Origin of the sequence: Pontibacter beigongshangensis (genome assembly GCF_014332515.1) — a bacterium.
Classification (GTDB): Bacteria; Bacteroidota; Bacteroidia; order Cytophagales; family Hymenobacteraceae; genus Pontibacter; species Pontibacter beigongshangensis.
Genome location: NZ_VFSD01000015.1, coordinates 1 through 115,343, shown reverse-complemented (window position 1 = coordinate 115,343; position 115,343 = coordinate 1). Strand labels below are relative to the sequence as shown.

Sequence of the window (115,343 nt, the reverse complement as noted above, 5' to 3'; positions counted from 1 at the left end):
CCTCTGCTGTAATCGGTCGACGAGTCGAAGTTGCTGTTGTTGTTGCCATAGCCTCTCTGGCCTGATCCGCCATAGTTAGACTGGCCGTAGCTGGAACCGCCGCCACCGTAGCTGCCGCCCTCGCCGTAGCGGGTGCCGCGGCTGTAGTCGCCGGAGGCCCCTGCGTTAAAATTGCCAGAAGATCCGTAGCGGCTGCCTGAAGAAGAGCCATACTCCTCGTTCTGCTGACCCCGGCGGGAACCATAGTTGCTGCCCTGGTCATCCTGGTCATAGTTTCCGTAGTTACGGCCAGAATAGGCGCCACCGCTCATGCCTCCACTGTTAAAGCCCTGGCCACTGCGGCCGCTGTCGTAGCTGCCATAGCCGCCTTGTGCCGAATTACCCTGTGTGCCAAAAGCTCCGGAAGAGCCGCCATAAACCTGGCCACCCTGACGGTCGCCTTCTCTATCCTGGTCACCGCCCTGCATGCCGCCTCTGGATGCGCCGAAGTCCTGGTCCTGGTATCTTACCCGGTTGCCTTCCATGCCACCCTGGTTACCATAGTTAAAACCGCCTTCGGAGCCCATATCATGTTGCCTGCTGCCAGTGCCATAGCCGCCTCTCGATGAGGAGCCATAGTTGTCGTTCATGCTGTTTCTGAAGTTGTTGCCAGAGCCAGAGCTGCCGCCCCAGTTTTGTTCAGAGCGGTTGCCGCCGCCAAAGTCGCCCTGGTCGCCGCTGCTGCTGTAGCCGGAGCTGTCGCCGTAGCCGCGCTGCATGCCGGCACCCTGCGATGAGGAGCCGTAGTCGCCCTGATAACCGTAGCCACTCTGTCCGCCATAGTTGCTGTTTTGTGAGCCATAGCCATAGCCGCCCTGGCTACCGTAGCCACTTCGGCCACCTTGGTCGCCGCTCTGGCCGTAGCCCTGGTTCATGTCTCTGTCCTGCGAGCCTCTGTTGTCCTGGTCGCTGCTGCTCATGGAGCCGTAGCTACTTCTGGAGGAGTCGTCGCCGGAGCTTTGGCTGCCACTCTTTTTAGATGAAGACGAGCCGGAGGACTTAGAGGAGGATGTGCCTGAAGAAGAAGCTTTTCCGCTCTTGTTGTCTGAGGTTTTTGCCTCTTTTGTAGCGCCCGATCTTGCTCTGGTTGAAGAAGATTTAGACCCGGAAGCAGTGGTTTTGCTACTACCGCTCTGGCCAGACGACGATGATGTTGACGATGAGCCCGGCGATGAAGTAGAAGAAGATGAACTCTGGCCTGACAAGCCTGAGCCTGTGGTTGAACCTGAGCCCGTGGTAGAAGAAGGATTGCCTCCTGAGCTGCTACCTGATATAGAAGAGTCTGTTTTCGAATAAGAAGTCCCCTGATTCGAATCGCTTCCCGATTCAGTGGATGAAGGGTTTAGATTCTGGTTTTTTTCATTGTCTTTCATAGTGCTGATCTCCTCAGTTTTTGGTTTGTAAGAATTGTGTTAATTTATAGTAGATGTTTTTCCAAATATGTTTTCAGTTTTTTCTTCTTTATACAATTGTGTACAATCCTAAATCAGGACTTTTTGTTATTTTTTAAGGACAATAAACCACTACTGCTATACGGGTCAGGTATAAGAGGGTTTTTGCTGCGCCGGTGGCCTGGCACCATGAAATTCAAAATATTAGGTAAAGCGAGGAGGAGAAGAGGTCTGCAGAAACGGTCATTTGCTGATTGAACAAATGTTCGCTACTTTTTAAGCGAAAAAGCTATTGTAATGGCCTGATTTGCTTAAAGATGCAAAAATTTAAGAGAGGGCAAAAATGGCAATATAGGCGTTAATTATTTTAAATCATATACTAAAAAATTCAAAAGTTATTTTTACCTTTGAAATATTATTTAATTAATTTATTATCATGAAAACAGGTAAAGTAAAATTTTACAACGTGTCTAAAGGATTTGGATTCATCGTATCAGACGAAAACAACCAGGACATCTTCGTTCACCAGACTGGACTGATCCACGAGATTCGTGAAAACGACCGTGTTTCTTTTGAGTTGAAAGAAGGCAAAAAAGGACTGAATGCAATTAACGTAGAGAAAATCTAATTTCTGCAGTTAAAGATATATAGTGCCCCTGGCGGGCTACATTCACCTATTTTAACCCGCTCTATGTATAGAGTGGGTTTTTTTATTTCTTTTCCTCGTCAGTTCTTTCCCCATTCTTTTCCTCTCCTTTCTCCAGTCCTTCCTGAATCATTTCGTTTGCCTCTTCGTGTTCTTCCGGCTCGGCAACAGGGTGTTCCTGCTTTTCTTCCTCCTGCGGCTCATAGTTGAGGGTAATCATAATAGGGAAGTGGTCTGATCCAAACTTGTTTAGCCTTTTGAGGTTTATCAGCCGGAACTTGGGGTCATAGAAAACATGGTCGAGGGGGTAGCGGAACAGGGGGATAAATGCATTGTAGGTGTTGTAGAAGCCACGCCCAACCCGTGGGTCGAGCATGCCGCTGATGTTCTTAAAGAGCTTTGTGGTGCCAGACCAGGCCACATCGTTCAGGTCGCCAGCCACAATAGAGGGGTAGGGTGTTTCCTTAGATTGCTTGGCTACAATAAGCAGTTCGGCTTCTCTGGTTTCTGTGTTTTTCAGCAAGCGCGGAGGCTGTGGGTGCACAGTAAAGAAATCGAACTTAGGCCCGCCCGGCAGTTCTACCACGGTGTAAAAAGAAGGAATGCTGTCTTCTACCAGAAACCTGATTTCGCTGTTGTGTAAGGGGAGCCGGCTGTACAGTATCATGCCATAGGTGTTCTCCAGGGGCTTTTTGATAGAATAAGGATATTTGGCATCCAGCCTTTGGCGCAGGTGGTCGTGCCAGACGGCATTGGGCTCATTTATCACCACGATGTCCGGGTCGTGCTCCAGTACCACCTCCAGAAACTTCTGATATTTGGTGTTGGTCATGCGCACATTGGCAATCATTATATTGAAGCTGTGGCGTGGCTGTTTCTGCTCTGATCTTAGAGCTTCAATTTTGGCAAGCGGTGTGAAAGGGAAAATATACCTGGCCTCGTTAAGAATGGCTATTCCCCAGATAGCAATCAGGACGATTTCGCGCGTGCTGCCAAGCCCATAGCAGATGGTGTACACGATGAGGGTAATGGTAAGAAAAAGAGCTACGTGCACGCGCGGAAAATCCAGCACTCTGATCCACCAGAGGGGGGTACTGATAAGCGGTAGAAAAGAGAAGAGCGTCAGTACAGATCCTGCTATAAGGAGCGTGAGTTTCATACAAGGTTTGTTTAAAATAAGCTACGGCGGCATATTGATGTTACCTCCAGGGCCGGGCGAAATTATTTGAATGAAAAAGGCCTTCGGCGATTGCTATAGCTGCTGCTGCCCCGAAAAGCCTTTTTGTAAGATGCCGGGAAATTGGAAAGCTCCAGCGCAACCCCAGGTGCCTGCACGGTATGCCCCTTGTACGTGGATGTCGGCTTTGAGATGTCGCTGGCCGCCCTGAATATTTTTACTTGCTGCGGGGCGCAGAACAGGGGCCTGGGTTGTGCTTACGGTGGCTTTTGGAAAGCGTAAGTTTTCCGGGTTTAGGATAGAATTCAAAAGCCCCTTATCTGCCTTTTCAGGATGATAAGGGGCTTTTGAATTTAAAGGACGGGCACTAGTTCTCTGAATTTCTGGCAGCTACCCGAACTCCCACGGCAAGTATGTTCGGCAACGGGTCGCGGCGCATATACTGTGTCAGCTTTAGCCTGTAAGTACCCACTTTCCGGAACGCTACATTTTTAATGGCTAGTGCCTGCAGGTCGAAGATATTACTGGAGCCATTGCCCAGCGGTTTTCCGGTTTTAGGGTCCATCAATTTAAGCTCGTGCAGGGCCGACGACAGTTGTGCACTGTCCGGGCCAAGCAACTGGTGCTGCAGGTACAGGTTGTAGAACTCGTACGAGAGCGAATACCGCACATTAAAATAGATATCGTAACGCTGCGTGGTATCCTGAATCTGGAACTCAAAGTTCTGACTGTTATCTACATACCAGTTTCCTTCCGGTACATCCACGTTCTGTTCATATACTCGTGCCGGGTCGCAACTCACAAGCGAAAGCAGCAAAAGAGCAACTCCCCATAAAGCAAGTTTATGCATTGGTGCCTGGTTTAGGTTGATCCGGTTTTTTGCCTTTGTTAAAGGGCTTGCGTGGCTTCTGCTTGCGCGGCTGCAGCTGGCTGGCTTCGCCTGTGGCGGCCTGGGCCGGCTGAGCCGTTTGGTTTGGCACGCTGCCGCCTTCTTCGCCCCGGTTCTTGTTTTTCTGATGGAAAGGTTTCTGCCTGCGGTGTTGCTGCTGCTCGCCAGCGGCTTTTGGCTCTGTGGCCGCAGCAGGAGCAGGTTTTGCAGGTGCAGCGCCTTCCGGATTAGTTTTCTTTTTCTTCTTTTTCTTCTTCTTGCTTACTTTGAACTTGTCGTCGAGGCGCTCCAGGCTACCCTCTACCTGCGTCACGAACTCATTTTGCTTAGGCTCCGGCGCGGCTTCCTGCACCAGGAACTCCACGGCCATACCCTTTGCGTTCAGCTCCTGAATCTCCTTAACGCGCGCTGCCGGCACGGGGTACCAGTTGTTGTCGCCCCTGAAGCCAAACCACATCATCTTTTTAAAGATGTCTGTTTTCTGCAGGATGGCATCGCCCTGCTTTGTCTGGAGTGGTCGGGCCACAGTCGGTATATCCTTCAGGGCCTCCATGTACGTTTCCAGCTCATAGTTGAGGCAGCACTTCAGGCGGCCACACTGCCCCGACAGCTTACTGGGGTTGAGCGAGAGGTTCTGGTACCGGGCCGCTGTGGTAGATACACTTTTAAAGTCGGTGAGCCAGGTAGAGCAGCAAAGCTCACGGCCACAGGAGCCAATTCCGCCCAGGCGTCCGGCCTCATGCCGCAGGCTGATCTGGCGCATCTCGATGCGGATCTTAAATTCCTCGGCCAGCTTTTTGATCAGGTCCCGGAAATCCACGCGGTCGTCGGCCGAATAGTAGAAAGTGGCTTTGGACTTGTCGGCCTGGTACTCCACGTCCGAGAGCTTCATTTTCAGGCGCAGGTTCTGGATAATTTCGCGGGCGCGGTACATGGTGGTCCCTTCCAGGTCGCGCACTTCGTTAAACTTCTCCATGTCGCGCTCGTTGGCCACCCGGTAAATGCTTCGGATCTCCTCGTTGTTGTCGACCTTCTTTTTCAGCATCTGCAGGCGCACCAGTTCACCCTTCAGCGATACATGGCCAATATGGTGCCCATTGGGGACGTCTACCACCACCGGATCGCCGGTAATAAGCTCCACCTTATTCGGGTTTCTGAAAAAGTCTTTACGCCCGCCTTTAAACCGTACTTCTACTATATCGAATTCTTCAAATGCTGTTGGCAAATCCATATCGCTCAGCCAATCAAACACGTTTAGCCGGTTGCAGCCACCTGTGCTGCAACCTCCGTTACTTTTGCAGCCAGCGGGGCTGCTATCAGCGGTGCTGCCCTTAGAGCCGCAACCGCCACTAGAACATGAACTACATCCCACAATTATATCTCCTTTATGTTAGTCAGGCTAACGCTTGTTTTCATTTTTTACAATTAACAAATATACTAATTTTTTGAGCTTTTGATTTAGCCGTTGCCAATTCTGCTACCGAAACAAACGGTAAGCGGCTGTTTTTGGTGCAATTTTCAGGAAATATGACGAATTAGCACGTATGACAGATGCCAAGCTTTTTTGCACTGCGCCAGAAATTATCGTTTAAATTTGGGCAATGCTTCGAAAATTATTATCAGATGCGGCCATCTACGGCCTGGCGGCACAGCTGCCACGACTGGCTGGGGTGCTGACGCTGCCGATCATAACGCCGTATTTATCAACCCAGGATTATGGTATAGCTGGCGTAGTGATGGCGTTGGTATCTGGACTGGGGTTTCTGCAGTTTCTAGGGTTGTCGGTTGTAATGGTGAATAGCTTTGTGAATTCTCCTGTGCGGTACAAGTGGGTATGGCGGCAGTTGAATGGGTTTATCTCCATCTGGACGCTATTATACGGGTTAGTTCTCGGGCTGGTAATATTTCTTTTTGTGCCTATACACACCCTGGAAAACAAGTTGCAGACTGCTTTGCTTTTTGCGATACCAGCCATGTTTTTCTCAGCTACGGATGTACAATCAAACGTGTTTTTTCAGCTTTCCCAGCGGCCCCTGCCTGTTGCTTTCCGATCATTGGTGGTTGGGATGGTGGTGGTCGCTGTTAATATTTATGCTATCAGGTATTTGAACCTTGGGTACAGGGGCTGGTTCTATGGGCATTTTTTCGGAGCTGTGGCAGGGTTCTTCATCAACTTCTATTTTGTGTATGTCAAGCAACAGCTGTGGCCCATCTTTAATTTTAAATGGTCCAGGATCATAAGCGCCTTGCGTGTATCAGTTCCGGTAGTGCCGCATCATATGTCCTTTTTCCTGTTGGATGCATCTGACAAACTGGTCATGGGGATATTGCGGGTTCCACTTCCCCAGATTGGCTTATATAATGTGGCAGCTAATTTTGGAAGTTACTTTGCCTCTGCCAGTGGTGCTATTGTGCAGGCTGCCACTCCTGTTTATATGCAGCTCTATTCCCGTAGAGGCGACATGGAGGCAGCACTGCAGATTCGCCGCATGACCTTCTCATTACAAGTGCTCTTTTTGCTGGCTACCTCCCTGGGAAGCATCTGGATGAAAGAAGCCTTTGAAATACTGATCAGGAATGACGAGCTGCAGCAGGCGTATCCTATCGCGATTATCATACTTATGGGGTGTAATTTCAGGCCGATGTACCTGGCTGTCATAAACCTGCTCTCTTACCGCGAACAAACAAACAAACTCTGGAAAATATCAACTGTGGGAGGGGTGGCAAATGTCGTTCTAAATTTTATACTGGTGCCCATATATGGATATGAGGCTGCCGCCTTTACAACCTTTGCGTGCTTCATGTACATGGGGTATGCAGGCTTTTTCATGAAGGAGTATAAAGCAGAAGCAATGGTGAACTATTACCCGCTGTGGTGGTTGTTAATGACCATTCTGCTGCTTTTGGCTGTGTATTTTTTAGTTGATAGTGCTTTGTATTACAAAATTTTGGTATCTGTTACCTTAGTATGTCTTAGTTTAGGAGTGATCTTCCTAAAAAGAAGTAATTGATTTTTACTTGTGAAGCAAAGCCTGATACAGCTGCATCAGTTTCTGGTGCTGTACCTTATTATCGTAACGCTCTACTACAAAAGCACGTCCTGCCTTGCCCATAGCATCTCTTAAAGTTGGGTTCTGGAGTAGTGTGCGGAGCTTGACCGTCATACCATGTACGTCCTTCTGAGGCACTACAAAACCTGTTTTTCCATCAATTAAACCTTCTGGTGTTCCGCCGGCATTACTTACTACTACGGGTAGTTCCATACTCTGAGCCTCCTGCACTACCAGCCCTTGCGTTTCTACTTCGCCGTCTTCGGCCTCTATGCTGCTTAGCAGGAACACCTGAGCTCTGTTGTAAAAGGCAAGCACTTGCTCCTGTGTAGCGGCTCCATGAAGAAACACATTCTTCTCCAAACCTAACTCCCGTATCAACTTCTCCAGCGTTGGCCTTTCTTCTCCTTCGCCCAGAATATGGTACTTCAGACTAGGAAAGTCGGGTATTAAATTTTTAATTGTCAGCATGCTGTACTCCAGGCCTTTGAACGGAACGAGGCGGGAGACAGTAAGTACAATTGGTGGAGCAGTAGGAACTATTGTATTTTGATCTCTGATGAACTTTTTTGTGTCGAGTCCTACAGGAAGCACCTCTATTTTTTGAGCAGGAATACCCAGGTTAACCACAGTCTGCTTTGAAAAAATAGAGCTGACAGTAAAGATTTCACACTCCTTGCTCAGGTCCCGGTAAAGACCTTTGCGGGAGTAGTGGGAGGGCCAGGAAAGGAAAGCTTTTTCGTTAATATCAAACCCATGAAAGGAGGTGATCAGCCTGCCCTTGAGTAGCCCTATTTCTCTGAAGTTTAACGCTTTTATACCGTTGGGCCCAAACTGACAGTGAACAATATCAAACTCCCGCTCCCGCAGATAGGGAATGGTATCGTAGAAGAACTGAAGGTTAGCTGCATATTTGCCATACCTGCGGATATTTAAGGTTCGGAGCAGGTAGCGGGCATCTCTGAGGTTAGCCATCAGAAGCCCGAAAGCCTTCAGGAAGCGGAGCAGCTTGTTTCTGGGAATGAAGGGTCTTTCATGAGTAAGGGAAAGCATTTTATACTCATTGACAAGCGCATGGTCTGGATAGTTTTTTAATTTGCCTATCGAAAAAATAGTCACACGATGTCTATCGTCCAGAAGCCCTTTCAACTGATTGAGATGATATGTTTCTGCTGGAAAATAACTTACACAGTAGGCAATTCTTAATTTCATGCTTTATAATATCTTCTAAGCGCTTATACTTTCTCAGTGGTCTTACCTGCTCCGGAACAAATACAGCCAATTATTCTAATGAAAAAGCTCCTTCTGGTACATTTATACCTGCTGATGCTGCTGTTTAAAGCACAATTTTAAAAGAAGCTTTATCTTACTATTGTGTTGCAGGTGGTCCAGACAGGGCAATTCGTAAATAATGCTTCGCCATTGCTTTTGCCTGGGTATATCCTGATGTAAGATATTGAACTGTCTTTAGGAGGAAGAATATTCTGGCATACATCACTCCCTTTGTCATGGTTAAAAACCGAAATTCATTGTGTAAGATGGAGGTGTTAACGGTGAATGAATACTCCTTCGCGCTACTGCTGCCAGAGGCGTGGTGCAAAATGTGAGGCTGTGGCGAAAACAGAACTTTCAACCCCAACTGCCGCATGAAAAGGCACCATTGTTTATCTTCTTCATACATAAAGAAGTCTTCATGTAGCCTGCCGTTTGGAAAGTTATCAAGCACGTCCCGCCTGATCAGCAGGAAAGTGGCCCAAGTCCAATCTGCAAATAATTCTATTTGATAGGAGAAATAGCCGCCCATTAAAACCTCGCCTCGCTTTTGCAAAGGCATTAAATGAAAGAGCCTCAGAACTTCCAGGAGAAGCAGTTTAATGGAGGGGAAGCGTTGGACATTGTGCTGAACTTTCCTGTCAGGGTAATATAGCTTTCCTGCCAGAGCACCTGATTCAGGAGATTTCAGAAGCCGTGTATGTGCCAGTGCGATGGCATTGTTCAAGAGTTGCGTATCGCTGTTCAGTAGCAGTATTGTACGCCCTGTTGCCTTTTGCAATCCCAGGTTATTGCCTTTTGCAAAGCCCAGGTTGGTCTCACTTATGATAAGTTTAATGTCTGGGAATTCTTCTTTAAAACGGGTGGGGCTGCACTCATGCGAGCCATTATCTACTAGTATCAGCTCAAACGTTACGCCGCTGGTTTTTTCATAAACGGAGCGGATGCAGGCTGAGGTGAGCGCAAACGTGTTGAAATTTATGACAATAACAGAAACATCCATCTGGCAGTTTTCCTGGAACTTCTTGGTAAAGGTAGCTAAACTCAACATGATATAGCAAGCATGGAAATGAAAGTCAAGAATCTGAGTCCAAATATCAGATTATTTGTTCCATCCAAAGTGCCAGCAGTCTCTCCTCGCTACATTTTTTATTGCTGCAAGAATCTGATTCTATTTGCCCGAGAGTATCCTAAAAGCTAGTAAATCCTAACATGATGATAACTCTCTCCTTCCCCACAGGACACAGCAGGATGTTTAACTGCATAAGCCTCATTAAATTGCTATATAAAAATTAACAAATGTAAGTTAGTTGGATGAAGTTGCCTTTGCAGCCCCATCCTGCTGCTGATGTTCCCCTATTCCAACTTGCCAGTTTACAGCTTTCTAAAAATTTCCATTAAACCCATTCCTTTCATGAAAAAAAATTACTTGAATTTACAACGCATATTGGTGCTCTGTTTGGTGCTGGTGCTCTTCCTGCTCCACAGCGCAGCAGCACAGGCGCAGACGCTTGCTTTTCCGGGTGCAGATGGCTTTGGGCGGTTCGCGCCTGGTGCCAGAGGTGCTGCTACGCAAGAAGTGTATGTAGTTACCAACCTGAATGATAGCGGGCCAGGCTCCTTCAGAGATGCCGTAAGCCGACCAGGGCGGATTGTGGTGTTTGCCGTGGGAGGAATTATCCGTCTGAATTCGCAGATAGTGGTAGCCAATAACACAACCATTGCAGGCCAGACAGCCCCTGGCGATGGGGTGGTGCTGTATGGCAAAAGAGTAACCTTCTCCGGGTCCGACAATACCATTGCCCGCTATCTGAGGATCAGATTAGGGACCAATGCCGGGGCAGGACGAAACGATGATGCCTCTGGCATTGCGAACGGTGCCAACATGATTTTTGACCATATGTCTTTTTCCTGGGGGCTGGATGAGGTGTTCTCTATTAACTGGGACGGAAAAGGAAATGAGCCGACAAACATCACTATCCAGAATACCATTATCGGGCAGGGCCTGCACCGGCACAACCACTCAGCCGGAGGGCTTATGGAAACGCCTAACGGTAAGATCAGCCTGCTGAAGAACCTGTACATCAGCAACAAAACCCGTAACCCCAAAGTGAAGGGCGTAAACGAATTTATAAACAACGTAGTGTACAACTATGGCAACGCCAACAACCCGATGGGGCATACGGTGAGCGGCGATGCCTATATTATGGGCGGCTCCGGCGCTGTTTCTGAAGTAAACATCATCAATAACTACTTTGTAGGAGGCCCGCTCACACCGGCTAACAAGACCACACCCTTCTCGAGAGGCACTGGCACGTTTAACCTGTATGGCGCCGGCAACTATTTCGACAACAATAAAAACGGTGTGCTGGATGGTACTTTGGTGCCTTTCAATGCGACAGGCTACCCGGGCATAACTGAGGATGCCTTTCAGGCGCAGCCTTTTGCCTACCCGATGGCAGCCCCTTCGCTTACCGCAGCCGAAGCATATGAGTGGGTAATAAACAATGTCGGCGCCAATTACCCGGCCCGCGACCAGGTAGATGCATTCATGGTTGACGAAGTAGCGTCGCGCGGAACCAAAGGCCATTATGTGTATCTCGAAAGCGACCTGCCCTTGGCCAATGGCGGGCTAGGCGAAGTATTTGGCGCACCTGCTCCTTTAGACACGGATGGGGACGGCATGCCTGATGCCTGGGAGGATGCCCATGGCTTAAACAAAAACAACAAGCAGGATGCCGTAGCCTATAGCACCGACTATCCGGAGTACCTCAACATAGAAGTATATGTGAACTCGTTGGTAGATTCGCCTGCTCCGGTGTTCATAAAGCCGCCTACTGCTGTTACGCTTACGGCTACCTCCGTTGAGGAACCAGCCTCCAGCACGGTAGTCATTAACTGGAAGGATAATTCCGATAACGAGACTAATTTTGTGGTGGAGCGATCTGTAGATGGCAGCAACTTTACCGTTGTGGCCGAGCCTGCCGCCAACACCACCACCTATACCGATGCCGAGGGCCTGGTTCCGAACACTACTTATTACTACCGCTTAAAGTCGGTGAACGAGGAACATGTGTCGGCCTACAGTGCCATAGCCACGGTTCAGACACCGCCCATACCCACCGCTCCGGCTGTTGCCTCTGCACCGGCTCCGGCCAACAACTACCAGTACGCAGAACTCACAGAGGGTGCACTTGTGCTGAAGTGGGCAGGTAGCGACAACACCACTACATATGAAGTATACGTTGGCGCTTCCGCAGATGGGCTTACCAAACAAGGAGAAGTAGCCTATACAGCCAACCCAACCTTTAACCTGACCGAGCTTGCCGAGAATACGACCTACTTCTGGCGCGTAGATGCTACCAACGAAAAAGGTACTGCCGTCGGCACGGTTTGGACTTTCCGTACTACCAGGTCCTTCCCTAACGGTGTGGTGGGCCATTGGGCTTTCGATGAGCCGGCAGAGGAAAATGATCAGATCCTGGATTCGTCACCGTACGAAAACCACGGGGTGCTGGGCCTCGATGGAGAAGACCAGAGCATCAGGGTAGATGGCAAAGTAAACAGGGCGCTCGATTTTGCTACCGCCGCTACCGATATGTATGTGGTAAGCGTGCCGAACCAGGACCAGTTGTTCCTGGACAAAAGCTCTTTCTCGCTTTCCTTCTGGATGAAGGCCGGCGCAGCCCTACTTCCTGCTGACAACAACTCCAGCGCTTACCTGCTGGCCAAAGGTTCGTTTACCAAAAACGAGGCAACCGGTGCAACAGGCAAACGCTTCAACATTGAGTTCAAAAACAAGCAGTTCCGCTTTGCCATAGACGATGACAACGACGCCAACGGCGGGGGCAAAGATGAGCTGCAAACAGATGGTACGCCATTCTTTACCGACGAGTGGGTGCATGTGGTGGCCATCAGAGATGTTGCCACGAATAAACTGCAGTTGTTCCGAAACGGTGTTTTTGTAAGTGAAGCCGCTATTACGAAAGCACTTTCGGGCATAGGAGAGGCAAGTGCGCTGATCATCGGTAACATTGGTGAACTGGAGTTTGAAGCCGCTACCGCTACACCTGCTCCTTACAAGGGCAAGCTCGACGAACTGAAGATTTTCAACTATGCGCTGTCGCCGGTGCAGGTTATGGAGCAGTACCATACAAGTCCGCTGCCACTGCAGGCCTTAACGCCTGCTCCTGCCCATAACAGCCAGATCATGGATGCCGCCAGCACCACCTTAACCTGGCAGGGAGGCCTGAACACCACCTCTTACAAGCTCTATTTCGGAACAGATAATTCCAACCTGCCTTTCGTGGCTGATGTTCCTGTAGAAAATGCAGGCTATCAGGTAGAGGGCCTCACCGCCAACACTACCTACTATTGGCGTGTAGATGCAGTGGGTGACGAGGGCACAACCGCCGGAACAGTGTGGTCCTTCACAACCGCTGCCTTTGAGGCAGGTTTGGTAGGCCATTGGAAACTGGATGAAACCAGCGGCACCGAGGCAGCAGACGCCAGCCCTTATCAGGCAACCGGAACCCTGACGGGCATGAACGACGCTGCCTGGACAACCGGAAAACACCAGGGGGCTTTGCAGTTTGGCAACCCTGCCAGCACAGGCGGCATTGTGGTGCCGGATGCTGAGCAGTTCAGATTCGATGAGAATGCCTTTACCATTTCCATGTGGGTGAAGATTCCGGCCAATACTTATCTGTATGCTGCCACAAATGCTAAAGATACCTACCTGATACACAAAGGAACCTTTGAGGCGGGTACCGGCAAGTGGTACGGCGTACAGGTAAGGGATGGCAAGCTAACGTTTGCGATAGACGATGGCAAAACAAAATCCAATATCGATGTGAACGTGGCCGCAGCGCCCTACAACTTCTTCAACAACGAGTGGCGGCATGTGGTAGCGGTAAGAGACACAGAGGCAAAGCAGATTAAGCTCTACATCGACAATGTGCTGGCCGGCTCCAAAGGCTACTCCACACAGAGCATCGGGAAGGCCGACCCGCTCATGATCGGCAACTCTGCTGAAAACAGGCCTTACCGTGATCAGATGGATGATGTGCGTCTGTATAACTATGCTTTGTCAGACACCGAGATCGGAGCCCTGTTCAGCAATGTGCTGAGTTCTAGGAACGAAGCAGTGGCGGCGGCAGGCGAACTTATCACCTATCCGAACCCACTTTCGGGCAGAGCAACTGTAGCATTTAAGCTGGCGCAGCAAGGTGCGTATACAATAGAGATCTACGACCTGAAAGGGGCGCTGGTAGAACTGTTGGGCTCAGGTAGAGCAGAAGCTAACCAGATGTTCTCCCACGAGCTAAATGCCAGCAGCTATAACGCCGGCGTATACGTGGTAAAACTGGTGACAGAGAAGGCAGTGGTTACCAGAAAAATTGTGGTGCAGCGGTAGGCAGTCTATTCGCCAGTACTTTGCAGAAAGCTCCGGGGAACTTCCCGGAGCTTTTTTGTTGCCGCACTCTCTGGTAAAACACATTCAAGCCAGATTATTCTAATGAAAAAGCCCCTCCATAGCCTGGATGCGCTGCTCCTCCTGCTGCTGTTTATCTGAATCAGGATTCTCAGGATTATAGGATTTTCAGGATTGGGAAAGATTAAATGCTAATCCGTGATTCAGAAATTATTCTAATGAAAAAGCCCCTCCGGACCTGAGTTGCTCTGCTGCCCCTGCTGCTGCTGTTTAACTGAATCTTCAAACTAGGACCCTTATCCCCAGAATTTTCAGAATATGTACTCCTGCCGTTTGCCGAAGCCTAAAGTCTTTCCGAGATGTGGTTTTGCCCATTGCGCCTATAATAGTTAGTTTTAACATTCCGCCACCTCCAAATCCCTAATCTTTTTATCTGGTAGATACACAAAGTAGTAAGGTTTTTTAACTTGATGAGCAACGATTTGAGCAGATTTAAGCCTGTGGGGTCCATTACAGATGCTGCTTCACAACCGGTTTGACACGGTTAATGCCAGGGCTATTGCAGATCAGGCCAGCCTGGCTTCGGATAAGGACCAGTGGCTCCACCGGACACAGCAGGATGCTTGTTGTGCTAACAATCAGTAGTTTTATACTGGGCAGGAAATAGGCTCTTGTAGGAGCACTTCCTGCCGTTCAGTAGCATTTTAGTATGGATAGACGAAAATTCCTGGGTATCGCCGCTGCGTCGCCTCTTTTATTTTCATGTGCTGGCCTGGGCATGCAAAGTTTTGCCGCAGCTGGTCAGAAGGACAAGGTCTCCGATTTCAGCAAAAGACTGAAGCCGGTGGGGCGTGTGCTCGAAATGGAAGGGTACTACGTGTGGGGCACCAGCCCGATCATTGGGCCGGATGGCAAAACCCATGTATTCTTCTCGAGGTGGGTGGCAGAAAAGGGCATGGGCGGCTGGATAAATAGCTCCGAAATTGCGCATGCCGTGGCCGACACGCCTGAGTCGCCGTTTGAGTATGTATCTACAGTGCTGGCTCCGAGAGGCGAAGGCTTCTGGGATGGCACCACCTGCCACAACCCGCACATCAAGTTCGTGGATGGCAAATACTGCCTCTTTTACATGGGTAACTCCAACCGCAGAACCAGCACCAAGCGCGTGGGGCTGGCCGTTGCCGACTCGCCCTACGGCCCCTGGCAGCGCCCCGACCAACCGCTGGTGGAAGCCGGTCCGGAAGGTGCCTGGGACGACCACTGCTCCTCCAACCCCAGCTTCGTGAAGCACCCCGACGGCAGATACTTTCTGTACTACAAATCGTGGAACACCTACGAGTACGAAAACTACACCGACCCCAAAATAAGAGGCAACCGCAAGTACGGCCTGGCCATAGCCGACAAGCTGCAGGGCCCTTACACCAAGTACAAAGGCAACCCGATTATCGACTACTCCGGGCGGGGCAACAACATACAGGCAGAAGATGGCTATGTGTGGCAGGAGGAAGGCAAATTTAAAATGGTGATGCGCGACATGGGCATCTTTAACCACCAGTACGGCCTCTACCTCGAGTCGCCTGACGGCATTAAATGGACTGAGCCCACCATTGCCTACTACAACACCGACCACTACTTTGAGCAGCCACCCAAGCCGAAGCACCTCTCCAAATACGGCCGCTTCGAACGGCCACAGCTGCTGCTGCAAAACGGCCGGCCCACGCACCTGTTTCTGGCATCGCAGGGCGGAAAATACATGACCTCCAGCGCCTTTGTGTTTGAAGTGTTGCCGGAAGGAAAAAGTGCCAGGAACTGAAAACGAATTAAAACTTAAATCTGAGCATCATGACTTATTTGTTTGAAAAAATCGGCAAAATGAAAGCCAGCCTGCAGAACTTCTTTAGCCTGAGCGGAGAGTGGAAAATCAGCGACGAAACCACTTATGCCCTCTGGTACCTGTAAGCCCGAAGCAGAAAAGCCGGGATCAGGATTTATTGGGTATAAAGAGAAAGCCCATGGTAGCGTCGTGAAGCTGTAACTACTGGCGGTATAGGCTCTCAGTTTTAACTTATACAAACCGCAGTGGCAAAGAGAGCCGGAGCGGCAACAGCTGCATAAATTCTGAAAAGGGGTATTTTTATTTGAATAATTGATCAATAACCAACTACATGATAAAACAACAGCCAAAGCGAAGTAACTTGAAGTTTGCCTTACTGGCAGCCACAGCCCTTCTGTTCAGTTGCAGCGCCTCTGATACCACCTCTACCGGTACAGAACCTGGTAAAATAGACCGGCAGGCTCTGGTCAGCCGCCATAATGTTACCCTTACATCGCCTGACACCCTGGCCTCTTTGTCGGTAGGGAATGGCGACTTTGCCTATACCGTAGACGTGTCGGGGCTGCAGAGCTTTTACCAGGACTACGACAATGGCGTGTCGCTGGGTACGCAGTCGCAGTGGGGCTGGCATTCGGTGCCGAACGACCAGAAATACACCCTCGAGGATGTAGCCCGTTACGATACCGCCGCAGATGGCAGGGTGATTCCGTTTCCGGTGCAGCACAAAGGCACAGGCCGCAAAGTAGACGCCATGAACTACCTGCGCACCAACCCGCACCGCTTGCACCTGGGCATCGTGGGCCTGGTGCTGCTGAAGGAAAACGGGGAGCAGGCCGCCATCCATGAGCTCCAGAACATCAACCAAAACCTCAACCTCTGGACCGGTAAAATAGAAAGCAAATATGAGATTGAAGGCGTGCCGGTAACGGTGGAGCTGTTCGGGCACCAGGAGAAAGACGAGATCTCGGCACGTATTACCTCTCCGCTCATCGCTAAGGAGCGCCTGAAGGTTTTCTTTAAATTCCCGTACGGCGCCGACTGCCACGTGTGCCCCGGCTATAACTGGGAGAAGCAGGACAGGCACAGCACCACCCTCGCCAGGTCGGAATCCGGAGCCAACCAGGTGCAGCTGAAGCGGCAACTCGACACCACTGTGTACTATACCAACGTACGCTGGGACAAGACAGGCAACTTCACCGAAAAGGAAAGACACCATTTTGAATTAGTACCCACTACCAAAGACGAAAGCCTGGAGTTCAGCGTGCTTTTCAGCCAGAACCAGACAAAAGACATCGCTGATTTTAAAGCAACACAAGCCAGCAGCGAAACCGAGTGGAAAAGATTCTGGACAGAAGGAGGCGCTATCGACTTTGCCGGCTCTACCGACCCACGGGCCCACGAGCTGGAGCGCCGGGTAATTTTGTCGCAGTACCTTACCAAGTTGCAGTGCACCGGCGATCTGCCACCGCAGGAAACCGGCCTCACCTTTAACAGCTGGTACGGCAAGCCACACCTGGAAATGCACTGGTGGCATGGCGTGCACTTCGCCCTCTGGGACAGACTGCCGCTGCTGGAGAGGAGCCTGCCCTGGTACACCAAAGTAATGCCGAAAGCCCGGAAAACTGCTGAATGGCAAGGCTATGAGGGTGTGAGATGGCAGAAAATGACCGACCCTTACGGTGCCGAGAGCCCGTCGAGCGTGGGCCCGTACCTGATCTGGCAGCAGCCGCACATCATTTACTTCTCCGAACTGGTGTATCGCCAGAATCCAACCAAAGAGACACTTGAGAAATACAAAGAACTGGTGTTCGAAACGGCCAAGTTCATGGCCTCTTTCCCGACCTACAGCGAAAAAGACCAGAAGTACCATTTAGCCGCTCCGATTATACCTGCGCAGGAATTGTTCCCGGCCAAAGAAACCAACGACCCTCCGTTTGAGCTGGCTTACTGGCATTATGGGCTGTCGGTGGCGCAGGAGTGGCGCAAGCGGCTGGGCATGCCCGAAGACAAAAAATGGCAGGACATCATCGACAAGCTGGCGCCGCTGGCAATAAAAGATGGCCTCTACCTGCCAAGTGCTACGCACCCGCAAGCCTACACCGACGATTTCTACCGCCGCGACCATCCGGCTGTAGTAGGAGCCTACGGTTACCTGCCGCTGAGTGCCAAGATCGATACAGCCATAATGATGAACACCTATAAGGAGATTGAGCAGAAGTGGCAGTGGGATACAACCTGGGGCTGGGACTACCCGCTGATGGCCATGAGTGCTGCCAGGCTGGGAGCTCCTGATAAAGCCATTGATGCGTTGTTCATGGATACCCAGAAAAACACCTACCTGCCAAACGGCCACAATTTCCAGGACGACCGCCTGCGCATTTACCTGCCTGGCAACGGTGGCCTGCTCACGGCAGTAGCCATGATGGCAGCCGGCTGGGACGGTGCCCCTGACAAAGCCAATCCAGGATTCCCGGATGACGGCACCTGGAAAGTAAGATGGGAAGGACTGCATAAAATGCCGTAGGCTGCGCTTAATTGGAAATTAAAAATTAGGGATATTTAAAATGGCGCGAGCGTTCTTGCTCGTGCCTACTTTTTCCTGGCCGCTGGCCGCTTTATTTTGAATTTAGCCAGAATTCCTGCTCCTCCGGACTTCTCAGTCCGGAAGTTTACTGCGGCGGATTTCCTGATCCGCAGGTTGCATGGCACGCAGGAACAGCCACTTGCCGGGAAAGCAATTTCGTGTAGAACAGATACATAATGCTAAACAAAAACAACCTCCTTCTGCTGTTTCTGCTGCTGGTAACGGCAGGATTCTCCCACGCCCAGCCAAACACGGGTAAAATCGCAACTAACCTGAAATGGTCGGAGCGGATGGCGCAGTCGATAATGAAAAACAACCCGGAGCCCTGGATGATCGAGTTTTCGAAGCAGCCGGTGTGGAGCTACCCGCATGGGCTGGTGCTGCACGGGTTCGAGAAAATATGGCGACAAGATCAGAAGAAGAACCAACACTACTTCAACTACATAAAAGCCTATGCCGATAAACTGATCGATGAGAAAGGAAACATCAAAACCTACGATGCCACCAACTTCAACATCGACATGATGAACTCCGGCAAGATTCTGTTTAACCTGTACGAGGTAACGAAAGAAGAAAAATACAAAATCGCCATCGAAACGCTACGCCACCAGATGAAGTGGCAGCCCCGCACCACCGAAGGCGGCTACTGGCACAAGCTGCGCTACCCCTGGCAACTGTGGCTCGACGGGGCCTACATGGGTTCCCCGTTCCTGGCGCAGTACGGCAAAACCTTTGGTGACAAAACAGCTTTTGATGATGTGGCCAACCAGCTGATGCTGATGGAAAAACACCTCCGCGATGCCAACACCGGCCTGCTCTACCACGGCTGGGACGAGAGCCGACTGCAACCCTGGGCCGATCCGCAAACAGGCAGGTCGCCGCACTTCTGGGGCCGGGCCATGGGCTGGTATGCCATGGCCATTGTAGATGTGCTCGATTTCCTGCCACAGGACCACCCGAAACGCAACGATGTGATCGGCATACTGCAGCGCATGGCGCCCGCCCTGCAAAAGTACCAGGATGCCAAAACCGGGCTCTGGTACCAGGTAGTGGACCAGGGAAGCCGCGAAGGCAATTACCTCGAAGCCTCTGCCTCCAGCATGTTTGTGTACGCGCTGGCAAAAGGAGCTAATCAGGGCTATATTAACAAAAGTTTCCGGCAGGCAGCTGAGAAAGGCTTTAAGGGCCTCACCGGCCACCTGATAAAAGTGCAGCCGGATGGCGAAGTAAACCTGACACAGGTATGCGCCGTGGCTGGCTTGGGTGCAGGCAGAGATGGCTCTTATGAGTACTACGTGAACGAGAAAATCCGCACCGACGACCCGAAAGGAACCGGCCCCTTTGTGCTGGCAAGCCTGGAACTGAATAAATAGAGTTTTATAGACACAGGACATCTGACATAGATCCTGTATCTTGATACTTATGTTCTTAAAGAATGAATTATTCTAATCAAAACAGCCCCTCAGAGACCTTTTCTGCTCCTGATGGTGCTGCTACTTAAAGCCTCTATCGAAGGGCCGTTTTATGATAATTATCTGCTGGCGTGTGTTTGTATCCGCTGGCGCGAGCTACAAGCCCGCACCAGCGTAGATTGCCTTGTACCGGACTATTCACTTTTCCTGTAAGATGAGCTCAAGGCAAATGGAAGGCTACATAGAGAAACAGGGAAGAATTATAATTAGAAATAACCAACAATAGCTCAGGTTGGGGCGCTGCCGTGTTTCCTGTTGCCCGAAACCAGTTTAACCATCAAAAACATCAGAAAGTATGATACAGAAAAACTACTTCACCAGTAAGTTCGGAACCCTGGCACGTGCCGCCTTGCTCTCATCTGCCATCTTCTTTTCGCAGGAGTTGGCGGCGCAGCAACTGGCGTTTCCGGGGGCAGAGGGCTTTGGCCGGTTTGCCACAGGCGGCAGGGGAGGAGAGGTCTACCGCGTCACGAACCTGAACGACAGTGGCCCCGGCTCTTTTCGCGATGCGGTGAGCAAACCGAACCGAACGGTGGTGTTTGAGGTGGGCGGCGTGATCCGGATAAAGGAACGCATCATTGTCTCTTCTGATGTTACCATTGCCGGCCAGACGGCTCCGGGCGACGGCATAACCATTTATGGCAACGGCCTCTCGTACTCCAACGCCAACAATTCCATTACCCGCTACATCCGTATCCGGATGGGTAAAGTGGGCGACACCGGCAAAGACGCTATCGCCATTGCCTCCGGCCACGACATGATCTTTGACCATGTGTCGGTGTCGTGGGGGCGAGACGGCACCTTTGATCTGAACGGCGACGTGAGTGATGTAACGCTGCAGAACTCCATCATCAGCCAGGGCCTGCACACGCACTCTACAGGTGGCCTGGTGCAATCGAAGGGCGGTGTTTCTATTCTGCGCTGCCTTTACATCGACAACCACACCCGCAACCCGAAGGTAAAAGGTGTTAATCAGTTCGTGAACAATGTGATCTATAACTGGGAAGTGGGCGGCTATATTCTGGGTGGTTCAGCCGGTCGCTCCGACGCAAACATAGAAGGAAACTACTTTATCAGCGGCCCCGGCACCAAGTCCAACCCGCCATTCTCCAGGGCAACCGAAACCTTCCACCTCTACGCCAAAGACAACTACTACGATGCCAATGTAAACGGCAAGCTCGACGGGGCGGCTGTCGCGACAGCCGACTACGGCCCCGTGACCTGGAAAGAGGCTCCTTTCGACTTCCCGAAGGTTACAACGCTCACACCGCAGCAGGCATACGACAGAGTTATTGCCGGAGTAGGCGCCTCGTTGCAGCGCGATGAAGTAGACAAGTTTCTGATAGAGGAGTTGAAATCGCTCGGCACCAAAGGCAAAACCATCAGCGACGAAATGAGCCTGCCCATGGCAGGACCAGGTGTGGTCAAAGGTGGCAAAGCTTTGGCAGACTCAGATGGCGACGGCATGCCCGATGCCTGGGAAAAGAAAAACAAGCTGAACCCCAAAGATCCGAACGACGGCCAAATCATCAACAAAGACGGCTACTCCAACCTCGAGAAATACCTTAACAGCCTCACCGGAAAAGACGCCGTTTAGAAGCAGCAACAGCAGGATCTCCGGAGGGCTATTTTTATTAGAATAATTTGGCTGGTTAATGTGCTGATTTTCCAGTTTGAAGATTCGGAAATGGTTTGATTGGCTTAGAGTGACGGAACCATCCATTTTCAGGTACCATCAGGACTCCATTATTCTTAATATGCTCTGACTCGGCAAATTGTTGGGGTAGGGTTCTTTAGAAAGATTCTGACAAAAAAGTCTGGTGGCTTATGTCCTGCGCCCTGTGTCTTACAAAAGCCTCCGGAGGGCCAAATTCATTAGAATAATTGCTGATTGCTGGTTGTTTGTTGTTGAATGGCTAAATGGTTGACCTGGAATTTTGAAGAGGAACCACCAAACGCATTGCAGCCCTTAACTCTTAGACTTTAGAAGAGTCCTGTGTCTTTCAAAAGCCTCCGGAGCTTATCTTGTAGGGAAAAGCAGGTCGCAGGTGCGCGCTGGCAACTCGTACCAAATGTTCCTTACGGCTACAGCATAAAAGAATTGATCTATCACAAGCTGTTTTGGCCCCTCCTGGCAAGGCTTGATAGGAAAGTACGGGCTGCCAGCTCGCACCAGCGCAAAATCCGGGAAATAGAGGCCTTATTTTTCCTTACAAGATGAGCTCCGGAGGGGCTTTTTCATTAGAATAATTTTTACTGATAGTGCCAGTATTTCCAATTCAACAAACTTATAACCACTATAAAGCATGAGAAAAATCGACTCTAAAAATTTACTGGGAGCAGGAAGCAAACAGACCCACGTGCTCTGGGGCTTTGCTTCTTTTCTGCTGGTATCGCTGCTCCTGCTGGCGCAGGCGGGCTACGCCCAGAAACGCTACATGGAAGAACTGAACCGCGGCGTGGTGGCAGTCAGAACCGATGCCAATGCCGTGTTTGTGAGCTGGCGCATGCTGGGCACCGACCCGGCCAACGTAGCGTTTAACGTGTACCGCGGCGAGACAAAACTGAACGCCGAGCCCTTGACCATGTCCACGAATTATGTGGACAACACCTCGGCAAACGGAGCCTACCACGTGCGGGCTGTGATAAAAGGCGAAGAGCAGGCTTCGTCGGAGGCGGTAACTGCCTGGGCTGGCGCGTATATGAGCGTGCCGCTGCAGCGCCCCGAAGGAGGCACTGTGAATGGCAGCAGCTATACCTACTCGCCTAACGACGTATCGGTAGGCGACCTGGATGGTGATGGCGAGTACGAGCTTATTGTGAAGTGGGACCCCTCTAACTCCAAAGACAACTCACAGAAGGGCCACACAGGCAAAGTGTTTCTGGATGCCTATAAAATGAACGGTACGCACCTGTGGCGTATCGATCTGGGCTGGAACATTCGGGCAGGCGCGCACTACACGCAGTTCCTGGTATATGATTTCGACAGCGATGGCAAGGCAGAAGTTGTGTGCAAGACCGCCGATGGCACCATAGACGCGGCAGGTACGGTAATCGGAAACGCCACCGCAGATTATCGTAACTCGGATGGCTACATCTTAACTGGCCCCGAATTCCTGACAGTATTCAACGGGGAGACCGGAGCCGCCATGGCCACCACCAACTACCTGCCGGGCAGAGGCTCTGTGTCGGCGTGGGGCGACAACTATGGCAACCGGGTAGACCGCTTTCTGGCTGGCGTGGGCTATTTTGATGGTGAGAAACCAAGCATCCTCATGACGCGTGGCTACTACACCCGCTCTGTGCTCGTGGCCTGGGACTGGCGCAATGGTGAGCTGACGCAACGCTGGATGTTTGACAGCAACACCCCCGGCAACAGCGCCTATGCCGGGCAGGGTAACCACAGCCTCAGCATTGCCGACGTAGACGGCGACGGCAAAGACGAAGTGATATACGGGGCAATGGCCGTTGACCACGATGGCACCGGCCTATATTCTACAAGGCATGGCCATGGCGATGCCCAGCACGTATCTGACCTCGATCCGGACCGCCCCGGCCTGGAAGTCTACTCCATTCACGAAACCCCCAGTACGCCAGGCGCCTCCATGTGGGATGCCCGCACCGGCGAGATACTCTGGAAAACCGCAAACGCCGACGTTGGCCGCGGGGTGGCCGCCGATATTTCGGCAGCGCACAGAGGCGCAGAAGCCTGGGGCTTTGGTGGTATCCGCAACGCGAAAGGAGAAGTGATCTCTACCAGCAATCCGCCCTCCAACAACTTTGCCATCTGGTGGGACGGCGATCTGCTCCGCGAGCTGCTGAACGATAACCGGATCGACAAATATGGTGCAGGTCGTTTGCTCACAGCCACTGGGGCAGCCTCTAACAACAGCACTAAAGCCACGCCCAACCTGCAGGCCGACCTGTTTGGCGACTGGCGCGAAGAAGTGATTTTGCGCGACGAGAGCAATACCAGCCTTCGAATTTATACGACCACCATCCCGACCAAGTACCGCATCTATACACACATGCACAACCCTCAGTACCGGGTGGCCATAGCCTGGCAAAACGTAGGTTATAACCAGCCACCGCATGTTAGCTACTTCCTGGGCGATGGCATGAACCTGCCGCAGCAACCAGACATAAGGCTGGCTGGAACTACCGGGGTGCCAGAGAACACCAACAGCATACTGCCGCCATCGCATATCGGAGCTACGAAGGTGACATTCGAAACCATACAGCTTTCGTGGCAGGATAATGCCGAAAACGAGACTAACATATTGGTGTACCGCTCTGCTGACGATGAAACGTACACACTGGTGGCTACCTTAGAGGCCAACGCAACCGCTTACCTGGACAAGGACCTGGAGCCGACCACAAAGTATTACTATCGCCTGCAGGCCACCAATGCTGAAGAGCACTCCGCTTACAGCCTGCCAGTCGCTATTTCGACACCGGCAAAGCCTACGCCTCCTGCTGCCACTTCTAACCCCTCGCCTGTCAATGGTGCCGAGTACGCCGAATCCGATAAACTGACCTTGCGCTGGTCCGGAAGCGACAACACTGAAACCTACAAAGTTTACTTTGGCACAACTGCCGAGAGCCTGGAGCACCTGGAAGATGTTGCCACTACAGCCTCTGCTGTAATAACCGTGGCTGAAAACACAACTTACTTCTGGCGCGTGGATGCCGTTAACGAGGTAGCCACCACTGCCGGGTCTGTATGGTCTTTCTCTACAAAGGAACTGAACCAGACCGGCATCCGGGGCGACTGGCGTTTTGATGCCACCAGCGGCAATGTGGTAACCGACGACAGTGAGTTTGCCAACCACGGCGAGGTAAAAAACATGACAAACCACGCCTGGGTAGCGGGCCGTGCAGGCAATGCCATCGACCTGGCCAATGCCGAGACTAACAGCCATGTGCAGGTACCGCATCAGCAACACCTGTTTTTCGATACCAACTCCTTTACGGTGTCGCTTTGGATGAAAGCACCTACGCAACCAGCAAATGCTTACCTGTTCCACAAAGGCACCTTTGCCCGCAACGAGGGCACAGGAGCTACCGGGAAATGGTTTGGCCTGGAAGTGAAAGACAACCTGATCCGCTTTGCCGTTGACGATGATGTTACGAAAACCGAAGTAGGCACCGACAATGCCACCTTCTTTACCAACGAGTGGGTGCATGTGGTAACGGTGCGCGATGTGGAGGCTAAAAAGCTGCGCCTGTACCGCAACGGGGTGCTGGCGCATGAGGTGAACGACAACACCAACAACGGCATCGGCCAAACCGACCCGCTGATAATTGCCAACACCGGTAACCTCGACTCGCCATTTAAAGGCATGCTCGATGAGTTTAAGCTCTTTAACTACAGCCTGTCGCAGGCGGAGATTGTGGAGCTTTACAACAATACTGTTACCAGCACTGCCACCGAAGCAGCCAAAGAAGGCATGTTCCAGATCTACCCGAACCCGGCCAAAGACAAGCTGAACCTGACCTTTACCCTCGACAAGCAGGAAGAGGTAACGCTCACCATCTACGACCAACTGCAAGGCCGTAAGGTGCAGCAAGTGGTAAATGCCACCATGGCAGCCGGAACCCACCACCTGCAGCTCAGCGCAGACGACCCGCAGTTCAGCCAACTGGCCGCAGGCGTGTACCTGTGCGTGCTGCAAACCTCCAGCCACCGCCTTGTAAAGCGCCTGGTGAAGCAGTAAATTTTCTGAATAACAAAAGAGGCAGGCCCCTAGTAGTGGCCTGCCTCTTTTGTTTTGTGGAGAGTATAATAACTTTAGTTGGCTTGTATAAAATAGTTTATATATAGTATATTCGTTAGTTTGATTATGGTTATATGTTAAAATAGACAATAAACCGTAGGTTTATTACTGTTATACTACCGTTAGGGGTAAAAGAAATTAAATTGAAAAAGCTCATCTGTTTAACTCTATTTCTGGTCTTTGGTTGTAGTAGAATCGACAATCAGAAAATAAGCTTTCTAGACTTTAAGTTAGGCATGCCTTATTATGAATACAACCATTTAATCAGTAAATATCTAAAGGAAGGTGTTCTTCAAGAGAAAATTATTAAAGAACCCTACGAGCATAAAAGGGTTCTTATTTATAAGTGCAATGTGATAAAAAGGGACGGTATACTCGAACCAATATTCTATACCGATAGACTTGACAGTTTTAGAATCTTTTTTGGGCAGGCATTGGGTTACGAGCAAAATGAAGAAATATCTACTAAAGAATATTCTGAAATTTTAGAAAAGTTAGAGCTTGAATACGGGCAACCCATAGAAAACCATAAAGACCCTGACACTGAGCACAGACAAGCAATTTGGGAAACTGAAAATTTTACGGTAAGTGCGGCTTTTGTTCCAGAAAGTGAGTTAAGTTCTGACCACATCAGCATTATATACAAGCCAATTGGAGATTTAGAACTAGAATTGGAAAAGTATAATGAAGAAAAGAAGTCACAAAGAGAACAACAAAACTACTAACCCCTAACCCTACCTATAAGTTACACTTCGGCTCCGCCTCGCACACCTTATTAGGCAAACCGTTATGACCCCTTTCCGGGTGTAGTGTTCACCTATATCCAGAATTTCTGACTAATAGGTTGCCTAACGATAAGCCCTACTTGCTTCCTTAGAAACCAGATAATTCGTGGTTTGTAGTGTCCAATATGACCTATACCTGACCTGATAGCTTCTGGTATGACAATAGAGGGAGTCTTAGTACATTGCACCAACCTCATATTAATTCTAGCTATAGCACATGAACCCTCAGGTAACAGACTACATCAACCAGGCCCCGGCAGAACAGAAACAGCTGATGGAGACGCTTCGGCAACTGATACACGACAGTGTGGCCGGTGTAACAGAAGAGTTTAAATGGAGCCGGCCGGTGTTTAGAGCAGGCAAAGACTTTACCTACCTCAAAACAGCCAAAGCCTACGTAACCTTGGGCTTCTTCGACTTCGAAAAGCTCAACGACGAGCAAAACCGACTGGAAGGTACGGGCAAAGGGATGCGGCATATCAAGCTCAAAAGCACGAACGACATCGACAGCGAATTGCTCCGGGAGTGGTTTAAAACAGCGGCAGGGTAATAGCAGGAAAGAAAAATTAAATTACAATGGCGCGGGTGTCCTCGCTTGCGCCATTAACTGGGAAACATAATCTGCTTAGCTCCCAATCCTCCCCTCCACAGGATATAGCAGGATGCGCCTTTTCAGATAGGTATCTATATTTGGATTAACAAGCATTTGTGCGGTTGCAGCATTGGTGTTGTAACTGCTATTCCTGAAAACACTTCCTCTGAAAAGAATGAATACCAAACTCCATCCTATTGCCTTTCTATTCTTCCTTTTGTCGTTGCCGCTGTTCAGCCAGGCGCAGCAGTCGGATGCCGGTAAGATCAACTCCAAACTTAACCAGCAGCAAAACACCTTCACCTTCTCTACCGACAAGGCCAAGGTGATGCTGGAGTTCTGCACTGCCGACATGATCCGGGTGCGGACCACCTGGAGCGGAGCGTTCGAGAACGAAGAATCGTATATGCTGACAGGTACCAACTGGGCACCGATTAAGGTGGAGGTAAAAAAGAAATCGAAATACTTTGAACTCAGCACCGATAAGCTGCTGGTGCGATTGAACAAGTCGCCTTACAGCATCGAGATATTTAACAGGGAAGGAGACCTGCTTTCTTCAGAAGTGGTGGCAGAAGCGGCTGGAGGTGCTTACAAAGCCGATAAGGTAGTGGGCACGCGCAAAAAACTGATGCCAGACGAGCACTTTTTCGGCTTTGGCGAGCGCATGGACTTTACTGACCAACTGGGTAAAGAAGTAAACCTGAACGTGGGCCGAGGCACCAAAAGGCCGCATATAATCGGCGCCTACAACATAATGGAGGCCAACTATGCGCCGGTGCCCTTTTTTATGAGCACGCGCGGCTACGGCATTTTCCTGCACAACCCCTACGCCACCCGCTGGGACATGGGCAACTCCCGCTCCGACTCCTATGCCTTTGAGGCGGCCAATGGCGAACTCGACTACTACTTTATCTATGGCCCCAACTTCCCGGCCATCCTGAACCATTACACCAACCTGACCGGCAAAGCCCCGCTGTTGCCGCGCTTTGCGCATGGCCTGCACGTGGGCACCTACAGCGGCGGCACCTGGGGGCATACCGAACATTCGTCTACCGACTACGTGGTGGAGCTGGCCCGCAAATACAGAGCCATGGGCATCCCCGTTGATATTCTGCACCTGGACTCTACCTGGCGCATGTTTGGCAAGAGCGGGGGCAACGGCGCTACCTCTTACGAGTGGCGCGAAACCATGAAAGATCCGAAAGGCATGTTCGACCAGCTCTACGCCATGAACCTGAACATGGTAGGCCTGCACATTCGCAGCCGCTTCGACAACGGTACCCAACTGAACCTGCTCGACCAGGCCCGCGAACAGGGGATGGTGTACCCCGATGAAAACAAGCCGGGCGAGTTCGTGAACTTCTTCGACGAGAAAGCCATCGATTGGTGGTGGGATAATGCTGTGATGCGCATCGCCTCGATAGGGGCCAAATTCCTGAAAACCGATGAGGGTAGTGCCTTTGGCAGAGTGCCCAACGACAACGTAAAAGTAGGACCGGTCGGCGAACGGGCACAGCGCCTGCACAACATTTTCCCGCTGATGTACGCCAAGGCTCCGTACGAGCGCTTCAGCAAGTACAACAACATGCGCGGCATGAACCACACCCGCGAAGGCTATGCCGGCATTCAGCGCTACCCCTTTATCTGGGCAGGTGACTGGCCGAGTGAGTGGCAGTACTTTGGGCCTGTTATGAAGGCAGGCATCAACATGGGCCTCTCCGGTGTGAGCTACTGGACGCACAACATGGGCGGTTTTGAGCACAAGGCCGATCCGGAGTTGTATATCCGGTGGGTGCAGTTTGGCATGTTCAGCCCGGTGGCGCACGTGTTCGGCATGGACCACCCCGGCTACAAAGAACCCTGGAACTACGGCGACGAAGCCCTGGCCAACTTTACCAAATACGATAAACTACGCTACCGTCTGATTCCCTACATCTACAGCAGCGCCTTTAAAACCTACCAGACCGGCGTGCCACTGATGCGGGCGCTGGTGATGGAAAATCAGCATGATGTGAACACGTATGCTGTGGATGACCAGTACATGTTCGGCGACAACATGCTCATTTGTCCAGTAACTACCAAAGAGGCCAAAACCCGCGTAGTGTACCTGCCCGAAGGCGAGTGGGTGGAGTACTGGACCGGCGAACGGTTTACAGGCAAGAAGCATTACAACGTTGTGGCTCCGCTCGATCAGCTGCCGATCTTCGTGAAAGCCGGCGCCATCATCCCGATGCAGGACGAGGTGCAGTACGACGACCGCAAAGCCTGGGGCGATATCACCTTCGATATCTTCCCGGGAGGAAAATCTTCCTTTGATCTCTATGAGGACGACGGCCTGAGCGAGGAATACAAGCAAGGCAATTTCAGCATCACCACCGTTAGCGCCGAAACCGTCGCAAACGGCACCACCATAAAAGTAGGAGCCGCTGCAGGCAAACACCAGGTGCCAACCCGAAACTACATTCTGAAAATTCACCAGGACAAAGCGCCAACCGGCATTCAGGCAGGTTCCAAAAACCTGGCTACTACCACAGCCGCCGGATTTGCCGAGGCAGGCACCGAAGGCTGGTACTACGACCAGGAGGCGAAGCTGCTGTGGGTAAAGTCGAAGAAAGTGGCCAACGAGGAGCTCGCGTTTAACATTTCATATTAGTAGTTATAGAGAAAATGAAAGCTGCTGGTGTGCAGCAGGAACAGAAGAAGCCTCCTGAGGGCCGATTTCGTTAGAATAATTTGTGGCTGGCGGTGTAACGTTTTCTAATGTCGAATCCAAAATGAGTTGCCAATGATGAAAAGCTTAAAAGTATTGCAGCAGCAGTCATAAAAATATTAAAGCAACATAATTGTAATCCTATGGATGTCTCAAAGTCAAAGCATGGAACAACCTGCATAGCGGTCGGTTTTTTAGTAGTAGTGGCAAGTTTGGTAACGATAAAATATACTACAGACAAAAAGCTTCTTCATTACGCCGGAGCATCGTTGGGCTTGTTGATATCTTATATAGGAGTATTTTATAATGCCAGGAAATCAAGTAAAAGGACATTGATAGTTAACCTTATGGTGGCTGGCGCAATAATGTTATGCGCTGTGATTTACAGACTCTTTTTGTTCGATAAACTGCTTTAACTAATCCGGTTAATTTTACTTCTCGCGCTCGTCTCCAGATGCGCGCGAGAAATACCTGTACGTAACAGCAGTTATTAATTGAAAACAGGGTTATTCTTTGTTGTATCCTGCAAGGGGCTGGTGAGCAAGAATCACATGGCAAAGAGCAATGAAAATCCTGTTTATCCTTTCATCCTGAAATTCTTGATTCAGACAGAATTCTACAGAAAAATAAAAATTCCACCATCCATATGAAAAACATACGATTCATGCCGAGCTCCCTGAAGGCCATGTGCGCCACGGCTTTGCTGGCAGTTGCGTGCGGCTTCTCGGTGCAGGCCCAGCAGGCACAATACAACACCGCCGAAGACGAAAAAGTGATCCGGAAAGTAGCCGACTTTATTCTGAGCGAGGCCAGCTTTCAGTTTGTGGGCGAAAAGGACAACAAAGTGTATGCTACCACGGCCGCCATTCCAAAAGATGTGGAAGTGAAGTTCAGCAGCAAGTACGGCGAGTGGCACTACACCAACGGGGTGATAAACATGGCCATGATGAACATGACCGACTTTACAGGCGACAAGAAATACGCCGACTTCGCAGCCAAACACGTGGCCTTCGGCTTCGACAACTACAAGTTTTTCCAGAAGCGCTTCAAAAACGACCGTCGGCACCACACCTACCCCTTCGGGCAACTCTGGACCATGGAGGAACTTGACGATTGCGGGGCCATGGGGGCCAGCATTATTGAGGTGTACGGCAACGTGAAGCGCAAAGAATACAAAGAGTACATCGACAACACCGCCCGCCACATAACCGAGCGGCAGGAGCGGCTGGCCGACAAGACGCTGGTGCGCAAGTTTCCGCAGCAGATGACGCTATGGGCCGATGACCTCTACATGAGCGTGCCGTTTCTGGCCCGTATGGGCCACATGACCGGCGACCGCAAGTACTTCGACGATGCCGTGAACCAGATCCTCAATTTCGACAAGTACCTCTGGCTCGAAGACAAGGGCCTCTACTACCACTGCTATTACTCCGACTCCAAGAAAAACGGTGTGGCGCACTGGGGCCGCAGCAACGGCTGGCTCGTGCTGGCGCAGGTGCACCTGCTGGAGTACCTCCCCAAGGACCATCCCAAGCGACAAGACATCATCAACAACCTCGAAAAGCAGCTGATCGGCCTCTCGCGCTACCAGGATCAGAACGGTCTCTGGCACCAACTCCTCGATAAGCACGACTCTTATGCCGAGACTTCTGCCTCAGCCATGTTTGTGCAGGGCGTGGCAGCAGCCATCAACAACGGCTGGCTCGACAAGCGCTATGCCACCATCGCCCTTACCGGCTGGGAAGGACTTAAGAAAGAGATGATCGGGGAAGACGGCCAGGTGAAAGACATCTGCGTAGGCACCGGCATCCGCAACGACCTGGTTTTCTACTACACCCGCCCGGCCCGGCCCAACGAGAAGCACGGTACAGGTTCTGTGATAGATGCAGGCATAGAAGTGATCAAGCTGAAAAAATCGCTGGCACTGGTAAATTAAACTAGCAGCAGCAATTATAGCAGCAGTAATGACTCCGGAGGGGGATTTTGATTAGAATAATTTATGGCCTCAGAACCGATTATTCTAACCAAAATCCCCTTCTGCCTGTTACGGCTCCTGCTGAAAGGCTTCATCCTACGCCCATCCACCTCTTCTCATCAATACTTTTTTTCTGTCATCTTGCAAAGATCTTGTGGGCTTGAACCTAAGGCAAGGGCTACTCCAGCATGAGGGCACCGGGGCAGGCAGCAGCTAAGAATGTTGGAGCCTTCTTTATAAAATATCACTTTACAACTGCTGCACCCACCGCTCCTCTGTAACAACGCCTATAAACAGTCTCTTTCTACCAACTGCGGCCCCACAACCAGTGCTGCCTGCAGGATCAACAGCCGAACCATTGGCGGCGGCAGGAATGTGGTCTGGAGGGGCATTTTGATTAGCATAATTCCAAAGCTCCGGCAAACCCTCTTCTCAATCTAACCTTACAATGCTAGCTGGAATGTAGTTGCTGTCTGTGGTATAGACCAGCCGCCGAAAATTCTGGCTAGCCATATGGAGCCTGCTGCATAAGACAAATGCTCCGGACGAAACCTGCAGCTGTCGTTAATCACGACACTTTGAAGAGTAAGCTATATTAACATAATATTATACTTAATATTCATATTTGCTCAAGATCAGGTATAAAGGGCTTATGAACAGGATACAACAGGATGCTAGACCTTACTTATGTTAGTAAGTTGAGTCAGCTTACAATAGAGCTATATAGGGATGCTCTTTCTTTACTTGTTCGCAGGCAGAGCAAATGTAAGCCGCACCAGCAATATCAACTCCCACGTGGATAGCCGATAAGAAGAAGCGCAGTACACCTGGCTCCTGATAAGTTTTACCAACCCTGGCACTGCCCAACAAGAGCAGAGGCAACAGGTTTAATGCATATTTTTCATTCGAAATTTTTTACAAGATGATGTCTAGCTTATTAAAAAATTCTTTAAGCCTCTTGCTGGTTCTGCTGGTGCTAACAGGTTGTGAGAAAAAAGAATTTAAAGAGTTCTATGAACGTCCCGCCGGCCTGGCCGACCCTATTTACCAGGAGTTGGAGGCGATGGGTAAGTTTAAGCACTTCCTGGCTTGTATCGATAAGGCAGGTTATAAGGATATCCTGGGAAAGGCGGGCTACTGGACCATTTTTGCGCCAAACGACGACGCCTTTGAGAAGTACTTCCAGGCCAATGGCATAGCCGGCGTGGAGGGCATGGATGCCAAAACTGCGGAACGCATTGTAAAGTACGCACTGGTATACAATGCCTTTAATGCCGAAAAACTGGCTGATTACCAGTCGAGTATAGGTTGGCAGCCCAGTATGGCCTTTAAGCGCAGAACGGCCTTTTACGAAGGCGTTCAGCCCCTGACCATCAACGGCCAGGAGCGGCTGGTGATTAACTCCAACCGCAACAACAGGTCTGGCGACGACTACTATAACGTAAACGACAACAACAACAAGTACGTGCCTTACTTCCTGAGCAGGTACTTCTCAGGCAAGGGGCTTACCGCAGCCGATTACAACTACTTCTACCCAAACACTGCTTTTACGGGCTTTAATGTGGCCGGGGCACAGGTCATTAACCGCGACATGGTGGCCGAGAATGGCGTGATCCACGAAATAGACCAGGTGCTCGCCCCGCTGCCCAACATAGACCAGTACATGGCCTCGCAGGAGCAATACAGCAAGTTCAAGGCGATCTTCGATAAATACATGGTGTCTTACTTGTCTAACGCTGCTGCTACCGACAAGAACAGCGAGATTACCGGTGTCTATAACAACGTGTATGTGAAGGTGTATGATGCCGGTTTAATGTACTCCCCAAACAACGAGAACTACCTGAAGTTTGAGGACAACGACGGCCAGCAGGGGGGGTACTCTTTCTTTGCGCCGACCAATGCCGCCCTCGACACGTACCTGAACACCGTGCTGCTGGAGCATTACAAAACGCTGGATGCCCTTCCGAAAGAGATCATCTACGATTTCCTGAATGCCCACATGTGGACCAACACGGTGTGGCCAAGCAAGTTTGCCAGCACCCAGAACAGCTTCGGGCAGGGAGCCTTGTTCAACCCGGCCTCCGATGTGGTAGATAAGCAGGTGCTGAGCAACGGCCTGTTTTACGGCACCAGCAAAGTGCAGGAGGCCAACGTGTTCAGCTCCGTATTTGGCAAGGCCTACCTCGACCCTAAGTTCTCGATGATGACACGGGCCCTGACCACCTCCCTGAAGCCCATCCTGATCAACACAGGCATTAAGTTCACCTTGTTCCTGGTGTCTGATGAGGTGCTGCAATTCGAAGGCTTCCGCTACAACCTCGACGCCAACCGCTGGGAATACACGCCGCCGGCCGGAGGAGCCACCCTGACCGGAACACCGGCCTGGGATAAACTCAACAGGATCATAAACACCCATGTGGCCTTAACTGATTTTTCGGATGTAGAGAATAGCAGGGGTATTATAGAGACCTACAATGGCGAATACATCAAGTACAGCCATAACACCGTCTACTCCACCGGAAACATGGAGCAGGATGTACATGCGGATGTATTAGATGTGAAAACCACTGCCAACGGCACTGTCTACTACCTCGACCGGCTTCTGAGGGAACCGACACAGGCAGTAGGCATACACCTCAAAAAGCTGGCCGAAGCCCCCGACTCCAGGTACAAGCGGTTCTACGAGTACCTGAGTAAGACAGGCATCTATACAGAAGCCACCGGTGCCATCCTCGGCATCACAGCCGGCTCGCCTTACACCCTGCTCGTGCCCGACAACGACGCCATTGAAGCCGCCATTGCAGCAGACTTCCTGCCAGCCTCTCCCACATCCACTGCCACAGAGGATGTAGCCAAGGTGATCAACTTTATCCGGTACCATATCATCGACAAAGGAACCGTGGTGCCTGACGGCAGAAAAGAAGGCGGTTACCTGACGCTCCTGCAAAAAGACAACGGTGACCCTACCACAGTACAGATTACCAACACCCCCGGTAACATGGTGGTGCGCGACATGATGGGAAGCTCTGCCGCTGTCGTTACTGAAAGCAGCAACCGCTTGTCAAACAACACGGTGATCCATTTACTCAATGGCTTTTTGAAATTCGATAGATAATAGATTATGAGAAGATTACTACAGAATCCTTTTTGTTTCGGATTGTTTTTTGTGATGCTGATGCTGCTGAACATGGCGGCCTTCGCACAGCAAAACACGGCTTCCCAGACGATAGTAAAAGGAAAAATTTCAGACAGGAAAGACAACCAGCCTATTATCGGGGCTGTCGTGACCGAGATCTCAGACGACAACCGGATTATTAACGGCGCCACTACCGACCTGGATGGAAACTTCCTGCTCAAAGTCTCCAACCCCAATAACAGGGTTTCTATCTCGTATATCGGCTATAAGAAGGTGGAGCAGAAGCTGAACGGCAGAGCGGTGCTGAACGTGAGGATGGAGTCGTCGAGCAACGAACTGACGGAGGTGGTCGTAACCGCCCGCAAAACATCCAGCAACGGCCTGCTGCAGGTAGAGGAACGCAACTCAACGGTGGGTGTGGCCAAGATAGACTCCAGGGAAATTGAAGAACTTTCTGCCAGCTCCATCGACCAGGCCATTCAGGGCAGGCTCCCCGGCGTAGATATTTCTGCCAACTCCGGCGACCCGGGCGCTGGTATGCAGATCAGGATCAGGGGAACCTCTACCATCAATGGCTCATCCGACCCGCTGATTGTGGTAGACGGCATGCCTTTCGAAACGGAGATCCCATCAGACTTTAACTTTGGTACCGCCGATGACCAGGGCTACGCCACACTTCTGAACATAGCCCCTGCCGACATCGCAGAAATTGCCGTGCTGAAAGATGCGGCTGCCACTGCCATTTGGGGTTCCAGAGCATCGAACGGTGTGCTGTTGATCACGACCAAACGTGGCCGCACAGGCAAGCCTGCTGTAACCTACACCTTCCGCGGTACCATGTCGCAGCAGCCAGACCCGATCCCGATGCTGTCTGGCGACCAGTTCTCGATGCTGATTCCGGAGGCCTTTATGAACCGCAACGGCACACCCCTTAATACAGAGACTGTAAAGGAATTCCAGTACGACCCCAGCGACCCTTACTACTATTACAACTATGGCCACAACACCAACTGGATCGACGAGGTAACCCGCATTGGTTACAAGCAGGACCATGTGGTTTCTTTGTCGGGTGGTGGCGAGAAAGCCCGGTACTATGCCTCAGTGGGGTATCTGGATGAAATGGGTACGATGTTGGGAACCGGCCTGAACAGGATATCTACCAGAATTAACCTGGACTACGATGTGTCGAGCAGGCTGCGCTTCAGAACAGATATTGCCTACACGCATACCGATACCGACCGAGACTATACCTCAAGCGTGAGTGGCCTCCCAAACCCAAGGAGCGTTGCCTACGACCGCATGCCAAACATGAGTATTTACGAATACGATCTGCGGGGAAATAACACAGGGCTTTACCTTTCTCCTATGGAGAACATTCAGGGGCAATACTCAAGAACCTATAACCCGCTGGCTATGCTGAACATGGGCGTTAATAAGGTGGTAAATGAGCGGGTGGTGCCCAAATTTAACCTGCAGTACGACATAAAGCCGGAGTTGCTTACCGCCTCCTTCGATGTGCAATTCGATATAGATAATACCAAGAACACTACCTTTTTGCCTCAGTCAGCCACCGGCAGGCCAATCAGCGAGACTGTAGTGAACCGTGCCTTCGATGGGGATGTGGACCGCTTCGGTATCCAGACAAAAACCAACCTGGTGTACTCGCCTAAATTAGGCGAGAATCATAGCTTTGCAGGTGTTGTGTCGTTGCAGACCTTCGATAATAAAGTGAACAGCATGCAGCAGCTTACTTCTAACTCTGCTTCTGTTTATCTGCAAGATCCTTCTGTAAATGCCCGCATTCAGAATTTAGGTTCCGGGTTTTCGCAGGGCCGTAGTGTTGCCGGAGTAATAAATGCTCAATATGGTTACCTCGACCGCTATATCATAAACGTGGGGCTACGTGGTGACGGTAACTCTAAGTTTGGTCCTGCCAACCGGTATGCAGCCTTTCCGTCCGTCTCTACCCGCTGGAGAGTTTCAGGAGAGAATTTCATGCAGCAGTTCACCTTCCTGAACGACCTGAGCTTGCGCGCCAGCTACGGGCAAAGCGGCCGTGCTCCGAAAAACGACTACAGTTTCTATAACATCTACGGGAACTACGACTATGATTACCTGGGATCTCCAGCCGTTTTCTCGCGGAACATAGAGCTCTCTTCGCTGAAGTGGGAAACTGTGACTGGGCACAATGCCGGTCTGAACCTGATCCTGTTCAACAACCGGTTTGATGTGGACCTGGACTTTTACCGCATGCGTACCACCGACCTGTTCTTTCCGGATCTTAAAATGCCCGGCATCTCCGGCTACAGCTCTATCAATATGAATGTGGGTACCATGGATAACCAGGGGTGGGAGTTCAATGTGCGTGGCACACCTATCAAAACCAAGGACTGGACGGTAGACCTGAGCCTGAACATCTCGCGCAACGTGAACATTATCCGCGAAATCTCCGAGTACTATCCGCGTGAAAAAGGAAATGCCTTGCAAAATGGCAGCTACAGAACCTTCCTGCAGGAGAACACGCCGTTTGGCTCTTTCTTTGGCTTCCGCTATCAGGGTGTTTACACCGATGCCGAATCCACAGTGGCCAGAGACAAAGACGGCAACCCGATTGTGGGCCTTGATGGGCAGGCAGTTTACATGCGCTTCGGCTACCCTACCCTCGACTATGTGTTCCAGCCCGGCGATGCCATGTACGAAGACATCAACAAAGACGGTAACATAGACCACATGGACGTAGTGTACCTGGGCAACGGCAACCCTAAGTTTATCGGAGGCTTTGGCCCTACCATCTCTTACAAGAACAGGCTGAAACTGACGGCTTTCTTCAACTTCAGGACTGGTTACCAACTGGTGAATGGCACCAAAATGAACACCACCAACATGTACGGCTTCGATAACCAAAGCACCGCCGTGCTCAGAAGATGGAGAAATCCAGGCGACCAGACCGACATTCCAAGAGCACTTTACGGTGCCGGCTACAACTGGCTTGGCTCTGACCGCTACGTTGAGGATGCCTCTTTTGTAAGGTTGCGGGCTATTACCTTACGCTATGCACTGGGCAAAGATTTGCTGAGCAAAGCACACCTGAAAAATGCGAGTGTGTATGTAACAGCAGAGAACCTTCTCACCTTCACCAAATACACCGGTCAGGACCCGGAGGTATCGGCCAGAGGAACTGATCCTTTCAGGGTAGCAATAGACAACTCCATGACACCGCCCACAAGAAATATTGTTTTTGGTCTTTCGGTAGGCTTCTAAGATTAAATTTTTACTAAGATGACAAGAAGAACAACCTATACTTTTATACTGTCGGTCATTATCCTTTTTGCAACTTCTTCCTGCGATAAGTACCTGGATCTGAAGCCCCGCGATGGTGTAGTGCGGCAGGAGTTCTGGCAAACCAAGGAACAGGTGGCAGCAGCAATAAACGGATGCTATGCCTCCATGCTTAACCCGGCCCTGGCCGAGAAGCTGTTTTTGTGGGGAGAGCTTCGGGCCGACATGCTTCAGCTTGCTGCGGTTCCGGCAACCTATTTCAACATTGTAAATGTCAACATCGAGTCTACCAATAATGTCACAGACTGGTCGGCTATCTACACCACCATCAATGACTGCAACACCGTGATCGAGTTTGCGCCCGGTGTGCTGGAAGTAGACAAGACCTTTACCCAGGAAGCGCTGAACGCCTATATAGGCGAGGCGCTGGCCCTCAGGTCGCTGATGTACTTTTACCTGGCACGCAGCTTCGGCGACGTACCCCTGAAACTGGAGGCGACCTCTACCGACAAAGATGAGGTGCGACTACCGAAAAGCTCGCAGCGTGAGGTGTTCGAGCAGATCGTAAAAGACCTGAAAACTGCCGAACAGTACCTGCCAGCCAATTACAGCACCAACGACCAGACCAAAGGCAGAATTACAAAATTTGCCGTTAATGCCATGCTGGCCGATGTGTATCTGTGGCTCGAAGACTATAACAGCAGCCTGGCAGAGTGCGATAAGGTAATAAACGCAGGACGCTATGGTCTGGTAACCGGAGACAACACCTGGTTTACAACCATATTTTATGAGGGTGGCTCCAACGAAAGCATATTTGAGTTGTACTTCCACCTGAACCGACAGAACCCATTCTATAACCTGTTTGCTGCCAGCAACCGCAGGTTCAGAGCTGCGCTGAAGGTAGGAGAAGAGATTTATACCGCCGACGAGATTGACCCAACCAACAAAGACATCAGGGGCAACGGCGCTGCCCTACAGTTCAACGATAACAGCATCTGGAAATACCAGGGCATCAACTCCAGTTCGGCCAGAGCATCTTCCGCCTCCGATGCCAATTGGATTTTCTACCGCTACGCCGACATCCTGCTCATGAAAGCCGAGGCACTGAACCAACTGGGTCAGGGGCAGGCAGCACTGGATATTGTGCAGGTAATCAGGGAGCGTGCCAACGCACTGCCAGAAACAGAAGAGCTATTGGAGCCGGACGATAAACTGGGTATTGCCAATTATATACTCGCTGAGAGAGCCAGAGAATTTGCCTTTGAAGGAAAAAGGTGGTACGACCTGCTGCGCAACGCCCGGCGCAATAACTACGAGAACCTGGGACTACTACTGGATATTGTTCCTACCACCGCCTCGCTCGAAACGCAGCAGTCGGCTATTGTAAAGTACCGCGACTATAACAGCCACTACTTTCCGGTTTATTTTTACGAGCTGGAAACGAACAAGAGCCTGGTGCAAAACCCATTTTATAACTAACCAGATAACCGCAAATAGTAATTCTTAGGATATGGGAAATAAAACTTTTACCAGAAATTGGTTAGCTGCACTCGTTGGAGTGGTGGTGCTGATCGTTACCTCCACTTCCTGCCAGAAAGAGGAATTCGATATTTACACAACTTCAGATGTAAACATAACAGAGTATCTGGCCAAGCACCCGGAGTCGTTTTCGCAGTATTCTAAAATCCTGGCGATAACAAAAGCAGAAGGGTCTTTAGCTGCTTACGGCACCTACACCAGCTTTGTGCCGACCAACGATGCCATCGATGCATATCTGAGGGCAGAAGGCAAGTCGTCGGTTAACGATTTTAGCGTGGCTGAACTGGAGGACCTTGTGCGCTTTCACCTGATCCGCGACACCATTCCTTCTGTAGAGTTTAGCGATGGAAAGCTGCGCACACCTACCATGTTTGGCCAGTATATTATTACCGGGGCGCAGAATACCGCGGGCAGCACGCGCCACTATATTAACCGCCAGGCCTTGCTCCTGCAGGGCGACATCCGGCTGGGGAATGGCATTGTGCACGTGATCGACAACGTGCTGCGGCCATCCAGGCAAACATTGGCCGAAATGGTAAGTGCCAACCCTGATTTTTCTATCTTTAGTCAGGCGCTGAAAGAAACCGGCTACTACGATTACCTGAACGTTCTGCCAAAAGACCAGGAAGACTCCAGTAAGTTCTTTCATACGGTGCTGGTGGAGTCTAACCAGGTGCTGAGCGCTGCCGGCATCAATTCTTATGATGCCCTGAAATCAAGGTATTCCAACACCGGCAATCCTGCCTCACCAGAAGACAGTCTGCACTTGTACATAGGCTACCATATACTGCCTGGCCTGAAATACCTGCCCGATGTGGTAAAGGCTGCTTCTCATACGACCCTGTCGCCACAGGATGTGATTACCACCAAGCTCAACGGCACTACCATTCTGGTAAACGAGGACACCTTTAACGGGGTGCGGGAGCCAGGTGCTGAGATCAAAAGAGAAGGAAGCGATGTAACGGCCGCCAACGGGGTGCTGCACGTGATGAAGGACCCGTATAAAATCAAGATCAGGTTCCCGATCCCGATTTACTGGGAAGTGACAGACCAGCCGGAAATTACCAAGCTGGCCAACTACAGAAAAGGCAACAGCCCGAAATACAAGCCTGGCGACCTGCAGGATGTGAACTGGGAGATGGGCGATGTGCAGTATATTGTGGCACCACAGGCCCGCCAGTTTTATGTGTACCATAACGACTACCTTTTCTTTCCGGCCTTAAGAACAAATGTAAATGGCAACGGCTGGATTGAGTTTAAAACGCCGCTGCTGGTAAAAGGAAAGTACAAAGTGTGGATCTCCTTTATCCGTCGGAAAGGTGGTGGCGGTGTGCAGATTTCGTTTAACGGCAAGCCGCTGCCACGGATACTTAAATTTAACGAGCAATTAGCCGGCATGAGGCTGGTAGGTGATACCTATACCTATCCGGAAGGGGTAACCCCGGAATCGCTTGAGGCACTGGGCATCAAATCGCCTTTCGGCGGAAGACCGGAGCCTGAATACCGTGTTCCTTTCTATAACAATCCTGAACTCTTTATTGAATACCACGGTGGCCAAAACTACGCCTTGTTGGCAGGAACCATAGATGTGGAGCAAACCGACCGGCATACGCTACGCATGGATGCGGTATGGGAAGGCAGCGGTGACGTGCAGTTCGACATGATCCACTTTATCCCGGAAAACGAAGACCAGCTGTGGCCTAAATTCAACCCCGACGGAACAATTGTTCCTAAGCCTTAATCATTAAAACAATAGTTGCCGCCTATGCTTACGCCAGAGGAAGCTAAGGCGGCAGCTGCAAAACCGGAACAAAATGAATAGTAGATTTAAACTTTTGCTTGTTTTATTTGGTGCTGTTACGCTTCATTTATCGGGTTGTAAAGACAGGCTGGAAGACTATACCCAGATCACGGATCCTGCCATGGGGGTGACTCTGCTCGAAAAAATAGATAGCAACCCGGATTTGAGTACTTTCAGTACCTACCTGCAGCGCACAGGCTACGACCAGGTTATTGCTTCGTCTAAAAAATACACGGTGTGGGCTCCAACTAACCAGGCACTCCAGGGACTGGATGCAGCCATCGTAAACGATAGCGCGAGCCTGAGCGCTTTTGTGGGGAACCATATTGTGCACCAGGCTTACTATACCAACATGCCTGCTCCGGAGCTGCGCCTGCAAGCACTCAACGGCAAGTTTGTGAAATTCTATAGCACCCGGCTCGAAGATGCGGAAATCCAGGCTGCTAACCAGTTTGTGGGCAATGGTGTGCTGCATGTTGTGAACAAGGCCGTACTGCCAAGGCAGAATGTGTGGGAGTTTCTGCAGTCGACCTCCTACAAACAGAAAGAGTACATCCAGGGGCTGAATTATACAGTTTTAGATCCGTCGAAGGCGGAGCAGACCGGTGTAGATCCGCTAACCGGCAAGCCGATCTACAAACCCGGTACCGGATTGGTGCCCAGAAACTACCTTTTCGATAAAACCGGTGACCTCCGAAACGAGGAGCAGGAATACACCTTTATTCTGCTTGCTGATGCGGCTCTGGATGCAGAACGGGAGAAATTCAGACCTTTTACCAAAGGCGCCACACCGGAAGAAGAGGAAAGATTTGCCTCTGTATATGTACTGAAAGACCTGGCCATAAAAGGACTACACACTCCTGATAACCTGCCGGAGTTTTTGCTCTCTGAAGATGGCGTGAAAATACCCATGGACAAAGGCGCTATCATCAGCCATCACTATACCAGCAACGGCATTGTATATGTGATGAGCGCTGCTGATGTTAAGATCGAGGATAAAATACTGCCCGTGCGTGTAGAAGGTGAAACGCCTGCCGGCTTCAGCCGCACCGATAAGACGAATAACATCGCCTACAGAATCAGAAGAAACCCCGAAACGCAGGAGCTGTTTAACGACCTGTATGTGTTCAACCACAAAGTAAACCGCTTCCATGTGCGCTACCATTTGCCTGATGTGTACAGCACGACCTACAAAGTGTATTGGGTAGCTCCGAACGATGTACAGACGCTGCCATTTAAACAACGCTTCGCCGTGAATGACCCTGCCTCAGAGGCCTTTCCGGAGACAGACGTGCCGCTCAAAAACTTTGAGGAAGTGTATGTAGGCGAGTTTACGGTAGACAACCTGGGTGACTTAAATATTTACATAGTGGGAGCAGATAATGGCGTGGATCAGATAAACTCTATCAATGTAGACTACTTCAGACTTGTGCCGCAGCTTCCTTAACGATTCGATTTTATTTTTTACATCCTGAACAATATGCAGATATTTACCAGAACAATAAAGACCATGATGCTCCTCACGTTGGTAAGCTTCTCGGTGCCGGCACTGGCCCAGGAAGACCCGGCTAACAGAGACGCGGGTGCAGATGCCGTTACGGTTCAAACAAATAAAAATTATACCGGACTTAAAGTAACCGGAACTATTACCGATGCCGTTTCAGGTGAGCCATTACCAGGAGTTAAGGTGAGTATTCCTGAATATTCTGCTGCTATTACCGATGAGAAAGGAACGTTTTCTATAGATGTGCCTTCTTATAAAGTAACGCTGCTGCTCTCGAGCCAGGACTACCAGAACAAGGAAATAGCGCTGAAAGGAAAGCAGGAAGTGTCGCTGGCACTGCACCAGAAAGGATTTGCAACGGCCTATGAGTCTGTTATGATGCCCGGTGGTGCCATTTCTAAAAGCCAGGTGCCGTATGCCGTTAGTGCAGTAAATCCGAACAACAGCTGGAATCGTGCCATGGAGCTGCCTGACAATTACCTGCAGGGCCAGCTGATGGGTATGGACGTGGTGCGCAGGTCCGGAACGCCGGGGCAGGGAGCAGAAATGTTCCTGCGTGGCTTCTCGTCTTTAAATGGCAGCAACCGGCCTTTGGTAGTGGTAGACGGTATGATCTATGACTACGAATCTTATGGTAGCTCGCTTATTTCCGAGCATCTTGTTAATCCTTTATCCAATATCGATATCAAGGATATAGACAATATTACGGTTATTAAAGATGGCGCTTCGCTCTACGGCACAAAAGGAGCGAATGGTGTTATTCTGATTACCACCGCCCATGCCAAGGAACTTGCGACTAAAATTGATTTTGCGGCTTACGGTGGCGTGAATGTGGCGCCAAAGAACCTGCCGGTGATGAACAGCAGCAGCTACAGGCTGTATCTGTCGGATGTGTTGCGGACAGGTGGGATGACGGACGCGCAACTGCAGGCACAGCCTTACATGAACGACGACCCGAACAACCCAGAGTATGCCCGCTACCACTCCGATACCAACTGGCAGGACAAAGTGCTCGGCAACAGCATTAACCAGAACTACTACCTGAAAGTAACCGGCGGCGACAACATTGCCCGCTATGCTCTATCGGTAGGCTACCTGGAAAACAACAGCGTGATAAAAGAAAGCAACCTGAAACGCTACAGCACCCGGTTCAATGCTGATATGAACCTGAGCCCCAGGCTCACAGCCAATACCAGCCTTTCTTTTACCTCCAACGAGCAGAACCTGAGCAACCAGGGCCTGCATTTCAGCACCAACCCGATTATGGCCGCCCTGGTTAAGGCTCCTTTTCTGCGGATCCGGCAGGTAACCGACCAGGGGATCGAATCGCCTAACCTGGCCGATACGGATATTTTCGGGCGCAGCAACCCGGTGTCGTTAATCGAGAATGTGCAGGCGCAGGATCAGAACTACCGCTTTTTCGGTTCAGCCAAACTCAACTATGCTTTCTCCAAATACAGCACCCTGAGCTCCCTTATAGGCTTGTCCTTCGATAAGGTAAGAGAGAACATTTTTATTCCCCGCCTTGGGGTTACGCCCGAAGAACTGGATAATGCTATAGCCTACAGCCGGCTCGGTAACAGGGTGCAACGCTACAATTCTATTTACAACGACACCTACTACTCCTATAACAGATCCTGGGCAGGAGAGCATAGCCTGGTGGCCACGGCAGGTTTCAGGTTCAACAACTTAACCAGCGAGGAAGACAGGGCCTATGGTTTCAACTCGCCTACCGACGATTTTACGACCGTAGGCATGGGGGCCAACACCTTGCGCCGCATGGCCGGCGACATAGGCGAGGCCCGCTGGCTGAACATGTACTCTTCTGTTAATTACAGCTTCCTGAGCAAATACCTGCTGAGCCTGAACTTGTCTGTTGACGGTTCTTCCAGGTTCGGACGTGAGATTCCGGATGCGTTAACTATCAACGGCAACAAATACGCGGTGATGCCATCTGTGGCTGCCGGCTGGTTGATATCTTCCGAAAACTTTATGGGCGGTGTGGATTTTGTAGACCTCCTGAAACTGCGTGCCAGCTACGGCCTGACCGGTAACGACGACATCGGCAACTATACCGGGCGGCAGTACTACGTGTCGCAGAACCTGCTGGGTGCGCAGGGTACTGTTCGTGGTAACCTGGCCAACCCGCAAATACGCTGGGAAACCAACACCAAAACAAACCTTGGCCTGGATGTAGCTCTGTTTAAGGAGCGCCTTTCCATGACTGTGGATGTGTATGACAACAAGACCACCGACATGCTGGTGTACGAGCCTGTTTTTGCTGCCACCGGTTTCGATTACATCCTGACCAACAACGGAAGCATGAAAAACCAGGGCATAGACCTGGGGCTGTATACCAGGGTGCTGAACAGAGCCGTGAAGCTGGACCTGGGCCTGAACCTGTCTACCTACCGAAACGAGATCACCAGTATTCCGGGCAACAGCAAACTCACCGAATTTGCGGGAGCTACCATCCTGACGGAAGTAGGCAAGCCGGCCAACCAGTTTTATGGCTACAAAACCAACGGCATATTTACTACCGAGCAGCAGGCAGCCGAGGCAAACCTGAAAACGCAGCTGCCCGATGGCACACTTGTTCCTTTTAAAGGAGGAGACGTGCGGTTCGCGGACCTGGATGGAAACGGCATCATAGATGAGCGCGACAGAACCGTGATCGGCAATTCGAACCCTGATTTCTTCGGGAGCCTGAGCAGCTCGGTGTCCTGGAAGCGGTTCTCGGTGAGCGCCATCTTCTCTTTCAGAAGTGGAAACGATATCTACAACGGTGTAAGAGCCAACCTGGAGTCGATGAGCTCTACGAATAACCAGCTTGCCTCTACAGAGAACAGATGGCAGTTCGACGGGCAGAACACCACCATGCCGCGAGCAGCTTACGGCGACCCGATGGGTAATGCCCGCTTCTCCGACCGCTGGATAGAAGATGGCTCATTTATCCGCTTAAGAACGCTCGCCATTACCTACGATCTGCCGCTGAAGCAGGGATTTGTGAAGAGTAGCTCTGTGTATGCCACCGCCAACAACCTGTTTACAAGCACCAATTATATCGGTTACGACCCCGAGTTTAGCGCCTCCAGAAGCCCCATCGGTCAGGGAATTGATGTAGGGCTGGAGCCTTTGTACAAGTCAATCCAGTTCGGAGTTCGTATTGGTTTATAATTTTTATTCCTGATAAAAATGAAGAAATTAAAGCTTAAATCATCTGTACAGATCATCGCGCTGGCGCTTGGTATGGCAGGTGCAGTATCTTCCTGCAAGGAGACCTTTGATGTTGATCCAAAAAATGCCATCGAACATAAAAATAATTACCAGGATATTTACGATGCTGATGCCGCTGTAACAGGTATTTACGGCCAGTTGCTCTCCGTTGCCAGCCAGTATGAGGTGCTCAACGAACTCAGGGCCGACCTGATGAGCGTTACGTACAATGCCGATGTGCACCTGCGGCAGATTGGGGCCCATAATGTGTCGGCCGATAACCCGTATGCCAATCCGAAGCCGTTTTACAGCGTTATCCTGAACTGCAACGACGTGCTGAAGAACCTGCAGGGAATGGTCGACAGGAATGCCATTTCCAGGGCGGAGTTTGATCAGCGCTATTCAGACGTAATGGCGCTCAGAAGCTGGCTGTACTTTCAGCTGGGGCTGCATTTTGGTGAGATCCCGTACGTAACAGAACCAATTGTGAGCATAGACGACCTGAAGGATGCCGCGAAATTCCCGCGCATGAAGCTGCAGGACCTGGTGCCGCAGCTGATCCGCGAAATGGAGGCCATCCCGTATAAGAATCCTTATCCCGAAGCCAGCAGCCTCAACACGCAGATAGATGGTTACCCTACCAAGATGATGTTCGTGAACAAGAACTGCCTGTTGGGCGACCTCTACCTCTTCAACAACGACTATAACCTGGCTGCCAGGGCCTATAAAAATGTGCTGGAGACCACCACGCCACAAGGTGAAGGAGCAGGATACGTATATTTCAATACCTACATGGGCTCCAGTGGCACCGACAACGATGCCGTTACTGCCTCAGCCTGGCAAACCTTCCTGACACGCTCGCCGCAGGACAGGGAGTTTCAGGCAGAGTGGATCTGGACAATGTTTTTCGACAAGGACTTTCAGCCGCAGAACCCTTTCGTGGACCTGTTCTCCAAAACGGGTGGCCGCTACCTGGTAAAGCCCTCGAACCTGGCCATAGAGAAGTGGCAGGCCCAGGACCAGAAGAACGATACGCCTTTCGATTTCAGAGGGGAGAACAACACCTACAAAATGATAGGAGGGGAGCCCGTTATCATGAAGTTTCTCTACAACTACCTGAATCCTACTACCGGGCTGGCCGCGAATGCGCTTGAGAAAAATGGCAAGTGGTTTTTGTACAGAGCTTCGCTCATGCACTTAAGATACTCTGAGGCAGCCAACCGCGAGGGGCACGATAAAATTGCCTATGCCTTTATGAACGACGGTATCAGGAGCACCTATAACAATAGCAACCCAGGCGTTGAGAAACAGGCCACATTTTTGCCTTTCCCATATGACCTGGATGCCCGTAAAATTGACGCGCCACGGCACAGAGGCAAACACCACCGCAACCTGGGCTTGCGCAACAGGGTGAGCGTAAAGCCCACCACCATAGATTCTGTTGATTTCTTCGATATGGAAGCTCCCGGAAAGCCGCTTAAGGACGAGGTTGCCTTCAGGAATTATATGGAAGACAAAGTGATAGAGGAGGCAGCACTGGAGCTGGCCTACGAAGGAAACCGCTGGCAGGACCTGGTGCGGATAGCCCTCAGAAGAAATGACCCGGCATACCTGGCCGACAGGGTGTACCAAAAGCTCCTGAAAGAAGGCAACCCCGAGGCGGCCAACGCGCGCGCCAAACTCATGAACAAAGACAATTGGTTCCTGCCTTTCCGTTGGGACAATTTTTAAGAAAGCATTTTGGGTTTTAGTGGTTAATAAGTTAGAGAAGCTGCTCCGCAAGGGCAGCTTTTCTGCGTTTATCATGGCAGCACGCTCCTTGCAGCTTCAGCAGCAAAAATGTTGCTGGAGGGCCAATTTGATTAGAATAATTTGCTGGCTAATGTGCTAACGGGTTAATGTGTTGATTTTATAATGTTAAGATTTGAAGATGAGGCGTGAAATGCTGCTGCTGTTGCGAGCTGCAGGCTCGCAACAGCAGCAGCATAAACTTCGGGAGGGGCTTTTTTATTGGAATAATTTGCCTGTACTGCCTTTGGCTAAAAGCTACTCAAAGCTGTTCACCAGGCTTTGGTGTAAGGAGCGGGGACTCCAGTAGCCGCTTGCTATAATGCGCCTGATCGTGTAAAGCGGGTCCTGCTCATCTTGCTTCGCAGCCAGCTGAAAGGCTCCTGCCATGCCCCTGCTTTTAAGTTCCGGGATGGCGGCCTCGTTCCAAAGCCCGAACGGATAGGCGAAGTACTTAATCTGGCCGCCTGTAATTTCCTCCAGTTGCCGGGTAGGCTTTTCTACCTGCGTTATCCAATCCTGCTCCTGGTATTTCTTTACGTTCTGGTGGTCCCAGGTGTGGGAGCCGATTACGTGCCCGGCATCTGCCAGCTCCTTTACCTGTGGCCGGCTCATGTAGCGTGGCCTGCCCAGCGATACTGTCATGATAAAGAAGACGCCCTTAAACCCGTGCTTCTGCATTTCAGGAGCGGCGATGGTGTACTGGCTCAGGTTGGTGTCGTCGAAGGTGAGCATGATCGGCCTGGGCGGGAGTGGAGCGCCGGTTGTGAGGTAGGCGAGCAGTTGGTCGGGCAGGATGGTCTGGTAACCACTGTCGGCTAGCATCTGGAGCTGCTCCTGAAACTGGGCAGTGGGTACAATGTATGTTTTAGCTGCTTTTGAGTCGGAGGGTTGCCAGTCTCTGATCTGGTGGTAGCACAGGATGGGCACCTGTTTCCTGGCCAGCATGGTGGTAGCATCGGCTGGGGCAGGGGCCGGACTTGTATCCGTAGTCGTGTCGGTCAGGCTGGTTGCAGGCTCAGGTACAGTTTGCTGCGTTTTTTCTTCCTGATGGCGGCAGGAGGAGGAGCACAGCAGCACAAAGCTTACAACAAGGGCAGCAAGGGTAATTCTCATGCTCATCAACGGTCAGGTTCGCAACTCGGCGCATGCCATATATCTATTCTTTCCAGGCCTTTCCGGTCAGGCAGGTAAAATATTCTGAAGCGGCAGGCAGGTGCAACAGCAGCAGTAACATCTCCGGAGGGCAGTTTTTATTCAAATAATTCCATCTCTTCTTGCTCTGCATCTGTCCGTGTACTTACAGGTTTTTGATCACGTTAAACAAATCAGCGCCCGCCTGTTGCTGCCCCTTGGCTGTGGCATGAAGCCTGTCTTGCGGAATACGGTCGTAGTTTTTGGTTTCGATCAGTTTGATGGTGCGGGCATCGGAGGAGGCGCGTCTGGCTTTGGCTGTGTTTACGGCGCGCCCGTGCGGCATGCTGTCCACGTCTTCAAACACCTTGAAAATGATGCGTTTGGAGTCGGCTAAATAGGCCACCTGGTCCAGCGTGGCGAAAAAGGCGGTTTCGTTCTCACCGTACACCTCCGCCTTTTCCGAGTAAGTGGCGTCGGCCTCGCCCTGCCACCAGCTCACCGACTTAAACTGCGGTGCCTTGCCCATCTTTACAAGTGCTTTGCGTGCCCGCTCGATTTCGCTTTTCGCCTGCGGAAGCAACTCTTTCGACGCCGGGTGCCAATCCTGAATCTCTTTGGATCCGGAGTTAAAAAGCTGCGAATTGCCAAAGCCAACCACCACAAAATAGACTTCCTTTTGCTGATGCTCTTTCAGCAGCTTTGCCGCCGTTACAACTGGCCCGAACATGCCTTCTTCCGACTGGGTATTAACGCCTGCTGTAATTACCTCGAACCTGCCGCTCGCTCTGTTAAAAATATAGCAGCTGTCCTGCGGCTCGCGCAGCTCTTTGGGTAACTGATAGGCATGTGCCACTCCCAGGCTGTTAGACTGTCCCATAATAATATGCACATCCACCTGTTCGCCAGGCCCGGAGGTGTCATCTTTACAGGAAATAAATAGGCAGAGATTTAATGGCAGGAGCAGCTGGTAAATGAAAAAACGGTTCATTTTGAAGTGAGGGTTAAGTAGGGATGGTGATTAAAGTAATATATTTGCTTGTGCAGGAAACGCAAAGCCTAAGATGGATATTATAGTATTTTAAACAGCTTCAGGTAGTTATAACGTAAATAATTCTTTGCTATATATAGTGTCAGGCATATTACGTAGTTTTGCCAATTTATGTTTTAACGCCGGATGCCTGATTCAGGGCATAGTTTTTAAAACACCGGTTCTTTGTTGAAGTCCCGAAATAATAATGTTTGTGTGTTGGAATGGTATAGGCCAAGGTTTGGCTACACAGCGTTACAGGGGCTGTTCTTGTAGGCTGTGGCCATAATTGCCGCGTCCAGGGCTATATTTTTCAGTTTCAACAGAAGGGTGAAACTGGTGAGCGTCCTGGTACCTGGGTTCTGTTTCCTGGGCTTTTACCACTTCGAATTCCAGAAAGATAAGATACTGCCCATAGTTGCAATAGTTGCTGTAACCTGACAGGTTTCTAATAATCTGGCACGATATTTAACCGCTGCCATGGTATCATTAATATGTACTATATGAGATATTTTGTATTTAAAAGTCTGTTTCTGCTGCTGATGGGTATGGCCATTGCCTCCTGTTCGTCCTCGAAGAAGCAACCGGGGAGCTCGGGCCGGGTTATTATTCGGGAAGACGGAAGAAATGCGCGTGTAGGAGGCATTAAAAAAGATAATGGCCTGCATAAAGGCTGGTATAAAAACCCCAACAACCCACATCATCCCAACACAACTAATCCGGGGCACACAAAGAAACAGGCCGTTGGTCATCCAAAAAAGAAAGGACCCGGCAACTCTAAAAAGCATCCGGGCAAATCGAAAGGCAAGAAGTGGTAACCCGCTTTACTTAAAAATTAAGCTCCATAAGACTTACCTTTTTAAGGTCCCGGAAGCTTTTAGCTGCTGTTGCCCGTATAAGCGCATATGGCTGAGCTCAATACAAGATATACCCGCACACCGCATACCGAAAAGCTGAAGTGGGTAGATGGCATTACCAAAATCATGGACAATCAGTTCCGCTTCCCCGGCACGGACTGGCGATTTGGCCTTGACCCGCTGTTAGGTCTTTTTCCAGGGGTAGGAGACATTGCCTCTTTTGCGGTATCGGCTATGCTGATCATGACCATGGCCCGGCATGGTGCCAGCGGCAAACTGGTGACCCTGATGCTGCTCAACAGCGCCATGGATGCTATAATTGGCAGTATCCCCATCCTAGGCAACATCTTCGATTTTGCTTACAAGGCCAATGAGCGCAACGTACAAATGCTGCGCAACCACTACGAGCAAGGTAAGTACCAGGGCAGTGGCAAAGGCATTGTGCTGGGCGTGCTGGTGGCAGTGCTTGTGCTGATAATGCTTATGATCTGGCTCATGTGGCAACTCATAAGCTGGTTTTACCAACTGCTGGCAGGCTACTTATAGCCTGCCCAGCGATTTCGCAATTTCCAGTGCTTTCAGGGCGCTGGCTTCTTTGTCTTTTATCTCCAGCATCAGGTCCATGTCCAGGCCTTCGGTATCTGTCAGGAAATCGTGGAAAAGCTGCTCTTCTATTTGTTGCACGTGCTTGCCTCTGCGTTCGCCGGGTGCCTGAGAGCTATAGTCCATCATCAGGAGGCCATCTTTTTGCTGCCAGGTGCTGGCGGCCATCTGCACGGCTTCGGCCATAGGTTCGCCGTTTCCCAGGCACTCGTGATGAAAATTATCGAAGATGACGGGCATGCCGGTTAGTTCGTGCAGCACCAGGCAGTCCTGCAGGCTGTAGGTGCGGTCGTCGTTCTCTACACACAGGCGGGCTTTAACGGCATCTGGCAACTGGTTGTGGTAAACGTCTGCAAAACGGTCCATAGCCGAAGGTTTGTCGCCATAAGCCCCGCCTCCGTGTATCTGTAGCTTAGCGGTCATATTCAACCCCATCAGATCCAGCACGCTGCCCTGGTATACCAGCTCGGCTATGCTGTTGCGCACGGTTTGCTCGTTCGGGGAGTTCAGCACCACAAACTGGTCGGGGTGCATGGAGATGCGCATGTTATGGCTTTTGATATACTCTCCCAGCCGGCGGAAGGTCATCCGGAAGTGCTCCTGCCAGTTGTAGGTGTTTATGGCATGAGAGGCAAAAGGCACCAGCCCGGAACTAAGCCGGAAAAACAGCAGGCCATGTGCTACATTGTACTCCAGGATGCGCCGCAGGCAGGCCAGGTTCTGCTCCACAATGGCTATGAGCCGCTCCTCGGAGTAGGAGGCAAGCCGGAAGGTTCTGGATGAGGTGCAGTCGAGGCTTTCGTTAATACAGGGGTAACCAATCTTCATAAGGATTCATGTTGCTAAACCCTTAACCTTACGGCAAACCACAATGTTTTGGTATAAGCACAAGTTATTGGAAGCCTGTATTATCCTTAAACAGTTTGTTGTACTCTTCTCTTTCTTTTTGAGCCTCCCGGAAAATCCGCTCCATCTCCAGCTGCATGAGCATCTCCTGCAGTTTAGCGCGCTCCTTGCCTTCTTTAGAGAACATCTCATATAACATAGAGATTGGGCTGTCTATAGAAGGCGCGGCGGCTGGTGGCGGCGGCGGTATATCTACCGGAGGTTTATAGGATGGGTTTTTGACAAAATTAGGGTCGGGGCGCTTCATGTTTCGGATAGCCCGCTCAATCATCTCCTGCGAGGGGCGGTTAGTTACTTCCACCTCCCCCAGCATCACGCTGTCTTCCTGCATCACAATGGTAACCCGTAGCTCCGAAACAGGCAGGTTGCGGGGCAGGTACAGAATCGATTTATAGCCGATGGCCCGTATCAGGAGCGTGTCCTGCGTCTGAATATCGATCAGGAAGGCGCCCGCTTCGTCAGTAACAACGCCAGTCGTGTAGCCTACCCGCTGTATGCTGGCACCCGGAATAGGGGTGCTCTTGTCCGGCTGCAGGATAGTGCCGCTTACCCGTACGCTCTTTTGCGCAGACACGCTTAAGCTGCCCAGCAGCAAAACGATGCAAAACAAATAATGTAAAGGGTGTCGGAGCATGTATGTTCTAAATAAGCCTGCCAGCCAATGCAACAATTTACATGGATTTAATACGCCAAAAATAGCAAAAAAGTATCTCGTCTCTAAACTATTCGGGCTTTTGCCTAGCAATTCTCCTGCCCTGCCGCATAAGCCAGATAAGCAGAGAAAGCCTGCAGCAATAGTAGCTGCAGGCTTTCTGCTAGAAAAAGTAGAATGAAACTGTTTAATTTCTAGGTTTCACGTCTGTTTTATTTGGGTTGTTGTTATTATGCTTGTCTGGGTTCAGCTTGCTGTTGTCAGACGTTTCTACAGTATTTGATACATGATCATACTTGGAGCGGTTTTGTTCAAATTTCTTGAATTGCTCCTCTGTTAAAACTCCTCTCAGGTCTTTGTCAGCATCTTCAATAATGGTGCTTCGCATTTCGGTAAGCTCGGCATTGTTTTCATGCATGGTCTCGCTTTCGGCTGCCATGCCAGTAGCTGTGTTGTCTCTCATCGCCTCTGTAGAAGTGGCATCCAGGTCATTCTCAGCTTCGGTTCCAGCCTGGCCGCCCATTCGGTTGGTTTCGCTTACATTGTAGGAGCCATCAATATCGCTCAGCATTTTGTCGCGTTCATAGAAAATGGAAGCTACGCGGTCTTGTGTCGCTACATCAAGTTTTAGGTCGGAGGCCATTTTTTCGGCTATCTCCTGCGAACGATTCTGGTGGGTCATGTCGGTGTCGGCATCCATGCCTCCCGTGCTGCTCATGCTTTCTGTGCTGCTCAGGCCTTCGTCTTCAAGGCCTCCCAAATGGTTCGGGTCTACATACTCGTTATCGTTAGCATCTGCTACTTCGGTAGATGTTCCTCTGTCTTCGGTACAGGAAGTGGCGAAGAGTATGGAACTCACGAAGAAGATAGAATACAATGTCTTTTTCATAGTGGTACGTGTTTTCTTAACAAATAAAGTAAAGCAACAATATTAAATAAATTGCAATAATTTAATTTGTGCTGCTGTTGATTTTTACGACGTTCTGCCTGATAGGTTTAAGAGTGGTTGTTAAAATAAGAGGCAGGCATTTATAATTATGTTAAGATGTTTGCCTTTTATTAAGTATTTTATATGTATTATATCTTCCTTTTGGAAGCTGGCTTTTGAGGTCGTAACAGTGCTGAGTATTGTTTTATAAAGTAAAGGTTCTTTTATGTAAATTGTACTTTTGCTAAATAAAAGAGGCAGCTCCCTGGCTGCCTCTGCTCCTGAATAATTAAAAAAATCAGGCACTCTTAAGTTCAAACACGGTGATCTCGGGCAGAAAACCCACACGGCCCGGATAGCCCAGAAAGCCAAGGCCGGTATTCACGTACAGGTACTGGCGGCCTCTCTGGTAGAGGCCTGCCCACTGCTTGTACACATATTGCACCGGGCTCCACTTCCATCCCGGAATATTCACGCCAAATTGCATGCCATGGGTATGGCCCGATAAGGTCAGGTCTATGTCGTGGAAGGCTTCGTTAACCTGGCCATCCCAGTGCGATGGGTCGTGGGAGAGGAGTACCTTAAAGGGAATATGTTCCGTGCCCCGGTAAGCCTTGTCCAGGTCGCCGTATTTCGGGAAGCCAGCTCTGTTGCCCCAGTTCTCTACGCCGAGTATGGCTATCTGTTGGCCGTCTTTCTCTATCAGGCGGTTTTCGTTCAGGAGCACTTGCCAACCCATTTGGCCTTGCGCCGAAATCAGCGTTTGCAGGTTGCGCTGCTTTATTTCATTGCTCTCCCACTGCACGTAGTCGCCGTAATCGTGATTGCCCAGCACCGAGAACACACCGGATTTCGCCTTTATATTTTTCAGCGTATCCAGGTGAGCCTCCAGTTCGGTAGCCACGTTGTTTACCAGGTCACCCGTGAAAAACACAAGATCAGCCTCCTGCTTATTTATAAGGTGCACCGCCTCCTTCAGCGGATCGGTGGAGACGAAACTGCCGGCGTGCAGATCTGAAATCTGCAGCATCTTGTAACCATCAAATGCTTTTGGCAGGTTCGGGAACTTTAGCGTTACCCGCTTTACCCTGTAGTCGTAGGCACCTTTTACCATGCCATACACAAAGGCAGAGAACGGAAGCGCAGCCATCACCAAACCCATCTGGCTCAGAAATTTATTTCGGGAGGCATCAAAAGGCGTGTCGCTGCTGGAAGTGTTCCAGACAATTTTTCCGATTCGTATGGCATCGTCGGTAAACAGGAAGAGAATCACGACTAACTTAGAAGCAAATATTCCGAACAGGGTGCTGGCCAGGTACATTTTGCCTGGGCTTACACCGGAGCGGCTGGTGTTGGTGGCCAGCAGAATGGTGGTGATAGTGATGGCGAAAACAGACCAGTAAAGTATGTACAGAATTTTCTGGGTTGTAGGCGTAAGTGCCTGCGAGACCGTTTTTACAGCCTGAAAAACGTACAGATCAACTAAAAACAGAATTAAAAAGATTATTCCTAATGAGAACATGCGTTGCATAGTATGTGTGTTGATAGCCAATTAAATATAAACCCTGGCTATTTCTAAATCGTTGGTAAAGGTTATTGTTTACAATATTAGCATTACTTGCTGCCTATGTTACCATACAGCAGGTAAAAATGCTATACCTCTATGATCAAAATGTGTACCGAATATGGAAGAACGTGTTGATACATCAGATAATTCACTTTACCAGCCATCGCTCAACATAAAAGGCTGGGCCGAAGAAGACAGGCCCCGCGAAAAGCTGCTGCTCAAAGGCAAGGCTGCCCTGAGCGATGCCGAACTGATCGCCATCCTGATCGGCTCCGGCACCCCTAAACTCACTGCCGTAGATGTCGCCAAACTGATACTGGCTGCCGTCAACAACGACCTGAACGAGCTGGCAAAATTATCAGTAAACGACCTCAAAAAACACAAAGGCATAGGAGAGGCAAAGGCCATTGCCATTGTGAGCGCCCTGGAGCTGGGCCGCAGGCGAAAGGAAACGCAGGCAACTGCCAAAACCCGGATTACCTGCTCCACCGACATTTACAACTACATAAAGCCGCAGCTGCTCGACCTGCCCCACGAAGAGTTCTGGATTATCTTGCTGAACCGCGCCAACATTGTAATGCGAAAAGAAGCGATCAGTACAGGAGGAGTAGCCGGTACAGTGGCCGACCCGAAAATTATTTTCAAAAAGGCGCTGGAGCAGCTGGCCAGCTCCGTTATTCTGGTGCACAACCACCCATCGGGCAACCTGAAGCCTAGTGCCGCCGATATTGCGCTCACCAAAAAAATGAAAGAGGCCGGTACACTGTTGGACCTGCCCATCCTCGACCACATCATCTTCACCGACAACGACTACTACAGCTTCGCCGATGAAGGAATTCTGTGATCGTTAAATGGCTGAATGGGTAGACTGCTGAATTGTTAAATTGTTGCTGGTTTGGATAAAGAATATAATTTGAAGTTTAAGCCAGGTAGTTAGGTGTGGCTTTTGAGGCTTATCAGGAAAAATCAGATTATTTGAATAAAAACAGCCCTCCGGAGCCTCTGCTGTTTCTGCTCCTGCTGCAATCCCTCTTAACTCTTAACTTAAAATCAGTCCTCCTCCAGGATTTCCTTTACGCGGCCTACCTCACCTGTTTCCAGGCGCACTTTTATGCCGTGTGGGTGTGTGGGCGAGTTGGTGAGGATGTCTTTTACGTAGCCTTCGGTCAGGTCGCCGGTGCGCTGGTCCTGCTTCATAACGATGGCTACAAACAAGCCCGGTTTTATGTCTGCTCTTCTGGTTCCGTTCATAGGTAGGGTTTTAGCGTGTTTTACGTGATGCTTGAAGAGCAAAGGTACATTTTATCAGCCAGGCTACAGCACAAAGCAACGTTAGTGCGTGTTGGTTTCTGAAGCGGCTGGCATGTTATTTCTGGCGGTAACAATTTTAAGATAGCTCGCCTGCTGGTCTCCGTGCAGTATGGCGGCCCTGAGGGCTGCTTCTCCTTTTGCTGTTACTTTTATGCCTGCCGTTGTGTCGAGCACAAGCGCACCTTTGTGCCGATATAAGGAGAAGGCATAGGCGTTGGTGCTGTTCTGTTCTTTTGCCAGCAGAAAATAAGCCTTGTCGGCCTTCAGAATCTGAAGTTCTTCGAAATAAATGTTTTCTGATGCGGTTGCTGTAGCGTACTTTCTGAAAATGTCTCCCAGGTCGCCGTTGCAGATCTGTAGCTCACCCCGTTTGTTTGTGATTTCGATCAGGTCGTCGTCGGGCGGTAAGGCGAAGAGCTGTTGAGAAGACAAAAGGAGCAGGAGGCAAAACAGGGTGCAGAGGGCTGGCAACTTCATCATTTAAAGTTCTTTACGGGTTGTCCAAGTTAAATTAATACTTTTTAATTTTCAACGTCAGGTTGTTTTCTCTTACTTCAAACACTATGCTGCCTCCTGTCAGGAAAAAGTAAACCAGGTGGCAGGTAAGAGAGAAAGGCGCTCAGGAATACCTGGCAGTGCTGCCGGGTATTCCTGAGCGCCTTATCTTCACTGTTTATATAATATTTTTATATATTTAGAAGCAGGATGCAAAGCAGAAAGTTCAATGAGCAGGAAAAAATTACTATGAAGAGAATATTTAATGTCGGCCTGATAGGTTTCGGACTATCGGGCAGAGTTTTTCAGGCCCCCTTCCTGACGCTGGTAGAAGGTTTTGTGCTGAAAAAAATACGATCCACAAGCGAGGAGAACATTCAAATAGCCAGGGCCAGGTACCCGCAGGCGCAGATTGTGGGGCACGTAAACGACATTTTCCAGGACGAAAGCATAGACCTGGTGATTGTGGCCTCCTCCAGCTACACGCATTTTGAGCTGGCAAAGGAAGCCTTGCTGGCAGGCAAGCATGTGGTGGTCGAGAAGCCTTTTACCACCACCACCGCAGAGGCCGATGAACTGATACAGCTGGCAAAGGACCGGCAAAGAACACTCACCGCCTTCCAGAACCGCCGCTGGGACAGCGATTTTAAAACCGTGAGGAAAGTGATCGAAAGCGGCCTGCTGGGCAACCTGGTGGAGTACGAGGCGCATTTCGACCGCTTCCGGAACTTCCTGAAGCCTAACACCTGGAAAGAGGAGGACCTGCCCGGCTCCGGCATGCTCTACGACCTGGGCTCGCACCTGATAGACCAGGCCCTTTGCCTGTTCGGGCTGCCAAAGGAGCTTTCCTGCGACCTCAGAATACAGCGTGAAGGCGGTAGGGTAATCGATAATTTCAGGCTGGTGCTGCAGTACCCGGCGCTGCGGGTTACCCTGCGGGCGGGCATGCTGGTGCGCGAGGCCGGGCCACGCTACACCCTGCTCGGCGACCAGGGCTCCTTCCTGAAGTTCGGACTCGATGTGCAGGAAGAAACCCTGGTGGCAGGCATCTTACCCACCGACAAACCCGACGAGGAGTGGGGCAAAGAGCCGGAGGAACTGTGGGGCCGCCTCAACACTGACTACAAGGGCATGCACCTGGTCGGAAAAATTGAGAGCGAGCAAGGCCACTACAAAGGCTACTTCCAGAACCTCTATAATGCGCTGATAGGAGAGGAGGAGCTGGAGGTAAAGCCGGAGCAGGCCCGCAACATCATCCGCGTGATAGAACTCGCCATAAAAAGCAGCCAGGAGCAGCGGACGGTGACGTTTGAGTAAATAGGATGGTTGCTGATTGCTTAATTGTTAGATTGCTAAATTGTTGATTTCTCAATTTGAAGATTTGAAGATTTGGAAATGAGTTATCAGAGCAGGCTTAAAAAAACCGCTGGGCGTAGTTTCCGACTACGCCCATTTTATGTCTGGTAGTCTCAGACTACCTTTGCTTCTGTGAAGCAAAATTACGCTTTGCTAATGTTCTAAGATTATTTCTGGTATCACAGTTTTTTCGCTGCTCTGGCAGCGAGGTTAGTCACAGATTAACCATAATAAAAAGGGCGTAGTCGGAAACTACGCCCAGAGAGGAAGAAAAAGTCCTGTGTCTTGTGTCCTGCATCTTGTGTCCTTAAAAAGCAGCAGGAGCAGCAGAACCTCCGGAGGGGCAAAATCATTCAAATAATTTGAGTTGAAAACCCTTCTCCTCTTCAAAAACCACTTTCTCAATCACTCATCCTAAACTCAAAATTATCTTCCCTGCTGCACCTCAAACCTATGCTCTCCCACACCCACGGCACCTTGCCCGGAGGAGCCTTCGCAGGTAGTGATAAAGCTGGTAACATCGTCGGAAGTAAAAAAGCTGAGTTCGGCCCTGCCTGATTCGTCGGTCAGGAGGGTGTGCTGCCAGTGCAGGGTGTTGCGGAAGTCGGGCAGGTTGTGGCGGTCGTCAGGCACGTCGTAGCGGGGTACGTAGAACTCCTGGGCCTTGTAATAGCCTGGTAGTTTAAAGTTGATGGCACCGGGCGTATGGTCGTTGGCAAAGTTGTAGTTGGGGTTGCCCCGCTTGGTAAAGATGGCGATTACGCCGTTGCCGCTATTGGCATACACGGCTCCGTTTGCTCCTTTCAGCACCTCAATGGTTTCCACATCGGCGGGCGAGAGGCTCTGAATGTACTCCAGGTCAACAGGTATGCCATCCAGGACAAATGCAGGTGTGCCGCCACCTCTAATCGACACGCTCATGTTCATGCCCGAGCCGGTAACCTGCACGCCTGCCACCCGCCCCAGCAGGTACTCCAGCACGTTGCCGCGCATAATGCCATCCTCGGCCACATTTATGGTGGCATCTGTAAACTCTTTGGAATGTCGCCTGCGGCTATCAGGTTTTTCTTTCTGAGCTGTTACCTCCACCTGCTGCAGGTTAATGCCACCATTCGCCAGCCTGAAAGACTGCTCGCTTTTGGCCCAGTTGCTGATGCTGCTCAGGTAATCGTGGTCCAGCACCGTGACCTCTTCTGCCGGAAAAAATGCACCGGGAGCGGCCCCGTACACATCCCGCTTTATCAGCAGGTGTTTTCCTCCTTTTGGCGTGCGGGCCTGTATGAACACCTGCAGCGTATCCTGGTGGTCGAAGCCAGTGATGTAGAAGCGGCCATCTTCCCTGGTTTCTGCCATCGAAATGTTAGGAAACGCGCCTTTGGAGGTCTCGCCTCCTTTCAGAATTATGGTGAGGTTGCTGGTGCCAGCCTCTTTTTTCCGGCCAAACTCCTTCTCCACTACCCCGGTAATAGTGATTTGCTGTTCCAGCGGGTACTCCACCTGCGGCTCTTTATCTTGCAGGATGTCGGCCCAGGAGAAGCGGCGCCAGCCCTGGGTCATGAGCAGGAGGTCCAGGTGGTGAAGCGCAGCTGGGTTCGATTTGTTGAAGTAGTAGGCGGGCTGCTCTAGGTGGCCTTTCAGTTCGCTGCTGAGGTGCGCGTAGGTGTACATGTTGTCGTGGTAAGCTCCTGCATTGGCGGCCGTGGTGGCATCGCGCACGGCTACTGAAAAGTTGCCAGCCACGGGAACGCCCTCCGCGTCCTGCACCAGCACCTGCATGGTTACCTTTTCGCGCTGCCCGTACACCTGCTTGTCTGTGGAAACGGTTACCTGCAGCTGCTCCGGCTGGTTAGGAAATACCAGGCGTTCGCAGAGGGGACGGCCCGTGCGGTCGAACAGCGTGAAGTACACCAGGCCGGCCGGAAATCTGCTGGTGGGAATAATAGCCGTGATCTCTTTTCTGGCAGGATCTGGCTTGGCGGCATAGAAGATTTTGCCTTCGGCATGCGCCACCAGAAAGGTGCTGTCGCGCTGGCCACCGAGGGTGCTGGTCAGTTGCAGGGCCAGCTGGTCGTTTGGTATCCTGTTGATGCGCATGACCACACCTTCGGATGCTGCTTCAGGAATCTGGTAAACGGAAGTGGCGCCGTTTTTGTGCCGGATGCGCGCTTCGTAGCTGTTGCCCTGCTGCGGCGTCAGGAGGAGCTGCCCCATGCCCAGGTGCTCGCTTTTAAAATCCGTGACTTTGTTGCCCAGCTGGTCGTAAATGCCACCTTCTACCGCTGTGCCCTTGCCCGAAATATCGATCGCCTTAAACGCCAGCTGCGAAGTAATGCCGTTGACCAATTGACCCGACTCTGGGAAAAACTGCAGGTCGATATTCTGCTGACCCACCGGCAGCCGATAGGTTTTCCGGAACCTGTTTTCACTGGCATCAGCCGTTTCCACCAGCAGGAATGCCTGCGTTTCGCTATTGTCTTTCGGCCTTGGCAGGCTCACCGAATATTCCGCCACGCCTTTGTCGGAGGTCATCAGCACCACGCGCTTCTGCTTTTTTCCATTCACGATCAGGTGGGTGTTGAGCTGCAGGTGCCGGAGCGGCTCAAGAGGGAGCCTGTAAAACTGCAGCGTTGACGTTATGGAGTCGCCGGTGCTGTGGGAGGTGGTTCGGAAAGAGATGCCTGCTTTTACTTCGCTCAGGCTGGGGCTCACGATTTTTATTTCCCTTGAAAAAAAGTAGTCGGGACTGAAATTGCGCATCCAGCTGGTGTAGGCACGCAGCTGGTAAGTGCCTTCTGTCAGCGTGTCGGGTAATTGAATGTCGCCGTGGGCTGTGCCCTGGGTTGCTTTCAGCTGCCGTGTCAGCACCACCTGGCTGGCAGGGCTTACCAGGTCTACATACAGTATTTTACTCAGGGTGTCTACTGCCGCCCCGGGGCCAACGGTAAGGTAGGCTTTAAACCAGATGGTCTCGCCAAGGCTGTACAGGTGCTTATCGTGATGCAGGTACACCTTCTCCTGCGGATATCTGGCATAGAACTCATAGAGTTTAAAAGCGATAGTCGTGAAGAGGTTATCCCTGACAGGTACGGGTTTAAAAGCGAATGCAAGAACCGCAACAGTTAGCAGCAGTACAAGGGTTTTCAGTTTCTTCATGGAGGATCAAAGGCATTTGAAACGGGCCCCCTGCTGGCAAGTAAGTTGGGAGCTGGCCTTTCAGCTGTAAAGTAAACCGATTTGCTGAATTTTAGAAAAATTATCAGAAAAGAAAGGTGCATTGGGGCGGCATCAGCAGTAGTTAAACCCTTGGAGGGGCCAGTCTGCTTAGGAGCACTTCCAGACTTTTTAGTCCGGAAGTGCAACATGTCCTAATTAATCCGTTGGAAGAGGACCTCATTTATTTTAAGAGCAGAGCAAAGTCCGGCAGCTGAAATATACCATTAATCATCTAATAAGAGCCGCCGCCGCCGGCGCAGCAGAGGCTCCGGAGGGCATTTTTTATTAGAATAATTCAGAAAACCGGCTCTTACATCTCCGACACATGCAGGCTGCGGAGCATCGATGTTTTTTTGTTCTGGTGTTCCTGCATCCGTTTCAGAATATCGTCCAGCATCTCGATGGCTTGGATCACGTAGGGTCCTTTGTTGAGCATTACGCAGTCGGCGCGCTGCGACATGGCCGCGTCTGTGATCTCGGCGCGCGACGGGCGGCCTTTTTTGGCCAGGTTCTCCAGCACCTGTGTAGCCCACACCACCGGCATGTGCGCCGCCTCGCAGAGCCACAGGATCTCTTCCTGCACCTCGGCCAGCCGTTGCCAGCCGCACTCCACGGCCAGGTCGCCACGGGCTATCATGATGCCGGTCGGGTAGCTCTTCATGGCCGACAGCAGCAGGCGCGGCAGGTTGGTGAACCCTTCCTTTGTCTCGATCTTCAGCATCACGGCTACATCCGTGGCATTCAGCCGGCTCAGTTCTGCCTGCACGGCCTCCACCGTAGATGTGTCATTGACGAACGATAAGTTGACGATGTCGGCATGGCGGGCAATAAAAGCCAGGTCCTGTTTGTCTTTCTCCGTGAGTTCGTTGAGGTGGAGCTTGCTTTCGGGCAGGTTAATGCCTTTGTCGGCTACCAGTTTGCTTCCTTTTGGATTGGCATAGGTGATCTTGATCAGCAGCGAGCTTTTGGTCACTTTCTTTACAACACCCTCAATCTTGCCATCATCAAACAAAATAGGGTCGCCTGCTTTGGCCTGCGCAAATACCTCTGGGAAGGTGCAGGACACATGGGCTGGTTTTATGACATGTCCGGAGGCATCGTACTGCGCGGGGTTGCCGGGTATGGGGTCGCGGGTAAGCTCCAGAAAATCACCTTTCTTTAGCATAATGGGCAGCTCCATAGCGGGCAGGTCGCCCACCTCAGCGGTCTTTTCGGTAGCTGTGCTGTTATCCAGGCTGAGTTGCGTGCCGGTATCTACGTAGGAGGTCTTGTAGAGGTGCGCCAGCACCCCGTTGTGCTCTTTCCGGACAATGCTCAGCCGCCGCTTTCTGCCCCGGGTGTCCTGGAAACGCAGTTCGTCGCCCACCTGGAGCTGGGCCAGCCAGGCGGCAGCGACAGGCAGGGTTGCGTCTGAGCGAGAGGGCGGCGGCGTGCCGGCCGGAGCCAGCCAAATGGTGGCCGGAGAGCTTATCTTTCCTTGCAGGTCCTGCACCGGCTGGATTACGCGCAGGCGTGGGCCGGGTTGCAGCGGACCGGTACGGATCTTGGGGCCAGCCAGGTCCATCAGGATTTTGCAGGGTATGCCCAGCTCTTTTTCTGCCTTTCGGATACTCGCTATCATGGCGGCCCAAGTGGTCTCGTCGTCGTGGGCGCAGTTAATGCGGGCACAGTTCATGCCAGCCATCAGCAGGCGGTCTATAAGCTTGTGGTTGGTTATAAACTCGTTGGCGAAGGTAACCATGATGCGCGTGTGCCGGTGGGCCGGCTTTGGGCCAAGCATATTATGCGTGTGCTGTGCCAACAGGTTTTTGCTTTCCTGAAACGTAACAGGTATGTCCCATGGCTCCTGCGCAGTAGCCTGCTGCATGTGACACAGCCGGTTGCGCACCGCCTGCAGGTTGGCCAGCACATGCCCCTCCGCACGCCCCAGCGACGAAAGTCCCATCTCGGCCAGGCTCTCCTGCAGTTCCCGGATATCGTGCTGGCGCAGCGAGAGGTAGTGCAGCAGGTTGCGCGCACTCTGCCGGAACGACTCGTGGGTCTGCTCTACAATGGAGGAGAATTTATGCTCCAGCTGTATGGCGTCGTGGTGCAGTGTATCGATCTGCTGCAACATTTTTGCCAGCTTTTCCTTGTCTGGTTCCATAATGGAGGTAGTGGATACTTCGTCAGATCCCGGTAACGCCTGTGGCGCCTGCTTGGCCTGAAGGGTATTGTCCAGATTTGGTGCTGGCTGGTTGTTAGAGCGGTCTTTTTGCATTATAAGGAGTTAAATTAGATCGTGTATGAAGCAGGCGCAGCCGTGGCTTAAAATTGTGAGCCGGCTCTTCCGAACAGGGGTGGCGCGCCAGGTAAACCAGAAAATAAGCATAATAAATGGATTTAGCAAAGATTGAGGGCAGTATAAAGTAAAAGTGCGAATAAGGCGTAAAGCGGCTCCGGCTTGCCAGCCACGGCTACTACTATATGTGCCGTGTTACCATTCTGGAAAGGCGGAATGCCAAAGCGGTTAAAGCAGGCAATAAGAGAAAAAGCGCCTCCGGAAGGGCATTTTCATTAGAATAATTGGTTGTTGATTGTTAGTTGCTGATTGTTAAATTGTTTAATGGTTGATTTGGAGATTTGAAGATGAACCGGAAAACACAACTTAACTCATAACGCTTAACTTCATCAAGTCTAAAATCTGTAATCTGGTATCTAGTATCTAAAAAAGTCTTCGGAAGGCTGTTTTCATTCTAATAATTCAGAAGCTGCACCGGACGCCGCCAGGCAGGAACCAGACCATCTACAAGCAGCTTTCCAGACACGCACCGAAACAACCTTGCGCGAAAGCACTTTAACTCTCCAAAAATTTCCGAACTTTGCAGGATAACCATTTTTACGCATGAAACGACCATTCAGGCTGGTAATACTGGCAGGCATCTTACTGGTGCTGTTTTACTTTGTAAGAGAATCGTTCTTCAACGACGACAATTATATCAAGCCGCTGCTGAAAGAGCGCGAAGACAAGGACCTGACCTTCAGGAGTCGCGACAATACGCCTTTCGAAAGCGAAGACCGGCAGAAGTTCCGGAACCTGGTGTACTACGAGCCGAACACTGCTTACCGCATTAAGGCCGATGTGAAGCGCCTCGAAAAGCAGGATACGCTGCACATGCCTCTGACCGACGGCAACACCGAAGCCTACCTGCGCTACGCCATCGCTACGTTTAAGCTAGAGGGGCAACCGCAGCAACTCACGCTTTATAAGAAAATAGCCAAAGGCGAAGAGGAAGAAACCTTCTTTGTGCCCTTCACCGACAAAACCAATGGTTTCGATACCTACGGCGGCGGCCGCTACCTGGATATCCCCTTCAAAGAAGACCCCAAAACCGTGCTGCTCGACTTTAACCGTGCCTACAGCCCTTTCTGCGCCTACAACCCCGAGTACGTGTGCCCCGTGCCTCCGCGCGACAACCACCTGCCCGTAGCCATTCCGGCCGGCGAGAAAACGTACGAGCACAAAGAGTAGCTAGAGGCTAGGTAGTAGCTGTTAGACAAAAGAAATATAACCTAGGGAGTCACTTTGGTTCTTCTGCTTATCAAAACTTTGTGTCCAGAAAAATCTAAAATCAAACATCTAATATCTACCTTCTAAAAAAGTGTTAATTTTGAAAACTGGTGGCTTCTGAGGCGGGGCTGCACTTTTAACAACCATACAGAACAACATGCTGATTTCATTAGACTGGCTTAAACAACTTATACATATAACTAAACCTGCTGAGGAAGTAGGCGAGCTGCTCACAGGCGCAGGCCTGGAGGTAGAAAGCATCCATACGTTCGAGGCAGTGCAAGGTGGCCTGGCAGGAATCGTGATAGGAGAGGTGCTCACCTGCGAGCGACACCCCGATGCCGACCGCCTGAGCATAACTACGGTAGATATTGGCGCAGAAGCTCCTGCCAATATTGTATGCGGTGCGCCCAACGTGGCCGCTGGCCAGAAAGTAGTGGTGGCTACCGTAAACAGTACACTTTACCCGGCTGGTGGCGAGCCATTCAAAATAAAGAAATCCAAAATCCGGGGAGCGGCCTCCGAAGGCATGATCTGTGCCGAAGACGAAATCGGTCTGGGCACTTCACATGCCGGCATCATAGTGCTCGATACCGACTTGCCAAACGGCACACCGGCCGCCGAGTACTTCGGGCTTAGCTCCGACCAGGTATATGAGATTGGCTTAACACCAAACCGTGCCGATGCCGCCTCGCATTACGGCGTGGCCCGCGACCTGCAGGCGGTGCTAAAAGTGCCCGTGCAACTGCCCGATGTAAGCGCGTTTGCCGTTGCCAATACCAGCCGCCCGATTGCCGTGGAGGTGGAGAACATCGAAGCCTGCCCACGCTACGCCGGCGTAACGGTGAGCGGACTGAAAGTAGGCCCCTCGCCGGAGTGGCTGCAGAAGCGGTTGCGGTCCATTGGCTTGTCGCCGATCAACAACGTGGTGGATGTAACCAACTACGTGCTGCACGAGCTGGGTCAGCCACTGCACGCCTTCGATGCCGCTAAAATTTCGGGCGATAAGATCGTGGTGAAGAACCTGGCAGAAGGCAGCACCTTTGTGACGCTGGACGGCGTGGAACGGAAACTCAGAGCCACCGACCTGATGATCTGCAACGCAGCGGAGCCGATGGCCATTGGTGGTGTGTTCGGTGGAAAAGCATCGGGCGTATCAGAAGAAACAACTTCTATTTTCATCGAAAGCGCCTACTTTTCGCCAGACACCGTGCGCCGCACTGGCCAAGCGCACGGCCTGAAAACCGACTCTTCGTTCCGTTTCGAGCGTGGCACCGATCCGAACATGGTGCTTTATGCTCTGAAGCGCGCGGCCCTGCTGGTGCAGGAAGTGGCAGGCGGAGAAGTATCATCCGAGATCGTAGACGTGTACCCGAACCCGATCGAGCACACCAGCCTCAGCCTGAGCATTGACCGCACGCACCGCCTGATCGGCAAGGAAATAGGTGCAGCGCGAATCAAGGAGATTATCACAGATTTAGGGATAGAGGTAACCGCCGAAACTGAAGCGCACCTGGAGCTGTCGGTGCCGCCATTTAAGGTGGACGTGAAGCGGGAGGCCGATGTGGTGGAGGAAGTGCTACGTATCTATGGCTTCAACAACATCGAGGTGAGCGAGCACATGTCGGCCTCGTTTCTGGCCAGTTTCCCGAAACCGAACCCGGAAGAAATTACGCAAACCATTCTGAATTATATTGCTGATAATGGTTTCCGGGAGATCATCACTAACTCCATTACCAACTCTCGCTACTACAATGAGGCGGAGCAGGAGAGCCTGGTGCGGGTGCTGAACTATAACAGCGAGGACCTGGACGCCCTGCGCCTTACGCTGGTGTACTCCGGTCTGGAGGTGCTGCGCCGCAACATCAACCGCCGTCAGAAAGACCTGAAAATGTTCGAACTTGGCAAAACATACGAGCAGGCAGAGGGCAGGCACAAAGAAAGCACCAAACTGGCCCTGTTCATGACCGGCAACAGCAGCGCCGAAAGCTGGAAGCAGCCAACTGCCAAAGTGGCTTTCCACGACCTGGCAGGGCTGGTGCAGAATGTGCTCACCAAGCTTAACGCTGGCAACTTTACGGTGCAGCCGCTGCCGGAGAACAAGCTCATGCGCCAAGGCGTCGCCTACACCAAAAACGATACCGTGATAGCGCAGATCGGACTGCTGGAAACCAGTGTAACCAGGCAGGTGGAGGTAAAGGAGCCGGTATGGTACGCGGAGCTGAACTGGGAGTACCTCCTGAAGAAGTACCGCAGCAACCTGGTGGCCGAGGAGTTGCCGAAATTCCCGGAAGTACGCCGCGACCTGTCGCTGGTGCTCGACAAGCAGGTAACCTTTGACCAGGTGAAGCAGATTGCGCTGCGTACCGAGCGAAAGCTGCTGCAAGACGTAAACGTGTTCGATGTGTACGAGGGCGACAAGATCGAGGCAGGCAAAAAAGCCTACGCCATCAGCTTCACCCTCCTCGACAAGCAGCAAACCCTCACCGACAAGGTAATAGACAGCACCATGAACCGCCTGATGCAGCAACTGGAGAAACAACTGGGGGCATTTATCAGGAAGTAGGAAGTATGAATCAACCTGTATGGTTTCTTGTTAACTCAATATGGAAAGCTTAGTTTAACTAAAATCTTTTGACATGGCTACACAAATTCAATACATAACCGATCAAAACGGACAAAAAAAATCTGTAATTGTGCCTGTGAAGCAATGGGAAGAGATAAACCAACGGTACGAAAAGCTTTCGAATAAGGTGAGGATACTTACTGGTGTTACAGAAGCCATCAAAGAGGTAAAGCAGGTACGCAAAACAGGGAAAGAAATGCAAACTTTAGCTGACTTTCTGAATGAAAGTAGAGATTAGAGTTACAAAAAATTTCAAAAAGGAAGCAAAGCCGCTACTTAAGAAGTATTCCTCTCTCCATAGCGAACTTAATAAGCTTGAGGAAGAACTCACTTCAACTCCTAAAATGGGGATTCCTTTAGGAAATAATACCTATAAGATTAGACTTTCCATTAAAAGTAAAAGTAAAGGGAAAGGTAAAAGCGGTGGTGCCAGAGTGATAACGCTGGTTGAAAGTGAGCTCATCGGAATTGTAGAGCACACAGACGAACTTGTTATTATTAGCTTGCTCACAATTTATGATAAATCTGAAACAGAATCTATTAGCTACAAAGAACTAAGAGAGTTAATTAAAAATAGTGACTTAAGCTAATTTTCAATTCTGGTAGCACCAGCAAAAGCAGCGATACCTGCAGCATACAAAAACGATTGCAAGAAATATAAGAAATAATGTTACCTTTTCAGCTATGGCAAAGGATAAACAACTGCAACAACTCCAGTCCATCGAGGACAAGCTACGTAAGCTAATTGCCAGGCACGCGGATGCGCAGCAGCGCCTGGCCAAGGCGCAGGAAGAGGTCAAATTCCTGGAAGCATTGGTCGAAGAAAAGGATCAGCAAATAAAAAATTTTAAAAATCAGGAGAATATTGTTAAAATTGTAGAAACAATGGCAGGTAACACTGCAAACACGACAGAGTTAAAGCTGAAGTTAAACGAGTATATCAGAGAAATAGATAAGTGTATCGCTTACTTACAGGATTAGCCCAATGAACGTGCAGGAGCAACATAACAGAAATTAGTGCAAGCAACTATACGAACAACAGGCAAACTTAATAAACCAGAACCATTACTATAAAACGCAACGGATGGCAGAATTAGCTATTAAGATTCGCATCGCTGAACGCGAGTATCCGATGCGGGTGAAAGAAGAAGAAGAGGAAAGGCTTCGGGTGGTTGGTAAGCTTTTGAATGAGCGCTTACGCTTTTTTAAAGAACAATTTGGCATACAAGACAAGCAGGACTTGCTGGCCATGGTCGCTTTCGAAACCATGGTGGACAAGCTCAAGCTGGAGGAAGAGAAAGAAAACCATTTCTCTGAGGTAGGCCAGAAGTTAAATACTCTCGATGATCTGTTATCATCAGCCAAATAATACAGTCCTTACCTATAACGCATTTAATTTTGTGCTTGAGCCATCTGCATTTATAGGATGGAGATACTTTTTAAGAAAGTAGCCGGAGCATTTTTTAGGGGCAAACTTAGATAAAGGACTGTTACGATGTCCTGTGGCAGGTGCTGCTATATGTTTTTATCACCATAAAAGCTTATAGATATGCCCGATATTATTTACATTTTACTTACAGCCATTGTAGCGCTCGGTGTGGGCATCTACATTGGCAGAAACCTGCTTCAGAAAGTCTATAAAGACCAGGAAGAAGCCGCCCGCCTGAAAGCCCAGAACATTATCCGTGAGGCTGAGATCAATGCCGAAAGCGTAAAGAAAGACCGCATCCTGGAGGCCAAAGAGAAATTTCTGCGCCTGAAGTCTGAGTTCGAAGAAGAGTCGAACAAGAAGAAAAACATCATTATCCAGAACGAGAATAAGGTAAAGCAGCGCGAGCAGCTCGTTACCAAGCAGCTGGAGCAGATTAAACGCCGCGAAACCGAACTCGACAAAGAGAAGGAAGGTCTGGCCGCACAGCAGGAAAAAGATAAGGAAACCCTGCAGGCACAACTGGAGCAGCTGCGCAAGCGCAAAGAAGAAGTAGAGCAGCAACACGAAGAGATTGTGGGCCAACTGGAGCGCATTGCAGGACTTACAGCCTCCGAAGCACGCGAGCAACTGGTGGAAGCCCTGAAGAACGAAGCCCAGAGCAAAGCTTCTTCTTATGTAAAAGACATTGTAGCCCAGGCCAAACTCACCGCTACCAAAGAAGCCAAGAAAATCGTAATCGAAACCATACAGCGTACTGCCGCGGAGCATGCCATCGAAAACTGCGTGTCCGTGTTCAACATCGAAAGCGACGATATCAAAGGCAAGATCATTGGTCGTGAAGGACGTAACATCCGCGCTCTGGAAGCTGCCACTGGTGTAGAGATTATTGTAGACGATACGCCTGAAGCCATCATTATCTCTGGTTTCGACCCGGTTCGCCGTGAGGTGGCTCGCCTGTCGCTGCACCGCCTGGTAGCCGACGGACGTATTCACCCGGCCCGTATTGAGGAGGTGGTAACCAAAACCCGCAAGAACATCGACGAGGAGATTATCGAGATTGGTGAGCGTACTGCCATCGACCTGGGTATTCATGGCCTGCACCCTGAGCTGATCAAGATGGTAGGTCGTATGCGTTTCCGTTCGTCTTACGGTCAGAACCTGCTGCAGCACTCTCGTGAGGTAGCCAACTTATGTGCCACTATGGCTGCGGAACTTGGCCTGAACGTAAAGCACGCCAAACGTGCCGGTCTGTTACACGATATCGGCAAGGTAACGCCAGACGAGCCAGAACTGCCACACGCAATTATTGGTATGGAGCTGGCGAAGAAATACAAAGAACATCCTGATGTTTGCAACGCCATTGGTGCTCACCACGATGAAGTAGAAATGACGGCTATGGTATCGCCATTGGTACAGGCCTGCGATGCTATTTCAGGCTCCAGACCAGGTGCCCGCCGTGAGATCATGGAATCATACATCAAGCGTCTAAAAGAGCTGGAAGAAGCCGCTGTGTCTTTTGACGGTGTGAACCAGTGCTATGCCATCCAGGCCGGTCGTGAGCTGCGCGTCATGGTAGACTCCGACAACGTTTCGGATGAGAAAGCCGCACAGATCTCGTATGACATCTCGCAGAAAATAGAAAAGGAAATGCAGTACCCGGGTCAGATCAAGATAACAGTGATCAGAGAGATGCGGGCAATCAGTTATGCAAAGTAAATAATTGGTTTAATTAAGGTTAAAGCGCCTGCTGCATCTTTTGTAGCAGGCGCTTTTGTTTTGCTTCAGACCTCGCAGCGTGCGCAGCTCCTGCGAGTGTCTGATTGTCTGAATCAGAATCGCCAGAATTAAAGAATTTTCATAATAAAGCTTTCAGAGAGGTGCGGCAGCATCATAAGGAGCAGAGCAGCATGGAGGGCCTTTTTCATTAGAATAATTGGTAAGCTATGAGCTGGTGACGTTATGAGATAGTGCGAGCTTGCAGCTCGTACTGCATGAGCAAGTGAGAAAATCGGGAACACACAAGCCGCAAGCTCGCGCGAGCGAGTGGACGGGCAACCTGTGCGCAGCCACAAAGTATATGCTTCTTTTAACCCTGAACTATGACAGACATACCCAACTTATACATCGGCACCTCGAGCTGGAGTTACCGCCGGCAGGAAGTGCTGTACCCGCCGGAGCTGAAGTCGGCGGAGTATTTGCGGCACTATGCCACACGCTTTAATGCCACAGAGATCAACAGCAGTTTCTACCACTTCACCATGGCCAAAACCATTGAAAAGTGGCTGGCAGAAACGCCGGAGAGCTTTAAATTTGCACCGAAGCTGAACCAGGAGATAACGCACAAACGGAAATTTCAGGATGTGGAGGAGCCGCTGCAGAAGTTCATGTCGCGGTACCTGGCGATGGGGGAGCGGCTGGGGCCGGTGCTGGTGCAGATAGCAGGGAGCTTCCGCTACGACAGGCTGGTGGCAGAAACTTTTTACCGAACGCTGCGGGAGCTTTACCCCACGCAAACTTTTGCGCTGGAGGCACGGCATGTGTCGTGGTTTACCGAGGAGTCGCTGGAACTGCTGCGCGAGTACAACATGACCACGGTTATAGCCAGTGCCGGCAAGCGGTTTCCGGGCACCGAAGTCACGACCACCAACACCGCCTACCTCCGCCTGCACGGCGACGAAAAGCTCTACGCCTCGGCCTATTCCGACGAGAAGTTGGAACGCTATGCCTACATGGTAAAAGACTGGCTGGAAGACGGGAAGGAAGTATGGGTGTTCTTCAACAATACCATCACCGGAAATGCCGTGACCGATGCCGATAAACTCCGCGACCTGGCGCTGAATTTGTAAATTACTGCTATCTCATGGCGCAATCGTCCTCGCTTGTACCATAGATATTTGTTGAATTATTCGAATGAAAATGGCCCTCCAGAGGCTTTTTCTTTAAGATACAGGATTCTTCTAAAGCTGAGAATTAAAAGTTTGGAGTTATAAGTTAATGGTATGCTCTGGAAGGGCATTTTCAAATTTCAAGATCAACCATGTAGCCATTTAACCATTAAACCTTACAACAATCAGCAACTAACAATCAGCAACCAGCAATTATTCGAATGAAAATGGCCTCCCGGAGGCTTTTCTCATGGTGGGTAAGGGCCGATACCTAAGTCGTTTTTTACATAGATAGTTTTAATTTTATACTTTTGGACCTTATTCCGGAGATCAGTGTCTCAGGAGGTAAGCAGATAACACAGCAATGGCATTAGCATACAACAGGATCGTAATTAAAATCGGGTCGAACGTGCTCACGCAGGCAGATGGCATGCCCGATGTGGCGCGTATGGAGCACCTGGTCGATCAGATAACGGAAATCAAGAAACAAGGCAAAGAAGTGATCCTGGTTTCGTCGGGGGCAGTTGCCTCTGGCAGGAGCCTGGTGAAGATCTCGGAGAAGACAGACGCCGTAGGCAGCCGGCAGCTGTTGGCGGCGGTGGGGCAGGTAAAGCTCATCAACACTTATTCCCAGCTGTTCGGCAGGCACGACCTGATTTGTGCGCAGGTGCTCGTCACCAAAGAGGACTTCCGCGACCGGTTGCACTACCTGAACATGAAAAACTGTTTCCAGATGCAGCTGCAGCACAACATTATTCCGGTCGTGAACGAGAACGACGTGATTTCGGTAACGGAGCTGATGTTCACCGACAACGACGAACTGGCCGGCCTGATCGCCTCGATGCTCAACGCGGATGCGCTGATCATTCTCTCCAACGTAGACGGCATTTTTAACGGCGACCCCAAAGACAGCAATTCCGAGGTGATACAGGAAATAGGCCACTCCACCACCGGTTTCTCGCAGTTCGTGACCACTCAGAAATCGCAGTTTGGGCGGGGTGGGATGATTACCAAATGCCATATGGCACACAAAGTAGCGCAGCTGGGCATTGCCGTGCACATTGCCAACGGCAAAACAACCAACATTCTGCAGCGGGTGCTGCAGGAGGATGTGGTGAACACCCGTTTCATTCCGAAGAAAACAGCCTCCGGCAAAAAGAAATGGCTGGCCCATTCCGGCAGCTATGCCAACGGTGTGGTGCAGGTAAACGAAGGTGCTTGTGCCGCACTAACCTCAGCCAAAGCCACCAGTTTGCTGCCGGTCGGGATCACCTCCATTTCGGGTACTTTCCAGAAAGGCGATATTATTAAAATAATCAGCGAATCTGAAAAGCACATCGGGCTCGGCATAGCCGAATACAGCTCAGAGAAGGCAATAGAACTGGTGGGGCAGAAGAACCAGAAAGAGCTGGTGCATTACGATTATTTGTATTTAAACCCCGACATCAATTAAGTATACAAGGAAAGCTGTTCTAAAGAGCAGCAAATCTTTCCTTAAAAATGCTGGAAATGGTTTGGTAAGCGCCTTCAGGCATGCTTCACCACATTTCTAATTTTGAATTTCTAATTTTTAATTTGAAGTAGTCTTAGACATGGATATAACATACCTTTTTGAGCAGACCCGGAAAGCCAGCCGACAACTTGTGTCGCTGCAGTCCGAAAAGGTAAACGCCATCTTACAGGCAGTGGCTGAGGCGGCTGTAGCCAAAACGCCGTTTCTGCTTTCAGAAAATGAAAAAGACCTGGCCCGCATGAGCCCCGACGACCCCAAGTACGACCGGCTGAAGCTGACAGAGAAGCGGATACAGGACATCGCCAACGACATGCGCAATGTGGCAACACTCACATCGCCGCTGGGCGAGGTGCTGCTGCAGAAGGAGCTGCCAAACCGGCTGCAGGTGTCTAAGGTTCGGGTGCCGCTGGGGGTGGTAGGAGTTATCTACGAAGCCCGGCCCAATGTTACGTTCGATGTGTTTTCGCTCTGCCTCAAAACCGGCAATGCCAGTATTCTGAAAGGCGGCAGCGATGCGTCTTTCTCGAATCAGGCCATCATCTCCATCATTCAGGAGGTGCTGCAACAGCATGGCGTGGACCCGAATGTAGCCACCCTCTTACCACCAGAAAGAGCCGCCACAGAAGCTTTGCTAAATGCAATCGGGTATGTGGATGTGCTGATTCCACGTGGAAGCCAGCAGTTGATTGAATATGTGCGCCAGAATGCCAAAGTGCCGGTAATAGAAACAGGAGCAGGCATTGTACATACTTATTTTGATGAAACTGCTGACCTGGAGAAAGGCAAAGCCATTGTGAGCAACGCCAAGACCCGCCGCGTGAGCGTCTGCAACGCCCTCGACTGCCTGATCCTGCACCAGGACCGCCTGCAGGACCTGCCCGAGCTGGCATCACCTCTGGCAGCTGCAGGCGTAGAAGTATTTGCGGATGAAGCAGCCTTTACCGCGCTTTTAGGCCATTACCCGCAGGAACTGCTCCAGCCTGCCAGTGCCGAACATTTCGGCACCGAGTTCCTGGCCATGCGCATGTCCATTAAAACGGTGCAGAACCTAGAGCAGGCGCTGGAGCACATTGCTACCTACAGCTCTCGCCACTCCGAAGCCATTATTTCAGAAAGTGCCGAACATATAGAACAGTTCCTGAATACCGTAGATGCGGCTGCTGTGTACGCCAATGCCTCTACCGCCTTTACCGATGGTGCTCAGTTTGGTCTCGGAGCCGAAATCGGGATCAGCACACAAAAGTTGCATGCCCGCGGCCCGATGGGGCTGGAGGAGCTGACAAGCTACAAATGGGTGGTGCGCGGAACGGGGCAAACCAGGCCCGCCTAAACTTCTGCTGCTAATGTTCCGGCTGGACTTTATTTACTGGGTGTAGTTTGTAACTACACCCGAATATTTTAGAGCTGAGGTAAGCCTGATGTATCACCATTTTAGCTAGCGTTGCGCCAATGGATTTGCAAATTGCTTACCTGAAGGCGATAGAAAGGTGTAGTTACAAACTACACCTAGTGAAAGTAGTGAATAAAGGTAGGCTTGCCGGCTTGTGACCAGCAGCATCAGCAGGTGCAGAAGGCTTCGGAAGGGTATTTCCATTAGAATAATTTTATACAGAACCGGCAAACTGACTTTTATGCAGCCTGGTTCTTTAGGAGCTATTTTCCCTGCTGATGCTGCAGATTCACATAACTAACCTTATTCTGCTCATTCCAAGATTCTGTAAACTCTGATTCAGACAAATCTTCGTAGACACTCACAGGTCTGGAAGACGCTGTGAGGTCAGGGCAACAAAAAAGGCCAGCAGAAGCTGCTGGCCTTTTCCCCAATCATCATATATCTACTCTAATTTACTACTTTGCTTAAGCCTGTTACAACGGCAGCTATTCGGATGGCATCGAAAATGCGGGCTTCGGTGGCACCGAGTTTCAGTACGGAGGCTTCGTGGGCGGCAACACAGCGCTCACAGCCGTTGATGGCAGAGATGGCCAGGCTCACCAGTTCAAAGAACTCTTTGCCCAGCACCGGGTTGCCCATAATGTTCATCTTCACGCGGGCCGGCAGTTGCTCGTATACATCTTTGTGCGCGAAGTGGCGGAAACGGTACAGAATGTTGTTTGTCGCTAGCAACGAGGCACAGGCAATGGCTTCGGCTGTCTCAGCCAGTGTAGCTTCGTTCTCGAGCGCTTTTGCTTCAAAAGAGGCCACTAAGGTGTCGTTCTCCTCGTTGGCAGCAGCTGCCAGGGCCAGTAAGTATGCTTCTTTTTTAGAAAGCGTTTCGCCAGCCAGAGCCGTTTTCAGGTTCACGCGCAGGTCGCGCAGGTACCTCGACTCGGCATTGGTCAGTTTCTCCAGGCTTTTAGACGAATAGTCTTCGCCAAGGCCCAGGTCTTTTAATAAATCTATCTTGGTTTCCTCTGTTACAGTTAACACGGACATATATTTTCGAATTTTAAGGTGAGAGATAACTTAAGTAGCCGGAGCAGCGGCAACTATGCCACCGCTCCTGGGCACTACTCAAGGTACTGATTGTATATATAGAAAGTGGGGTGTTAACCTACCAACGTTTCTTCGCCTTTTTGCCAGTTGCAAGGGCAAAGCTCGTCGGTCTGAAGCGCATCGAGTACACGCAGTACTTCGGCCACGTTACGGCCTACGTTCAGGTCGTTAACACTAACCCATCGGATAATTCCCTGCGGGTCTACAATATAAGTTACCCGGTAAGCTACTTTTTCTTCGGCTTCCAAAATGCCGAGCTCTTCGGCCAATGACTTGGACGTGTCGGCCAGCATCGGGAAGCGGAGGTCGCGCAGGTCTTCGTGGTCGCGGCGCCAGGCGGCGTGCACAAACTCAGAGTCGGTAGAGGCTCCCACCAATACGGTGTCTCTGTCGCGGAACTCGTCGTAGTTTTTGTTGAACTCAGCTATTTCGGTAGGGCACACAAAGGTAAAGTCTTTCGGCCACCAGAACATCACCATCCACTGCTCACGCTTAATGTGGTCTTCGTTGGTGATATCGGCAAACTCTTTGCCTTTTTCGATGGATATTACAGCTTGTTTTTTAAAAGTCGGGAAAGTGGCTCCTACGGATAATATTCTGTTTTGAGACATGGTTTGATTTTTATATTGTTGGTTGTTGATTTGTTGATTGTTAAATTGTTGAATGGTTGTTAAAGAACTCACTCATTCACTCAGTCATTTATTCAAAATTTAGCTCAGGAAGGCCTTCAGCATCCAGAGCGTTTTCTCGTTTTCGTTGATGTCTTCGCTGATCAGGCTCACGGTACCTTCGTCGCCGGTTTCGGCGGCCAGTTGCAGCACTTCGCGCTCCAGGCCGAGCAGCACCGTCAGGTTCTCGTGGGTGGCTGTCACGGCGGCCATGCCATCGCTTACATTGCTGGCTTCCTGTATCTTCGACAAGCGGATATAGTCGGAGAAGGTGTGCAGCGGTTGCTGCCCGATCGTTAAAATTCGTTCGGCAATGGCATCTATTTTGGTTAAGGCCGTGTTATACAGCTCCTCAAACTTGTCGTGCAGCTGAAAGAAGTATACTCCCTTAATGTTCCAGTGAAAACCGCGCAGGTTCTGGTAGTACAGGTGATAATTGGCCAGCAGCACATTTAGCTGCTCCGCTACTTGCTTGCTGTCTTCTTTTTGTAAGCCTATCTGGTTTAGTTTGCTCATAATTCTATTCTTTAGTGGGTTTTTGGTTTGTTGTTGATACAAATGTCGGGTTAATAACATCATAAATCAAATCGATTGTTTTTATGTTGTTATAGCTAAAATCTATAATGTATCTTTGCAGTAGAACAAGGCTGTTAATGGCATGCCCAGGCTGTTAAAATATAACCAGTCCTGAAGAGCGAAACCGACGATTGGTCAGCAGCAAAACTATCAGGAGGGGCATTTTCATTGAAATAATTCAGAATAAACGGCTTTGCCTATGCACAAGGCCAGCAACCAAACATTGCCATGACTATTGTACAACTTGAATACCTGCTTGCCGTGGATACGTTCCGGCATTTTGCCACGGCCGCCGAAAACTGCTTTGTAACGCAGCCCACACTGAGCATGCAGCTCCAGAAGCTCGAGGAGGAACTGGGGGTGCTGCTCTTCGACAGAAGCCGGGTGCCGGTGCGGCCAACCGAGATCGGCAAAGAGATTATTGCGCAGGCGCGTGTGGTGGTGGCCGAGTCAAAAAAAATTCAGGAGATCGTGCAGAACCAGAAACAGGAGCTGAGCGGTGTGCTGCGCATAGGCGTTATCCCGACACTGGCACCTTACCTGATCCCGCTGTTTATCACGAACTTTATGGAGAAATACCCGCAGGTGCAGGTGGTGGTGCAGGAGCTGCTTACAAACGAGATCATCGAAAATCTGAACCACGAGCAGCTGGATGTGGGCCTGTTGGTGACACCCCTCGAAGACAAAACCATACGCGAGTTGCCGTTGTTTTACGAGGCCTTTGTGGCCTATGTCAATAGCAGGCACCCGTTTGCCGGGCAGCAGACGATTAACCCGGCCGAGCTGAACCTGGAAGACCTTTGGGTGCTGAACGAAGGGCACTGTTTTCGGAGCCAGGTGCTCAATATCTGCAACAGGGGCGGCAAAGCCATCGGCTCCAACGCCGGCCACCTAGATTACAAGAGCGGCTCGCTGGAAACTCTGAAACGCATTGTGGAGACCCAGCACGGGCTCACGCTCCTGCCGGAACTGTCGGTGCTGGATATGCCGGAGGAGAAGCGGAAGCTGGTGCGCCTGTTTCAGGAGCCGCAGCCACTGCGCGAGGTGAGCCTGGTGGTGCACCGCAGTTTCCTGAAGAAGCGCCTGGTAGAAGCGCTGAAAGCCGAGATTCTGGCAGCCGTGCCCGAAGCGATCCGTAGCCGCAAAAAGCAGCAGGTAGTGGGGCTGAAGTAGTTTTTTAATTTTAAATGAGTGATTGAGTGAATGGGTGAAGGAGTGGCGAATTATTGTAATGGATTTGGCCCTCCAGAGGTTCTGCTGCCCGATGAACACAGGACATCACACAGGATTTCTTCGTCTGCATCCAGATGCCAGGTGGTGAAGTGTGAGGAATAATAAGCGTTGATAAATTGCAGAATCCACCCTAGTGATTCATCTCTAAATTTCCACATCTTCAAATCTCCAAATCTTCACATCAACCATTCAACAAGAGCTGCCGTATCTTGTAACCTATAACCTAACCTAAACATAAAGCTATGGGAATAACATCGGAAGCAGAGAATATAGAGAATACCGCCAACTGCATCATGGATGCTTTTAATGAAATGAGTGTAGAAGCGGGTGGTGTGCTGGCCTACCCGGACTTGTACCCTTTCCTGCAGGAGCGCTACCCAAAATATAAAGATGTGCAGAAAGAGGCGGAGCAGCACCTTGCCAAAGCAGGTTTTGTGAATCCGGCGCCGGAAGGATTAATGCTGACCCAGGTCGGCTATAAAGCTATTCAAAGCAAAAAGGCAGAGTAAGTACTCTGCCTTTTTGCTTTTCTGCTGGTGGCCCTTAATGTTAAGGCTGCATCTGGTTTATCAGCTGGTTGATCTCCTGCATAAACCCTGGCAGCACCACGCTCAGGCCTTCTTTTTGCCTGCTATACACAAGGTCCACCTGCCTGATGTCGAGGCGGTAGGTAATCAGCCCCTGGTCGGCTTCGGTCACATACACGAGCCTGTCTGGCGCTGCCGTGGTGGCCACTACATAGGTTCTGAAGCGAAAAGTGTTTCTTACCTGCTGTTGCGTGGAGGGCTTGTTGTCGAGGTATCGCACGGTGATGGTAGAGTCGAGTTGTATAGAGCTTTCTACCTGGTACAGCGCTTTCAGGTCTCCCTCCTTAAACTCCCATTTCATGATCTGGTGTTTGCCGCTGGTGCTGGTGCTGTAATCGGCGGCGCTAAGGTCTATGCTGGCCACCAGTTGAAACAGCGCCAGGTCGCTTTCGATGGTGCGCAGCGAAGGCGAGCTGGAGGTGTTGTCGCTGATAAAGTATTGCCCTTTTGTCAGCAGCTGGTAATCTTTTTCCAGGTCTTTCTGCAGCCGGAGCGCAGCCGGATCGGTAGAGAATAGTGAAAAAAGCAAAGGGAACAGGACGTGGAGCAGCAGCATAATGGTATGATTTGATCTGTTTTATCTACTCAAAACCTGTGCCTTAGTTTTGTTTTTGTGTAAAAACAGGGCTCTTGTGCGGCAAAGCAAGAATGCGCAGCGGCCGGAGTTCCTGTGTTGCAGCTATGTGGCGGGCTGGTCAGAGCCTGCTGCTATCTACCACGCGCCAGCTGATGTTGCCATTGTTTACCTCGTAGCGCAGCACCATGTAGCCACCATCATGCCCGTCTTCGAAGTAGGCCAGGGCGTAGCGGTCGTTCAGGATGCGGCTGTCGCGGATGGTCATGGTGCCGCCCATGGTGCCCTCTGCTGGTATAAGCTGACGTTGCTTGCGGTTAAGGTCGTTCATCAGATCGGCCTCCGGCGATCGCAGGCCTTTGCCCTTTAGCTTTTTGATGTCGCTCTCGCTCAGGGCGCCGAGTTGGTCTACAAAGTTTACGCCGTTAGGGGGCACCAGTTCCATGGTATCAGGCGGGAAATCCATTGATTCAAGCGAATCGGCGACTTGCTGGGTTTGGTCCAGCTCATGGTGCGTTTCGGCCAGCTTATTGTCGGCGATGGCGAGGCGACTCTCGGCATCATTTTTTTTCCAATAGAAGTACAGAGCCAGAAACAGGAAAATGGCGGCTAAAATCCAGGCGAGGATCGTTCTCATAGAGTAATATATTGGGTTGAGTTAAAGCGCAAAAAAGTGATGAATTTATGCCTGATGCACCAGATCTAACGCCACGGCAGCAAGACTTTAATTGTTTAAATATTTTTTAAAGTGCTCAATATTACGTAATTGCAAATTTGTAGATTATGCTGCAGGCGGCACAGCAGCAAGAAAAGCTGGCCGGCAGTAGACAGTAGGGTACGTGCGTTATACAAGGTTGTTTAGCCTGTAGCGGCGCTTTTTTTACGCAGCAGGTGGAGCGTTTCTAGAAAAATTCAATATCAATAATAGCAGAGGTTGGAATGGCGCATCCAGCCTTGAAACTGATGAATTTCTCATCTACCGCCCAAACGCTTGTCGCCACCCGTTTTACCTGGCCATCGGCAGTCCGGAACGTGATTAAGACTTTTCCGTGGTAGGCGTTGCCAAGCGACGACGCCCGGTTCAGGTCCCACATGCGCCTCTTTTTTGCCTCCTTGTCTGTGAGTACGTCTTCCTGGTTAAAATGATAGCAAGGTATCTCTTCTTTTTCAACCAGCGGAATAAAATTGGTTCTTGTTTGCATGGCTATGACTATCAAATGGTTATCATAGAGTTATACGCAAAGAAGCTGTATTAAATAACGCCTGGCCGATGCTGTATGCCTGTGTCTAAAGCTTTCGGAGAAACTGGATGGTGTCTACGCCGTCTGCGAAGTCCCAGGGCATGGGGCATTGTGCCTCACCGAATGGAATGCTGCCCTCCAGCCAGCCATGCGCCGCCACTACACACTGCGTCTTCTCCTTTACGGCTGCAAGCTTTTGCCGCAGGTCTACGTGCGAGGTGAAGGTTTCGTAAAACAGCACCGAGATAGGCGACACCAGCTGCTCGCTTTTGGTTACGAGCATAAAGCCATTGTCGAAATGCTCAACTCTGTTTACCAGCAGAATAGATTTGTTGTAGTCGTAGTTGTTCTGGTACTTGTGGTGGTCCAGCAGCGTGTGGCAGTCTTTGTTTGCCTCAAAGAACTTGTCGAAGGTGTAGCCCTCGGGCACAAACACTTTAGACACGTTGCGGCAGCCCAGGCCATAGTATCTGAAAATGTCTTGCCCAAGCGCCTTCAGGTCGTCTTTCTCTTCGTGGCCTGTCAGGATGCCGAGGCTGGTGCGGTTTTTCCGGATGATGTGGGGGCGGCTGGCAAAATAGTACTCGAAGTAGCGCGAGGTATTGTCGGAGCCGGTGGCGATAATGGCATCGGCCTCGTTGAGCCTTTCCTCGAACCGGATGTATTCCGCAAAAGCAGGTTCTATCTCTATCAGCATCTGGGCCAGGCGCGTTATCAGTACCTCGTCGGTGGAGCTTCGCTTGGCCAGCAGGTAGTGCCCGCTCACGAGTACCGATAAAAAGTCGTGGAAGCCAACCAACGGGATATTGCCCGCCATCACCACGCCTACTTTTTTGGGCTGGATGTGGTGCAGCTTGTAGGGGTAGAGCCACTCCCGCAAATACTGCTCATCTAAAATCCTTGTTATCCCGTTAAAAGCACAGGAGACGTTTTCTTCATCGAACCAGGGGTTCTGGGCCGAGGCAGCATTGGCGAGTGCTTTGCGTTCTTCCGGAGGCATGTTTCGCAGTTTGTCTCCTAACCTGATGAAGGCCGCAATCCTGTTTTCTAGTATCATATTAATAGGTAATTTGAAATTTAATTTGAAAGGATACTTAATGTTGTTAATTTTGTTGTTGAATTGACAGAAAGAAGTACAAAAGTATAAAAAATATACAGGAGATACGATTATGGCTATAATGATCACTGACGAATGCATCAACTGTGGTGCCTGCGAACCAGAATGCCCTAATACCGCTATATACGAAGGTGGTATGGAGTGGACCTGGGGCGGCGGCACTGCGTTGACGGAAGTGGAAATAGACGGCGGTGATGTCATCCCGGGTGATGCGCCTCAGCCTCCGATTTCAGATGAGTTTTACTACATCGTTTCAGATAAATGTACGGAGTGCATGGGTTTCCATGAGGAGCCGCAGTGCGCCGCTGTGTGTCCGGTAGATTGCTGCGTCGATGACCCAGACTACCGCGAGACAGAGGAAGAACTATTGGCAAAGAAAGATTGGTTGCACCAGGAAGCCAGCTAATCAGAACTGCTTTTTGCTACAAAGCCTGCCTCTCCGGAGGTAGGCTTTTTTGTTTTTAGCAGGAGAGGGATTCGCCACTGTTCGCAAATTATTTAAATGAAAAAGGTCCTCCGGAGCCTTTTTTCAGGACACAAGACGTAGGACAGAAGAAACAAGACTCTTGATGCTCTCCGAACGCCAGGTTGCTGATTTCTGATTGTTAAAATTGATTGGTTTGGGAAGCTCACCTGGGGTATTCAGCTTCAAGTACTTGCTTCAACCATTCAACAACAAACAATCAGCAACCAAATTCTTCTAATGAAAATGGCCCTCCGTAGCATTCAGCAGCTGCTGCTGCTCCTGCAAACAAAAAAAGCCTTTGCTTCAGTCGATTTCCGGCACTAAAAAAGTCTTATATTCTGTGTCTTGCTACTTGTGTCCTTTTCCTTACTTATTAAACAATTAAAATTCCTAATTTTGTAACCCATTTTAGGAGAGAATAAGATGTCTGTTTCAACGAAATATAATCCCAGAGAGGTAGAGCAGAAGTGGTACGACAGCTGGATGCAGCGCGGCTTCTTCCGTTCTAAGCCCAACCCGAAAAAAGAGCCTTATACCATTGTGATTCCGCCGCCAAACGTGACGGGCGTACTGCACATGGGCCACATGCTCAACAACACCATACAGGATGTGCTCATCAGGCGTGCCCGCATGCAGGGCAAAGAGGCCTGCTGGGTGCCCGGCACCGACCACGCCTCCATTGCGACCGAGGCCAAGGTAGTAGCCATGCTCAAGGAGAAAGGCATCGAGAAAAGCGACCTGACCCGCGAGGAATTCCTGAAGTATGCCTGGGAGTGGAAAGAGAAGTACGGCGGCATTATTCTGGAGCAGCTCAAAAAACTGGGCGCCTCCTGCGACTGGGACCGCACCCGCTTTACCATGGAAAAAGACATGAGCGCCGCCGTTATCGAGGTGTTCGTGGACTTGTACCGCAAAGGCAAAATCTACCGTGGTGTGCGCATGGTGAATTGGGACCCCAAGGGAGGCACTGCGCTTTCTGACGAAGAAGTGATCCCAAAAGACACCATGGCCAAAATGTACCACCTGCAATATGAGGTGGTAGGCCAGGAGGGGCAGTACATAACCATCGCCACCTCCCGCCCCGAAACCATTATGGCCGACGTAGCCGTGGCTGTAAACCCGAACGACGAACGCTACACGCAGCTGCACGGCAAAAAAGTGCGCATCCCGCTGCTGGGCCGCGAAATTCCGATTATACTGGATGAGTACGTGAGCATCGACTTCGGAACCGGCGCCCTGAAGGTAACGCCAGCCCACGACCTGAATGACTACGAACTCGGCCAGAAGCATAACCTGCCAACCATCGACATCCTGGACGATGCCGGTTTCCTGAACGAGAAGGCGGTGCTGTACGTAGGGCAGGATCGCTTTGCCGCCCGCCGCAACATTGTAAAGGATCTGGAAGAAGCAGGCCTGCTCGTTAAAGTAGAAGAGTACGCCAGCGTACTGCAAACATCAGAGCGAACCGGCGCCGTAATAGAGCCGCGCCTCTCGATGCAGTGGTTCTGCAATATGGACGATATGGCCAAACCAGCCATGGAAGCCGTGATGGAAGACGAAATTCGTCTGCACCCGCCCAAGTTCAAGAACATGTACCGCGCCTGGATGGAGAACATCCGCGACTGGTGCATTTCGCGGCAGCTGTGGTGGGGGCAGCAGATACCCGCGTACTACCTGCCCGACGGCTCTTTTGTAGTAGCCACCACGCCTGAAGAAGCCTTGCACCTTGCTCGCAAGCAATCCGGAAACGAGGCGCTGCAGCTATCGGACCTGCGGCAGGACGAAGATGTGCTGGATACCTGGTTCTCCTCGTGGTTGTGGCCGATCTCTGTTTTCGATGGTTTTAAAGACCCGGACAACAAAGATATTCTGTACTACTACCCGACCAACGACCTGGTAACGGCCCCTGAGATTCTGTTTTTCTGGGTAGCCCGTATGATCATGGCCGGATACGAGTTCCGGAACGAGCCACCGTTCAAAAACGTGTACCTGACCGGCATCGTACGCGATGCGCAGGGCCGGAAAATGTCGAAGCAGCTGGGCAACTCACCCGATCCGCTCGACCTGATAGACCAGTACGGGGCCGATGGTGTGCGTACGGGCATGCTCTTCAGTTCGCAGGCCGGCAACGACCTGATGTTCGACGAGAAACTGATAGAGCAGGGACGTAACTTCAGCAACAAAATCTGGAATGCGTTCCGGTTGATAAAAGGGTGGGAAGTTGATGAGAACCTGCCCTGCCCGAACGAAACGGCCATGAACTGGTACGAGTCGCGGTTTAACGAGGCTTTTGTGCAGATCGAGGACCACTTCAGCAAGTTCCGGATTTCGGATGCGCTGCTGGCGGTGTACAAGCTGGTGTGGGACGATTTCTGCTCCAACTACCTCGAAATGATTAAGCCCGCCTACCAGCAGCCTATCGACAAGCAAACCCTAGCCACCACGGTTGATTTCCTGGAGAAGATCCTGAAGGTGCTGCACCCCTTCATGCCATTCCTGACAGAAGAGCTGTGGCATGAACTGAAGGAGCGTAATGAGAAGGAATACCTGATTGTGGCTGCCTGGCCTAAAAAAGACAAGTTCGACAAAGGCATTATCGACCAGATGGAGGTTGTGCTGAAGGTGGTTGCCGCCATCCGGAATGTGCGGAACTCTAAAAACATCCCGAACAACAAGCAACTGGAGCTGTCGATAAAGGTAATGGGGCAGCATAATTATGAGCCGTTCCAGAGCATTATCAGCAAGCTCGGAAACATCAGTGAGATCAGCTTTGTGCAGGAAAACCTGGAGGGAGCCATTGGCTTTGTAGAGGCCGGAGACGAGTTCTTTATCCCGATGGATGGCAACATAGATGTGGAAGCGGAGCGCGATCGTTTGCAGAAGGAGCTGGAGTACACCAAAGGCTTCCTGAACTCAGTGGCGAAAAAGCTGAGTAACGAGCGTTTTGTAAATGGTGCCCCGGAGGCCGTGATCAGCAACGAACGCAAGAAACAAGCCGATGCAGAAGCCAAGATAAAAGCCCTGGAGCAAAGCCTGGCATCACTGTAAGCTACTTTAATTTTGATTTAAAACAGGCTCGGCCGCTCTCGTAAGGGAGCGGCCGAGCCTGTTATATAGGTTTTTCATGACCTCGCAGCGTGCGCAGCTCCTGCAAGTGTCTTGTCTGCAACGAAGCCTCGGTTGTCAGAATCAGAATTTACAGGATGAAGAAATTTTCAGAATAAGAGGCAACAAGTAAAAGCTTGTGTTCTTGCCTAAGCGCGTCAACCAAATTCTTCTAATGAAAATGCCCCTCCGGCGCTATACTCAGCTGCTGTTGCTGCTCCCCGGACACTCGCAGGAGCTGCGCACGCTGCGAGGTCTTTGCTGGTGCTGATGATGTTACTTAATTATTCTAATGGTTTTGCCCCTCAAGAGGCACTGCTGCTTCTGTTGCGGCGGCTCTTGAGGTCTAGGCCTTCTCCTCCAACTCCTTTTGCACCTTCTTAGGCAGCTTGGCCCGCACCAGGTTATAAGATTGTGTAATATAATGTTGCCATTCCTGCTGCTGCAGGCGGTTCAGGTTGTCGAATGCCACCCACTTGTAGCGGGCCAGGTAAGGAGCCGGCGTAAAGCCTTCGCGTTCGCAAAAGGTGTCGAATTCCTCGTCAGGCACTTTAAACGAGCCGGTTATAGGCGTTTCTTCAAAGCCAAGTACCAAGAACATTTTGTCAGCCACACAAAAGCATAAGTCCTTTTCCCATTTTATGTCCTGCGTTACGCCGGGTAGCTGCTGGCATAGCTGTTCAATTTGTTCGAGTGTCATGATAGCGACAGATGAGTATATTAGGTGCTGGTATCGTTTTGATAGATCTCCGGGTTGATGCAATGGGGAAGGGGCTTGCCATGTAACCCGGCAATAATGTTCGTGGCGGCCAGCCGGGCCATTTCGTTGCGGGCCTGTACGGTGGCAGAACCGATGTGCGGCAAAACAGCCACGGAGGGCATCGAGAGCAGGGGGTTGCCGGGTTGCATGGGTTCCGGATTTGTCACGTCCAGACCGGCTCCCCAGATCCAGCCCTCGTTTAGTGCCTGTATCAGGTCCTGTTCCTGGTGTATCCGGCCTCGCGCGGTGTTGATGAAGATGGAGGAGGGCTTCATCTTGCGAAATACTTCTGCATTGAATTTGCCTTCGGTTTCGGGGCTCAGGGCCACATGCACCGACAGCACATCGCTCTGCTGCAACAGCTCTTCGAAGCTTACCTTCCTGGCCTGTAGTTCCTGCTCTGCCTGCACATTATGGCGGCGGTTGTGGTAAATAATCTTCATGTTATAGGCTCCCTGGCAGCGCCTGGCGAGCTCCAGGCCTATGCGGCCGAGGCCAAAGATGCCCAGCGTTTTGTTTTTCAGTTCCACGCCCAGGTTGGTGGTAGGGCGGTACGGCCCCCACTCGCCGCTGATGATCCGCTTGTGCATGTAAAATGCTTTGCGCGAGGCGGCCAGCATCAGCAGAAAGGCCACATCGGCGGTGGCGTCGCTCAGCACATCAGGCGTGTTGCCAAACGGAATACCCAGGCGTGTGGCTTCTGCCACATCCACATTATCGTAGCCTACCGAGAACTGGCCTACCACCTTCAAGTGGCGACACTCGTTCAGGAAATGGGCATCCATTTTATCGGAGCCCATGCACAGCAGGGCATCGTGCTTTTTGGCATGGGCTATGAGTTCCGGCTGCGTTATTTTTCTGTCTTCGGACCATACCGTTGCCTGGAGCCCCGCCTGCTTCAGCAATTGGAGTCCGGTTTCAGGGATTAATCTTGAAACAAATACTTTCATCTTTTGAATTATGAATAAGTGAGCGATTGACTGAATTATAGGGTGAATTGAAGGCATAATCGTGTTGCACAACTATTCAACAATTAAACCCTTTAACGATCAACAACTAACAATAAACCATACAACAAACTACTGCTCCCGTGCCAGTTCCGGCAGCCCTGCTTTGGTTGAGATGGCCAGCAGGCCTATAAACGTCAGAAAACCATTCAGGATAAGCACTTCGAATCCGAACTCGTACCCATAAAGCCACTCTACGGAGTTATCGCTGATGATGTAGGTGAGTAGCGGGGCCATGATGCAAATAGCCGGAACATAGCGGTCGCGGACTTCGCGTTTTGTATAAAGCCCGAACGTGTAGAGCCCTAACAGCGGTCCGTAGGTATAACCTGCTACTTTAAATACGGCGTTGATCACACTCTGGTCGTTGAGGATCCGGAACACGATGATTACCAGTACCATAACTACAGAAACGCCGAAGTGTACCACATAGCGAGTGCGTACCCTTTGTTTCTCCGGCATATTTTTAAAGTCCAGGAAATCGACGCAGAAGGAGGTGGTGAGGGCGGTGAGGGCGGAGTCGGCGGAGGCGTAGGTGATGGCGATAATGCCCAGGATAAACACTAGCCCCAGGAAGCCGGAGAAGTGGTTGAGGGCCAGGTAAGGAAACACGTTGTCGCCAATAACTGCTCCTGCTGCGTTGGTGGGTAAGGCAATGCCTTTCTGTTCGGCATAAATGTACAGCAGCGCCCCCAACGACAGAAAAAGTATGTTTACGAAAACCAGAATGATGCTGAACCAGAACATGTTTTTCTGGGCCTCGCCAATATTCTTGCAGCTCAGGTTTTTCTGCATCATGTCCTGGTCCAGACCCGTCATCACAATAGCAATGAAGGCCCCGGAGAAGAACTGCTTCAGAAAATACTTGCTATCCTTCACATCCCAGAAAAACACCTGGGAGTAGCTGCTTTCGGCTATGGTGTTCACCATGCCCTGGAAGGATAAGTTCAGGTCGTCCGAAATCAGGTGAATACTCGTTACCACAGCTATCAGCATGGCGGCTGTCTGAAAGGTGTCGGTCCAGATAATGGTTTTCATACCGCCCCGGAACGTGTAGACCCAGATCAGCATAATAGTGATGATAACCGAAACAGAGAAAGGAACGCCCAGATCATCGAATACCGCCAGCTGCAGCACGCCCGCCACCAGAAACAGCCGGATAGAAGCCCCCAGCGTACGCGAGAGCAGGAAAAAGGCAGCCCCCGTTTTATAAGACCAGTACCCGAACCGCTGCTCCAGGTAAGTATAGATAGACACCAGGTTGAGCCGGTAGTACAGCGGCATGAGCACTGTGGCAATGACCAGGTAGCCCAGCAGGTAACCCAGCACCAGCTGCAGGTAAGAGAACTGCGAGCCAGCCACCATGCCCGGAATAGAAATAAACGTGACACCCGAGAGCGAGGTACCGATCATGCCGAAAGCCACCACGTACCAGGGCGACTGGCGATTGGCCAGAAAGAAAGTCTCGGAGTCGGAGTTCCTGCCGGTTATATAGGAAATAGTGATCAGGATGAAGAAATAGGCTATAATTAAGCCTATGATGAACATTGAAGACATAGAAGCGGGCAGATCTTTGTAGTAGCTGAAACAGCCATTACACAAATATAGCAAAATATCATTCCGGTGCTTCTTCTGCTCCTGCTGCCGCTCAGTTCACCAGTTCCCGCAGCAGCACCGGCTGCCCGATGGCCGGAATCTGCAGGCCCTGCAGCATGCCAGCGGCGGCGATCTGCTCCAGCAGGCGCACCGGCTCACCTGGCGGTTCATCTGAGATGTTGAAGGTGCCGTAGTGCATCGGGATAAAAGTGCCTCCCCGGAGGTGGTTAAACGCCTTTACCGCTTCGTGCGGGTTCAGGTGGCTCTTCTGCATCAGAAAAGAGGGCTTATAAGCGCCAACCGGCATCAGACAGATGTCCATGGGGCCGAACAGTTCCTGAATCTCCTCAAAATGGCTGCTAAAGCCCGTGTCGCCGGCAAAGTAGAGCAGGGTGGAGGCCGTTTTTATCACAAAGCTACCCCAGAGCATCTTATTCATGTCGAGGGCGCTGCGGCGGTGCCAGTGGGAGGCTGGCATAAAGTACACCTCAATTCCTTCGGGCAGCAGGTCGTACTGCTGGTACCATCCTGCCTCTTGGTAGGGCAGGCGGCGTTCCATGCTGCGCAGCACATCGCCGGAGCAAAGCGGGGTCAGGGCTTTGATGGTTGGGTTCTGGTTGAAGATAGTCCGGATAGACTTTTTGTCCATATGGTCGCGGTGCCCGTGGGAGAGCAGCAGGAAATCGATGCCGCGCAGCTGCTCCGGCAGGCAGGGCAGGGCGACACGGCGCTTCATCAGGGGCAGGTCGTACAGAACCGGATCTACCAGAAAGGTAACGCCGTTGAGCCTGATCAGGAAAGAAGAATGCCCCAGCCACACCACCATGTCGGCGGTGGTGTCGATAAACGCTGCACCCTGGTGCACTTCGGGTACAAAGGTGTCGGCCTGCTTTTCATCGCGCTGCGGGTTGGGCGACAGTTTCCATTTAAGCACTTTGCTGAATGCAGGCATGTACAGCTCATCACCGTTGGCGAAGAGCCCGTCTATCGTTTTGTTGCCTCTGTAATCAGGCTTTATTGTGTTCAGTTTCTCGTTCCTGATATGCCTGATTTTTTTGTTAAGCTGCTGCAAGGTTTTAAGTGGTTTAAGCTGTAAGTACCTGAACGCTTCCTTTTGTTTGGGTTTGAACGACTCAGAAAAACAGTTGCCAATCAGGCTCCATTATTAGCTAAACGACAGAATACCGCAAAGAGGTACATGCGGTGGGTGCTGAAAAGGAAAGAGCCCTAAATGCAAAGCGCCTCCCCGTTTCCGGGAAAGCGCCTTAATGCCTGATTATCTGTGCTTAGTAAAAGCCGAAAGGGCCTCGCTGGTAGCCGCCAAAGCCCGGCCCATACATGTTGTGGAAGGGCGATCCGCCTTCGGAGTAGCGTATGCCGCCCGTAACGGAGATGTTTGGCGTAATTTTATAGGTGGCCCTGAAATCCATGCCTTGCCGGCCCGGGCTCATAAAGTTGTTGTACAGGTGGTTCTGGCCCGCCTGGTTCGAGAGGTCTTTCCAGAAGCTGCCACTTACCAGCAGGCGCTCGCTTACCAGGTACTCGCCGCCAACGTTCACCATATAGTGGCTGCTGCCGCTGGTGCGCCGCATCATGGTGCCGCCCTCGGGCGTGGTGCTGCTGAACTGCTGCGGCATTACGTTCATATACGTAAAGCTGGCAAAGCCCCTGAATCGGTCGGTGATCTGGTAACGGGCCGATGGCTCCAGATAGGACGCCCCGCCCCAGTTGCTGATGCTCGTTCCTGCCGAAAGGCCATAGCTCATGCGAGGGCCTGAAAACGCCGGTTTCTCCTTTGCTCCTCTTTCCGGGCTAATAGCCGGTGCCATTGTTTCTGTGCCTTCGGGTGTCGGTAGTTGCTCCAGACTGGCTTTCCCTGCTGTTTGCGCCATCACCTGGCTGGCAAAAAGAAGGCTGCCGGTTAGAAGCGATAATAATATTTTTCTCATGGCGAGCTAGTACTTTTCTGTTGAGTAATTTACGAATTAAATGTCAGAAGCCAAAATAATGCCTGCTATATGGGAACGCGGTAAAATAGCATTTGTTTTGGAGCCGGAAGCGCAGCAGGTACTACCTGAGGCAAATTATGCTAATGAAAAAGCCCCTCCGGAGGTGCTGCTGCCTCCTGCTGCTTTTTTAAAGGATCCAAGACATAGGACTTTTTCTGTCTGAATATTTAGATAGGGCCTCTACCCCAAGGATTTCCCGGATTAGAGGATTTTTAGGGTGTTGATAGCGCAGCAGCAATTGGCACAGTGGCATTCACGCAGCTCCCTGTATTTCTAATTTTAAATTCCTGCTACGTTTTCCGCTGCGCCTCCCTCCGGAAGACCTTTGCCTGTACCATGCCTTTAAAAAACGGCTTTGTGTACACTTCCTGCAGTTGCAGCTTCTTAAAGTGATCTTGATAAACCGGAAGGGTACTGGCTTGTACGTTGCTAATCGTACCGAAAAAAGCATACATGCTCCTGATTAAGAAGCGCTGCCACCAGGGTGGGGGAGTGGCAACAGGCCAGAAGTCGGCGAAAAGCCATAGGCCTTCAGGAGCCAGGTGCCGCGCCAGCCGTTCCATGAGCGGGCGCAGGCGCTGGGGCGGGAACAGGTCGAGCAGGAAGGGCGTAACAACCTTGTCGAAAACCTCTGTTCTTTCCAGAGCGGCCTCTGTGCCCAGCCTGAACGCCACCGTTGCGCCTGGTGCATTAAGCTGTTGGAAACGGTGCTTTGCCAGTTGGAGCATTTTCGGCGATGCCTCCAGGTACAGCACCTGCAGCCCCGGGCACGAAACCAGTACCTGCTCCAGTAGCCAGCCGCTTCCTCCGCCAATTATCAAAACCCTGTCGTGCTCCTGAATAAAGGGCAGCAAGGCCTGCTGTGCCCGCTGCAGCGAAGAGCCGTACACCAGCCGGGCCAGCACATCATACACCGGCGCAACACGGTCGAAGCCACTATCAGGCAGTTTTGTGGTTGGTTGATTTCTTATCGGACTAATGGTAAGGTTGAAGTTTTTTAGGTGAGGTGCAAGTTACCACCTACCGCAGCACCTCTGCCGGTTCTTGCCTCAAATTATTCTAATGAAAACGGCCCTCCGGATGGTCTGCGGCTCTTCGGGTAGGGCAAATATACCTGTATTCATCAAGGAGCTGCAAGCTAGCTGCTAACGGTCATAATGCTCCTCTACAATGCCTTTCAGTTTCTGGAAGATATAATCTGTGAGGTCTTTCCTGATTTGCTGCGAGTTGCCCTTGAATACCTCCCGGAACTCCTCCGCTCTGCCATCATACAGGATAGAGACAAACATGGTGCCTACCGGCTTCTCGGAGTTTTCGGACCCGCCGGGGCCGGCCAGCCCGGTTGTGGCAATAGAGATATCAGCATTCAGGGTTTTTTTGAGGCCCATCACCATTTCGTTTGTTACCTGCTGCGACTCAGCGGTGTACAGTTCCAGGGTGTCTTGTTTTACGCCGAGCAGTTTCTTTTTAGCCTCTGGCTGGTACACCACCAGGCTTCCAACCAACACATCGCTGCTGCCGGTGCCCTTCGTGAACTCCGATGCCAGCATACCGGCTGTGCAACTTTCGGCAAATGCCACCGTCAGGCCTTTATCTTTCAGCATTGTTAACAATTCCGTCAGCTCATTCTGGCTCATATATACATTTATTTTAATGTTTCAGGTAAAAACAGGTGCTTTTCTTACTGGTTATAGGGCCCGAAAGTTTAAGATAATGCAAAGGATTGAAGAATGCTGTAGCGGGGGTGCGGCGATGCCAGCTCCGACTGCCACAGCGAAACAGCCGATACTGCCAGCTGCACGGGGGCGGCAGGCAGTATCGTGGGCAAAGCCTGTGGGGCAGGCATGTCTTTGCGGAGGCGGGCCAGCGTAACGTGTGGTATTGTTTTCTGCTGGCCGGGTGGCTGTGGAGCCAGCTGCTGCGTAAGCTCCTTGCTAAGCTGCTCAAAAAGCGGGTGCTGCTCAAAGCGTGCCCATACCAGCCGGGGCGAACGTGGTTTTGGCCCCGGCTCCAGGCACTGGAGCTGCAGCACAAAGGGAGCGTGGTGCATGGCTGTCCGGCGGATTCTGTCTTGTATGTCGGGCAGCGATTCGTGCGGCACCTGGCCGATAAAGAAGAGCGTGAGATGCAGGTTTTCTTCCGGCACAAACCGCACCGACTCGTGCCGGAAAGGCTGCGACTCCCGGGCCAGGTATTCTTTCAGATCGGCCGGTAAGGCAGCTGCCACAAATAAGCGGATGGTGTTTTTCATGAGCTTTGTTTTCTGAGGCCGCAGAAGCCTGCACCAGCCCGTCTGGAATTGGAGTTGTGGTTCCTGCTGCCTTTGCTGTTCTTTTTCCAGAAGAAATACGTAAGAGTATGGCAGCCGTATATACCTTATTGTCGCCAATAAATTATCTGTCCTGATTATGATCAAAAGCTTTTATAAGAAAATTGTTGCCGCGCTTGCGCTTTTCACGCTGGAGCTCCTGCTGGCGTGGGGCTTGTTCCTGGTTTGTGTTATCCTGTTTCTGTATATCAGCAAACAGGTAGTAGAAGGAGGCAACCTGAACTTCGACACGGCTGCCTTTAATTTTGCCAGCAGCATCACAACGGCAGGCTTTACCAGCTTTATCGAATTCATTACTTTTTTCGGGTCGCGCCAGTTCCTGACGCCTGCCGCGCTCCTGCTTATCGCCTACTTTCTGTTTGTCCGGAAGCACCATTGGTACTCGCTGAAGGTACCGGTGGTAGCACTCGGGAGCATTACCCTGAATGTGGTGCTGAAGTACCTGTTCGACAGGCCCCGCCCGGCGATGCCTCACCTGGTAGAGGCCTCCGGGCTTAGCTTCCCGAGCGGGCACTCCATGGTGGCCGCCTCTTTCTATGGTTTGCTGATATACCTTGCCTGGAAGCATGTGGAGCCGCCGGTGTGGCGCTACTCGCTGGTGGCCATACTTACATTCCTGATTTTTATGATCGGTTTTAGCCGTATTTACCTGCATGTGCACTACGCCACCGATGTAATGGCAGGCTTCGCGGCCGGCTTTATGTGGGTGATCATTGGCTTATGGACCCTGCGCAAAATTGAACGATTTTCCAGGAAAGAGATCGATCCGGTGGTGGAGGAGGAGCCTGTAGACGCTCGATAAAATATTTTTCAGGAAAGTATTGCAGGTAAAAAAAACCGTTGTAGATTTGCACTCCCAAACACGACAAATGGGCGGGTACTTCTGAACATATTTCGCGCACGTGGCGGAATTGGTAGACGCGCAGGTCTCAGAAGCCTGTGCCTTCGGGTGTGGGAGTTCGACTCTCCCCGTGCGCACTACCACCAGTCAAAGGCCAGCTGAAAAGCTGGCCTTTTTCGTTTTTCTCCTCTCCGGCAGCCCTGGCGGGGTAAAGCCTTTCTAAAATCAAGTGCAACACAGCTGGCTTTTGTATGCCGGTCTTTTTCGGGTGAGCGCCTCCTCATACCTTGAGCTGTAAGTGCTGTTATTCATGTTGCTTTATTTCTTTTATAGTATTATATTTAGCTGTGTTTTAAGAATGAAATGATGATACTCAGGCGGCGCCTCAATAAAAATTTACTGATCGGGCATCGTTCGCTCCCGGCCGGCTTAACACTTCCTGGCAGGGGTAACGCGCAGAACCGATTGTTTGATGTGCATGCCGGAAAACTGCCGGAAGAGTTTAATCAGCAGTAACAGCAAAAGGGCGAAACTCCTGTAGAGGGCCTTTTTCATTAGAATAATTACTCCTCCACCCGACAAATATAGTGTGGATGTGCAAAGTTAAATTGTAAAAACTTTTGCCATTAGAAGGAGCCAGCCTGGCAACAGGACCGCAGCGTAATTGGAGAACAGCAGCTTCCCAGCTTAGTTAGATCACCTCTTACCTGGCTTTGACTTTTAGCAGAGAAAGGAATTCCGCAGACAGCCTGCTTTATTTTAAGTGATAGCCCTTACACATGAAAAAACTTTTACAATTTGCATCATTACTGCTTTTATTTTTATGTGCGTCGGCCTCCTGCACACAGCCGGCCTCTGAAGTAGAAACAGCCAGGGCAGGCGTGGGAACGTATGCCCCCGGCACCGCAGCAGCCGCCACTACTGTTTATGTGGTGCGGCATGCGGAGAAGGATATTTCGAACCCCCATGACCAGGACCCTGACCTGAACGATGAGGGGAAAGCCAGAGCGGAGGCTCTGCGGGCGTTGCTGCAGGATGTAGAGCTAAATGCCCTGTACGCGACCAGATACGCCCGGACAAAGAGCACGCTGAGGCCTCTGGCCGAAGAGCGGAACCTGGAAATTGCCACTTACAGCGCAAACGATTTTCTGGGGTTAAAAGAAAGGCTGTTGCAGGATCATGCAGGTCAGCAGGTGGTGGTGGCCGGCCATTCTAACACGGTGCTGCCCTTGGTGCAGGCATTCGGAGCAAAAAGCAATATGTCGCATATCCCCGAAACTCAGTATGGATATATCTTTAAAGTAACCATGACCCCAGGTAAAGCTGCCACCGTAGAAATAGAAAAGTACGATAACTGACCTGCCCAAAACTAAGCGGCCGGTTAAAAGCTCTTTCTGAGAAGAAGGAGCTTTTTCATTTGTCACCTGAGCCCGGCTTTTGTGTTGCTGAAGTAGCGGTTTGCAACCTTTTCTGTTGTATGCGTCACAGCCTTCACTGCTTTAACCGGAAACTAAAGGGCTACCACTCTGGTGCTGCTCAGCCTGTCATGTAAGAACCTGGACAGGAAGGCTGGCGCTGCCATGGCAAGGCGTATGACCCAGGCAATGACCGTGAATGGCTTGGTGAAGTAGCGGATGCTGGCGCATTTAAACGAGATACGATCTCCGGATGTGCTGGTCACTTTCAGCCCGAGCAGGTATTTGCCTATGGTAGCCTGCCAGGAAGCACTTTCGGCACCGGCAAAATAAAGCCACCCGAGTAGCAGGTGGAGCAGGCGCTCTGGTTTCAGAAATAGGGCAGATTCGTCGCTGCTTATGGTGTAGTAGTCGGCTATGCCGATAATGGCGGAGAGTAGCAGGCAGTCTAGTAGCAGCGCCATGGCACGCGAGCCTGCGTCCGCAGTCCGGGGTTTAAGTCTGGAGTTGTTGTAAACAAGCTGCATAGAGTATGTAGAGATGAAATTACGACGTCTTCTTTTATACTCCCGGCGTGCAATCTGGTTACAGGGGGCTCGTTTTCTTCCTTGTCAGAACAGGGTAAGCTGCTGTTCTGGCTTCAGCGCCCCCTCGTGCCGGAGGAGCCACTCTTTGCGCCACAGGCCGCCCGCATAGCCGGTCAGGCTGCCATCGCTGCCGATTACCCTATGGCAGGGCACTACCACGCACAAAGGGTTTCTGCCGTTGGCGGCTCCTACTGCCCTGATCGCCTTCTCCCCGGAAATGGCTTTGGCTACCTGCAGGTAAGAAGCTGTTTTGCCAAACGGAATAGCCTTCAGCTCCTCCCAAACCTGCCGCTGGAAGGTGGTGCCGTGCGGCGAAAGGGGCAGGTCGAAATGCCGGCGTTCCCCCCTGAAATATTCCGACAGCTGGGCCGTGCAGGTTTGCAGGCACGCCGGAAGGTCTACTGAGCCAGCTGATGCCGCCTCCACAAAAAGCACGGACTCAATGGCGTGCGCGGTGCTTGTTATTCTGATCCAGCCAATCGGGGAGTTCAGGTACGTGGTAGATACTTTTGCTTCCATAGTTGTAAGTTACCAATTCTTGTCAACTTATAAAGCCCGGACAACTGCGCGTTCGCCGGAGTATGCCTTTTGGTGGTTTGCGTGGTTCAGCGCAATTATTCGAATGGAAATGGCCTTCCGGAGGCGCTTTATCATTTCAGGTTGGGGGTTTCTGGTACCATCTCCGATTAGCCAATTACAAATCCAAAACCTGACAGGCAGCAACCACCTCGCCGGCCGATTCAGCAGTGCAGGGGCAAGCAGAGCCCTTCCGTCGCCAAGGCTCTGGAAGGGCTTTTTGATTAGAATAATTCACCGGGACCATGTCTGCAGGCATGAAAAGCCACGCTCATGAAGTCTGGCGGCTCTTGGAATCGGGCTGCTCCTTACTTTCTGGCTACTGTTTTTTCGGCTGGGGTAAATTTCTCAATCGGATGCTTTATCGGTTCCAGGCTCATCAGGTATTTATAGATGGCGCGCAGGTCACTTTCCTCCATGCCGCCGTACATGCTCCAGGGCATAATGGTGTTAAAGTCGCCGGGCGCTACTTTCTTGGCCAGCGCTTCAGGCGTGGCGGTGTCTTTAAAGCGCTTCACAAAGTCCTCTTCTGTCCAGTTGCCGATGCCGGTGCTTTTGTCGGGGCTTATGTTGGCGGAGCGGAGCGTGCCGATCGGCATGGCAAACTCCATACCGCCGGCGAAGTCCATGCCCTCTATGTTAGCACCTTTTTCTTTAGGGGTATGGCAATCGGCGCAGGCCCCGATGGTCGCCAAGTATTTCCCTTTGGCCAGCACGTCGTTCAGGGCTGTTTCTTTGGTGGGGGTGGAGTGGACAGGCATCGTGCGCAGAATCAGGTTCATCGGGAAATCTGCCTTGGAGTCAGGCACCGGGTTTTTGATAGGCGCCAGCGTGCGTATATACGCGATAATGGACCGTATATCGGTATCCGTCATTTTGCCATACGACGGATAGGGCATAACCGGGAAGAATGGTTCACCTTCCTTGTTCACACCTGTGGTAATGGCGCGGTAAATCTCCCCGTCGGTCCAGGAGCCGATGCCGGTTTCCGGATCGGAGGTAATGTTGCGTGCATAGAATGTGCCCGGAAAGCCCATTTCATGGCTGAAGCGTTCGCCACCTTTGCCTTCGGTATGCGGAACTACAGGTCCTGAAAAGCGGCTCCAGTCACGCTCCGAGTGGCAGTCGATGCAAACGGTAACATGGTTTGCCAGGTATTTGCCCCGGGCTACGAGCACATCGGTTTTGTCGAAGGCAAGCGCGGGGGCAGGATCAACATTGGGCAGGGCAAAGCGTACATACAGCACACCTGCAGCAGCTATCACCACAACTGCCGCCAAAATAAACCCGATAATTTTGAATAATTTTTTCATTGTTAAAGCTAATTGGTTAGGTAGAGGAACAGGAAGGCTTGTGCAAACAAGTCTGTAGAGGCGGATAGTTAGCTAATTTCAAAAATAAATAGAATAATTGCAAGTATATACCTGGCTTTTGCTATATTATTTTGTCTGTTATAACGCTGATATACAAGCTGATAAAGAAAAAAGCCGCAGAAGTACGAAACTTCTGCGGCTTTCTGACTCGCTTAGGCTGATTATTGAAATGTATCCTGGCTGTCTATCACTTTCACGTTTTCTACATTGAGCTGATAGGTCGAAATGATGTTGTCTTCGGCCACTACCTCTGCTGGCAGGCCTTCCTTCACCAGGTTGGAGTAACTCATGGGCGAAGGCGTGTTCTGCCGCAGCGCCTCTGCCAGCGCCTCCGCCTCGCTGTCGTCAGTCACGATGGTGACGAACATGTTGTTCACCTGCCAGTATTTCTTCACCATGTTGTTCACATCTTCCACAGTCAGCTTTGCCAGCAAATCGTCCATCTCCTGCAGGTAGTCCTGCCGGCCATAGAAGCGGGAGTCCATCAGGAAGCCGAGCTGTTTCTCCTCGGTCTGGCCATAGAGTTTCATGTAGGAGCGAAGGAACTTGCGCGTGAGCTCAAAGTCCTCCTGCGACATGCCGTTCCGGATCAGGTTATCTACCTCCCGGATGGCGAGGCGCAGGGCGAAATGGGCATGGCCTACGGTTACATCCTTTAGTTCCGGGTACTGCTGGCGCAAACCCTTGGCAGTCTGCACCGGCCTGATCCAGAGGGCGAAGTAATTGGAGGTGCGGGGCACGCCGGGGTTAGGAAGCATGTTGCTGCCCCCGTTGTCGTACCACTCTATGTAGGAGTAGTCGCCGTAGTTCATGGAGCGGGTGCTGCGGATCTTGTCGTAGAGCTTGCCGTAGCTTTTGCGGTGCTCACCCAGGTACGAGTTGGCCACCATGAGCGCGGCAAACTCATCGGCAGTGCGGGTAAGGGGCATGGGCGTACCCGTAAAAATGGCTGAACCAAGCGCATTGGTCTTTTTAATGATCTCTACCTGCAGGCCGTTTGGCTGGTTGGGCCTGCCTGCGGCCGGAATGTTTGGCTTCGCTTCGGGTAGCTGCGCCACGTCCTGCTTCAGCTGGTTCAGGAACTCGGGGCTGTAGTTGCCGGCTACGCCCAGTATTACGTTATGGCGCGTAAAGAAATTGCGGTAGTGGTTTTTTACATCTTCCAGGGTAATGTTCTTTACACCTGCGGAGGTTCCTTCTGGCTTATGCTGGTAGTTGGTGCCCCTGAACAAAAGATCCTCCAGCGCCTTTTTACTGTACTCCTCATCCGAAGAAGCCCTGATGACCTGGTCCACGTAGTTCTGCTGGTTCGAGATAACGCGCTTAAAATCTTCTTCGGCAAAGGCGGGCGTCAGGATAAGGCCACGCATGATCTGGTAAAACTCGTTCAGGAAGTCCTGGTGCACGGCAAAGGTAAAGGTGGTCACTTCCTTGTCTACGTTCACGGAGTACTGGGCCGCCATCGGGTAGAGCCTGTCCTTGATCTGGGCCAGCGACATGCTTTGGGAGCCACTCTCTGTGAGCAGTTGGGCAGTGGTAAAAGTGAGTCCTTCCTTGCCTGCCGGGTCAGACATGGAGCCGTTTTTGAACATCACCTTAAACGTGACCTTGTTCGACTCCGGCCGGGGCAGTTCCACCACCTTATCCGGGCCAAAGGCCAGGTTGGCATCGTAGGTGCGTGGGCTGGAGAATGTAGAAGCGGGTGGCGTGGGAGTGGCCGGTGTGACAGTAGTTTGTGCAGCCTGCGGTTGTCTGGCACATGCCAGGGCCACAAACACAACAGGTAGTATATAAACAGCTAATTTTTTCATGCGAGGTAAACTAACAGATGTTGATTGAGTGAATAAGGTGCCAAGGGTTATTTCACAGGCGATTTTTCGGCAGGGGAGATGGTGCCTACCGTCAGGGTCTGGTTTGTGAAGTATTTTTTGGCTACTGCCATCAGGTCTTTGGCCGTAATGCTGTCGTAGAGGCTGTAGGTGTTGTTCAGCGACTCCGGGTCGCCGGTGAGCCAGGTAAAGCGCGCCAGGGCGTTGGCAATGGCATCGGGGCTGTCCATGCTCATGGCGAAGCCGTATTTTATGCGCGATTTGGTTTCCTCTATTTTCCGGCTGTCCATGGGTTTGGTTTTTGCTGCATTCAGCGCCTTTGTCAGCTCGTCTTTCACGTATTGTAAATCCTCCGGCTTTACCACAGAGGCAGCTACCGTGATAAGATTCGGATCGCGGGCGAATTGCGCGCTGCCGCCTATAAACCGCGCCCTTTGCTCGTTTACCACCAATTTCCGGTACAGGTCAGAATTTTCGGCGAACAAGAGGGTGGTGAGGATATTGAGCGCCGGCAGGTCTTTGTTTTTGTCGGAGAAGGCGGGGCCTTTGTAGTTAAGACTCAGGTAGGGCGGAAAACCGGTTTGTTTCACGTGCGCGTGGCGTGTTCTGGCCTGCTTTGGCTCTACCGGAATGTCAGGCTGGTAACTGCCACGCTCCCAGCTGCCAAAATACTCTTCCGACAGCGCATTCACGCGCTCCGGCGTTACATCGCCCACCACAATAATGGTGGTGTACTCAGGGCGGTAAAAACGGTCGAAAAACTTAAGAGAGTAGTCGTATTGGTTGGGCATGTCTACCACATCCTTAAAAAAGCCCATAGTGGTGTGGGCATAGGTGTGCTTGGTAAAGGCGGTGCTCACGGTTTTTTCGTAGAGCTGCTGGTAAGGGTTGGCTGAGTTTTTGGTGTACTCACCTTTCACGGCACCGGCCTCTGTCTTAAAGTCGTGTACGGAGTACTTCAGATTCTGGAAACGATCGGCCTCCAGCTCAAACATCTTGTCGAGCATGTCGGCATTGCCGGTCATGTGGTAGAGGGTGCGATCCAGGGAGGTGTTGGCGTTGGCGGATGCGCCCATGGCTTTCAGGATGTCGCTGTAGGCCTCGGTCGGGTATTTGTCGGTGCCGCGGAACATCATGTGCTCAAAAAAGTGCGCAAAGCCGGTTTTGCCCTGCTCCACCTCTTCGCGCGAGCCTGCCCGCACCAGCAGGTAAAACGCCGCCAGTCCGGGGCTGTTGTAAGGAACCGTTACCACGTTGAGGCCGTTGTCGAGCTTTTTCTGGTGAATGGGGTAGGGCAGGATCTTGTTGCTTGTGCTGCTCTGGGCTACTACTGCCGGAGCGGCAAAGGCCAGGAGCAGCCAAAGGGCGATCAATCTATAGTTCATAGAAAAATTGTTAAGATGTGAGTTGTGAGTTGTGGGTTGTTGCGATTGTTTTACGGGTATATATGTAGCAAAAGTTGTGCTGGAAGTGCGGAGATTTGGTAGTGTTTTGTGCAGCATAAAGCCTGTTTCAGGTTCAGGAATGAATTATTCTAATACAAATAGACCTCCAGAACTCTCTTCTGCTCCTGCTGCTGCTCTCCGCCGGATGCAGGGGAATGATTATGCCTGCTGAAACGGGGGGCTAGGCTGTGGCACAAAAAAAGCCGGCTAAAGTAGCCGGCTTTCCTTCTGGTATAAGGTGTTCTTAGAGCAGGCCGTTGTTGATGATGGCAACAGCTTCCTCTACATAGATATCAGTTTTTAGATTTTTCAGGAAAGCCTGGTTACGGGCTACCTTGGCAGTATCGCCGTTGATGACATTTAAGTCCTGAGGAAGCCTTGACACCTGTAGCACGGGCACTTCTTTCTGAGCCTCTTCGAATCGTTTTGCCTCTGCCTCCGCTTTTTTCTCCTCTGCTAAATAGGTGGTGTATTTCAGCGAGCGTGTGGTGTTATCAGAGAGTTGTTTCAGGCGCCTGGCACTTTCTTCTATAAGGGTAAAGCTTTGGTTCTCTGCAATTCTCTTGCGGCTGTTGGCCTGTATCCTGGCAAGGTTTATTTTGCTGTTGGTCCAGGGTTTGTATTTGGCTGGCGCTATTTCATCAAACGGCAGCGGATACTCCTGGTCTTTTTCGCCAAACTCCAGGTAGCTATAAGTGTCTGGTAAAATAACATCGGGTTTCACTCCTCTCAGCTGGGTGGTGCCGCCATTAACTCTGTAGAACTTCTGGGTAGTAAGCTTCAGCGCCCCAAACGGCTTAAAGGCATCGTACTGCGACGACAGGGCATCGTCGAGCTCGAAGAACTGCTGCACGGTTCCTTTGCCATAGGTAGGGCTGCCTATAATAACAGCGCGCTTATAGTCCTGCATGGCGGCTGCCAGAATCTCGGAGGCCGAGGCGCTGTTTCCGTTTACCAGCACCACCAGCGGACCGGCAAACTGCACCTGCGGCCCCGGGTCGTCCAGAACCGCTACTTTGCCGGAAGAGGATTTTACCTGAACGATCGGCCCTTTTTCGATAAACAGGCCTGCCATTTCAATAGCATCGGCCAGAGAGCCGCCACCGTTGTTGCGCAGGTCCAGCACCAGGCCATCGGCTCCTGCGGCCTTTAGTTTTTCTACTTCCTTCTTCACGTCGGCACCGCTGTTGCGGCCACCTTCCCTGCGGTCGAAGTTGGCATAGAAGCCTGGCAGGTTAATATAGCCTATCTTTTTGGTATCTTCTATCAGGGCCGACTGCGCAAACGTTTCTTCAATAATAATCAGGTCGCGCACAATCGGGATAATTCTGGAGCTGCCATCCGGCTTTCTTACCGTTAGGCGTACTTCGGTTCCTTTTTTGCCGCGGATCAGTTGTATCGCGTCATCCAGGCGCATGCCTTCTATCAGCACAGGTTCCTGGTCGCCCTGGGCTACTTTCACAATAGCATCGCCTGGTTTCAGTTCTCCCTGGCGGAAAGAGGGGCTGCCAGGTACGATCTCCATCACCTTAATCTGACCGTCTTTTTCCTGCAAAGAGGCGCCAATACCTTCCAGCGTTCCTGTAAACTCTATGTCGAAGTTCGATTTAGCTTTCGGGAGCAGGTAGTTGGTGTGCGGGTCATACACATTGGTAATGGCATTGATGTAAGTGGAGCGGCGCTCTTCTCTGGTAATCTTGGCCAGCCGCTTGTAAAGCTCCTCGTAAGAGGTCATCACTTTTTGGCGGGCTTCTTCCTCGAGTTGGGCAAATGTCTTTTTCGCGGTTTTGTCATCGCTCTTCAGCGCAGCTTCCTGTCTTTCCTGCAGGCCGGTGAGCTGCACCAGTGTCTGGTACTTGAGCTGTTTGCGCCATGCTTCTTTTAAAGCAGCCGTGTTTTTGGCGTAAGCCAGCTTTTTGCCATCCAGTTCAATCGACTCCTCTTTTTCGAAGTCAAAAGGCGTCTTTAGAATTTCTCTGTAAAAAGCTGCCGCTTCCTGGGTGCGCTTCTCGATCAGGTCAGCAGATACGTCAAAAAGCTCGTAAGATCCCATCTTTAGCTGGTCGTCTATCTGCTTCTCATATTTTCGCAGCTGCGCCACATCAGACTCCAGCAAAAATTTCTTGTTAAAGTCGAGGCGTTGCAGGTACAGGTCAAACACTTTCTTTGAGAAGGCGTCATCTACTTTTTCGGGCCGATAATGAACGCTGTTCAGCCCCTGCATCAGGGCCTGGATCAGTATTTCATTTTTTCCTTCCGGTGTATGGTTTTTGCTGTAAAGAATAAACGAGCCTGTTACAAGTATAACAGCTAGTACTGACAGCAATATTTTTATTCTGGTTGTCAAGGATAGCATCTGTTTTGTAAGTTGAACTAATTACTAATACGCAAAAGTGATGCCGTAGATTTTGCTGGCAATCAAAAAGAGCATTAGCGTGTAATGTAAATAAATGTTGCCACTTTGCAAAAGCGGCAACAGAGTTTAGGACTTGTCTGAACCATTTTTCCTATGCAACTGGCTCCCTGAGCAGCCTGTGGAGGAGCACTTTCTACGGTCCTCTGAAAAATAATCTCGTCGTGGAAGCAGGATTATTCATAACCGATTTTCCTGATTTTTCGTTTCCTGAACGGAGAACAAATGCAAGAGCTATGAAAAAAACAGATGAAGATGTGGTGCATAAGCTGCAGGAGCTTACCGAGTTCGTTAACGACCGGGTAGAAGGTTATGAGCATGCGGCCAAAGAAACTGAAAATCCGGCCCATACCTCTTACTACCGGGAGCTGTCGAGCCAGAGCAGGAAATTTGCCTCTGAGCTGAACAGCCAGATAAGTAAGTACGGTGGCAGCAAAGAAACAGACACAACCATAAAGGGCAAAATTTACCGGCAGTGGATGGATCTGAAAGAGACGCTGACAGGCCACAATGAAGAGGCGGTCATCAACTCTAACCTATATGGAGAAGAATGGGCCCAGAAAGCCTATAACGACGCACTGGCCAGCGGCGAACTGCCCAACGATCTGCAGCAACTGATAGAGCAGCAAAAGCAGGCATCGCTAAAAGCTTGTGAGCAACTTAAAAAGATGAAAAGCGCTGGAAGCTAGGCACGTATGGCATGATTATAATAAGAAGGGCTACTGATAGCCCTTTCTTTTTGAGTTTAGGAATGGCAGAAGCTGGAATATGAAAAGAATCTTGTTTTTTGGAGATAGCCTGACAGCCGGGTATGGGCTGGCGGCTTCTCAGGCTTACCCGGCGCTCATTCAGCAGCGCCTGCTGGAGCATGGCCACGATTACCAGGTTGTAAATGCGGGTCTTAGCGGCGATACAACAGCAGGAGGTGTTCATCGCCTGGACTACTGGCTGAATCAGCCGGTCGACATTTTTGTGCTGGCGCTGGGCGCAAATGATGGCCTGCGGGGAATACCGGCCAGAGAGACTTCGCAGAACCTGCAGGAAATTATAAATAAGGTGAAGAAGAAATGCCCGGATGCCAAGATTCTGCTCTCTGGTATGGAGATCCCGGATATTGTGCCAGGACGCTACGCAGCTGAGTTCAGGGTCCTTTTCCGGGAATTGGCGCTCAGGAACAATGTTCATTTCCTGCCTTTTTTACTCGAGGGCGTAGCAGGAATGCAGCAACTTAACCTGCCAGATGGCCTGCACCCCAATGCAGAGGGGCAGAAGGTGCTGGCAAACCATACCTGGACCGTATTGCAGGAGTTGTTATAAAGAAAGGAAGACGCCGGTAATAGAGCGCCTCCCCCTGCCTGTTATAAGCCTGATCTTTTTCTGAGAATGTCTTTTTGGTCCAGCCTGAATCGCATAGCCTGTTCCATCTGGGCCATTTTTTCTTTTCGGGTGCTTCTGGCCCAAAGCCCGAAAGGATTGGCAAGCGCTTCTTCCGGCTCATTCAGAATCGATTCGAACCTGTCTATGGCTTCTTTGTGTGCGTCAATGGCCTGATCCCAGTAAGCCATGTCGAAATCTTCTGGTTTGGTTTCCCGGAGTTTTTGTAATTGCTTTTGCTGGTCCTCGTTCAGCGTTCCTGGTAGCGAAACCCCATAATTGCCGGCAAAGTCGCGGAGTTCATCTTTTTTTGAAGAATACTGATCCACCATCTGCTGCCCGTATTGCTTTACCTGGTCCGACTGGCCTTTCTCAGCCGCCAGCTGCCCCAGTTCGATCTGCATTAAACTGGCTCTGGCCGCAACCGGAAGCAGTTCGCGCTTCTCAGCGCTAATGGAGTCTATGTCGCCGGCAACGGCTTCGGTTACTGTTCCTGCTTTGGTTTGCTGTTCTGTGTTTGTGCCGGAGTCGCAGGCGGCAAAGGTAAGGGTGCCGAGTAATGCACTGGCTACAATAATGTATTTTTGCATAGTTTATAAACGTTAGGTATAGTAGTTACCTAATGCATACGAAACTATTTAAAATTGTTTGCTCAGGCTGTAGGAGAAGGTAGGGGTGAGCACCTTGTACAGGGATGTTAAGGATAGCGGCTTTGGAATATAACTTGCGACAGCACTGTATTGGTGCGCCAGTTCTGTAAGCTCAAAACCAATGGATGCTGTAAAAATTGAGATAGCCGTTGGCTCGGTGATATGATAATTGAGCGCATGGTAGGTATCCAGGAAATAAATACATCCGTTATCAGGCAGGTTGATGTCCAGCAGGATAAGATCCGGAAAAGGAATACCGGTGCCAGAGCTGATATTGTTTAAGAACTCGATAGCTTCGGGCATGCTCTGGCACACCGTTATAAGCTCAGATGCGTTTGCATCTTCCAGTACAATCTGCGAGAACAGGTTGTGGATAGGATCGTTATTTATGAGTAAGATGTGTTTTAACCTGGGCATAAAATACTATTATGTCGCGAATATGTAATAGAATATCGCAATATATATTAAATGTGTTTTAATCCAAGCTTTTTTTGGAGGATTTATTTAAAGATTTAACAGGTGTGTTGTAAAATGCTGGTATTCAATGTTATATTAATAAAATGTATTGTGGCTTCTTTATGAATTTAATATATTTTATTTTCTCCTAAGATGCCTTCAGGCTAGTTTGGAGAATTACCCGGAAGTATAAATAGTTATCCGGAACAACAACAAAAAAGGCTGCCCCGCAATGGGCAGCCTTTTAGAAGTAAATTATAAGTCGACCGCTACATCCTATTAGTAATAGATATGCTCACCTCTGTTTTTCTGGAAGTGGGTCTCAAAATAGCGGGCATCTTCCTCCGTCTCCGGTTTAAAGCCTAATACGATGTTGCCTTCTTTAATGCCTGACTCATAGACTTTGGCACGTTCTTCTGGTATACCGGCACCCACCAAGGCTCCGATAAGACCACCGGTTAAGCCACCGGCGCCAGCCCCAGCCAGACCGGCCGCCAACGGACCGGCCACTATAAGGCCTAGACCAGGTATGGCTACAGAAGTACCGATGGCAGCTACTGCGCCTACTATGGCACCAAGCGTACCGCCTATGGCAGATCCTGCTCCAGCACCTTCCAGCGATTTGTTTCCTAACTCGGTGTTTTCGTCGTTATCGCCAAAATGGCGCTTGCGGGCATCATCAGACATTACAACGTTAATGTCGTCTTTGTCATAGCCCCGCGAACGAAGTTCGTTGTAAGCACGCTCTGCACTGTCTCTGTCTCTGAACATTGCTGTCATCATGCCAGCTCTATCTCTGTCGTTTGTCATAGTTTTATTTTTTTTAGTTTTATGAAGTTAAGTCGGGTTTTTAATAACCGTTTTATTGTAAACGACTATTAAAGGTATTGGTTTCGAGGGTTATAGCTCTTCCTTCATTATCCGAAAGCGAAAGAGGAACCATATTCCGGCAAAGTATTTCATGAAAAACCCTCCGCGGAGGAGGGGTTTTCAGAGGTTTTAAATAATAGGTTTGTTATCTGGTAACACCGGTATCAGCAACTGGCGTGATAATAGCGTCTACCACATGGATTACCCCGTTAGAGGCTTTCACGTCAGGCTTTACAATAGTTGCGCCGCCAATGGTAGTGGTATTTGCTGTAACATCGATTGGAATATACTTGTCATCTCCGGCGCCAATACGTTGTGTGCTGGAAAACTGTACCGACGAAACATCTGCACCCAGAAAGTGCGACTGAAGTGTCTGGATCAGTTCTGCTTTGTTTTCAGGCTTCATGAGGTACTCCAGCTTGCCTTCGGGTAAGGCGGCAAAGGCTTCGTTAGTTGGGGCAAATACCGTAAATGGTCCTTCTGTTTCTAAGGCAGAAGCCATATCGGCCTGTTCAACCAGTTTAATGAAAGTAGAAAGGTTGCTGCTGGTTCTTGCCAGCTCCAAAACACCCATCTGTTTGGTGTCTTCTATCTCATCGAACATGTCGCTATAGGCGATGTCGTCTGTCAGCACGAGGCCGCCACTGCGTACATCAGATTCGTAACGAACAGAGTCTGATCCAGTAGCAGTTTCCGTTCTGGCCATATCTGAGTTCATATCGGTCTGGTGTGTCTGGTCCATTTGTTCATCGGTACCTGCCATGCGCTGCGTTTCGCTCGTGGTGGTGTCATCCATCGCGGTACTGTTCATCTGGTCGTTGGAACTTGCACAGCTAAACATGGTCATGGATATTACAGCTATGGCTGCCAATGGTTTTAACATTCTCTTTTTCATAGTACGTGTCTTAATAAATTAATAATTTGTATTTAGCACTTTCCTGCCTGAGGTTAAGATGCTAATCACGTAAACTTATTAAACTGAATAAAACAGAAAATGTTAACTTTTTGATAAAATAATTTTTGCGGAGCTCTAATTGAGGTTACCCTTAGACTTTTTTTATAAGGCGTAGGCTAAAATAAGGCGGACGTTTACGCTGGAAATAAGCCGTTTAACTATTTAATAGCAAATAGAGATAATTGTGGTGTTAAGAGCAAGTGATAAAAGTGCAAATATGGTCGCTCAGGGGTATGTTATTGGTTAAGTTCTCGTAGCCAATGAGCGAAAAAAGTAGCGGATGAAGTATGGCAAATGATGTGGGAGATCCCTTCAGTCAACTGGCAGGCGAGTTCCGGAAGCCTTGCTATCTGACAAAAAAAAGAAGGCAGTTGCGGCTGCCTTCTTCTTGGTATTGGATTGTTGTATAGTGTTTAGTTATAGACCTTTACCACAAACACGTAATCCTTCAGCTTTTTAAGCTGCTGGGGCCTGCCGTTGCCTGCCAAGTGATTATGGCGTGGCAGGGCTACTTTTGTTGAGTCAGTGGTAAGCATATCGCCCAGCACCTTGAGCAGGTAAGCTGACTTAACGGCAAAGGCGGCACCTTCCTGGCCTGCCTGTTTGCCACTGATAATGCCGATGAGGTTTCCCTTGTCATCCAGCAGTGGACCGCCGCTGTTGCCAGGGTTCAACGGAATAGAGATCTGGTAGGCAGTGGTATCGCCCTCGAAACCAGTGGAGGAACTGAGCGATCCTTCGCCGAACACGATGTCCTCGCGCGGGTATCCTAACGTGAAAACTTTCTCCCCCAAGTCAGACTCTGTAGTTTTAAAGGTATAAGGCAGCTTCCCGAAGCCCTCAAAGGCAGGGTCCTCTATTTTCAGAATTGCCAGGTCGTGGGTTTTGTCGCGGTATACGGCGTTAACTTTAAAGCGCAGGCCGGCCTTGTTCTCGATCATCACAGAGTCGGCTCCCTCTATTACGTGCGAGTTGGTTACGATGTAGCCATCGGATGAGACAGCAAAGCCGGTGCCGCTGAAACGGGCCGTACGTGGCGCAGGCTTCTCGGCTTCGGTGCCCATAATCCCGTCTATAATGGCGCGCTGTTCCTTTTTGATCCGCTCTACTTCGCGGCGCAACTCTACATAGCGGGCTGTTTGCTGCTGTACAGGTTCCTTCAACTGCTGCACACTCCATAGGGTGCCGAAAACCGAAAGCAGCGATACGCTGGCGGCCACAGCCATGGTCTGGCGATGCTTGTTCCAGAACACCTTGAACATGGAGGGGGAGGCAGCTGCCGACTCTGCCACCATTTCGGTATGCATCAGGTTAAGCTTCTGCTGCAGCGACTGCCGCTGCCCGTGCTGGCGCATGGCTTTCAGGAGTGTCTGGTGCTCGCGCACTTTCTCTGCCAGACGGGTATCGGTTTGCAAGAGCGCCTCGAAAGCCACTTTCTCCTCGGCTACCATGCCGCCGCCCAGGTAGCGCTCTATCTGCTCATATATGCTGTAGTCAAACATTTTTATAGTATCTAAGGGCCTCGTTTTGGCGAAGGCGTTAACCCTAAACCGGGTTGTTTAAACTTGCGGCTTGTAGGCCGTGAAAAAAATCTTTTTTAACCGCTGCAGGCACTTATACTTCTGGTTTTTGGCTGTGTCGGAGTTGGTGTAGCCAAATTTGTCGGTAATGTCCTGCATGTTCTGCATGTGTATATAATAGTCTTCGAGCAGGCTGCGGCAAGGTTCGCCGAGCTGCGCCAGGGCATCGCCCATCAGCTCAAACTGCCGCTCATTCTCCTCGTGCTGCGCTATATCGTCCTCTGCCGGAAGAAAATCCTCTGCGTCGTCAACTTTTACGGCGTATCGACCTTTCTCTGCCAGCCGCTTTAGCCACAGCCGCCTGCAAACAGAGTACAGGTAGGTTTTGATCTGGCAGGTGAGCTCCAGGCTGTTATCCTTTATCTTCTCGTAGAATACGATAACCCCTTCCTGATAAATATCTTTGGCCTCGTCTTCGGTTCCGCTGTTGTTGAGGATAAAATGAGCTATCATCGGGAAATGAAGTTTGTAGAGGTAAGCAAGGGCTCTGTCATCGTCCTTACGAATACCTGCTAGTATCGCCTCATCCGTCTCATACAAAGTATTCTCCATTCCTTTCAAGATTTAATACGCCAGGGGCCTTTTTGTAACCCACAGAAAAAAAATAATTTTATTTTTAGAAACGCCGGGTTACCTCTGTTCATTTTCTGTATGAATGTTCAAAATCGATACTAAACACTTAATTACAAACACAAAATGAAAAATTTATTTAAAATCGCCGCTGTTGCTTTTGCTGTTGTTACTTTCACTGCTTGCAACGACGCCGCTACTACTGAAACAGAAGCTACTGAAACTGAAGTAACTACTGAGGAAGTAATTACTGAAGAAGCTCCAGCTGAAGAAGTTGTAGTTGACTCTACAGTTACTACCGAAACTGAAGTTACTACTGAAGAAGTTGCTCCAGCTCAGTAATTTTAAAACAGAACTGCAATAGTTTACTTATAGTTCTACATACACACAAAAAGGCTCTGTGCTTCGGTACGGGGCCTTTTTGTTTTTGCACGGTTGAGTGAGTGCCCTCTGGCTCAGGGTCTTACGAGTTCGGGTTTCTTTCAGGCAGCAGCAATTATTCTAATGAAATTGCCCCTCCGGAGGCTATTTTAGGGCACCAGACGCAGGAGTCACGTATCACGATACTCGTATCAGGTAGTAGTACGACTTAGGGCACAAGATCTTTTAAAGAGTTAAGAGCTTTCTGAGGTTGCTCTGGCAATTCATCTCCAAACCGCCAGATCAGACATTCAACAATCAGCAACTAACTATTAGCAACCAGCAATCAAATTATTCTAATGAAAAAGTCCCTCCGGAGGCATTTTATTCACCCTGCTATGGCCTTACCGGAGACGGCTCATGGGCTCAGTCTGTTTCAGGCTTTTGCTTTGCGGCGTTCCATCTCTTTGCGGATCAGGATAAGCTCGCGGCTGCTTTGGCCTGCAATGGCTGTGTTCTCGTTCGCCCGGCGAAGCAGGTAAGGCATAACGGCCTCCACCGGACCGTAAGGTACGTATTTGGCTACATTATACCCGGCTTTGGCCAGGTTGTAAGATAGGTTGTCGCTCATGCCATAGAGCTGGGCAAAGTAAATGCGTTGGTCGCCGGGAGCTATTTGCTGCTTTGCCATCAGGTCGAGGAGCAGGTAACAGCTTGCTTCGTTGTGGGTGCCAGAGCAGATCGCTATGCGGTCCAGGTGCTGCATGCAGAACCGTAGGGCATCGTCAAAAAGCTTGTCTGATGCTTCTTTTGTCGGGTTGATCGGGCTGGGGTAATTTTCGTTCTGGGCACGTTCGCGCTCCTTTTCCATGTAAGCTCCCCGCACCAGCTTGGCTCCAAGGTAGTACCCCGCGGCCAGCGCCTGCTCATAGTCGCGCTGCATCACCTGCAGGCGGTCGTGGCGGTAGAGTTGGTAAGTGTTATAAACAATGGCTCTGTCCTTGTTGTAAAGTGCCATCATCTCGTAAGTCAGGTTGTCGATGGTATCTTGTATCCAGCTTTCTTCGGCATCAATAAAGACACGCACGCCTGCTTCGTGGCAGCTTTTGCAGATACTGTTAACGCGATCGCGGCCGCGCTCAAAGGCGCCCCGCTCATCAGCTGTCAGTTCCTGTTGCTGCTGCACCTTTTCCAAAAGTTTTGTATCTATGAGGCCAGTCATTTTAAACACTGAGAAGGGAATGTGTGGGTTTCCTCTTGCCTTGGCTACAGTGCGCAGGAGCTCACGATAGGTGGCCTCAAAGCTTTTCTCATCGCCCTCGCCCTCTACCGAATAATCCAGGATGGTGCCAATGTTGAATTTGGCCAGTTCTCGGATAGTCTCCTCCGACTCTTCTATAGTTTCTCCGCCGCAAAAGTGGTCGAATATAGTAGGCTTTATGATAAACCGGATCGGCAGGTGCAGTTTAATGGCTGTGTTGAGTATTGCTCCGCCTACTTTTACAAACGCGCTACTGTTCATAGATTTAAACATCCAGTACATTTTAAGCAGGTCAGCGTCAGATTTAGAAGAGAAGGCGACAGCCGTGTTGTCGAAGGATACGGTTGATGTAGGGCTCATTAGATTCTTGCTAGGGTTGGCAAAGATACTGCTTGGTGCTGGTTTTATAACAAAACTGATATACCGAAATTTTGTTTTCTGGCAGTTTTAAAATGGAGTTGAATAGCTGCTGGCACTTAGCCTGGTGCCGTGGCCGGTAAGAGTGGCCTTGCTAAAGCAGTTGCCAAAGGCAGGAGAGCCCTGGTTTTGGCTTATAGAAAGAAGTAGGAGGCTTTTTTACTCATAAATATAAAATCAGGGAAGTTGCTGGCTCCTGTTGCCGGACTGGTGCAAAATAATTTGGTAAACAGTGGCAGGAGATATAGGTGGAGATGTGCTAAATGTGAAAAATTTAATAAAAGAAGCTGCTGCTTGAAATATAAGCGCCGATAAGATGTATTAGTTGCAAATATGCATAGAATATGGCTGGTGAGCGCTATGTTTGGGCCGTGTTGGTGCTGCCGGCTCTCCTATGGCAGAGAGTCCCTGATCTACCCTAAAAGGCAGGTTAGGGGGCTCTCTGTTAAGGTCCCTGAAAATTCATCAAGGAGTCTTAAAGTTTGATCTCTATAGGCTACGGCTTGTTTTGTTTGGGTTTCCGGGCGCGGCCGCTGGTGGTTGGCTTGCTGGCCTTTCGTTGGATGTACACGGCCGACGAGCCTTTGTCGTCTTCTTTTCGGATGGTAAAAAGGTCTTTGTGTGCTTTAATGAGCTGTATGAGCTGGCTGTAGCCAAATGTCCGGGGGTCGAAGGCGGGGTCGAGCTGGCGAAGGGCCATGCCCATGGTGCCCAGGTGTGCCCAGCTGTCTTCACCCACAGCCATGCTGTAGGCTTCTTTGAGCATAGGAACCGGGTTTGGCCTCGGATTTTCCTGGCCGCCCGGCGTGTTTTTGTCTGCTACCGCTATTTTCTGATCGTCTATGGTTTCGGTCAGGTTTTCGGTGTAGATAAAGATGTTACAGGCGTTCACAAAGGGCTTAGGCGTTTTTCGCTGCCCGATGCCCATCACAAAATTGCCAGATTCGCGTATGCGCGTAGCAAGCCGAGTGTAGTCGCTGTCAGACGACACAATACAGAAGCCGTCTACCAGCCCACTGTGGAGCAGATCCATGGCATCTATAATGAGGGCGCTGTCGGTGGCGTTTTTGCCGACCGTGTACCGGAACTGCTGAATAGGTTGTATGGCGTGGTTGTTCAGGCAGTCTTTCCAGCCGTTCATCTGGGGCGTGGTCCAGTCGCCATAGATGCGGCGTATGGTAATGGGGCCGTATTTGCCGACCTCGGCCAGGAGTTTAACGATAAGGTTAGGCTGAGCATTATCGCCATCAATAAGCATGGCCATGCGCTGCGGTTTTTTTTCGGTGAAGGGATCTGTCATATCAGAATGCTTTTTAATGGCGGCTTTTGTTGAAGCCATTTTGAGCTATATAGTTTTAATGTTATACTTATAAAGCAAAAATTTGTATACGGTGCAAGTTACAGATAAGCTATTACACAGGGTGTTCCAAAACGCATTATCTCATAAACAGCACTTTGTTCACCTGAATCAGCCCTTTTATAGGACGGAAAAGATGTTACACACAATATTTACTTGGTTCGATGGCACCACCCAATCTCAGGCCCCAGGTATTTAACTCCAAGGAGCCACTGGCTCATACCTATTCTATTATCGCCCACGACCCTAGGGCAGGCGAAATGGCTGTGGGCGTACAAAGCCACTGGTTTGCGGCTGGCACGGCGGTGCCCTGGGCAGAGGCGGGTGTGGGCATGGTGGCTACACAGTCGTTCGTAAACAAGTCTTTTGGCTTGCGGGGGCTGGCGCTCCTGAAGGAGGGGAAGTCGCCGGAGCAGGTGCTGGAAAACCTGCTGGCCGATGACGAGGGGCGTGAGGTGCGGCAGGTGGCCATAATGGATGCCCAGGGGCGGGTGGCGGCCCATACAGGGAGCCAGTGCATCCGGTATGCCGGCCACGCTACGGGCAAACATTTTTCGGTGCAGGCCAACATGATGCTGAGTGCCAAAGTATGGCTGGCCATGGCCAAAGCCTTCGAAACAAGTGCCGGTAAACCACTGGCCGAGCGGGTGCTGCAGGCCATGGAGGCAGCCGAGAAAGAAGGAGGCGATATCAGGGGCAGGCAATCGGCAGCGCTGGTGGTAGTGAAAGACAAAGCTAGCCCTGAGCCCTGGGACGATAAAACCATAGACCTGCGCATAGATGACCACGCACACCCATTAGAAGAATTGGCGCGCCTGCTGAAGATTTACAGGGCCTACGAGCATATGAACAATGGCGACCTGGCAGTTAGGCAGGGGCAAATGACCCAGGCCATGGACGAATACGGAAAAGCCCAGGCCATGTACCCGCAGAACCTGGAGATGAAGTACTGGCATGCCATTACGCTGGCTAACAACGGGCAGGTAAACCTGGCGCTGAAGCTGCTCCGCGAGGTATACCGCAAAGACAGAAAATGGCGCTACCTCACTTCCCGGCTACCAGAGGTAGGCTTGCTCCTGCTGCCAGAGAAGGAACTAGCCAGGGTGCTCGAGCTAGAGTAGGGGGAGTAAAATACAATCTGTAGTTCCTGGACCCACAGTAGCAAGGGAGTTGAAATCAACTGGAGATTTTAATAAGTATATCGAAAATTTCAATTTTGAAGGCGACAGCTACTGCTGCCTATATATTGTTTGTCGGTTTTCAGGCCATTTATCCTAAGGCAAGTAGTGCGGTAGCCGAAAGTA

The 115,343-nt window shown here is 50.8% G+C and carries 91 protein-coding genes and 1 tRNA gene (1 of these 92 running past the window's edge); 47 read left to right on the top strand and 45 right to left on the bottom strand.

Going from position 1 to position 115,343, the window contains the following annotated elements:
• Nucleotides 1–959: the 5' portion of a hypothetical protein gene (locus FJM74_RS13365; protein ID WP_187263112.1), read on the bottom strand. It extends 658 nt beyond the left edge of the window; the window shows 959 of its 1,617 coding nt (coding positions 1–959); it begins with the start codon at nucleotides 957–959; its stop codon lies beyond the left edge, outside the window.
• Nucleotides 960–1,050: 91 nt separating this feature from the next.
• Between FJM74_RS13365 and FJM74_RS13360 the strand changes: the two genes are divergently transcribed.
• Together FJM74_RS13360 and FJM74_RS13355 are read left to right on the top strand one after the other, a co-directional pair.
• Nucleotides 1,051–1,335 carry a hypothetical protein gene (locus tag FJM74_RS13360; RefSeq protein ID WP_187263111.1) on the top strand — a complete coding sequence of 95 codons (285 nt, stop codon included), beginning with the start codon at nucleotides 1,051–1,053 and terminating at the stop codon, nucleotides 1,333–1,335.
• Nucleotides 1,336–1,866: 531 nt separating this feature from the next.
• Nucleotides 1,867–2,058, top strand: coding sequence for a cold-shock protein (locus FJM74_RS13355; protein ID WP_147923731.1), 192 nt, complete (start codon nucleotides 1,867–1,869; stop codon nucleotides 2,056–2,058).
• A gap of 82 nt (nucleotides 2,059–2,140) precedes the next feature.
• On the opposite strand, the gene FJM74_RS13350 is transcribed toward FJM74_RS13355, so the two are convergent.
• The 3 genes from FJM74_RS13350 to FJM74_RS13340 all read right to left on the bottom strand — a co-directional run bounded on the left by FJM74_RS13350 (nucleotide 2,141) and on the right by FJM74_RS13340 (nucleotide 5,373).
• Nucleotides 2,141–3,235, bottom strand: coding sequence for an endonuclease/exonuclease/phosphatase family protein (locus FJM74_RS13350; RefSeq protein WP_187263110.1), 1,095 nt, complete (start codon nucleotides 3,233–3,235; stop codon nucleotides 2,141–2,143).
• Nucleotides 3,236–3,620: 385 nt separating this feature from the next.
• On the bottom strand, nucleotides 3,621–4,103 hold the full coding sequence (locus FJM74_RS13345; protein WP_187263109.1) for a gliding motility lipoprotein GldH: 483 nt from the start codon (nucleotides 4,101–4,103) through the stop codon (nucleotides 3,621–3,623).
• Entirely contained in the window at nucleotides 4,096–5,373 is a 1,278-nt protein-coding gene (locus FJM74_RS13340; RefSeq protein WP_187263108.1) for a PSP1 domain-containing protein, read from the bottom strand. The genes FJM74_RS13345 and FJM74_RS13340 overlap by 8 nt, the downstream gene beginning before the upstream one ends.
• Nucleotides 5,374–5,743: 370 nt before the next feature.
• On the opposite strand from FJM74_RS13340, the gene FJM74_RS13335 reads away from it, so the two are divergent.
• Complete coding sequence (locus FJM74_RS13335) at nucleotides 5,744–7,153, top strand: lipopolysaccharide biosynthesis protein (protein ID WP_187263107.1); 1,410 nt, start codon at nucleotides 5,744–5,746, stop codon at nucleotides 7,151–7,153.
• Between the two features lie 3 nt (nucleotides 7,154–7,156).
• Here the strand turns inward: FJM74_RS13335 and FJM74_RS13330 are convergent, their stop codons facing one another.
• Together FJM74_RS13330 and FJM74_RS13325 are read right to left on the bottom strand one after the other, a co-directional pair.
• Complete coding sequence (locus FJM74_RS13330; protein ID WP_187263106.1) at nucleotides 7,157–8,404, bottom strand: glycosyltransferase; 1,248 nt, start codon at nucleotides 8,402–8,404, stop codon at nucleotides 7,157–7,159.
• Nucleotides 8,405–8,561: 157 nt separating this feature from the next.
• The gene (locus FJM74_RS13325) at nucleotides 8,562–9,515 is read right to left on the bottom strand and encodes a glycosyltransferase family 2 protein (protein ID WP_187263105.1); all 954 of its coding nucleotides are present in this window, start codon (nucleotides 9,513–9,515) and stop codon (nucleotides 8,562–8,564) included.
• Nucleotides 9,516–9,878: 363 nt separating this feature from the next.
• Here FJM74_RS13325 and FJM74_RS13320 point away from each other — a divergent pair, with 363 nt between their 5' ends.
• The 17 genes from FJM74_RS13320 to FJM74_RS13240 all read left to right on the top strand — a co-directional run bounded on the left by FJM74_RS13320 (nucleotide 9,879) and on the right by FJM74_RS13240 (nucleotide 47,833).
• Nucleotides 9,879–13,880, top strand: a complete 4,002-nt coding sequence (locus FJM74_RS13320; RefSeq protein WP_187263104.1) for a LamG-like jellyroll fold domain-containing protein — start codon at nucleotides 9,879–9,881, stop codon at nucleotides 13,878–13,880.
• A 727-nt stretch (nucleotides 13,881–14,607) separates the two neighbouring features.
• The gene (locus FJM74_RS13315; protein ID WP_187263103.1) at nucleotides 14,608–15,711 is read left to right on the top strand and encodes a glycoside hydrolase family protein; all 1,104 of its coding nucleotides are present in this window, start codon (nucleotides 14,608–14,610) and stop codon (nucleotides 15,709–15,711) included.
• A gap of 352 nt (nucleotides 15,712–16,063) precedes the next feature.
• On the top strand, nucleotides 16,064–18,256 hold the full coding sequence (locus FJM74_RS13310; RefSeq protein WP_187263102.1) for a hypothetical protein: 2,193 nt from the start codon (nucleotides 16,064–16,066) through the stop codon (nucleotides 18,254–18,256).
• Between the two features lie 236 nt (nucleotides 18,257–18,492).
• A complete protein-coding gene (locus FJM74_RS13305) occupies nucleotides 18,493–19,689 on the top strand; it encodes a glycoside hydrolase family 88/105 protein (protein ID WP_187263101.1) in 1,197 nt (398 codons plus the stop codon).
• 394 nt (nucleotides 19,690–20,083) lie between these two features.
• Nucleotides 20,084–21,385 carry a pectate lyase family protein gene (locus FJM74_RS13300; RefSeq protein ID WP_241739140.1) on the top strand — a complete coding sequence of 434 codons (1,302 nt, stop codon included), beginning with the start codon at nucleotides 20,084–20,086 and terminating at the stop codon, nucleotides 21,383–21,385.
• Nucleotides 21,386–22,094: 709 nt separating this feature from the next.
• Nucleotides 22,095–25,505, top strand: coding sequence for a rhamnogalacturonan lyase family protein (locus tag FJM74_RS22675; protein WP_187263100.1), 3,411 nt, complete (start codon nucleotides 22,095–22,097; stop codon nucleotides 25,503–25,505).
• Nucleotides 25,506–25,708: 203 nt separating this feature from the next.
• On the top strand, nucleotides 25,709–26,290 hold the full coding sequence (locus FJM74_RS13290; RefSeq protein WP_187263099.1) for a hypothetical protein: 582 nt from the start codon (nucleotides 25,709–25,711) through the stop codon (nucleotides 26,288–26,290).
• Between the two features lie 277 nt (nucleotides 26,291–26,567).
• The gene (locus FJM74_RS13285) at nucleotides 26,568–26,900 is read left to right on the top strand and encodes a DUF1801 domain-containing protein (protein WP_187263098.1); all 333 of its coding nucleotides are present in this window, start codon (nucleotides 26,568–26,570) and stop codon (nucleotides 26,898–26,900) included.
• A gap of 217 nt (nucleotides 26,901–27,117) precedes the next feature.
• Nucleotides 27,118–29,595, top strand: a complete 2,478-nt coding sequence (locus FJM74_RS13280; RefSeq protein ID WP_187263097.1) for a glycoside hydrolase family 31 protein — start codon at nucleotides 27,118–27,120, stop codon at nucleotides 29,593–29,595.
• A 703-nt stretch (nucleotides 29,596–30,298) separates the two neighbouring features.
• Nucleotides 30,299–31,588 (top strand): glycoside hydrolase family 88/105 protein, encoded by a 1,290-nt coding sequence (locus tag FJM74_RS13275; RefSeq protein ID WP_241739138.1) that lies wholly within the window; start codon nucleotides 30,299–30,301, stop codon nucleotides 31,586–31,588.
• A 961-nt stretch (nucleotides 31,589–32,549) separates the two neighbouring features.
• Nucleotides 32,550–34,742, top strand: a complete 2,193-nt coding sequence (locus FJM74_RS13270; protein ID WP_187263096.1) for a fasciclin domain-containing protein — start codon at nucleotides 32,550–32,552, stop codon at nucleotides 34,740–34,742.
• A 6-nt stretch (nucleotides 34,743–34,748) separates the two neighbouring features.
• Nucleotides 34,749–38,024, top strand: coding sequence for a SusC/RagA family TonB-linked outer membrane protein (locus FJM74_RS13265; RefSeq protein ID WP_187263095.1), 3,276 nt, complete (start codon nucleotides 34,749–34,751; stop codon nucleotides 38,022–38,024).
• A gap of 18 nt (nucleotides 38,025–38,042) precedes the next feature.
• Nucleotides 38,043–39,521, top strand: coding sequence for a RagB/SusD family nutrient uptake outer membrane protein (locus tag FJM74_RS13260; RefSeq protein ID WP_187263094.1), 1,479 nt, complete (start codon nucleotides 38,043–38,045; stop codon nucleotides 39,519–39,521).
• A 31-nt stretch (nucleotides 39,522–39,552) separates the two neighbouring features.
• A complete protein-coding gene (locus tag FJM74_RS13255; RefSeq protein ID WP_187263093.1) occupies nucleotides 39,553–41,322 on the top strand; it encodes a fasciclin domain-containing protein in 1,770 nt (589 codons plus the stop codon).
• A gap of 73 nt (nucleotides 41,323–41,395) precedes the next feature.
• Nucleotides 41,396–42,829, top strand: a complete 1,434-nt coding sequence (locus FJM74_RS13250; RefSeq protein WP_187263092.1) for a fasciclin domain-containing protein — start codon at nucleotides 41,396–41,398, stop codon at nucleotides 42,827–42,829.
• Nucleotides 42,830–42,862: 33 nt separating this feature from the next.
• Entirely contained in the window at nucleotides 42,863–46,063 is a 3,201-nt protein-coding gene (locus FJM74_RS13245) for a SusC/RagA family TonB-linked outer membrane protein (RefSeq protein ID WP_187263091.1), read from the top strand.
• A gap of 18 nt (nucleotides 46,064–46,081) precedes the next feature.
• Nucleotides 46,082–47,833, top strand: a complete 1,752-nt coding sequence (locus FJM74_RS13240; protein WP_187263090.1) for a RagB/SusD family nutrient uptake outer membrane protein — start codon at nucleotides 46,082–46,084, stop codon at nucleotides 47,831–47,833.
• Between the two features lie 315 nt (nucleotides 47,834–48,148).
• Here FJM74_RS13240 and FJM74_RS13235 read toward each other — a convergent pair whose 3' ends face one another.
• On the bottom strand, nucleotides 48,149–49,012 hold the full coding sequence (locus tag FJM74_RS13235) for a polysaccharide deacetylase family protein (protein WP_206684041.1): 864 nt from the start codon (nucleotides 49,010–49,012) through the stop codon (nucleotides 48,149–48,151).
• A gap of 178 nt (nucleotides 49,013–49,190) precedes the next feature.
• A complete protein-coding gene (locus tag FJM74_RS13230; protein ID WP_187263088.1) occupies nucleotides 49,191–50,015 on the bottom strand; it encodes a sialate O-acetylesterase in 825 nt (274 codons plus the stop codon).
• Nucleotides 50,016–50,557: 542 nt separating this feature from the next.
• Between FJM74_RS13230 and FJM74_RS13225 the strand changes: the two genes are divergently transcribed.
• On the top strand, nucleotides 50,558–50,872 hold the full coding sequence (locus FJM74_RS13225) for a hypothetical protein (protein WP_241739136.1): 315 nt from the start codon (nucleotides 50,558–50,560) through the stop codon (nucleotides 50,870–50,872).
• Nucleotides 50,873–50,959: 87 nt separating this feature from the next.
• Nucleotides 50,960–51,457 (top strand): DUF4112 domain-containing protein, encoded by a 498-nt coding sequence (locus FJM74_RS13220; RefSeq protein WP_187263087.1) that lies wholly within the window; start codon nucleotides 50,960–50,962, stop codon nucleotides 51,455–51,457.
• Here FJM74_RS13220 and uvsE read toward each other — a convergent pair.
• The 4 genes from uvsE to FJM74_RS13200 all read right to left on the bottom strand — a co-directional run bounded on the left by uvsE (nucleotide 51,452) and on the right by FJM74_RS13200 (nucleotide 55,522).
• On the bottom strand, nucleotides 51,452–52,342 hold the full coding sequence (gene uvsE, locus FJM74_RS13215; protein WP_187263086.1) for a UV DNA damage repair endonuclease UvsE: 891 nt from the start codon (nucleotides 52,340–52,342) through the stop codon (nucleotides 51,452–51,454). The genes FJM74_RS13220 and uvsE overlap by 6 nt on opposite strands.
• A gap of 64 nt (nucleotides 52,343–52,406) precedes the next feature.
• Nucleotides 52,407–53,054 (bottom strand): carboxypeptidase-like regulatory domain-containing protein, encoded by a 648-nt coding sequence (locus FJM74_RS13210; RefSeq protein WP_187263085.1) that lies wholly within the window; start codon nucleotides 53,052–53,054, stop codon nucleotides 52,407–52,409.
• Nucleotides 53,055–53,259: 205 nt separating this feature from the next.
• Complete coding sequence (locus tag FJM74_RS13205) at nucleotides 53,260–53,961, bottom strand: hypothetical protein (RefSeq protein ID WP_187263084.1); 702 nt, start codon at nucleotides 53,959–53,961, stop codon at nucleotides 53,260–53,262.
• Nucleotides 53,962–54,298: 337 nt separating this feature from the next.
• The gene (locus FJM74_RS13200; protein ID WP_241739134.1) at nucleotides 54,299–55,522 is read right to left on the bottom strand and encodes a metallophosphoesterase; all 1,224 of its coding nucleotides are present in this window, start codon (nucleotides 55,520–55,522) and stop codon (nucleotides 54,299–54,301) included.
• Between the two features lie 163 nt (nucleotides 55,523–55,685).
• Between FJM74_RS13200 and radC the strand changes: the two genes are divergently transcribed.
• On the top strand, nucleotides 55,686–56,411 hold the full coding sequence (gene radC, locus FJM74_RS13195; RefSeq protein ID WP_187263082.1) for a RadC family protein: 726 nt from the start codon (nucleotides 55,686–55,688) through the stop codon (nucleotides 56,409–56,411).
• A gap of 206 nt (nucleotides 56,412–56,617) precedes the next feature.
• Here the strand turns inward: radC and FJM74_RS13190 are convergent, their stop codons facing one another.
• Nucleotides 56,618–56,818 (bottom strand): YwbE family protein, encoded by a 201-nt coding sequence (locus FJM74_RS13190; protein WP_187263081.1) that lies wholly within the window; start codon nucleotides 56,816–56,818, stop codon nucleotides 56,618–56,620.
• Between the two features lie 81 nt (nucleotides 56,819–56,899).
• On the bottom strand, nucleotides 56,900–57,358 hold the full coding sequence (locus FJM74_RS13185; protein WP_187263080.1) for a hypothetical protein: 459 nt from the start codon (nucleotides 57,356–57,358) through the stop codon (nucleotides 56,900–56,902).
• Between the two features lie 264 nt (nucleotides 57,359–57,622).
• On the opposite strand from FJM74_RS13185, the gene FJM74_RS13180 reads away from it, so the two are divergent.
• Entirely contained in the window at nucleotides 57,623–58,690 is a 1,068-nt protein-coding gene (locus FJM74_RS13180) for a Gfo/Idh/MocA family oxidoreductase (RefSeq protein WP_187263079.1), read from the top strand.
• A gap of 465 nt (nucleotides 58,691–59,155) precedes the next feature.
• Here the strand turns inward: FJM74_RS13180 and FJM74_RS13175 are convergent, their stop codons facing one another.
• Together FJM74_RS13175 and FJM74_RS13170 are read right to left on the bottom strand one after the other, a co-directional pair.
• Nucleotides 59,156–61,882, bottom strand: a complete 2,727-nt coding sequence (locus FJM74_RS13175; RefSeq protein WP_187263078.1) for a TonB-dependent receptor plug domain-containing protein — start codon at nucleotides 61,880–61,882, stop codon at nucleotides 59,156–59,158.
• A gap of 370 nt (nucleotides 61,883–62,252) precedes the next feature.
• The gene (locus FJM74_RS13170) at nucleotides 62,253–64,202 is read right to left on the bottom strand and encodes a pyruvate kinase (RefSeq protein WP_187263077.1); all 1,950 of its coding nucleotides are present in this window, start codon (nucleotides 64,200–64,202) and stop codon (nucleotides 62,253–62,255) included.
• 624 nt (nucleotides 64,203–64,826) lie between these two features.
• On the opposite strand from FJM74_RS13170, the gene FJM74_RS13165 reads away from it, so the two are divergent.
• The 10 genes from FJM74_RS13165 to FJM74_RS13120 all read left to right on the top strand — a co-directional run bounded on the left by FJM74_RS13165 (nucleotide 64,827) and on the right by FJM74_RS13120 (nucleotide 75,278).
• On the top strand, nucleotides 64,827–65,453 hold the full coding sequence (locus FJM74_RS13165; protein ID WP_187263076.1) for a DUF1684 domain-containing protein: 627 nt from the start codon (nucleotides 64,827–64,829) through the stop codon (nucleotides 65,451–65,453).
• Nucleotides 65,454–65,649: 196 nt separating this feature from the next.
• Nucleotides 65,650–68,058 carry a phenylalanine--tRNA ligase subunit beta gene (pheT, locus tag FJM74_RS13160; RefSeq protein WP_187263075.1) on the top strand — a complete coding sequence of 803 codons (2,409 nt, stop codon included), beginning with the start codon at nucleotides 65,650–65,652 and terminating at the stop codon, nucleotides 68,056–68,058.
• A gap of 73 nt (nucleotides 68,059–68,131) precedes the next feature.
• Nucleotides 68,132–68,356, top strand: a complete 225-nt coding sequence (locus FJM74_RS13155) for a hypothetical protein (RefSeq protein WP_187263074.1) — start codon at nucleotides 68,132–68,134, stop codon at nucleotides 68,354–68,356.
• The gene (locus FJM74_RS13150) at nucleotides 68,340–68,708 is read left to right on the top strand and encodes a hypothetical protein (protein ID WP_187263073.1); all 369 of its coding nucleotides are present in this window, start codon (nucleotides 68,340–68,342) and stop codon (nucleotides 68,706–68,708) included. The genes FJM74_RS13155 and FJM74_RS13150 overlap by 17 nt, the downstream gene beginning before the upstream one ends.
• A 94-nt stretch (nucleotides 68,709–68,802) precedes the next feature.
• Entirely contained in the window at nucleotides 68,803–69,099 is a 297-nt protein-coding gene (locus FJM74_RS13145; protein WP_187263072.1) for a hypothetical protein, read from the top strand.
• Between the two features lie 103 nt (nucleotides 69,100–69,202).
• Entirely contained in the window at nucleotides 69,203–69,487 is a 285-nt protein-coding gene (locus tag FJM74_RS13140) for a cell division protein ZapA (protein ID WP_187263071.1), read from the top strand.
• 180 nt (nucleotides 69,488–69,667) lie between these two features.
• Nucleotides 69,668–71,266 carry a ribonuclease Y gene (gene rny / locus FJM74_RS13135; RefSeq protein ID WP_187263070.1) on the top strand — a complete coding sequence of 533 codons (1,599 nt, stop codon included), beginning with the start codon at nucleotides 69,668–69,670 and terminating at the stop codon, nucleotides 71,264–71,266.
• A 383-nt stretch (nucleotides 71,267–71,649) separates the two neighbouring features.
• Nucleotides 71,650–72,396, top strand: a complete 747-nt coding sequence (locus FJM74_RS13130) for a DUF72 domain-containing protein (RefSeq protein WP_187263069.1) — start codon at nucleotides 71,650–71,652, stop codon at nucleotides 72,394–72,396.
• A 403-nt stretch (nucleotides 72,397–72,799) separates the two neighbouring features.
• Nucleotides 72,800–73,888, top strand: coding sequence for a glutamate 5-kinase (proB, locus tag FJM74_RS13125; RefSeq protein WP_187263068.1), 1,089 nt, complete (start codon nucleotides 72,800–72,802; stop codon nucleotides 73,886–73,888).
• Nucleotides 73,889–74,027: 139 nt separating this feature from the next.
• Complete coding sequence (locus FJM74_RS13120; RefSeq protein ID WP_187263067.1) at nucleotides 74,028–75,278, top strand: glutamate-5-semialdehyde dehydrogenase; 1,251 nt, start codon at nucleotides 74,028–74,030, stop codon at nucleotides 75,276–75,278.
• A gap of 510 nt (nucleotides 75,279–75,788) precedes the next feature.
• Here FJM74_RS13120 and FJM74_RS13115 read toward each other — a convergent pair.
• The 3 genes from FJM74_RS13115 to FJM74_RS13105 form a co-directional block, all read right to left on the bottom strand.
• Nucleotides 75,789–76,382 carry a carboxymuconolactone decarboxylase family protein gene (locus FJM74_RS13115; RefSeq protein WP_187263066.1) on the bottom strand — a complete coding sequence of 198 codons (594 nt, stop codon included), beginning with the start codon at nucleotides 76,380–76,382 and terminating at the stop codon, nucleotides 75,789–75,791.
• Between the two features lie 113 nt (nucleotides 76,383–76,495).
• The gene (locus tag FJM74_RS13110) at nucleotides 76,496–77,053 is read right to left on the bottom strand and encodes a peroxiredoxin (RefSeq protein ID WP_187263065.1); all 558 of its coding nucleotides are present in this window, start codon (nucleotides 77,051–77,053) and stop codon (nucleotides 76,496–76,498) included.
• Between the two features lie 99 nt (nucleotides 77,054–77,152).
• Entirely contained in the window at nucleotides 77,153–77,626 is a 474-nt protein-coding gene (locus FJM74_RS13105; protein WP_187263064.1) for a Dps family protein, read from the bottom strand.
• A 288-nt stretch (nucleotides 77,627–77,914) separates the two neighbouring features.
• Here FJM74_RS13105 and FJM74_RS13100 point away from each other — a divergent pair, with 288 nt between their 5' ends.
• Nucleotides 77,915–78,859, top strand: coding sequence for a hydrogen peroxide-inducible genes activator (locus FJM74_RS13100; protein ID WP_187263063.1), 945 nt, complete (start codon nucleotides 77,915–77,917; stop codon nucleotides 78,857–78,859).
• 302 nt (nucleotides 78,860–79,161) lie between these two features.
• Nucleotides 79,162–79,428: a hypothetical protein gene (locus FJM74_RS13095; protein WP_241739133.1), complete on the top strand. Its 267-nt coding sequence runs from the start codon at nucleotides 79,162–79,164 to the stop codon at nucleotides 79,426–79,428.
• A 40-nt stretch (nucleotides 79,429–79,468) separates the two neighbouring features.
• On the opposite strand, the gene FJM74_RS13090 is transcribed toward FJM74_RS13095, so the two are convergent.
• The 4 genes from FJM74_RS13090 to FJM74_RS13075 form a co-directional block, all read right to left on the bottom strand.
• Nucleotides 79,469–80,062, bottom strand: a complete 594-nt coding sequence (locus FJM74_RS13090) for a hypothetical protein (RefSeq protein ID WP_187263062.1) — start codon at nucleotides 80,060–80,062, stop codon at nucleotides 79,469–79,471.
• A 139-nt stretch (nucleotides 80,063–80,201) separates the two neighbouring features.
• Nucleotides 80,202–80,717 carry a hypothetical protein gene (locus FJM74_RS13085; protein ID WP_187263061.1) on the bottom strand — a complete coding sequence of 172 codons (516 nt, stop codon included), beginning with the start codon at nucleotides 80,715–80,717 and terminating at the stop codon, nucleotides 80,202–80,204.
• 265 nt (nucleotides 80,718–80,982) lie between these two features.
• Entirely contained in the window at nucleotides 80,983–81,282 is a 300-nt protein-coding gene (locus FJM74_RS13080; protein ID WP_187263060.1) for a hypothetical protein, read from the bottom strand.
• Nucleotides 81,283–81,367: 85 nt separating this feature from the next.
• Nucleotides 81,368–82,378 carry an acyl-CoA reductase gene (locus tag FJM74_RS13075; protein ID WP_187263059.1) on the bottom strand — a complete coding sequence of 337 codons (1,011 nt, stop codon included), beginning with the start codon at nucleotides 82,376–82,378 and terminating at the stop codon, nucleotides 81,368–81,370.
• Between the two features lie 112 nt (nucleotides 82,379–82,490).
• On the opposite strand from FJM74_RS13075, the gene FJM74_RS13070 reads away from it, so the two are divergent.
• Both FJM74_RS13070 and FJM74_RS13065 read left to right on the top strand, forming a co-directional pair.
• Nucleotides 82,491–82,844 (top strand): 4Fe-4S dicluster domain-containing protein, encoded by a 354-nt coding sequence (locus FJM74_RS13070; RefSeq protein WP_187263058.1) that lies wholly within the window; start codon nucleotides 82,491–82,493, stop codon nucleotides 82,842–82,844.
• 483 nt (nucleotides 82,845–83,327) lie between these two features.
• Entirely contained in the window at nucleotides 83,328–85,952 is a 2,625-nt protein-coding gene (locus FJM74_RS13065; RefSeq protein WP_187263057.1) for a valine--tRNA ligase, read from the top strand.
• A 403-nt stretch (nucleotides 85,953–86,355) separates the two neighbouring features.
• On the opposite strand, the gene FJM74_RS13060 is transcribed toward FJM74_RS13065, so the two are convergent.
• From FJM74_RS13060 to FJM74_RS13040, 5 genes are all read right to left on the bottom strand, one after another.
• Complete coding sequence (locus FJM74_RS13060) at nucleotides 86,356–86,709, bottom strand: MmcQ/YjbR family DNA-binding protein (RefSeq protein WP_187263056.1); 354 nt, start codon at nucleotides 86,707–86,709, stop codon at nucleotides 86,356–86,358.
• Between the two features lie 20 nt (nucleotides 86,710–86,729).
• Nucleotides 86,730–87,719 carry a 2-hydroxyacid dehydrogenase gene (locus FJM74_RS13055; RefSeq protein ID WP_187263055.1) on the bottom strand — a complete coding sequence of 330 codons (990 nt, stop codon included), beginning with the start codon at nucleotides 87,717–87,719 and terminating at the stop codon, nucleotides 86,730–86,732.
• 129 nt (nucleotides 87,720–87,848) lie between these two features.
• Nucleotides 87,849–89,333: a sodium:solute symporter gene (locus FJM74_RS13050; protein WP_187263054.1), complete on the bottom strand. Its 1,485-nt coding sequence runs from the start codon at nucleotides 89,331–89,333 to the stop codon at nucleotides 87,849–87,851.
• 91 nt (nucleotides 89,334–89,424) lie between these two features.
• Nucleotides 89,425–90,444, bottom strand: coding sequence for an MBL fold metallo-hydrolase (locus FJM74_RS13045; RefSeq protein ID WP_187263053.1), 1,020 nt, complete (start codon nucleotides 90,442–90,444; stop codon nucleotides 89,425–89,427).
• A 214-nt stretch (nucleotides 90,445–90,658) separates the two neighbouring features.
• A complete protein-coding gene (locus FJM74_RS13040) occupies nucleotides 90,659–91,321 on the bottom strand; it encodes a hypothetical protein (protein ID WP_241739131.1) in 663 nt (220 codons plus the stop codon).
• Between the two features lie 40 nt (nucleotides 91,322–91,361).
• Between FJM74_RS13040 and FJM74_RS13035 the strand changes: the two genes are divergently transcribed.
• A complete protein-coding gene (locus tag FJM74_RS13035) occupies nucleotides 91,362–91,544 on the top strand; it encodes a hypothetical protein (RefSeq protein WP_187263052.1) in 183 nt (60 codons plus the stop codon).
• 127 nt (nucleotides 91,545–91,671) lie between these two features.
• Here the strand turns inward: FJM74_RS13035 and FJM74_RS13030 are convergent, their stop codons facing one another.
• From FJM74_RS13030 to thpR, 3 genes are all read right to left on the bottom strand, one after another.
• Nucleotides 91,672–92,295: a class I SAM-dependent methyltransferase gene (locus tag FJM74_RS13030; RefSeq protein ID WP_317175560.1), complete on the bottom strand. Its 624-nt coding sequence runs from the start codon at nucleotides 92,293–92,295 to the stop codon at nucleotides 91,672–91,674.
• Nucleotides 92,296–92,526: 231 nt separating this feature from the next.
• The gene (locus FJM74_RS13025) at nucleotides 92,527–92,985 is read right to left on the bottom strand and encodes a CinA family protein (protein WP_241739129.1); all 459 of its coding nucleotides are present in this window, start codon (nucleotides 92,983–92,985) and stop codon (nucleotides 92,527–92,529) included.
• Nucleotides 92,986–93,086: 101 nt separating this feature from the next.
• A complete protein-coding gene (gene thpR, locus FJM74_RS13020) occupies nucleotides 93,087–93,632 on the bottom strand; it encodes an RNA 2',3'-cyclic phosphodiesterase (RefSeq protein ID WP_187263050.1) in 546 nt (181 codons plus the stop codon).
• Nucleotides 93,633–93,789: 157 nt separating this feature from the next.
• Between thpR and FJM74_RS13015 the strand changes: the two genes are divergently transcribed.
• From FJM74_RS13015 to FJM74_RS13000, 4 genes are all read left to right on the top strand, one after another.
• Nucleotides 93,790–94,512: a phosphatase PAP2 family protein gene (locus FJM74_RS13015; protein ID WP_187263049.1), complete on the top strand. Its 723-nt coding sequence runs from the start codon at nucleotides 93,790–93,792 to the stop codon at nucleotides 94,510–94,512.
• Nucleotides 94,513–94,606: 94 nt separating this feature from the next.
• Nucleotides 94,607–94,688 (top strand) — tRNA-Leu (locus tag FJM74_RS13010).
• Nucleotides 94,689–94,914: 226 nt separating this feature from the next.
• Nucleotides 94,915–95,067 (top strand): hypothetical protein, encoded by a 153-nt coding sequence (locus FJM74_RS13005; protein WP_187263048.1) that lies wholly within the window; start codon nucleotides 94,915–94,917, stop codon nucleotides 95,065–95,067.
• Nucleotides 95,068–95,330: 263 nt separating this feature from the next.
• Entirely contained in the window at nucleotides 95,331–95,909 is a 579-nt protein-coding gene (locus tag FJM74_RS13000) for a histidine phosphatase family protein (protein WP_187263047.1), read from the top strand.
• 152 nt (nucleotides 95,910–96,061) lie between these two features.
• Here FJM74_RS13000 and FJM74_RS12995 read toward each other — a convergent pair whose 3' ends face one another.
• From FJM74_RS12995 to FJM74_RS12970, 6 genes are all read right to left on the bottom strand, one after another.
• Nucleotides 96,062–96,493 (bottom strand): RDD family protein, encoded by a 432-nt coding sequence (locus FJM74_RS12995; protein WP_187263046.1) that lies wholly within the window; start codon nucleotides 96,491–96,493, stop codon nucleotides 96,062–96,064.
• 84 nt (nucleotides 96,494–96,577) lie between these two features.
• Entirely contained in the window at nucleotides 96,578–97,072 is a 495-nt protein-coding gene (locus tag FJM74_RS12990; protein WP_187263045.1) for a methylated-DNA--[protein]-cysteine S-methyltransferase, read from the bottom strand.
• Between the two features lie 365 nt (nucleotides 97,073–97,437).
• Complete coding sequence (locus FJM74_RS12985) at nucleotides 97,438–98,442, bottom strand: c-type cytochrome (protein WP_187263044.1); 1,005 nt, start codon at nucleotides 98,440–98,442, stop codon at nucleotides 97,438–97,440.
• A 221-nt stretch (nucleotides 98,443–98,663) separates the two neighbouring features.
• Entirely contained in the window at nucleotides 98,664–100,313 is a 1,650-nt protein-coding gene (locus FJM74_RS12980) for a M16 family metallopeptidase (RefSeq protein WP_187263043.1), read from the bottom strand.
• Between the two features lie 47 nt (nucleotides 100,314–100,360).
• A complete protein-coding gene (locus FJM74_RS12975; protein ID WP_187263042.1) occupies nucleotides 100,361–101,716 on the bottom strand; it encodes a M16 family metallopeptidase in 1,356 nt (451 codons plus the stop codon).
• 304 nt (nucleotides 101,717–102,020) lie between these two features.
• Nucleotides 102,021–104,132 carry a carboxy terminal-processing peptidase gene (locus tag FJM74_RS12970; RefSeq protein WP_187263041.1) on the bottom strand — a complete coding sequence of 704 codons (2,112 nt, stop codon included), beginning with the start codon at nucleotides 104,130–104,132 and terminating at the stop codon, nucleotides 102,021–102,023.
• A 293-nt stretch (nucleotides 104,133–104,425) separates the two neighbouring features.
• Between FJM74_RS12970 and FJM74_RS12965 the strand changes: the two genes are divergently transcribed.
• Complete coding sequence (locus FJM74_RS12965) at nucleotides 104,426–104,878, top strand: PA2169 family four-helix-bundle protein (protein ID WP_187263040.1); 453 nt, start codon at nucleotides 104,426–104,428, stop codon at nucleotides 104,876–104,878.
• A gap of 79 nt (nucleotides 104,879–104,957) precedes the next feature.
• Entirely contained in the window at nucleotides 104,958–105,506 is a 549-nt protein-coding gene (locus FJM74_RS12960; protein ID WP_187263039.1) for an arylesterase, read from the top strand.
• Between the two features lie 41 nt (nucleotides 105,507–105,547).
• On the opposite strand, the gene FJM74_RS12955 is transcribed toward FJM74_RS12960, so the two are convergent.
• The 6 genes from FJM74_RS12955 to FJM74_RS12930 form a co-directional block, all read right to left on the bottom strand.
• Complete coding sequence (locus tag FJM74_RS12955; RefSeq protein WP_187263038.1) at nucleotides 105,548–106,153, bottom strand: DUF4142 domain-containing protein; 606 nt, start codon at nucleotides 106,151–106,153, stop codon at nucleotides 105,548–105,550.
• A gap of 48 nt (nucleotides 106,154–106,201) precedes the next feature.
• Nucleotides 106,202–106,630 carry a response regulator gene (locus tag FJM74_RS12950; RefSeq protein ID WP_187263037.1) on the bottom strand — a complete coding sequence of 143 codons (429 nt, stop codon included), beginning with the start codon at nucleotides 106,628–106,630 and terminating at the stop codon, nucleotides 106,202–106,204.
• A gap of 318 nt (nucleotides 106,631–106,948) precedes the next feature.
• Nucleotides 106,949–107,479 carry a hypothetical protein gene (locus FJM74_RS12945; RefSeq protein WP_187263036.1) on the bottom strand — a complete coding sequence of 177 codons (531 nt, stop codon included), beginning with the start codon at nucleotides 107,477–107,479 and terminating at the stop codon, nucleotides 106,949–106,951.
• Nucleotides 107,480–107,684: 205 nt separating this feature from the next.
• The gene (locus tag FJM74_RS12940) at nucleotides 107,685–108,434 is read right to left on the bottom strand and encodes a fasciclin domain-containing protein (protein WP_241739128.1); all 750 of its coding nucleotides are present in this window, start codon (nucleotides 108,432–108,434) and stop codon (nucleotides 107,685–107,687) included.
• Between the two features lie 473 nt (nucleotides 108,435–108,907).
• On the bottom strand, nucleotides 108,908–109,996 hold the full coding sequence (locus tag FJM74_RS12935; protein ID WP_187263035.1) for a S1C family serine protease: 1,089 nt from the start codon (nucleotides 109,994–109,996) through the stop codon (nucleotides 108,908–108,910).
• Nucleotides 109,997–110,053: 57 nt separating this feature from the next.
• A complete protein-coding gene (locus FJM74_RS12930; protein WP_187263034.1) occupies nucleotides 110,054–110,626 on the bottom strand; it encodes an RNA polymerase sigma factor in 573 nt (190 codons plus the stop codon).
• 144 nt (nucleotides 110,627–110,770) lie between these two features.
• Here FJM74_RS12930 and FJM74_RS12925 point away from each other — a divergent pair, with 144 nt between their 5' ends.
• The gene (locus FJM74_RS12925) at nucleotides 110,771–110,986 is read left to right on the top strand and encodes a hypothetical protein (RefSeq protein ID WP_187263033.1); all 216 of its coding nucleotides are present in this window, start codon (nucleotides 110,771–110,773) and stop codon (nucleotides 110,984–110,986) included.
• Nucleotides 110,987–111,440: 454 nt separating this feature from the next.
• Here FJM74_RS12925 and FJM74_RS12920 read toward each other — a convergent pair whose 3' ends face one another.
• Together FJM74_RS12920 and FJM74_RS12915 are read right to left on the bottom strand one after the other, a co-directional pair.
• Nucleotides 111,441–112,625: a proline dehydrogenase family protein gene (locus tag FJM74_RS12920; protein ID WP_187263032.1), complete on the bottom strand. Its 1,185-nt coding sequence runs from the start codon at nucleotides 112,623–112,625 to the stop codon at nucleotides 111,441–111,443.
• Between the two features lie 553 nt (nucleotides 112,626–113,178).
• A complete protein-coding gene (locus tag FJM74_RS12915) occupies nucleotides 113,179–114,021 on the bottom strand; it encodes an NYN domain-containing protein (RefSeq protein ID WP_241739127.1) in 843 nt (280 codons plus the stop codon).
• A gap of 182 nt (nucleotides 114,022–114,203) precedes the next feature.
• Here FJM74_RS12915 and FJM74_RS12910 point away from each other — a divergent pair, with 182 nt between their 5' ends.
• On the top strand, nucleotides 114,204–115,160 hold the full coding sequence (locus FJM74_RS12910; protein WP_187263031.1) for a DUF1028 domain-containing protein: 957 nt from the start codon (nucleotides 114,204–114,206) through the stop codon (nucleotides 115,158–115,160).
• Nucleotides 115,161–115,343: the final 183 nt, after the last annotated feature.

Bases quoted from the DNA above. Each gene is read 5' to 3' on its own strand.
- FJM74_RS13140 (WP_187263071.1), top strand. From the start codon at position 69,203: ATGGCAGAATTAGCTATTAAGATTCGCATCGCTGAACGCGAGTATCCG.
- FJM74_RS13210 (WP_187263085.1), bottom strand. From the start codon at position 53,054: ATGCTCCGACACCCTTTACATTATTTGTTTTGCATCGTTTTGCTGCTG.
- proB (WP_187263068.1), top strand. From the start codon at position 72,800: ATGGCATTAGCATACAACAGGATCGTAATTAAAATCGGGTCGAACGTG.
- FJM74_RS13120 (WP_187263067.1), top strand. From the start codon at position 74,028: ATGGATATAACATACCTTTTTGAGCAGACCCGGAAAGCCAGCCGACAA.
- FJM74_RS13240 (WP_187263090.1), top strand. From the start codon at position 46,082: ATGAAGAAATTAAAGCTTAAATCATCTGTACAGATCATCGCGCTGGCG.
- FJM74_RS13230 (WP_187263088.1), bottom strand. From the start codon at position 50,015: ATGAACCGTTTTTTCATTTACCAGCTGCTCCTGCCATTAAATCTCTGC.
- FJM74_RS13250 (WP_187263092.1), top strand. From the start codon at position 41,396: ATGAATAGTAGATTTAAACTTTTGCTTGTTTTATTTGGTGCTGTTACG.
- FJM74_RS13080 (WP_187263060.1), bottom strand. From the start codon at position 81,282: ATGCAAACAAGAACCAATTTTATTCCGCTGGTTGAAAAAGAAGAGATA.
- FJM74_RS13190 (WP_187263081.1), bottom strand. From the start codon at position 56,818: ATGAACGGAACCAGAAGAGCAGACATAAAACCGGGCTTGTTTGTAGCC.
- FJM74_RS12960 (WP_187263039.1), top strand. From the start codon at position 104,958: ATGAAAAGAATCTTGTTTTTTGGAGATAGCCTGACAGCCGGGTATGGG.
- FJM74_RS13070 (WP_187263058.1), top strand. From the start codon at position 82,491: ATGGCTATAATGATCACTGACGAATGCATCAACTGTGGTGCCTGCGAA.
- FJM74_RS12990 (WP_187263045.1), bottom strand. From the start codon at position 97,072: ATGGAAGCAAAAGTATCTACCACGTACCTGAACTCCCCGATTGGCTGG.
- FJM74_RS12955 (WP_187263038.1), bottom strand. From the start codon at position 106,153: ATGCAAAAATACATTATTGTAGCCAGTGCATTACTCGGCACCCTTACC.
- uvsE (WP_187263086.1), bottom strand. From the start codon at position 52,342: ATGAAGATTGGTTACCCCTGTATTAACGAAAGCCTCGACTGCACCTCA.
- FJM74_RS13035 (WP_187263052.1), top strand. From the start codon at position 91,362: ATGTCAGAAGCCAAAATAATGCCTGCTATATGGGAACGCGGTAAAATA.
- FJM74_RS13350 (WP_187263110.1), bottom strand. From the start codon at position 3,235: ATGAAACTCACGCTCCTTATAGCAGGATCTGTACTGACGCTCTTCTCT.
- FJM74_RS13270 (WP_187263096.1), top strand. From the start codon at position 32,550: ATGATGTCTAGCTTATTAAAAAATTCTTTAAGCCTCTTGCTGGTTCTG.
- FJM74_RS13200 (WP_241739134.1), bottom strand. From the start codon at position 55,522: ATGTTCTCATTAGGAATAATCTTTTTAATTCTGTTTTTAGTTGATCTG.
- FJM74_RS13025 (WP_241739129.1), bottom strand. From the start codon at position 92,985: ATGCTGAAAGATAAAGGCCTGACGGTGGCATTTGCCGAAAGTTGCACA.
- FJM74_RS13220 (WP_187263087.1), top strand. From the start codon at position 50,960: ATGGCTGAGCTCAATACAAGATATACCCGCACACCGCATACCGAAAAG.
- FJM74_RS13110 (WP_187263065.1), bottom strand. From the start codon at position 77,053: ATGTCTCAAAACAGAATATTATCCGTAGGAGCCACTTTCCCGACTTTT.
- FJM74_RS13100 (WP_187263063.1), top strand. From the start codon at position 77,915: ATGACTATTGTACAACTTGAATACCTGCTTGCCGTGGATACGTTCCGG.
- FJM74_RS12925 (WP_187263033.1), top strand. From the start codon at position 110,771: ATGAAAAATTTATTTAAAATCGCCGCTGTTGCTTTTGCTGTTGTTACT.
- FJM74_RS12920 (WP_187263032.1), bottom strand. From the start codon at position 112,625: ATGAGCCCTACATCAACCGTATCCTTCGACAACACGGCTGTCGCCTTC.
- FJM74_RS13245 (WP_187263091.1), top strand. From the start codon at position 42,863: ATGCAGATATTTACCAGAACAATAAAGACCATGATGCTCCTCACGTTG.
- FJM74_RS12910 (WP_187263031.1), top strand. From the start codon at position 114,204: ATGGCACCACCCAATCTCAGGCCCCAGGTATTTAACTCCAAGGAGCCA.
- FJM74_RS13150 (WP_187263073.1), top strand. From the start codon at position 68,340: ATGAAAGTAGAGATTAGAGTTACAAAAAATTTCAAAAAGGAAGCAAAG.
- FJM74_RS13175 (WP_187263078.1), bottom strand. From the start codon at position 61,882: ATGAAGAAACTGAAAACCCTTGTACTGCTGCTAACTGTTGCGGTTCTT.
- FJM74_RS13145 (WP_187263072.1), top strand. From the start codon at position 68,803: ATGGCAAAGGATAAACAACTGCAACAACTCCAGTCCATCGAGGACAAG.
- FJM74_RS13235 (WP_206684041.1), bottom strand. From the start codon at position 49,012: ATGAGCATGAGAATTACCCTTGCTGCCCTTGTTGTAAGCTTTGTGCTG.
- rny (WP_187263070.1), top strand. From the start codon at position 69,668: ATGCCCGATATTATTTACATTTTACTTACAGCCATTGTAGCGCTCGGT.
- FJM74_RS13310 (WP_187263102.1), top strand. From the start codon at position 16,064: ATGATAAAACAACAGCCAAAGCGAAGTAACTTGAAGTTTGCCTTACTG.
- FJM74_RS12950 (WP_187263037.1), bottom strand. From the start codon at position 106,630: ATGCCCAGGTTAAAACACATCTTACTCATAAATAACGATCCTATCCAC.
- FJM74_RS13050 (WP_187263054.1), bottom strand. From the start codon at position 89,333: ATGTCTTCAATGTTCATCATAGGCTTAATTATAGCCTATTTCTTCATC.
- FJM74_RS13255 (WP_187263093.1), top strand. From the start codon at position 39,553: ATGGGAAATAAAACTTTTACCAGAAATTGGTTAGCTGCACTCGTTGGA.
- FJM74_RS13060 (WP_187263056.1), bottom strand. From the start codon at position 86,709: ATGACACTCGAACAAATTGAACAGCTATGCCAGCAGCTACCCGGCGTA.
- thpR (WP_187263050.1), bottom strand. From the start codon at position 93,632: ATGAAAAACACCATCCGCTTATTTGTGGCAGCTGCCTTACCGGCCGAT.
- FJM74_RS13075 (WP_187263059.1), bottom strand. From the start codon at position 82,378: ATGATACTAGAAAACAGGATTGCGGCCTTCATCAGGTTAGGAGACAAA.
- FJM74_RS13170 (WP_187263077.1), bottom strand. From the start codon at position 64,202: ATGCAAAAAGACCGCTCTAACAACCAGCCAGCACCAAATCTGGACAAT.
- FJM74_RS13330 (WP_187263106.1), bottom strand. From the start codon at position 8,404: ATGAAATTAAGAATTGCCTACTGTGTAAGTTATTTTCCAGCAGAAACA.
- FJM74_RS13165 (WP_187263076.1), top strand. From the start codon at position 64,827: ATGAAACGACCATTCAGGCTGGTAATACTGGCAGGCATCTTACTGGTG.
- FJM74_RS13320 (WP_187263104.1), top strand. From the start codon at position 9,879: ATGAAAAAAAATTACTTGAATTTACAACGCATATTGGTGCTCTGTTTG.
- FJM74_RS12985 (WP_187263044.1), bottom strand. From the start codon at position 98,442: ATGAAAAAATTATTCAAAATTATCGGGTTTATTTTGGCGGCAGTTGTG.
- FJM74_RS13265 (WP_187263095.1), top strand. From the start codon at position 34,749: ATGAGAAGATTACTACAGAATCCTTTTTGTTTCGGATTGTTTTTTGTG.
- FJM74_RS13285 (WP_187263098.1), top strand. From the start codon at position 26,568: ATGAACCCTCAGGTAACAGACTACATCAACCAGGCCCCGGCAGAACAG.
- FJM74_RS13180 (WP_187263079.1), top strand. From the start codon at position 57,623: ATGAAGAGAATATTTAATGTCGGCCTGATAGGTTTCGGACTATCGGGC.
- FJM74_RS13115 (WP_187263066.1), bottom strand. From the start codon at position 76,382: ATGTCCGTGTTAACTGTAACAGAGGAAACCAAGATAGATTTATTAAAA.
- FJM74_RS13355 (WP_147923731.1), top strand. From the start codon at position 1,867: ATGAAAACAGGTAAAGTAAAATTTTACAACGTGTCTAAAGGATTTGGA.
- FJM74_RS13065 (WP_187263057.1), top strand. From the start codon at position 83,328: ATGTCTGTTTCAACGAAATATAATCCCAGAGAGGTAGAGCAGAAGTGG.
- FJM74_RS12935 (WP_187263035.1), bottom strand. From the start codon at position 109,996: ATGTTTGACTACAGCATATATGAGCAGATAGAGCGCTACCTGGGCGGC.
- FJM74_RS22675 (WP_187263100.1), top strand. From the start codon at position 22,095: ATGAGAAAAATCGACTCTAAAAATTTACTGGGAGCAGGAAGCAAACAG.
- FJM74_RS13315 (WP_187263103.1), top strand. From the start codon at position 14,608: ATGGATAGACGAAAATTCCTGGGTATCGCCGCTGCGTCGCCTCTTTTA.
- FJM74_RS13040 (WP_241739131.1), bottom strand. From the start codon at position 91,321: ATGAGAAAAATATTATTATCGCTTCTAACCGGCAGCCTTCTTTTTGCC.
- FJM74_RS12980 (WP_187263043.1), bottom strand. From the start codon at position 100,313: ATGAAAAAATTAGCTGTTTATATACTACCTGTTGTGTTTGTGGCCCTG.
- FJM74_RS12930 (WP_187263034.1), bottom strand. From the start codon at position 110,626: ATGGAGAATACTTTGTATGAGACGGATGAGGCGATACTAGCAGGTATT.
- FJM74_RS13005 (WP_187263048.1), top strand. From the start codon at position 94,915: ATGATGATACTCAGGCGGCGCCTCAATAAAAATTTACTGATCGGGCAT.
- pheT (WP_187263075.1), top strand. From the start codon at position 65,650: ATGCTGATTTCATTAGACTGGCTTAAACAACTTATACATATAACTAAA.
- FJM74_RS13085 (WP_187263061.1), bottom strand. From the start codon at position 80,717: ATGAGAACGATCCTCGCCTGGATTTTAGCCGCCATTTTCCTGTTTCTG.
- FJM74_RS13095 (WP_241739133.1), top strand. From the start codon at position 79,162: ATGGGAATAACATCGGAAGCAGAGAATATAGAGAATACCGCCAACTGC.
- FJM74_RS12965 (WP_187263040.1), top strand. From the start codon at position 104,426: ATGAAAAAAACAGATGAAGATGTGGTGCATAAGCTGCAGGAGCTTACC.
- FJM74_RS12970 (WP_187263041.1), bottom strand. From the start codon at position 104,132: ATGCTATCCTTGACAACCAGAATAAAAATATTGCTGTCAGTACTAGCT.
- FJM74_RS13130 (WP_187263069.1), top strand. From the start codon at position 71,650: ATGACAGACATACCCAACTTATACATCGGCACCTCGAGCTGGAGTTAC.
- FJM74_RS12995 (WP_187263046.1), bottom strand. From the start codon at position 96,493: ATGCAGCTTGTTTACAACAACTCCAGACTTAAACCCCGGACTGCGGAC.
- FJM74_RS13185 (WP_187263080.1), bottom strand. From the start codon at position 57,358: ATGATGAAGTTGCCAGCCCTCTGCACCCTGTTTTGCCTCCTGCTCCTT.
- FJM74_RS13325 (WP_187263105.1), bottom strand. From the start codon at position 9,515: ATGTTGAGTTTAGCTACCTTTACCAAGAAGTTCCAGGAAAACTGCCAG.
- FJM74_RS13090 (WP_187263062.1), bottom strand. From the start codon at position 80,062: ATGCTGCTGCTCCACGTCCTGTTCCCTTTGCTTTTTTCACTATTCTCT.
- FJM74_RS13305 (WP_187263101.1), top strand. From the start codon at position 18,493: ATGCTAAACAAAAACAACCTCCTTCTGCTGTTTCTGCTGCTGGTAACG.
- FJM74_RS12915 (WP_241739127.1), bottom strand. From the start codon at position 114,021: ATGGCTTCAACAAAAGCCGCCATTAAAAAGCATTCTGATATGACAGAT.
- FJM74_RS13000 (WP_187263047.1), top strand. From the start codon at position 95,331: ATGAAAAAACTTTTACAATTTGCATCATTACTGCTTTTATTTTTATGT.
- FJM74_RS13055 (WP_187263055.1), bottom strand. From the start codon at position 87,719: ATGAAAGTATTTGTTTCAAGATTAATCCCTGAAACCGGACTCCAATTG.
- radC (WP_187263082.1), top strand. From the start codon at position 55,686: ATGGAAGAACGTGTTGATACATCAGATAATTCACTTTACCAGCCATCG.
- FJM74_RS13340 (WP_187263108.1), bottom strand. From the start codon at position 5,373: ATGGATTTGCCAACAGCATTTGAAGAATTCGATATAGTAGAAGTACGG.
- FJM74_RS13105 (WP_187263064.1), bottom strand. From the start codon at position 77,626: ATGAGCAAACTAAACCAGATAGGCTTACAAAAAGAAGACAGCAAGCAA.
- FJM74_RS13155 (WP_187263074.1), top strand. From the start codon at position 68,132: ATGGCTACACAAATTCAATACATAACCGATCAAAACGGACAAAAAAAA.
- FJM74_RS13335 (WP_187263107.1), top strand. From the start codon at position 5,744: ATGCTTCGAAAATTATTATCAGATGCGGCCATCTACGGCCTGGCGGCA.
- FJM74_RS13345 (WP_187263109.1), bottom strand. From the start codon at position 4,103: ATGCATAAACTTGCTTTATGGGGAGTTGCTCTTTTGCTGCTTTCGCTT.
- FJM74_RS13260 (WP_187263094.1), top strand. From the start codon at position 38,043: ATGACAAGAAGAACAACCTATACTTTTATACTGTCGGTCATTATCCTT.
- FJM74_RS13225 (WP_241739136.1), top strand. From the start codon at position 50,558: ATGAGATATTTTGTATTTAAAAGTCTGTTTCTGCTGCTGATGGGTATG.
- FJM74_RS12975 (WP_187263042.1), bottom strand. From the start codon at position 101,716: ATGAACTATAGATTGATCGCCCTTTGGCTGCTCCTGGCCTTTGCCGCT.
- FJM74_RS13280 (WP_187263097.1), top strand. From the start codon at position 27,118: ATGAATACCAAACTCCATCCTATTGCCTTTCTATTCTTCCTTTTGTCG.
- FJM74_RS13275 (WP_241739138.1), top strand. From the start codon at position 30,299: ATGAAAAACATACGATTCATGCCGAGCTCCCTGAAGGCCATGTGCGCC.
- FJM74_RS13300 (WP_241739140.1), top strand. From the start codon at position 20,084: ATGATACAGAAAAACTACTTCACCAGTAAGTTCGGAACCCTGGCACGT.
- FJM74_RS13015 (WP_187263049.1), top strand. From the start codon at position 93,790: ATGATCAAAAGCTTTTATAAGAAAATTGTTGCCGCGCTTGCGCTTTTC.
- FJM74_RS12940 (WP_241739128.1), bottom strand. From the start codon at position 108,434: ATGAAAAAGAGAATGTTAAAACCATTGGCAGCCATAGCTGTAATATCC.
- FJM74_RS13205 (WP_187263084.1), bottom strand. From the start codon at position 53,961: ATGAAAAAGACATTGTATTCTATCTTCTTCGTGAGTTCCATACTCTTC.
- FJM74_RS12945 (WP_187263036.1), bottom strand. From the start codon at position 107,479: ATGACAAACGACAGAGATAGAGCTGGCATGATGACAGCAATGTTCAGA.